Annotated in this window: 101 protein-coding genes and 1 pseudogene (1 of these 102 running past the window's edge); 62 read left to right on the top strand and 40 right to left on the bottom strand. The window is 61.4% G+C overall.

Translation table 11 applies throughout. From position 1 onward, the window contains the following. The first annotated feature begins 122 nt into the window (after positions 1-122). Together ACN6NG_RS05935 and ACN6NG_RS05940 are read left to right on the top strand one after the other, a co-directional pair. Complete coding sequence (locus ACN6NG_RS05935) at positions 123-2,576, top strand: TonB-dependent siderophore receptor (RefSeq protein WP_474313209.1); 2,454 nt, start codon at positions 123-125, stop codon at positions 2,574-2,576. 106 nt (positions 2,577-2,682) lie between these two features. Further along, positions 2,683-3,519 (top strand): CvfB family protein, encoded by an 837-nt coding sequence (locus ACN6NG_RS05940; RefSeq protein WP_016488575.1) that lies wholly within the window; start codon positions 2,683-2,685, stop codon positions 3,517-3,519. A 5-nt stretch (positions 3,520-3,524) separates the two neighbouring features. Here the strand turns inward: ACN6NG_RS05940 and ACN6NG_RS05945 are convergent, their stop codons facing one another. Beyond that, positions 3,525-3,905 (bottom strand): hypothetical protein, encoded by a 381-nt coding sequence (locus ACN6NG_RS05945; protein WP_016498414.1) that lies wholly within the window; start codon positions 3,903-3,905, stop codon positions 3,525-3,527. A gap of 253 nt (positions 3,906-4,158) precedes the next feature. Further along, a complete protein-coding gene (locus ACN6NG_RS05950) occupies positions 4,159-5,631 on the bottom strand; it encodes a right-handed parallel beta-helix repeat-containing protein (RefSeq protein WP_063427327.1) in 1,473 nt (490 codons plus the stop codon). A 243-nt stretch (positions 5,632-5,874) separates the two neighbouring features. Here ACN6NG_RS05950 and ACN6NG_RS05955 point away from each other — a divergent pair, with 243 nt between their 5' ends. The 3 genes from ACN6NG_RS05955 (at position 5,875) to def (ending at position 7,703) form a co-directional block, all read left to right on the top strand. Beyond that, on the top strand, positions 5,875-6,054 hold the full coding sequence (locus tag ACN6NG_RS05955; protein WP_016498416.1) for a CsbD family protein: 180 nt from the start codon (positions 5,875-5,877) through the stop codon (positions 6,052-6,054). 156 nt (positions 6,055-6,210) lie between these two features. After that, positions 6,211-7,170 carry a YihY/virulence factor BrkB family protein gene (locus ACN6NG_RS05960; protein WP_019471038.1) on the top strand — a complete coding sequence of 320 codons (960 nt, stop codon included), beginning with the start codon at positions 6,211-6,213 and terminating at the stop codon, positions 7,168-7,170. Further along, positions 7,167-7,703, top strand: coding sequence for a peptide deformylase (gene def / locus ACN6NG_RS05965; protein WP_063427325.1), 537 nt, complete (start codon positions 7,167-7,169; stop codon positions 7,701-7,703). Before ACN6NG_RS05960 ends, def begins: the two co-directional genes overlap by 4 nt. On the opposite strand, the gene ACN6NG_RS05970 is transcribed toward def, so the two are convergent. Further along, positions 7,658-8,026, bottom strand: coding sequence for a GNAT family N-acetyltransferase (locus ACN6NG_RS05970; protein ID WP_063427323.1), 369 nt, complete (start codon positions 8,024-8,026; stop codon positions 7,658-7,660). The two genes, def and ACN6NG_RS05970, sit on opposite strands and share 46 nt — an antisense overlap. Positions 8,027-8,383: 357 nt before the next feature. Between ACN6NG_RS05970 and ACN6NG_RS05975 the strand changes: the two genes are divergently transcribed. The 7 genes from ACN6NG_RS05975 (at position 8,384) to ACN6NG_RS06005 (ending at position 12,076) form a co-directional block, all read left to right on the top strand. After that, the gene (locus ACN6NG_RS05975) at positions 8,384-8,641 is read left to right on the top strand and encodes a DUF2790 domain-containing protein (protein ID WP_063427321.1); all 258 of its coding nucleotides are present in this window, start codon (positions 8,384-8,386) and stop codon (positions 8,639-8,641) included. Between the two features lie 136 nt (positions 8,642-8,777). Continuing rightward, on the top strand, positions 8,778-9,032 hold the full coding sequence (locus ACN6NG_RS05980; protein WP_081238201.1) for a type II toxin-antitoxin system HicA family toxin: 255 nt from the start codon (positions 8,778-8,780) through the stop codon (positions 9,030-9,032). Continuing rightward, positions 9,029-9,361 (top strand): type II toxin-antitoxin system HicB family antitoxin, encoded by a 333-nt coding sequence (locus ACN6NG_RS05985; RefSeq protein ID WP_016498421.1) that lies wholly within the window; start codon positions 9,029-9,031, stop codon positions 9,359-9,361. The genes ACN6NG_RS05980 and ACN6NG_RS05985 overlap by 4 nt, the downstream gene beginning before the upstream one ends. A 155-nt stretch (positions 9,362-9,516) precedes the next feature. Further along, positions 9,517-9,942, top strand: coding sequence for a YybH family protein (locus tag ACN6NG_RS05990; protein WP_063427319.1), 426 nt, complete (start codon positions 9,517-9,519; stop codon positions 9,940-9,942). Positions 9,943-9,986: 44 nt separating this feature from the next. After that, complete coding sequence (locus ACN6NG_RS05995; RefSeq protein WP_016498423.1) at positions 9,987-10,331, top strand: YciI family protein; 345 nt, start codon at positions 9,987-9,989, stop codon at positions 10,329-10,331. 21 nt (positions 10,332-10,352) lie between these two features. Next, the gene (locus ACN6NG_RS06000) at positions 10,353-10,838 is read left to right on the top strand and encodes an SRPBCC family protein (protein WP_197899236.1); all 486 of its coding nucleotides are present in this window, start codon (positions 10,353-10,355) and stop codon (positions 10,836-10,838) included. Beyond that, on the top strand, positions 10,838-12,076 hold the full coding sequence (locus tag ACN6NG_RS06005) for an RNA polymerase sigma factor (RefSeq protein ID WP_063427316.1): 1,239 nt from the start codon (positions 10,838-10,840) through the stop codon (positions 12,074-12,076). The genes ACN6NG_RS06000 and ACN6NG_RS06005 overlap by 1 nt, the downstream gene beginning before the upstream one ends. A gap of 45 nt (positions 12,077-12,121) precedes the next feature. Here ACN6NG_RS06005 and ACN6NG_RS06010 read toward each other — a convergent pair whose 3' ends face one another. Beyond that, complete coding sequence (locus tag ACN6NG_RS06010) at positions 12,122-12,592, bottom strand: MaoC family dehydratase (RefSeq protein WP_016488563.1); 471 nt, start codon at positions 12,590-12,592, stop codon at positions 12,122-12,124. A gap of 34 nt (positions 12,593-12,626) precedes the next feature. Then, positions 12,627-13,571: an alpha/beta hydrolase gene (locus tag ACN6NG_RS06015; protein WP_063427315.1), complete on the bottom strand. Its 945-nt coding sequence runs from the start codon at positions 13,569-13,571 to the stop codon at positions 12,627-12,629. A gap of 218 nt (positions 13,572-13,789) precedes the next feature. On the opposite strand from ACN6NG_RS06015, the gene fadD2 reads away from it, so the two are divergent. Together fadD2 and fadD1 are read left to right on the top strand one after the other, a co-directional pair. Then, on the top strand, positions 13,790-15,478 hold the full coding sequence (gene fadD2 / locus ACN6NG_RS06020; protein WP_063427313.1) for a long-chain-fatty-acid--CoA ligase FadD2: 1,689 nt from the start codon (positions 13,790-13,792) through the stop codon (positions 15,476-15,478). A 359-nt stretch (positions 15,479-15,837) separates the two neighbouring features. Continuing rightward, positions 15,838-17,535, top strand: coding sequence for a long-chain-fatty-acid--CoA ligase FadD1 (fadD1, locus tag ACN6NG_RS06025; protein ID WP_197899239.1), 1,698 nt, complete (start codon positions 15,838-15,840; stop codon positions 17,533-17,535). Between the two features lie 80 nt (positions 17,536-17,615). Here the strand turns inward: fadD1 and ACN6NG_RS06030 are convergent, their stop codons facing one another. Both ACN6NG_RS06030 and ACN6NG_RS06035 read right to left on the bottom strand, forming a co-directional pair. Then, positions 17,616-18,923 (bottom strand): NAD(P)/FAD-dependent oxidoreductase, encoded by a 1,308-nt coding sequence (locus ACN6NG_RS06030; protein WP_049276581.1) that lies wholly within the window; start codon positions 18,921-18,923, stop codon positions 17,616-17,618. A 24-nt stretch (positions 18,924-18,947) separates the two neighbouring features. Further along, the gene (locus ACN6NG_RS06035) at positions 18,948-20,312 is read right to left on the bottom strand and encodes a glutamine synthetase family protein (protein WP_049276585.1); all 1,365 of its coding nucleotides are present in this window, start codon (positions 20,310-20,312) and stop codon (positions 18,948-18,950) included. Between the two features lie 535 nt (positions 20,313-20,847). Between ACN6NG_RS06035 and hrpA the strand changes: the two genes are divergently transcribed. Then, a complete protein-coding gene (gene hrpA / locus ACN6NG_RS06040; protein WP_063427308.1) occupies positions 20,848-24,753 on the top strand; it encodes an ATP-dependent RNA helicase HrpA in 3,906 nt (1,301 codons plus the stop codon). A gap of 175 nt (positions 24,754-24,928) precedes the next feature. Then, positions 24,929-26,050 (top strand): beta-ketoacyl-ACP synthase III, encoded by a 1,122-nt coding sequence (locus ACN6NG_RS06045; RefSeq protein ID WP_063427306.1) that lies wholly within the window; start codon positions 24,929-24,931, stop codon positions 26,048-26,050. A gap of 214 nt (positions 26,051-26,264) precedes the next feature. Here ACN6NG_RS06045 and ACN6NG_RS06050 read toward each other — a convergent pair whose 3' ends face one another. Next, positions 26,265-27,509: a putative porin gene (locus ACN6NG_RS06050; RefSeq protein WP_019473637.1), complete on the bottom strand. Its 1,245-nt coding sequence runs from the start codon at positions 27,507-27,509 to the stop codon at positions 26,265-26,267. 262 nt (positions 27,510-27,771) lie between these two features. Here ACN6NG_RS06050 and ACN6NG_RS06055 point away from each other — a divergent pair, with 262 nt between their 5' ends. After that, on the top strand, positions 27,772-28,899 hold the full coding sequence (locus ACN6NG_RS06055) for a GNAT family N-acetyltransferase (protein WP_063427304.1): 1,128 nt from the start codon (positions 27,772-27,774) through the stop codon (positions 28,897-28,899). 125 nt (positions 28,900-29,024) lie between these two features. Here ACN6NG_RS06055 and ACN6NG_RS06060 read toward each other — a convergent pair whose 3' ends face one another. The 4 genes from ACN6NG_RS06060 to ACN6NG_RS06075 all read right to left on the bottom strand — a co-directional run bounded on the left by ACN6NG_RS06060 (position 29,025) and on the right by ACN6NG_RS06075 (position 33,220). After that, on the bottom strand, positions 29,025-30,857 hold the full coding sequence (locus tag ACN6NG_RS06060; protein ID WP_474313213.1) for an ABC transporter ATP-binding protein: 1,833 nt from the start codon (positions 30,855-30,857) through the stop codon (positions 29,025-29,027). Between the two features lie 63 nt (positions 30,858-30,920). After that, a complete protein-coding gene (locus ACN6NG_RS06065; protein WP_063427301.1) occupies positions 30,921-31,478 on the bottom strand; it encodes a peptidylprolyl isomerase in 558 nt (185 codons plus the stop codon). After that, complete coding sequence (locus tag ACN6NG_RS06070; RefSeq protein ID WP_063427299.1) at positions 31,472-32,284, bottom strand: alpha/beta fold hydrolase; 813 nt, start codon at positions 32,282-32,284, stop codon at positions 31,472-31,474. The genes ACN6NG_RS06065 and ACN6NG_RS06070 overlap by 7 nt, the downstream gene beginning before the upstream one ends. 12 nt (positions 32,285-32,296) lie before the next feature. Then, positions 32,297-33,220, bottom strand: a complete 924-nt coding sequence (locus ACN6NG_RS06075) for a LysR family transcriptional regulator (RefSeq protein WP_016498438.1) — start codon at positions 33,218-33,220, stop codon at positions 32,297-32,299. A gap of 48 nt (positions 33,221-33,268) precedes the next feature. Between ACN6NG_RS06075 and ACN6NG_RS06080 the strand changes: the two genes are divergently transcribed. From ACN6NG_RS06080 to ACN6NG_RS06090, 3 genes are all read left to right on the top strand, one after another. Further along, positions 33,269-33,583, top strand: a complete 315-nt coding sequence (locus ACN6NG_RS06080; RefSeq protein WP_012051530.1) for a hypothetical protein — start codon at positions 33,269-33,271, stop codon at positions 33,581-33,583. 110 nt (positions 33,584-33,693) lie between these two features. Then, on the top strand, positions 33,694-34,293 hold the full coding sequence (locus ACN6NG_RS06085; protein WP_063427297.1) for an FMN-dependent NADH-azoreductase: 600 nt from the start codon (positions 33,694-33,696) through the stop codon (positions 34,291-34,293). Positions 34,294-34,613: 320 nt separating this feature from the next. Further along, positions 34,614-35,489, top strand: coding sequence for a carboxylate/amino acid/amine transporter (locus ACN6NG_RS06090; RefSeq protein ID WP_064614958.1), 876 nt, complete (start codon positions 34,614-34,616; stop codon positions 35,487-35,489). Between the two features lie 42 nt (positions 35,490-35,531). On the opposite strand, the pseudogene ACN6NG_RS06095 reads toward ACN6NG_RS06090, so the two are convergent. Beyond that, a pseudogene (locus ACN6NG_RS06095) lies at positions 35,532-36,140 on the bottom strand (mechanosensitive ion channel family protein); the annotation flags it as partial. A gap of 694 nt (positions 36,141-36,834) precedes the next feature. Between ACN6NG_RS06095 and ACN6NG_RS06100 the strand changes: the two are divergent. Both ACN6NG_RS06100 and ACN6NG_RS06105 read left to right on the top strand, forming a co-directional pair. Beyond that, entirely contained in the window at positions 36,835-38,532 is a 1,698-nt protein-coding gene (locus ACN6NG_RS06100) for a VPA1262 family N-terminal domain-containing protein (RefSeq protein ID WP_474313214.1), read from the top strand. Beyond that, the gene (locus ACN6NG_RS06105) at positions 38,529-39,956 is read left to right on the top strand and encodes a hypothetical protein (RefSeq protein WP_474313216.1); all 1,428 of its coding nucleotides are present in this window, start codon (positions 38,529-38,531) and stop codon (positions 39,954-39,956) included. Before ACN6NG_RS06100 ends, ACN6NG_RS06105 begins: the two co-directional genes overlap by 4 nt. Positions 39,957-40,081: 125 nt before the next feature. Here ACN6NG_RS06105 and ACN6NG_RS06110 read toward each other — a convergent pair whose 3' ends face one another. Beyond that, a complete protein-coding gene (locus ACN6NG_RS06110; RefSeq protein ID WP_474313218.1) occupies positions 40,082-42,667 on the bottom strand; it encodes a DEAD/DEAH box helicase in 2,586 nt (861 codons plus the stop codon). Positions 42,668-42,978: 311 nt separating this feature from the next. Between ACN6NG_RS06110 and ACN6NG_RS06115 the strand changes: the two genes are divergently transcribed. Next, complete coding sequence (locus tag ACN6NG_RS06115) at positions 42,979-43,185, top strand: type II toxin-antitoxin system CcdA family antitoxin (protein ID WP_474313220.1); 207 nt, start codon at positions 42,979-42,981, stop codon at positions 43,183-43,185. 334 nt (positions 43,186-43,519) lie between these two features. Here the strand turns inward: ACN6NG_RS06115 and ACN6NG_RS06120 are convergent, their stop codons facing one another. Further along, positions 43,520-44,689, bottom strand: a complete 1,170-nt coding sequence (locus ACN6NG_RS06120) for a hypothetical protein (RefSeq protein WP_474313223.1) — start codon at positions 44,687-44,689, stop codon at positions 43,520-43,522. Between the two features lie 337 nt (positions 44,690-45,026). Here ACN6NG_RS06120 and ACN6NG_RS06125 point away from each other — a divergent pair, with 337 nt between their 5' ends. The 6 genes from ACN6NG_RS06125 to ACN6NG_RS06150 all read left to right on the top strand — a co-directional run bounded on the left by ACN6NG_RS06125 (position 45,027) and on the right by ACN6NG_RS06150 (position 50,599). Next, on the top strand, positions 45,027-45,482 hold the full coding sequence (locus ACN6NG_RS06125) for a hypothetical protein (RefSeq protein ID WP_474313226.1): 456 nt from the start codon (positions 45,027-45,029) through the stop codon (positions 45,480-45,482). 243 nt (positions 45,483-45,725) lie between these two features. Continuing rightward, positions 45,726-46,946 (top strand): hypothetical protein, encoded by a 1,221-nt coding sequence (locus ACN6NG_RS06130; RefSeq protein WP_246745650.1) that lies wholly within the window; start codon positions 45,726-45,728, stop codon positions 46,944-46,946. After that, on the top strand, positions 46,946-47,407 hold the full coding sequence (locus tag ACN6NG_RS06135) for a three component ABC system middle component (RefSeq protein WP_049587015.1): 462 nt from the start codon (positions 46,946-46,948) through the stop codon (positions 47,405-47,407). Before ACN6NG_RS06130 ends, ACN6NG_RS06135 begins: the two co-directional genes overlap by 1 nt. Next, positions 47,404-49,407 carry a DUF3732 domain-containing protein gene (locus tag ACN6NG_RS06140; protein ID WP_474313230.1) on the top strand — a complete coding sequence of 668 codons (2,004 nt, stop codon included), beginning with the start codon at positions 47,404-47,406 and terminating at the stop codon, positions 49,405-49,407. Before ACN6NG_RS06135 ends, ACN6NG_RS06140 begins: the two co-directional genes overlap by 4 nt. A 585-nt stretch (positions 49,408-49,992) precedes the next feature. After that, positions 49,993-50,235 carry a hypothetical protein gene (locus ACN6NG_RS06145; protein ID WP_010955213.1) on the top strand — a complete coding sequence of 81 codons (243 nt, stop codon included), beginning with the start codon at positions 49,993-49,995 and terminating at the stop codon, positions 50,233-50,235. Between the two features lie 94 nt (positions 50,236-50,329). Next, positions 50,330-50,599, top strand: a complete 270-nt coding sequence (locus tag ACN6NG_RS06150; RefSeq protein ID WP_019471426.1) for a DUF3077 domain-containing protein — start codon at positions 50,330-50,332, stop codon at positions 50,597-50,599. A gap of 72 nt (positions 50,600-50,671) precedes the next feature. Here the strand turns inward: ACN6NG_RS06150 and ACN6NG_RS06155 are convergent, their stop codons facing one another. Beyond that, positions 50,672-51,973, bottom strand: a complete 1,302-nt coding sequence (locus ACN6NG_RS06155; protein ID WP_474313232.1) for a mechanosensitive ion channel family protein — start codon at positions 51,971-51,973, stop codon at positions 50,672-50,674. 103 nt (positions 51,974-52,076) lie between these two features. Here ACN6NG_RS06155 and ACN6NG_RS06160 point away from each other — a divergent pair, with 103 nt between their 5' ends. Continuing rightward, entirely contained in the window at positions 52,077-53,438 is a 1,362-nt protein-coding gene (locus tag ACN6NG_RS06160) for a DEAD/DEAH box helicase (protein ID WP_019473861.1), read from the top strand. A 116-nt stretch (positions 53,439-53,554) separates the two neighbouring features. On the opposite strand, the gene ACN6NG_RS06165 is transcribed toward ACN6NG_RS06160, so the two are convergent. Continuing rightward, positions 53,555-53,827 (bottom strand): hypothetical protein, encoded by a 273-nt coding sequence (locus ACN6NG_RS06165; protein ID WP_019473860.1) that lies wholly within the window; start codon positions 53,825-53,827, stop codon positions 53,555-53,557. A gap of 86 nt (positions 53,828-53,913) precedes the next feature. Continuing rightward, the gene (locus tag ACN6NG_RS06170) at positions 53,914-54,210 is read right to left on the bottom strand and encodes an addiction module antidote protein (protein ID WP_016498445.1); all 297 of its coding nucleotides are present in this window, start codon (positions 54,208-54,210) and stop codon (positions 53,914-53,916) included. A gap of 220 nt (positions 54,211-54,430) precedes the next feature. Here ACN6NG_RS06170 and ACN6NG_RS06175 point away from each other — a divergent pair, with 220 nt between their 5' ends. Further along, entirely contained in the window at positions 54,431-54,826 is a 396-nt protein-coding gene (locus ACN6NG_RS06175) for a hypothetical protein (RefSeq protein ID WP_016498447.1), read from the top strand. A gap of 106 nt (positions 54,827-54,932) precedes the next feature. After that, complete coding sequence (locus tag ACN6NG_RS06180) at positions 54,933-55,859, top strand: DMT family transporter (protein ID WP_174371489.1); 927 nt, start codon at positions 54,933-54,935, stop codon at positions 55,857-55,859. Positions 55,860-55,988: 129 nt separating this feature from the next. On the opposite strand, the gene ACN6NG_RS06185 is transcribed toward ACN6NG_RS06180, so the two are convergent. Further along, positions 55,989-57,158: an MFS transporter gene (locus ACN6NG_RS06185; protein WP_063427285.1), complete on the bottom strand. Its 1,170-nt coding sequence runs from the start codon at positions 57,156-57,158 to the stop codon at positions 55,989-55,991. Positions 57,159-57,264: 106 nt separating this feature from the next. Between ACN6NG_RS06185 and ptrR the strand changes: the two genes are divergently transcribed. Further along, positions 57,265-58,158 carry a putrescine utilization regulator PtrR gene (ptrR, locus tag ACN6NG_RS06190; protein ID WP_474313237.1) on the top strand — a complete coding sequence of 298 codons (894 nt, stop codon included), beginning with the start codon at positions 57,265-57,267 and terminating at the stop codon, positions 58,156-58,158. A 124-nt stretch (positions 58,159-58,282) separates the two neighbouring features. After that, positions 58,283-58,411, top strand: a complete 129-nt coding sequence (locus tag ACN6NG_RS06195) for a PA1414 family protein (protein WP_009683677.1) — start codon at positions 58,283-58,285, stop codon at positions 58,409-58,411. A 185-nt stretch (positions 58,412-58,596) separates the two neighbouring features. Here the strand turns inward: ACN6NG_RS06195 and ACN6NG_RS06200 are convergent, their stop codons facing one another. Further along, complete coding sequence (locus ACN6NG_RS06200) at positions 58,597-59,976, bottom strand: sodium:solute symporter family protein (protein WP_016498451.1); 1,380 nt, start codon at positions 59,974-59,976, stop codon at positions 58,597-58,599. A 132-nt stretch (positions 59,977-60,108) separates the two neighbouring features. Then, the gene (gene speB, locus ACN6NG_RS06205) at positions 60,109-61,059 is read right to left on the bottom strand and encodes an agmatinase (protein ID WP_016498452.1); all 951 of its coding nucleotides are present in this window, start codon (positions 61,057-61,059) and stop codon (positions 60,109-60,111) included. A gap of 225 nt (positions 61,060-61,284) precedes the next feature. Here speB and ACN6NG_RS06210 point away from each other — a divergent pair, with 225 nt between their 5' ends. From ACN6NG_RS06210 to ACN6NG_RS06220, 3 genes are all read left to right on the top strand, one after another. Beyond that, positions 61,285-62,178 (top strand): LysR family transcriptional regulator, encoded by an 894-nt coding sequence (locus ACN6NG_RS06210; protein WP_016488535.1) that lies wholly within the window; start codon positions 61,285-61,287, stop codon positions 62,176-62,178. A 136-nt stretch (positions 62,179-62,314) separates the two neighbouring features. After that, positions 62,315-63,880 (top strand): methyl-accepting chemotaxis protein, encoded by a 1,566-nt coding sequence (locus ACN6NG_RS06215; protein ID WP_474313241.1) that lies wholly within the window; start codon positions 62,315-62,317, stop codon positions 63,878-63,880. 150 nt (positions 63,881-64,030) lie between these two features. Continuing rightward, complete coding sequence (locus ACN6NG_RS06220) at positions 64,031-64,630, top strand: tRNA-uridine aminocarboxypropyltransferase (RefSeq protein ID WP_353455828.1); 600 nt, start codon at positions 64,031-64,033, stop codon at positions 64,628-64,630. 170 nt (positions 64,631-64,800) lie between these two features. Here the strand turns inward: ACN6NG_RS06220 and ACN6NG_RS06225 are convergent, their stop codons facing one another. From ACN6NG_RS06225 to ACN6NG_RS06235, 3 genes are all read right to left on the bottom strand, one after another. Next, a complete protein-coding gene (locus ACN6NG_RS06225; RefSeq protein WP_016498456.1) occupies positions 64,801-66,159 on the bottom strand; it encodes a TolC family outer membrane protein in 1,359 nt (452 codons plus the stop codon). Between the two features lie 311 nt (positions 66,160-66,470). Further along, entirely contained in the window at positions 66,471-66,836 is a 366-nt protein-coding gene (locus ACN6NG_RS06230) for a YbaN family protein (RefSeq protein ID WP_016498457.1), read from the bottom strand. A 7-nt stretch (positions 66,837-66,843) separates the two neighbouring features. Then, positions 66,844-67,431 (bottom strand): YecA/YgfB family protein, encoded by a 588-nt coding sequence (locus ACN6NG_RS06235; RefSeq protein WP_063427276.1) that lies wholly within the window; start codon positions 67,429-67,431, stop codon positions 66,844-66,846. 245 nt (positions 67,432-67,676) lie between these two features. On the opposite strand from ACN6NG_RS06235, the gene recQ reads away from it, so the two are divergent. Then, on the top strand, positions 67,677-69,824 hold the full coding sequence (recQ, locus tag ACN6NG_RS06240) for a DNA helicase RecQ (protein ID WP_016498458.1): 2,148 nt from the start codon (positions 67,677-67,679) through the stop codon (positions 69,822-69,824). A 150-nt stretch (positions 69,825-69,974) separates the two neighbouring features. Further along, complete coding sequence (locus ACN6NG_RS06245) at positions 69,975-70,412, top strand: MarR family transcriptional regulator (protein ID WP_016498459.1); 438 nt, start codon at positions 69,975-69,977, stop codon at positions 70,410-70,412. Positions 70,413-70,445: 33 nt separating this feature from the next. Here the strand turns inward: ACN6NG_RS06245 and ACN6NG_RS06250 are convergent, their stop codons facing one another. Next, positions 70,446-72,632 carry a patatin-like phospholipase family protein gene (locus tag ACN6NG_RS06250; protein ID WP_474313247.1) on the bottom strand — a complete coding sequence of 729 codons (2,187 nt, stop codon included), beginning with the start codon at positions 72,630-72,632 and terminating at the stop codon, positions 70,446-70,448. 67 nt (positions 72,633-72,699) lie between these two features. Here ACN6NG_RS06250 and ACN6NG_RS06255 point away from each other — a divergent pair, with 67 nt between their 5' ends. Then, on the top strand, positions 72,700-72,981 hold the full coding sequence (locus ACN6NG_RS06255; RefSeq protein ID WP_016498461.1) for an Rdx family protein: 282 nt from the start codon (positions 72,700-72,702) through the stop codon (positions 72,979-72,981). Here ACN6NG_RS06255 and ACN6NG_RS06260 read toward each other — a convergent pair whose 3' ends face one another. From ACN6NG_RS06260 to ACN6NG_RS06270, 3 genes are all read right to left on the bottom strand, one after another. After that, positions 72,982-73,872, bottom strand: a complete 891-nt coding sequence (locus ACN6NG_RS06260) for a DMT family transporter (protein ID WP_474313250.1) — start codon at positions 73,870-73,872, stop codon at positions 72,982-72,984. Between the two features lie 317 nt (positions 73,873-74,189). Beyond that, positions 74,190-75,248 carry an IS110 family RNA-guided transposase gene (locus ACN6NG_RS06265; RefSeq protein ID WP_474313327.1) on the bottom strand — a complete coding sequence of 353 codons (1,059 nt, stop codon included), beginning with the start codon at positions 75,246-75,248 and terminating at the stop codon, positions 74,190-74,192. 229 nt (positions 75,249-75,477) lie between these two features. Further along, positions 75,478-76,245: a helix-turn-helix transcriptional regulator gene (locus ACN6NG_RS06270; protein WP_474313253.1), complete on the bottom strand. Its 768-nt coding sequence runs from the start codon at positions 76,243-76,245 to the stop codon at positions 75,478-75,480. A gap of 127 nt (positions 76,246-76,372) precedes the next feature. On the opposite strand from ACN6NG_RS06270, the gene ACN6NG_RS06275 reads away from it, so the two are divergent. Beyond that, on the top strand, positions 76,373-77,185 hold the full coding sequence (locus ACN6NG_RS06275) for a UDP-2,3-diacylglucosamine diphosphatase (protein WP_059394747.1): 813 nt from the start codon (positions 76,373-76,375) through the stop codon (positions 77,183-77,185). A 27-nt stretch (positions 77,186-77,212) separates the two neighbouring features. Here the strand turns inward: ACN6NG_RS06275 and ACN6NG_RS06280 are convergent, their stop codons facing one another. After that, positions 77,213-77,524, bottom strand: a complete 312-nt coding sequence (locus ACN6NG_RS06280) for an Mpo1-like protein (protein WP_016498465.1) — start codon at positions 77,522-77,524, stop codon at positions 77,213-77,215. A 154-nt stretch (positions 77,525-77,678) separates the two neighbouring features. Between ACN6NG_RS06280 and ACN6NG_RS06285 the strand changes: the two genes are divergently transcribed. After that, positions 77,679-78,740 carry an AraC family transcriptional regulator gene (locus ACN6NG_RS06285; RefSeq protein WP_049275127.1) on the top strand — a complete coding sequence of 354 codons (1,062 nt, stop codon included), beginning with the start codon at positions 77,679-77,681 and terminating at the stop codon, positions 78,738-78,740. Here the strand turns inward: ACN6NG_RS06285 and ACN6NG_RS06290 are convergent. Further along, entirely contained in the window at positions 78,697-80,151 is a 1,455-nt protein-coding gene (locus ACN6NG_RS06290) for a TrkH family potassium uptake protein (protein WP_059394748.1), read from the bottom strand. The genes ACN6NG_RS06285 and ACN6NG_RS06290 overlap by 44 nt on opposite strands. Before the next feature lie 102 nt (positions 80,152-80,253). Here ACN6NG_RS06290 and ACN6NG_RS06295 point away from each other — a divergent pair, with 102 nt between their 5' ends. Beyond that, the gene (locus ACN6NG_RS06295) at positions 80,254-80,811 is read left to right on the top strand and encodes an NAD(P)H nitroreductase (protein ID WP_019472980.1); all 558 of its coding nucleotides are present in this window, start codon (positions 80,254-80,256) and stop codon (positions 80,809-80,811) included. A gap of 83 nt (positions 80,812-80,894) precedes the next feature. Here the strand turns inward: ACN6NG_RS06295 and ACN6NG_RS06300 are convergent, their stop codons facing one another. The 5 genes from ACN6NG_RS06300 to ACN6NG_RS06320 form a co-directional block, all read right to left on the bottom strand. Beyond that, the gene (locus tag ACN6NG_RS06300; RefSeq protein ID WP_474313257.1) at positions 80,895-82,235 is read right to left on the bottom strand and encodes a sensor histidine kinase; all 1,341 of its coding nucleotides are present in this window, start codon (positions 82,233-82,235) and stop codon (positions 80,895-80,897) included. A 60-nt stretch (positions 82,236-82,295) separates the two neighbouring features. Next, positions 82,296-82,712: a Spy/CpxP family protein refolding chaperone gene (locus tag ACN6NG_RS06305; protein ID WP_016498470.1), complete on the bottom strand. Its 417-nt coding sequence runs from the start codon at positions 82,710-82,712 to the stop codon at positions 82,296-82,298. Between the two features lie 101 nt (positions 82,713-82,813). Continuing rightward, positions 82,814-83,491: a response regulator transcription factor gene (locus ACN6NG_RS06310; RefSeq protein ID WP_236198047.1), complete on the bottom strand. Its 678-nt coding sequence runs from the start codon at positions 83,489-83,491 to the stop codon at positions 82,814-82,816. Positions 83,492-83,634: 143 nt separating this feature from the next. Beyond that, the gene (locus ACN6NG_RS06315; protein WP_012273585.1) at positions 83,635-83,934 is read right to left on the bottom strand and encodes a YciI family protein; all 300 of its coding nucleotides are present in this window, start codon (positions 83,932-83,934) and stop codon (positions 83,635-83,637) included. Position 83,935: 1 nt separating this feature from the next. Then, on the bottom strand, positions 83,936-84,529 hold the full coding sequence (locus ACN6NG_RS06320) for a septation protein A (RefSeq protein ID WP_041167641.1): 594 nt from the start codon (positions 84,527-84,529) through the stop codon (positions 83,936-83,938). A 67-nt stretch (positions 84,530-84,596) separates the two neighbouring features. On the opposite strand from ACN6NG_RS06320, the gene ACN6NG_RS06325 reads away from it, so the two are divergent. From ACN6NG_RS06325 to ACN6NG_RS06350, 6 genes are all read left to right on the top strand, one after another. Continuing rightward, positions 84,597-85,457 (top strand): PHP domain-containing protein, encoded by an 861-nt coding sequence (locus ACN6NG_RS06325; RefSeq protein WP_474313261.1) that lies wholly within the window; start codon positions 84,597-84,599, stop codon positions 85,455-85,457. 13 nt (positions 85,458-85,470) lie between these two features. After that, the gene (locus ACN6NG_RS06330) at positions 85,471-86,100 is read left to right on the top strand and encodes an L-threonylcarbamoyladenylate synthase (RefSeq protein ID WP_041167971.1); all 630 of its coding nucleotides are present in this window, start codon (positions 85,471-85,473) and stop codon (positions 86,098-86,100) included. 125 nt (positions 86,101-86,225) lie between these two features. Further along, entirely contained in the window at positions 86,226-86,951 is a 726-nt protein-coding gene (locus ACN6NG_RS06335) for a segregation and condensation protein A (RefSeq protein ID WP_162801848.1), read from the top strand. Then, positions 86,938-87,705, top strand: a complete 768-nt coding sequence (gene scpB, locus ACN6NG_RS06340) for an SMC-Scp complex subunit ScpB (RefSeq protein WP_063423038.1) — start codon at positions 86,938-86,940, stop codon at positions 87,703-87,705. The genes ACN6NG_RS06335 and scpB overlap by 14 nt, the downstream gene beginning before the upstream one ends. Positions 87,706-87,979: 274 nt before the next feature. Beyond that, on the top strand, positions 87,980-89,047 hold the full coding sequence (rluB, locus tag ACN6NG_RS06345) for a 23S rRNA pseudouridine(2605) synthase RluB (RefSeq protein ID WP_016498477.1): 1,068 nt from the start codon (positions 87,980-87,982) through the stop codon (positions 89,045-89,047). A 723-nt stretch (positions 89,048-89,770) separates the two neighbouring features. After that, entirely contained in the window at positions 89,771-91,189 is a 1,419-nt protein-coding gene (locus ACN6NG_RS06350; RefSeq protein ID WP_236198052.1) for an amino acid permease, read from the top strand. A 166-nt stretch (positions 91,190-91,355) separates the two neighbouring features. On the opposite strand, the gene ACN6NG_RS06355 is transcribed toward ACN6NG_RS06350, so the two are convergent. After that, on the bottom strand, positions 91,356-92,240 hold the full coding sequence (locus tag ACN6NG_RS06355) for a LysR substrate-binding domain-containing protein (RefSeq protein WP_063423039.1): 885 nt from the start codon (positions 92,238-92,240) through the stop codon (positions 91,356-91,358). Between the two features lie 152 nt (positions 92,241-92,392). On the opposite strand from ACN6NG_RS06355, the gene ydiJ reads away from it, so the two are divergent. After that, positions 92,393-95,413 (top strand): D-2-hydroxyglutarate dehydrogenase YdiJ, encoded by a 3,021-nt coding sequence (gene ydiJ, locus ACN6NG_RS06360; RefSeq protein WP_474313266.1) that lies wholly within the window; start codon positions 92,393-92,395, stop codon positions 95,411-95,413. Positions 95,414-95,550: 137 nt separating this feature from the next. Here the strand turns inward: ydiJ and ACN6NG_RS06365 are convergent, their stop codons facing one another. The 3 genes from ACN6NG_RS06365 to phhA all read right to left on the bottom strand — a co-directional run bounded on the left by ACN6NG_RS06365 (position 95,551) and on the right by phhA (position 98,345). Continuing rightward, positions 95,551-96,750 (bottom strand): MFS transporter, encoded by a 1,200-nt coding sequence (locus tag ACN6NG_RS06365; RefSeq protein ID WP_474313269.1) that lies wholly within the window; start codon positions 96,748-96,750, stop codon positions 95,551-95,553. A gap of 409 nt (positions 96,751-97,159) precedes the next feature. Further along, positions 97,160-97,516, bottom strand: a complete 357-nt coding sequence (locus tag ACN6NG_RS06370) for a 4a-hydroxytetrahydrobiopterin dehydratase (protein ID WP_019472967.1) — start codon at positions 97,514-97,516, stop codon at positions 97,160-97,162. A 40-nt stretch (positions 97,517-97,556) separates the two neighbouring features. Further along, complete coding sequence (phhA, locus tag ACN6NG_RS06375) at positions 97,557-98,345, bottom strand: phenylalanine 4-monooxygenase (protein ID WP_063423042.1); 789 nt, start codon at positions 98,343-98,345, stop codon at positions 97,557-97,559. Between the two features lie 256 nt (positions 98,346-98,601). Between phhA and ACN6NG_RS06380 the strand changes: the two genes are divergently transcribed. After that, complete coding sequence (locus ACN6NG_RS06380; RefSeq protein ID WP_474313274.1) at positions 98,602-100,161, top strand: sigma-54-dependent transcriptional regulator; 1,560 nt, start codon at positions 98,602-98,604, stop codon at positions 100,159-100,161. Between the two features lie 151 nt (positions 100,162-100,312). On the opposite strand, the gene ACN6NG_RS06385 is transcribed toward ACN6NG_RS06380, so the two are convergent. Then, positions 100,313-100,567 carry a DUF2790 domain-containing protein gene (locus ACN6NG_RS06385; RefSeq protein ID WP_003254526.1) on the bottom strand — a complete coding sequence of 85 codons (255 nt, stop codon included), beginning with the start codon at positions 100,565-100,567 and terminating at the stop codon, positions 100,313-100,315. 397 nt (positions 100,568-100,964) lie between these two features. Between ACN6NG_RS06385 and acs the strand changes: the two genes are divergently transcribed. The 11 genes from acs to astB all read left to right on the top strand — a co-directional run. Continuing rightward, a complete protein-coding gene (gene acs, locus ACN6NG_RS06390; protein ID WP_016498485.1) occupies positions 100,965-102,926 on the top strand; it encodes an acetate--CoA ligase in 1,962 nt (653 codons plus the stop codon). A 563-nt stretch (positions 102,927-103,489) separates the two neighbouring features. Continuing rightward, complete coding sequence (locus ACN6NG_RS06395; protein WP_049274969.1) at positions 103,490-104,275, top strand: ABC transporter substrate-binding protein; 786 nt, start codon at positions 103,490-103,492, stop codon at positions 104,273-104,275. Between the two features lie 88 nt (positions 104,276-104,363). Further along, positions 104,364-105,053 carry an ABC transporter permease gene (locus tag ACN6NG_RS06400; protein ID WP_016498487.1) on the top strand — a complete coding sequence of 230 codons (690 nt, stop codon included), beginning with the start codon at positions 104,364-104,366 and terminating at the stop codon, positions 105,051-105,053. Beyond that, positions 105,050-105,748: an ABC transporter permease gene (locus ACN6NG_RS06405; protein WP_016498488.1), complete on the top strand. Its 699-nt coding sequence runs from the start codon at positions 105,050-105,052 to the stop codon at positions 105,746-105,748. Before ACN6NG_RS06400 ends, ACN6NG_RS06405 begins: the two co-directional genes overlap by 4 nt. A gap of 22 nt (positions 105,749-105,770) precedes the next feature. Continuing rightward, on the top strand, positions 105,771-106,535 hold the full coding sequence (locus ACN6NG_RS06410) for an ABC transporter ATP-binding protein (RefSeq protein WP_043197038.1): 765 nt from the start codon (positions 105,771-105,773) through the stop codon (positions 106,533-106,535). A gap of 98 nt (positions 106,536-106,633) precedes the next feature. Then, entirely contained in the window at positions 106,634-107,614 is a 981-nt protein-coding gene (gene argR / locus ACN6NG_RS06415) for a transcriptional regulator ArgR (protein WP_016498490.1), read from the top strand. Between the two features lie 343 nt (positions 107,615-107,957). Beyond that, complete coding sequence (locus ACN6NG_RS06420; protein ID WP_063423044.1) at positions 107,958-109,178, top strand: aspartate aminotransferase family protein; 1,221 nt, start codon at positions 107,958-107,960, stop codon at positions 109,176-109,178. Positions 109,179-109,313: 135 nt separating this feature from the next. Continuing rightward, complete coding sequence (gene aruF / locus ACN6NG_RS06425) at positions 109,314-110,333, top strand: arginine/ornithine succinyltransferase subunit alpha (RefSeq protein ID WP_016488492.1); 1,020 nt, start codon at positions 109,314-109,316, stop codon at positions 110,331-110,333. Positions 110,334-110,411: 78 nt separating this feature from the next. Continuing rightward, positions 110,412-111,440, top strand: a complete 1,029-nt coding sequence (astA, locus tag ACN6NG_RS06430; protein ID WP_016498492.1) for an arginine N-succinyltransferase — start codon at positions 110,412-110,414, stop codon at positions 111,438-111,440. Continuing rightward, on the top strand, positions 111,441-112,904 hold the full coding sequence (gene astD / locus ACN6NG_RS06435; protein ID WP_474313279.1) for a succinylglutamate-semialdehyde dehydrogenase: 1,464 nt from the start codon (positions 111,441-111,443) through the stop codon (positions 112,902-112,904). Between the two features lie 23 nt (positions 112,905-112,927). Then, on the top strand, positions 112,928-113,003 hold the start of the coding sequence (gene astB, locus ACN6NG_RS06440) for an N-succinylarginine dihydrolase (protein WP_063423046.1). 1,274 nt of this gene lie beyond the right edge of the window; 76 of the gene's 1,350 nt are visible here — the first part of the coding sequence; its start codon is at positions 112,928-112,930; the stop codon falls past the right edge of the window.

Below are 113,003 nucleotides of genomic sequence, written 5' to 3' on the forward strand. Positions count from 1 at the left end.
CTACAAGGGGACAGCGCTCGATCGAGGGTTTTTTAAAAGATTTCTCGTTTGCATTGTCGGTTTTCCGGTTTCACACGACCCCTCCTGCAAACCGCCACCACAGGCATTTGAAGGAGCCCCCCATGCACCCCCGTGTTACTCGCCACAGCTACCCCAGAAAACCCCTCGTCGTTGCCATGGTCAGCGCCGCCTTGCTGCTGCAGGGTGGGGTAGTTCATCCACTGACCAGCGCCGGGCAGGCCAGTGCCGCCGAAGCCGCTCGCAGCTATGCCATCGCCGCAGGGCCACTGGGGGCGGTGCTCAGCCGCTTTGCCAGCGATGCCGGGGTGGTGTTGTCGTTTGAAGCCGAACTGACTCTAGGCAAGCAGAGCCCGGGGTTGCAGGGGACGTACAGCGTCGAGCAAGGTTTTGCCCGGTTGCTGGCGGGCACTGACCTGCAGGTGATGGCCGCGAGCAATGGCAACTACGTGCTGCTGCCTCGCTCGACGGATGGGGCGCTCGAACTCGGTGCGACCAGCATCAATGCCATGGGGCTGGGGGCTATCACTGAGGGGACCGGGTCTTACACGACCGGATCGACCAGTACGGCTACCAAGATGAACCTGTCCATCCGCGAAACGCCGCAGACGATCACCGTCATCACCCGCCAGCGCATGGATGACCAGCACTTGGCGAGCATGACCGATGTGCTCAACCAGACGCCGGGCATCACCATGTCCCAGGACGGCGGAGAGCGCTTCAACATCTACTCCCGTGGCAGTGCGATCAACACCTATCAGATTGATGGCGTAACCACCACGCAGGAGAACCAGACACGCAACATGCCCAGCACCTTGTTGGACATGGCCCTTTATGATCGGGTCGAAATCATTCGCGGCGCCACAGGCCTGATGACAGGCGCGGGTGATCCGAGTGGGGTTGTCAACCTGATCCGCAAGCGCCCGACCCGTGAGTTCAAGTCTCACATTCAGGCAGATGTTGGCTCTTGGGATTACTACCGTGCCGAGGCGGATGTTTCAGGGCCGCTGACAGATAGCGGTAATGTGCGTGGCCGATTCGTTGCGGTGAAACAGGACAACGACACGTTCATGGACTGGTACAGTCAGAAGCGTGATCTGGTCTATGGCGTGGTTGAGGCAGACCTGAGCGACACTACCGTTGGCCGCTTCAGCATTGATCGCCAGAAGTATCGGGCCGATGGGGGACCGGGCGTTCCCATGCTGTTCAGTAACGGACAGCCTACTGATTTTTCTCGCTCAAAAAGCTCTGGCGCACGCTGGATGTACGACGAAATAGAGACCACCAATTACACGTTCGGTCTTGAGCAAGAACTGGCCAATGACTGGCAGTTCAAGATCGCTGCCAACTACATGGATGTGGACCGCGATACCGATTCCGCCTATTTGCGTACGACAACAAACGTTGCCTATATCAACCAGGCAACCGGTGCTGTACCGATCATCCCGGCCAGGGCCAAGGCCACTCAGACCCAGAAAGGTGTCGACGTGACCCTTCAAGGGCCATTTGAGCTGCTGGGGCAGCGCCATGAATTGATCATGGGTTACAACTTCCAGGATTACGAAAACCAGCACGACGAAGCCGATGCGCCTTCTACAACAATTGACTATTACAACTGGAATAACCAGATGTCGAGGCCTGCTGACAACAGCTACGTGCCTTTTCTGGATTACAACGTCGCTAGCCGGCAGAGCGGGTACTACCTCGCAGGCAGATTCAACGTTACTGAAGACTTGCACTTCATTCTCGGAGCTCGTGTTTCCAAGTACAACTACGATTATTCGCTCAACGTGCTGACAAGTACCATCCGGACGCCACCAACCAAGATAAGCGAAAATGGCGTTGTCACCCCTTATGCTGGCATCGTCTACGACCTCACGGATGAGCAGTCTGTCTATGCCAGTTACACCGACATCTTCAAGCCGCAGTCTTCGGAAGATGTTTCCGGGCAGACCCTCGAACCTGTAGTTGGCAAAAACTACGAGCTGGGCTGGAAAGGTGAGTTTTATGGCGGGCGCTTGAATGCCAATGCGGCGGTGTACTTCATTCAGCGCGATAATTTCGCAGTCGTAGATGGCACCAACGAGACACCTAATCATACCCAAGCCTATCGGGCCATTGATGGTGCGGAAACCAAGGGCATTGACCTTGAATTGGCTGGTGAAGTACTACCGGGTTGGAACATCCAGACAGGCTACAGCCATTCACGCACAGAAGATTCCGATGGCAATCGTCAGAATACTCAGCTCCCCATGGACACCTTCCGTTTGTGGACAACTTACCGCCTGCAGGGTGACTGGAACAAACTGACCATTGGCGGTGGCGCAAGCTGGAATTCGAGTTCGTCGCTGTCGTATGTGCGCTTGAACACGCGGGTGACGCAAGATGACTACACGGTTGCCAGCCTGATGGCCCGCTATCAGATCAATGACAACTTGTCGGCCACGCTCAACGTGAACAACCTGTTCGATGAGAAGTACTACGCAGGCATGGCCGGTAGCTACGCCCACTACGGTGCCCCGCGTAACACCATGCTGAACCTGCGCTACGATTTCTGATCCATCGCCCCGAAAGCTCAAGCACAAAGGGGCAACCGTCCGGAAGCTTTGACACCACCCCATGTCTGTCTGGAAAATAGCCCCCTTGTCTTGAGGATCATCAGAAATGGCTCTGCTTGGGCGTTACAACAGTTTGCAAATCGTGAAGCACGTGGACTTCGGCCTGTACCTGGACGGCGGCGCCGATGGCGAAATCCTGCTGCCGGGGCGCTACATCCCGAAAAACGCCGAAACCGAGGTGGATGACTGGCTGAACGTGTTCATCTACCTGGACAGCGAAGACCAGCTGATCGCCACCACCGAAAAGCCCAAGGTGCAGGTGGGTGAGTTCGCCAGCCTCAAGGTCAAGGACATCAACGGTGCCGGTATCTTCCTGGACTGGGGCCTGCCCAAGGACCTGCTGATGCCGTACTCGGAAGAGGCGCGGCAGCTGAAGATCGGCGATTACTGCGTGGTGCACGTCTACCTCGACAAGCGCACCCGCCGCATCACCGCCACATCCCGCCTGGACCGTTACCTCGACGTCACCCCGGCCGACTACAAAGTCGGGCAACCGGTGGAGTTGCTGGTGGCCGGCGAAACGCCGATGGGCTTCAAGGCCATCATCAACAACCGTCACTGGGGCCTGATCCACAAGAACGAGGTGTTCAAGTTCCTGCGTTCGGGCATGCACGAGAAAGGCTTCATCAAGGAAGTGCGCCACGACGGCAAGATTGCCCTGAGCCTGCAACCGGTAGGTGCGGCCCTGGCCGACAGCCTGCAAGAGCAGATCATGGCGCGCCTGGAGGCTGAAGGCGGGGTGTTGGGCGTGTGCGACAAGAGCGACCCGGCCCTGATCAGCAAGCTGTTCAACGTCAGCAAGGGCAACTTCAAGAAGGCCATCGGCGCGTTGTTCAAGCAGGGCCTGATCGTCATCCATGACGATCGTATCGAAAAGGTCTGACGGCCTTACGGCTGTACGAAGTTGCGGAAGTCCAGCTGCTCGCCACCCGGACGGGTGTCGCGCAGCAGCGAGTCGCGGTCGGCGCTGAGGGCCAGGCTGATGGTGGAGCGGCGCTTGCCGGGCTTGCGCACTTCCATCTGCTCCAGGTGAGCCTTGAGGAAGTTGGTGGGCACCTTCAGGTGCTGCAGCTCATCGCTTTCTGGCGTGTGCAGCAGCAGGTTGACCCAGTCGGCCTGGCCCTTGCCCAGCAGCTTCACGGGCACTTCGAACCACCACAGGTTGCGTTTGTTGTCCAGGATGGCGAACAGGGTATTGCTGCTGTTCAGCACCGGCTTGGCCAATGCTTCGTTGCGCCGGGCGATGGCGGCGGGTTTGTCGAGTTTCATGCAGGTTCCTGCGGGTTGACGCTATGAAGGCCTGCATTGTGAGGGGTGGCACGGGGCGGGGCAAGGTTTGATGAAGACCTTTGCGTTGGGGCTGACGCGGTCAGTGTAGGAGCGGCCTTGTGCCGCGAAAGGGCCGCGGAGCGGCCCCGGCAATATCGGCTTTGTTGCTAGAACCTTGGGGCTGCTTTGCAGCCCCTTCGCGGCACAAGGCCGCTCCTACAACGGCCGTATTAACCGGTGAGGGTCGGTGTTGTTAGCGCCGAACGGGTTGGCTCAACTCGGAGGTTGCCCCATCGGCAGTGGTCACGGTCGCGGTAAAGCTGCGCAGCCCGTCGATGTTCTCCAGCACCTGCGCGAACCGCGCCTGCCCCTGCTTGTCGCTGTTCACCAGCACTTCTCCAAGATACTGCTGCGCCTCGGTGCCATCGGCCTCGGCATTGCCGAAGAACTCCACCCGCAGCAGGCTCGACACCGGCCCCTGCACTTCACCGCGCAACACATTGCCTTCCAGCGCAATCAGCCGTGGCGCCGGCTGGTTATGGTTGGGCAGCGGCTGGCAAGGCTTGGGCTCGCCGTTGGCATCGCAGATGATCGCCTGGTCTTTCTTCGGCAAGTCGGCGCCCACCCCGCGCGAACCCACATACAGCGCATGCGCCTGCGCCGGCACACCAAACACGATGGCGCCGGTGCGCTGGCCCGGCACGCACGAACCGCCAGCCTCACAGCGGCGGATATCCTGGCTGTTACCCCAGATGCGGTTGCCGCTCAGGCGCGTGGCGGTAGCATCCGGTTCCGGGCGCAGGGCAACGCCGATGCGGTTGCCGTGGATCAGGTTGCCGTCGAGGATGTTGCCCTCGCCGGTGACGCTGACGCCGATCGAGTTGCCGCTGAACGTGTTGGCCGCCAGGTAGTTGCGCTTGCCCCAGTTGATCTGCAAACCGTCGGAGTAGTTTTCGAAGCGGTTGCGCACCACGCTGTTGTCGTTGCCCAGCAGAATCTCGATACCCTGGGAGGGTTCGGGGTTGGCCGCAGTAGAGCGGAACAGGTTGTCGGCCACCAGGTTGAATGCCGCCCCGCGGGTCAGCTCCAGGCCGTCGCCATTGTCGATCAGCTGGTTGCGCAGCACCTTGTTGTTGTTCGTGGTGGTAGCGGTGGGGTTACCCGCCCCGTCGTCACCGGTCAGCATGATGCCTGCGCCGCCTTTGTTGGCGACGATGCGGTTGTCTTCGATCACGTTGCTACTGGCGCGGTTGACCAGGATGCCGATGCAGAAGTTGCGCACTTCCAGGCCGCTCAGGTGCACGCCCTGGGTGTCGCGCAGCACCAGCCCGGGGTTGGTGGTGGTGCGCACGTTGGTGCCGAACTGGCCGGGCAGGGCGCCGGGGCAGGTGCGTACGCCCTGGTCCTTGATGTAGGCCGAACCGTCGATGGCGATGTATTGTCCATCGCGTGCCCAAGGCAGGCCGGTGATGCGCACCGGGCCCTTGATTTCCGGCAGCGCACGGCTGGGGCGTATCACGTAGGGCGGCTGGCCGACGGCGGCAATGTCGATGCTGTAGTGGCCGGGGTTCTGGTTACTGGTTTCGATGGCCCAGCGCAGCGAGCCGGGCTGGTCGTCGTCAGCGTAGCGCTCGACACGCAGGGTTTCGGGGTTGGCCGGTGCGGCGGCCAGGGCGGGCAGGGGGAGCAGTGGCAGCAAGGCCACCAGCGCAGGCATCAGACGCATGGGTGCGGGTATCCGGAAAACATTGTTTTTATCGAGTGTCAGCCTGCTCTGGGCGGACGTTTGCGGGGATTCTAGGGCAGCTTCGCCAGCTGCCTAGGTGCGCCGGGGTGATTTGGTGCGGTATTCGCCCGCAGTTTTACCGCTCGGCTTGTGGCGGGAAAATCCGTTGAAACTCCCGGCGAGGGTGGTGGGTCCACTTTCTGTCGACACGGTTCACGTGTCTCCATTTGCAGGAGTTTTGCCATGAGCGGTACTAAAGACAAAGCGAAAGGTCTGGCCAACGAAGCAATCGGCAACGTGAAACAGGGTGTTGGCAAGGTGACCGACAACGACAAGCTGCGCGCAGAAGGCAAGGCGCAGGAGCTGAAAGGCGAGGCGCAGCAGGTCAAGGGCGATGTAAAGGATGCAGTGAAGAAGCCTTGATTTGAGGCAACCTGAACCGGCCTCTTCGCGGGCACGCTCGCGAAGAGGCTGATACAGGCATACACATTTTTTGATGCATTGGCCGGGAGCAGCACAGCAGCGGTATGGTCTATTAGACTTGTCTGTTGAATCGATCGAGCGGCGAAAGGAGACGCTATGATTTTTTCCGCCCTGCAGGGCCTGCCCTTGCACCGCGTGCTGGTTCGTACCATCAAGGAATTTCTTGATGACGAGATGTCCACCTACGCCTCCGCGCTGGCTTACCAGGCGCTGTTCTCGCTATTCCCTTTTCTGCTGTTCCTGATTGCCCTGATTGGTTTCCTGCATTTGCCGGACTTCTTTTCGTGGCTGCGCCTGCAATCGGAACTGGTGCTGCCACCTCAGGCGCTGGAGCAGGTCAACCCGGTGATTGACCAATTGCAACAGTCCAAGGGCGGGCTGTTGTCGGTGGGTATCGTGATCGCCTTGTGGACCGCGTCGGCCGGCGTGCGCCTGATGATGAGCGCGATGAACGCCGCTTACGATGTGCCTGAGGGCCGCCCGGTATGGAAGCGTATCCCGCTTTCCATTTTCTATACCATCGGCCTGGCCGGCATGCTGTTGGCGGCTGCAGCACTGATGGTGCTGGGCCCGCAGGTGATGGAATGGATCGCCGCCCAGATCGGTATGCAGGAGTTCATCGTCACGCTTTGGACCATCCTGCGCTGGCCGGTGATCATCATATTGCTGATGGTGGCGGTGGCCCTGATCTACTACGTAATGCCTGACGTGAAACAGAAGTTTCGCTTCATCACGCCCGGCTCGGTACTGGCAGTGGTGGTGTGGATCGTGGCGTCACTGGGCTTTGCCTACTACGTGAAAACCTTTGCCGACTACAACGCCATGTACGGCAGTATTGGTGCAATCATCGTGCTGTTGCTGTATTTCTACATTTCCGCTGCCGTGTTGCTGCTGGGCGCGGAGATGAATGCGGTGATCGAGCACATGTCGAGCGAGGGCAAGAACCCTGGCGAGAAGGATTTCGAAGGGCACAAGGCCCCGGAAACCATCACCGTGCTGGGCCATGAACACCCGCAACCGAGCCAGCACCAACCTTCCGAGCCGAACCCCAGATGATCCGTGACATTCTCAAGATGGGCGACGAACGCCTGCTGCGCATCGCCCCGCCAGTGCCCGAGCACATGCTCGGCACTGCCGGACTGCAGCAACTGATCGACGACATGTTCGAAACCATGCGCCATGTGGGCGGAGTGGGCCTGGCCGCGCCGCAGATTGGTATCGACCTGCAGTTGGTTATTTTCGGTTTCGAGCGCAGCGAGCGCTACCCGGATGCCGAAGCGGTGCCGCAGACCATTTTGATCAACCCGGTCATCACGCCGACGTCCACTGAAGTGGAGGACGGCTGGGAGGGTTGCCTGTCGGTGCCCGGCCTGCGGGGTGTGGTGCCACGCTTCAAGCATATCTGCTACGAAGGGGTCGACCCCCAGGGTAACCCGATCAACCGCTTTGCCGACGGCTTCCATGCGCGGGTGGTGCAGCACGAGTGCGACCACCTGATCGGCCGGCTGTACCCGTCGCGTATCCAGGACTTTGCCAAGTTCGGCTACACCGAGGTGCTGTTCCCCGGGCTTGAGGTCAGCGACGACTGACCCCGCTGCAGGGCCACCAGGCGTTTGCTGCGCTGGTAGCGCTGCAGGCGGCTGGCCAGGGGTTCTGGCAGTTGCCCGGCCATGTGGAAACCCAGGCGCTCATAGAACGGCACCAGGTCCGGGTGGCAGAACAGCCAGGTCGGCCCCCTTGCCTGTTTCAGCGCCGCCTCGATCAATTGCCCGGCCACCCCTTGGCCGCGCTGTTGCGGGTCGACAAACAGCCCCGTCAGCCATAAGCCTTCGCCCACCGCGCTCAGGCTCAAGCCCGCAACGATGCCTGGGGCGCGCGCCACCCACAGGTTAGCGTCGCTTGCAGCACGCATACGCGAGCCGTGGTGGCGGTAAAAGTGGTCCAGCAGCCGGCGTTCTGTGGCCGAGAGTATCGAGCAGTGAATATTTTTTAATGAGATGGCGGGTCCTGCCCTGAAAGCTGGCCAAAGGCTCTGGCATGAGATTTTGCGGCCAATTTGACGCAGATTGTTGCAAATACGGCAAGGGTGAATATCCGACTTCAGGGTTCAACTATTGCCAACCGGGAGTAGAATTTTACGCATCCCCCCTGGCAGTACGAAGCGGGATCGGTACTTCGTGCCATCTTCACCGTAGATGGCAACTTCTCCGCGCCATTGACGGCATTAGAAGTCAATCGATCAGCTTGAATGCTCAAAAGGCAAACCCACATGAAACCATTACTGATTCTTGCATTGGTCGGTATGTCCTCGTTCGCCCTTGCCGACGAGGCCCAACCTGTCTCCAGCCAGCCTGTGGCCCAGCAGTACGACTACACCATGAACCTGGACATCAAACGGGTGATCAACCTCTCGACCATCCCCAATGTCTGCGAAGTGGTGCCTGCGACCATGACCTACGAAGACCACCAGGGCCAGGTGCACACCATCCAGTACCGGGCCATGGGTGAAGGTTGTCAGCAGGGTTGATCAGGCCTTATCAGAGCTTGATGGCTCTCTTGCTAACTTAGGCTCGAGAGCCATCAGCGGTCTTGCAGCTCAGCAATGTAAAATCCTGAATGAATATCGAGGAAAAAGTGCTATCTTAATTTGATAGCATTTTTCGATGAACACTCGATATCGCAAAATTTTCGAAGCAATTTTCCGAACGCCGATCACGGCGTCGTTGGCTTTTTCCGAGATTGAGGCATTGATACTTCATCTCGGTGGCCAGGTGCAGGAACGGCAGGGGTCAAGGGTCAAGCTGCTGCTTGGTGAGCACTGTTGGAGGTGTCACCGGCCTCATCCAGGCAAAGAAGCCAAGCGGTATCAGATTGAAGAAGCTCGCGAATTTCTATCGCGGGCAGGAGTCAGGACATGAGTTGCATGCGCTACAAAGGCTACGCCGCTCGTATCGAGTACGACGAGCGTGATGACATCTTCGTTGGCCGTGTGCTCGGTATGCGAGACATCATCAGTTTTCACGCAAGGTCGGTGCCCGAATTGCATGAAGCGTTCCGCGATGCACTGGAGGATTACCTGGCCGATTGTGCAGAGCAGGGCATTACTCCGGAGAAGCCTGCTTCGGGTAAGGTCATGCTGAGAATTCGGCCTGAGGTTCATGCTGCGGCGAGTGTCGCTGCCCGTGCTGCCGGAAAAAGCCTGAATCAGTGGGCTGATGAGGTATTTGAACAAGCCGCGATGGCTTGAGCCACGCTGCTCTAACCCAGCGCATAGGTAATATCCTGCCGTCACTGAACGGAATAGTTTCCAGGGCCTGTCGATTCCTCCGTTCTCCGTTCGACCATAGGTGAAGGCACGCCGCACTGCGTGTCAAAACCTAACTACTGTCGGAGAAAACCTCGATGAGCACCGCAGCCGAAACCGAGATCCGCCAACTGATCGAGCGCTGGATGCAGGCCGTGCGCGATCGTGACATCCCCAACATCACCGCCCCCTATGCCGATGACATCGTCGCTTTTGATGCCATCCAGGCCCTGCAATTCAAAGGCAAGGCCGCCTACACGGCGCACTGGGAAATGTGCATGAACATGTGCACCGGTCCCATGGTCTTCGAACTTGCACAACTTACTGTCCACGCCGATGGCGACCTTGCCCTGGCCCACTGGCTGAACCGCTGCGGCCCGGGCGACGACGAAAGCCAGTGCGGCTTCATGCGCGCCACCGTGGGCTATCGTCGGAAAGGTGACCAGTGGCAGGTGATCCACGAACACTGGTCGGCGCCTTTCGACATGGAAACGCAAAAAGCCCTGTTCGATCTCAAGCCCTGAGCCGTTATCGCCAAACGCACTTTGCCGCTGCCCTGGAGGCGACCATGAAATACCTGTGCCTGGTCTATTGTGACGAGGGGCTGCTGCATAGCCTGCCCGACAGCCCGGAAGACGCCGAATGCATGGCCTACGCCGAAGCCGTGCATGGCTCTGGGCGAATGCTGGCGGCCGAGGCGCTCAAGCCTGTGCAAACCGCCACCACTGTGCGGGTGCGTAACGGGCACATGAGCCTGACCGACGGCCCGTTTGCCGAAACCAAGGAGCAACTCGCCGGCTTCTATCTGGTGGAAGCCCGCGACCTGAACGAAGCGCTGAACATCGCCAAGGGCATCCCGGCGGCACGGGTCGGCAGTGTCGAGGTGCGACCGGTGCGCGAACTGCAACCCTGACAGCTACGGAGAACCATCAGCATGAGCCTTGCACACCCCGCGCAAGCACAACACGAGTTGTCCATCAGCCGCCTGATCGACGCACCGCCGGCCAAGGTGTTTCGCGCCTGGGCCGAACCCCAGTGGCTGATGCAGTGGTGGGGGCCGCACGGCATGACCACCCCGGAGTGCGAGATGCAGTTGTGGGTTGGGGGGGTATTCCGCACCCTGATGCGGGCGCCGGATGGTAGTGAATACCCAACCCAGGGCGTTTTTCTGGAAATTGCCGCGCCGCGCCGGCTGGTGTTCACCGATGCCTTTGGCCCCGGTTGGGTGCCGTCGGACAAGGCCTTCATGACCGCCGTCATCAGCTTTGACGAGGAGCAAGGCAAAACTCGCTACACCGCCCGCGCCTGGCACTGGAATGCTGCCGACTGCCGGGCCCATGAAGAAATGGGCTTCTACCAGGGCTGGGGAGAAAGCCTGGACCGCCTGGTGGAGGTGGTGACCCAACGGATGCCCGACTGATGACAGCACTGGCGCAGGTGCGCGCCGAAGTCGAGGCCATGTACCGGCGGGATTCGCGACGCATCCTGGCGACGTTGATCCGCCTGCTGGGTGATTTCGACCTGGCAGAGGAGGCCATGCATGATGCCTTCTTCATCGCCGTCGAGCGCTGGCAGCGCGATGGTATCCCCGATAGCCCACGGGCCTGGCTGGTTTCCACCGGGCGTTTCAAGGCCATCGATGCGCTGCGCCGACGGGCCCGTTTCGACCGCTCTCAGGCAGACCTGAGCATGCTGCTCGACGGCCAGGCACACGACCCCAGTGAAGAAGAGTTGTTGGCGGATGACCGATTGCGGCTGATCTTCACCTGCTGCCACCCGGCGCTGTCAGCCGATGCCCAGGTGCCGCTGACCCTGCGCGAAGTCTGCGACCTGACCACCGAGCAGATTGCCCGCGCCTTCCTGCAAAGCCCGGCCACCATCGCCCAGCGCATTGTCCGCGCCAAAGCCAAGATCCGCGACGCCGGCATCCCGTATCAGGTGCCGGAACTGAACGAGCTGCCCGAGCGCCTGGAGAGCGTGTTGCGGGTGATCTATCTGGTATTCAACGAAGGCTATTCGGCGTCCTCGGGCGAGTCACTGCTGCAGCAGGAACTGAGCGATGAAGCCATTCGCCTGGCGCGGCTGCTGGTGCAATTGTTGCCTGATGCGGAGGCGATCGGCCTGCTGGCCTTGATGCTGCTGCAGGCGTCCCGGCAGCAGGCGCGAACCGATGCCCACGGCAACCTGGTGGTGCTGGAACAGCAGGACCGCAGCCTGTGGGACCGGCAACGCATTGACGAGGGCTGCGAACTGGTGCGCCAGGCCCTGCAAAGCCGGGCATTCGGGGCCTATACGGTGCAGGCGGCGATTGCCGCGGTACACGCTGAAGCGGCAACGGCAGAAGAGACGGACTGGGTGGAAATCGTCGGGCTGTATGACGTGTTGCAGCGGCACTGGCCGTCAGCGGTGGTGGAGCTGAACCGGGCGGTGGCGCTGGCGAAGCGGGACGGGCCGGAAGTTGGCCTGCGGGAGGTCGAAGGGATTCTGGCGCGGGGTGAACTGCTGGACTATCACCTGGCGCATGCGGCGCGGGCCGAGCTGCATTATCAGCTGGGGCAGGTGGAGGAGGCGCGTGCGGCGTGGCGGCAGGCGCTGGCGCTGACCCGGCAGGCGCCGGAGCGGCGGCATATCGAACAGCGGTTACAAGCGCTTGAATGAGGGTGGCGGTACCGGCCCTATCGCCGGAACTGGCTAATTCGGTTTTCAGCTAGCCACGAAATTCGGCGGCGACACCAGCTCGACTGTCTGCTGCTTGCGCGGCGCAAGGATCTCGGCCTCACCCTGCACCACCAGCTCATCGTTCTGGTTGTACACATTGGTGGCGATGCGCACCTTGAACTTGGGCAGCTTCTCGAGAATCTCCAGGCGCACGGTCAGGGTGTCGCCAATTTTTACCGGCTTCTGGAAGCTCATCTGCTGGCCCAGGTAGATGGTGCCAGGGCCTGGCAAGGTGCAGGCCACTGCAGCACTGATCAGCGCGCCGCTGAACATGCCATGGGCAATACGCTCGCGGAACATGCTCTTGGCGGCAAACTCGGCATCCAGGTGAACCGGGTTGTGGTCACCGGACATCGCAGCAAACAGCTGGATGTCGCGTTCTTCAACGGACTTCTTGTACTCGGCCGTCTGGCCAACTTCGAGGGCTTCGTAAGGCGTGTTGGTGACCTGGGACATCGGTGCTTCCTTAAGCGTTGGGCGAGGGCGGCTATCATTCACTGCGCACAGGGCGGCCAAGGGCCAGCGCCTGTTCAAGCCAGCCGAGAATATCGGCGGTGACCTCGTCACGGTTGGTTTCGTTGAGTACTTCGTGCCGCGCCTCAGGATAGACGCGCAGCTGTACATGTCGATTGCCGGTCGCGCGCAGAGCGTCGGCCAGATGGGTGAGACGCTTGCCGGCACTGACCGGATCACATTCACCACCGATTACCAGCAAGGGCAGGTTCGGATCGATCTGCGCGAGGTTACTCGGCTGGCTGATTTGCGCCAAGCCTTGCAGCAGGTCGAGCCACAGCTGGTTGCTGCAGCGAAAGCCGCACAACGGGTCGCTGACGTACAGGTCGACCTCGGCTGGGTCGCGGCTAAGCCAGTCGAACGCCGTGCGGTTGGGCTTGAACGCTTTGTTGAACGAACCGAACGACAACCATTCGATCAGCGCACTCTTGCCCTGCGGCCCCTGGCGCCAGGCCTCCAGCCTGGCAATCAGCCGCGCCACGCGATACAGCGCCGCCGGCTGGTAGTTGGAGCCACTGAGAATCGCCCCGTGAAGGCTGGCGCTGTGGTGCAGCAGGTAAGCCTGGGCGATGTAGCTGCCCATGCTGTGGCCGAACAGAAACAACGGTGTGCCCGGGTACTGCTGGCCGATGTGCTGGGCCAGCAGTCCAAGGTCGTTGACTACGGCATTCCAGCCATGATGGCGGGCGAACAGGCCGAGGCTGCCCAGCTCGGCGGTGCGCCCGTGGCCGCGCTGGTCGGCAGCGATCAGGGCAAAGCCGGCCTCGCTCAGGGCATGCCCCAGGCGCTGGTAGCGCCCGGCATGCTCGGCCATGCCATGGGCCAGCAGCACCACGGCCTTTACCGGTGTGGCCGGCAGCCATTGGTGCACGTGCAGGCTGCAGTGCTCGCTGGCGGGTAGCCAGAAGGCGTCGTGGGGCATGGCGGGTCCTTGTGCGCGCGGGTACCCGAACAGTGTATGCACAACCGGCCGGATTGCAGGAAGGGCACAAATAAGATTCACAATGTTAATGGCGGCACTTGGCGTATATGCCGCCTTGGGCTTACCTGCTAACGTCGGATCAACGCCTTTTCGCCAGCAGGCCATCAGGTAAAGGACTAAAGGACGCAGTGCAGGTCCAGGCAGAGGAACAATAATAAATGCAAGCCGACTTCTGGAATGACAAGCGCCCGGCGGGCGTGCCTTCCACCATCGACATCAATGCCTACACCTCGGTCGTCGAGGTGTTCGAGCGCTCCTGCAAGCGCTTTGCCGACCGCCCGGCGTTCAGCAACCTGGGCGTGACCCTGACCTACGCGGAGCTGGAGCGCCATTCGGCAGCCTTTGCTGCCTGGTTGCAGCAGCACACCGACCTCAAGCCGGGCGACCGCATCGCGGTGCAGATGCCCAACGTGCTGCAATACCCGATCGCCGTCTTCGGTGCCATGCGTGCCGGCCTGATCGTGGTCAACACCAACCCGCTGTACACCGAGCGCGAAATGCGCCACCAGTTCAAGGACAGTGGCGCACGTGCGCTGGTGTACCTGAACATGTTCGGCAAGCGCGTGCAGGAGGTGCTGCCCGATACCGGCATCGAGTACCTGATCGAGGCGAAGATGGGCGACCTGTTGCCCGCCGCCAAGGGCTGGCTGATCAACACGGTGGTCGACAAGCTGAAGAAGATGGTACCGGCCTACCAGCTGCCCCAGGCGATAGCGTTCAAGCAGGTGCTGCGCCAGGGCCGCGAGCAGTCGCCCAAACCGGTACCGTTGAGCCTGGACGACATTGCCGTGCTGCAGTACACCGGCGGCACCACTGGCCTGGCCAAGGGCGCCATGCTCACCCATGGCAACCTGGTGGCCAACATGTTGCAGGTGCTCGCCTGCTTCTCGCAGCACGGCCCCGACGGGCAGAAGCTGCTCAAGGACGGCCAGGAGGTGATGATCGCGCCGCTGCCGCTGTACCACATCTATGCCTTCACCGCGAACTGCATGTGCATGATGGTCACCGGCAACCACAACGTCCTGATCACCAACCCACGTGACATCACCGGCTTCATCAAGGAGCTGGGCAAGTGGCGTTTCTCGGCGCTGTTGGGGCTGAACACCCTGTTTGTCGCGCTGATGGACCACCCCGGTTTCCGCCAGCTGGATTTCTCGGCGCTGAAGGTCACCAACTCCGGCGGCACGGCGCTGGTCAAGGCCACTGCCGAACGCTGGGAGGCCCTTACCGGGTGTCGCATTGTCGAAGGCTACGGCCTGACAGAAACCTCGCCGGTGGCCAGCACCAACCCCTATGGCCAGCTGGCGCGCCTGGGCACCGTGGGCATCCCGGTGGCGGGTACCGCGTTCAAGGTTATCGACGATGACGGCAACGAATTGCCGCTGGGCGAGCGGGGCGAGTTGTGCATCAAGGGCCCGCAGGTGATGAAGGGTTACTGGCAGCAGCCTGAGGCCACTGCTCAAGCGCTGGATGCGGACGGCTGGTTCAAGACCGGGGATATCGCGGTGATCGACCCGGACGGTTTCACCCGCATCGTCGACCGCAAGAAGGACATGATTATCGTCTCGGGCTTCAACGTGTACCCCAACGAGATCGAGGACGTGGTGATGGGCCACCCCAAGGTTGCCAACTGTGCAGCCATCGGCGTGCCGGACGAGCGCTCAGGCGAGGCGGTGAAGCTGTTTGTGGTGCCGCGCGAGGGCGGGGTGAGCGTGGATGAGCTCAAGGCCTACTGCAAAGCCAACTTCACCGGCTACAAGGTACCCAAGCACATCGTGTTGCGTGATTCGTTGCCGATGACGCCGGTTGGAAAGATCCTGCGGCGGGAGTTGCGGGACATAGCTTGAGTCTATGTTGGCTGTTTCGCGGGTGAACCCGCTCCCACAGGTACTGCACAGCCTCCAAGCTTTGTGCGGTCCCCTGTGGGAGCGGGTTCACCCGCGAATGCCTTGAAGGTGCTCTAACAGGCCTGTTTCAGCCCGATCTGCGACATTTTGGTTAAAAACTCTAAAAATGACCTGTATTGTTCATTGAGTCATTTTTGTGACTGCAAGGCCTGTTTTGGCCTCTAGGCGACCCCAGGCAAAGCTGTTACTCTCGGCCCGCTTTCAGACGATCCGGTTTGCAACGAACCGCCGTCTCATATCAATAATAAGCGCATCGACGCGCCAATCGAACTTCGCTGTTGCTGAAGGAGTGGGCTTCCATGATCGAAAATTTTTGGAAGGATAAGTACCCAGCCGGGATTACGGCGGAAATCAATCCTGACGAATTCCCCAATATCCAGGCAGTACTCAAGCAATCCTGCCAACGCTTTGCCGACAAACCGGCCTTTAGCAACCTGGGCAAGACTATCACTTATGGCGAGCTGTATGCGCTGTCGGGGGCGTTTGCCGCCTGGCTGCAGCAGCATACCGACCTCAAGCCGGGTGACCGCATTGCCGTGCAACTGCCCAACGTCCTGCAATACCCGGTCGCGGTCTTCGGTGCCATGCGTGCCGGGTTGATCGTGGTCAACACCAACCCGCTGTATACCGCGCGGGAGATGGAACACCAGTTCAACGACTCCGGCGCCAAGGCCCTGGTGTGCTTGGCCAACATGGCCCACCTGGCCGAAAAGGTGGTACCCAAGACCCAGGTCAAACATGTCATCGTCACCGAAGTGGCCGACCTGCTGCCGCCGCTCAAGCGCCTGCTGATCAATAGCGTGATCAAGTACGTGAAAAAGATGGTGCCGGCCTACAGCCTGCCGCAGGCCGTGCGCTTCAACGACGCCCTGGCCCTGGGCAAGGGCCAGCCGGTGACCGAGGCCAACCCGCAGGCCAACGACGTGGCTGTGTTGCAGTACACCGGCGGCACCACCGGCGTGGCCAAGGGCGCCATGCTGACCCACCGCAACCTGGTGGCCAACATGCTGCAGTGCCGGGCGCTAATGGGCGCTAACCTGCACGAAGGCTGCGAAATTCTCATCACCCCGCTGCCGCTGTACCATATCTACGCCTTTACCTTCCATTGCATGGCGATGATGCTGATCGGTAACCACAACGTGCTGATCAGCAACCCGCGTGACCTGCCGGCCATGGTCAAGGAACTGGGCAAGTGGAAGTTCAGCGGCTTTGTCGGCCTCAACACCCTGTTCGTTGCCCTGTGCAACAACGAGGCGTTCCGTGCGCTGGACTTCTCGTCGTTGAAAATCACCCTGTCGGGCGGCATGGCCCTGCAATTGAGCGTGGCCGAGCGCTGGAAGGCCGTTACCGGCTGCGCCATATGCGAAGGGTACGGTATGACCGAAACCAGCCCGGTGGCAGCGGTGAACCCGGCAGAAGCGAACCAGGTGGGTACCATTGGCATTCCGGTGCCATCGACCTTGTGCAAGATCATCGACGACGCCGGCAACGAGCTACCGCTGGGCGAGGTGGGCGAGTTGTGCGTCAAGGGCCCGCAGGTGATGAAGGGCTACTGGCAGCGCGAAGACGCCACCGCCGAGATCCTCGACAGCGAAGGCTGGTTGAAGACCGGCGATATCGCCCTGATCCAGGCCGACGGTTACATGCGCATCGTAGACCGCAAGAAGGACATGATCCTGGTCTCGGGCTTCAACGTGTACCCCAACGAGCTGGAAGACGTGTTGGCGGCCTTGCCAGGTGTGTTGCAGTGCGCAGCCATTGGTGTGCCGGACGAGAAGTCGGGTGAAGTGATCAAGGTGTTCATCGTGGTCAAACCGGGCATGACCGTGACCAAGGAGCAGGTGATGGAGCACATGCGTGCCAACGTTACCGGCTACAAGGTGCCGCGCCTGATCGAGTTCCGCGATTCGTTGCCGACCACCAACGTGGGCAAGATCCTGCGCCGCGAGCTGCGCGATGAAGAGCTCAAGAAACAGGGCTTGAAGAAGATCGCCTGACGCCCCGCCAGCGCGGTCCCTGTAGGAGCAGCCTTGTGCTGCGAAAGGCCGCTCCTACAGAGGTTGCACCGCTTTCAGGCTCAGCGCAGTTTTTCCAGCATCTGGTAGTACCACATCCCCGCCGCCAGCAGCGGGTTGCCCAGCAAATCCCCCATCGGCACCCGCACATGCTTGCACTGGGCAAAAGTGTCAAACTTCTCCAGTGTCCCGGTCAACGCTTCGGCCATGATCTCGCCCATGATGTGGCTGGTGGCAATGCCGTGCCCCGAATAACCCTGGCAGTACCACACGTTGTCCGACAGCTTGCCCAGCTGCGGGATCCGGTTGACCACGATCCCCATCGCGCAGCTCCATTGGAACTCGATGGGCACGCCTTTGAGGGCCGGGAAGGTGCGTTCGATACACGGGCGCAGTTCGCCTTCGATGTCGCGTGAATCCTTCCCCGAGTAGTTGGCGCCGCCCCCGAACAGCAGGCGCTTGTCGGCGGTCAGGCGGTAATAGTCGAGCACGAAGCGGCAGTCGTACACCGCCAGGTCCTTCGGGTTGATCTGCTCGGCCAGCTCACCCAGCGGCGCGGTGGTGACGATGCCGCCCATGGCCGGGAATATCTTGCCCTTGAGCTGGCGCTTTTCCAGTTTGTGGTACACATCGCCGGCCAGCATCACCTGGCGTGCCTCGACCCGGCCATGGGCGGTAACCACCGCCGGGCGCGGGCCGTGGACGATGTCCAGCACCTCGGAGTTCTCGAAGATAAGCGCACCCAGGCTGTGGGCAGCGCGGGCCTCACCCAGGCACAGGTTAAGCGGGTGCAGGTGCAGGTTGCGCAGGTTCTTCAACGCGCCCAGGTACAGCGGGCTCTGCAGGTGCTCGGCCACTGCCGCGCGGTCGAGCAATTGCACCTGCTCGCCCATGCCGCGGCGGCGGGCCTCGGCCTCGAAGGCACGCAGCTCGTCCATGTGCGAGGGCTTCATCGCCGCATGCAGGTGGCCGTGCTTGAGGTCGCAGTCGATGCCATAGCGCGCCACGCGCTGTTCGATCACCTGGTGCCCGCGCCAGCGCAGGTGCCAGATGAAATCGTCGACGTCGGCGCCCAGGTGGCTACGCATCTGCGTGCGCATGGCCTCGTCGCCCGACAGGCTGCCGGTGACCTGGCCGCCATTGCGCCCGCTGGCGCCCCAGCCGATGCGGTTGGTTTCGACGATAGCCACCTTCAGGCCTCGCTCGGCCAGCTCCACCGCCGTGGCGACGCCGGTGAAGCCGCCACCGATGATGGCCACGTCCACCTGCACCGTGCCCTTGAGTTGCGGGTACTCGGTGTGGTCGTTGAGGGTGGCGCTGTAGTAGGACGGCGCACGTTGCGCCGGGCCTTTGTTGAATGCTGCGTTCATGGGTGTTCCTTGTTATGTAGGGGCTCAGGCCTGGTGCAGGTACCAGCGCCAGTCCTGCTCGCTGACTTCGGCCATGAACTGGCGGTACTCGGCGCGTTTGACCTTCAGGTACACGCCAAGGAAGTCTTCGCCCAATGCTTCGCGGGCCCAATGGGAATGTTGCAGGGCATCGAGGGCAGTCAGCCAGTCGGTGGGCAGGTGTTCGGTGGCCTGGGCATAGCCGTTGCCTTCCACCGGTGCGCCCGGGTCCAGCTGTTCGCGGATGCCCCGGTGGCTGGCGGCGAGAATGGCCGCTGCGGCCAGGTAGGGGTTGGCATCGGCGCCGCAAATGCGGTGTTCCACATGCCGGCTGTTGGCCGGGCCGCCTGGCACACGCAGGCTCACGGTGCGGTTGTCCACGCCCCAGGTCGGCGCCAGCGGCGCATAGCTGTTGGCCTGGAAGCGGCGGAACGAGTTGGCGTTGGGGCAGAACAGCAGTAGCGAGTCGCGCAGGTGGCGCAGCATGCCGGCCACAGCCTGGCGCAGCAGCGGGGTGCCGGCTTTGTCTTCACTGGCGAACAGGTTGTTGCCCGCACTGTCGGCCAGGCTCAGATGCATGTGCATGCCGGTACCGGCCAGGTTGGCAAACGGCTTGGCCATGAAGCAGGCCTGCATGCCGTGGGCATGGGCCACGCCTTTCACCAGGCGCTTGTAGCGCACGGCCTGGTCCATCGCCTGCAGCGCATCGCCGTGCTCCAGGGTGATTTCCACCTGGCCTGGGGCGTATTCCGAAATGGCGGTACGCGCCGGAATGCCTTGGGCCTTGCAGGCGGCGTACAGGTCGGCAAGAAACGGTTCGATCTGCTCCAGTTCACGCAGGCCATAGACCTGAGTGGCGCGCGGGCGGCCACCGTCGTTGTCCAGCGCCGGTTGCGGGCGGCCTTGGGCATCGCGTTGCTGGTCGAGCAGGAAGAATTCCAGCTCGCAGGCCATTACCGGGTGGTAGCCGTCGGCTTTCAGCGCTTCGATGGTGCGCAGCAGCACATGACGCGGGTCGGCGATGCTGGCCGGCAGGCCTTCGCTCGGGTGCATGCTGACCTGCACGGCAGCGGTTGGCACCCGGCGCCAGGGCAAGCGCACCAGGCTGCCTTCAAGCGGGTAGGCGCGGCAGTCGATGTCGCCCACGTCCCACACCAGGCCCGAGTTTTCTACGTCGTCACCGTTCAGGGTCAGGCCGAGGATGGTGCTGGGCAGCGGCCGGCCGGTCTGGTAAACGGCCAGCAGTTCCTCGCGGTGCAACAGCTTGCCGCGCGGTACGCCGTTGGCGTCGAGGATAAATAGCTCGAACAGCTCGATATCGGGGTTTTCGGCCAGAAAACGGGAAGCCTGCTCTACGGGTGCAAAGTGCATGATTGATTCGCTCACGGGCGCACAGGGCCACCGCACAAGCAGGCGGCCCAGTTGAGTCAAACGGCCAGAAGGAGGCCGGGTTTGGTCACAATGGCGTGAGCGAGGTGTCCGGTGGGCGCGCGTGGCGGCAGTGCCACAAAGCCCAGAAGGCGAGGATGATGTGAACCAGCGGATTTTCCCCGGCACGGCTCCGGGCCTTCGGGAGCGAAGGGCGGGAGGACGGTGGCGCGATGGGCTGGACGGGAGTCATGCCTTTGATACTCACATGCGGCGTAAGGTTGATTAAAGCAGTGAATGGCAACCTTTACATCGCACTTGGCTAAACATTCAGGCCGCCTGGACCGGCCCTATCGCCGGCAAGCCAGCTCCCACAGGGATCACCACAGGCCTGAGGGTTGTGCAGTACTTGTGGGAGCTGGCTTGCCGGCGATAGGGCCGGCACAGGCAGCAGAAAGCCGGCAAATCTGCGACAATCGCGCATCCTTCGAATGCCGATCATGAAAAAGCAGGCTCACCTGCATCACTAAAAAGCCCCATGACTGACCACGCCATCGACAAACTGCTGCAAAACCTCGACCACGCCATGATTGCCGACCGCCATCGCCTGCGCCGGCAGCTGCACGAACTGCGCAAGCGCCCCGACGAGGCGAAGCTCGCGCAGTGGGTGGAAAAGGTCCAGGCCTCCTGTGCCCAGGTCACCGCGCGCCAGCAGAGTGTGCCGACCGTGCGCTACGACGACAACCTGCCGATCGCCGCCAAGCGTGATGAGATCAAGAAGGCCCTGGCCGAAAACCAGGTGCTGGTGATCGCCGGCGAAACCGGTTCGGGCAAGACCACCCAGCTGCCGAAAATCTGCCTGGAGCTGGGCCGTGGCAGCCATGGCCTGATCGCCCACACCCAGCCGCGCCGGATCGCCGCGCGCAGCGTGGCGGCACGGGTTGCCGAGGAGCTGGGCACGCCGCTGGGCGGGCTGGTCGGTTACCAGGTGCGGTTCGAAGACCAGAGCGACTCCAATACCCTGGTCAAGCTGATGACCGACGGCATCCTGCTGGCCGAAACCCAGCACGACCGCCTGCTGGAGCGCTACGACACCATCATTGTCGACGAAGCCCACGAGCGCAGCCTGAACATCGACTTCCTGCTCGGCTACCTGAAGACCCTGCTGCATCGCCGGCCAGACCTGAAGCTGATCATCACCTCGGCGACCATCGACCTGGAGCGTTTCTCCAAGCACTTCGATAACGCGCCAATCATCGAGGTGTCCGGGCGCACCTTCCCGGTGGAAACCTGGTACCGCCCGCTGACCAGCGAGCAGGACGAGGAAGGCAACCAGATCGAGGACGACCTCACCGTCGACCAGGCCATCCTCGCTACCCTGGATGAGCTGGCGCACCATGAGCGCAGTGAGGGCAAGGGCCCGGGCGATGTGCTGATCTTTTTGCCGGGCGAGCGGGAAATCCGCGATGCCGCCGAGATCCTGCGCAAGGCGCAGCTGCGCCACACCGAGATTTTGCCGTTGTACGCGCGCCTGTCGCCGGCCGAGCAGCAGCGCATCTTCCAACCGCACACCGGGCGCCGCGTGGTGCTGGCCACCAACGTTGCCGAAACCTCGCTGACCGTGCCTGGCATCCGCTACGTGATCGACACCGGTACCGCGCGCATCAGCCGCTACAGCTACCGCGCCAAGGTACAGCGCCTGCCCATCGAGGCGGTGTCCCAAGCCAGTGCCAACCAGCGCAAAGGCCGCTGCGGCCGGGTCGAGCCCGGCATCTGCGTACGCCTGTACAGCGAAGAAGATTTCAACAGCCGGCCCGCGTTCACCGACCCTGAGATCCTGCGCACCAACCTGGCGGCGGTGATCCTGCAGATGCTGCACCTGCGCCTGGGCGCGATCGATGCCTTCCCGTTCATCGAGCCGCCGGATGGCAAGGCCATCAGCGATGGCTTCAACCTGTTGCAAGAGCTGTCGGCGGTCAACCGCGAGAACCAGCTGACCCCGATCGGCCGCCAGCTGGCGCGCCTGCCGGTCGACCCACGGCTGGGCCGCATGCTGCTTGAAGGCGCACGCCTGGGCAGCTTGCAGGAAGTGCTGATCGTCACCAGTGCGCTGTCGGTCCAGGACCCGCGCGAACGCCCGCCGGAGCGCCAGCAGGCCGCCGACCAGGCCCACGCACAGTGGAAGGACGTGGACTCCGACTTCGCCGCGCTGGTCAACCTGTGGCGTGGTTTCGAAGAGCAGCGCCAGGCGCTGACGGCCAACCCGCTGCGCAACTGGTGCCGCAAGAACTTTCTGAATTACCTGCGCCTGCGTGAATGGCGCGATGCCCACCGCCAGCTGGCACTGATCTGCCGTGAGCTGCAGTTGACGGTGAACAAGGAACCGTCCGACTACCTGAAGATGCACAAGGCCATCCTCAGTGGCCTGCTCAGCCAGATCGGCCAGAAGACCGAAGAGGGCGACTACCAGGGTGCCCGCCAACGGCGCTTCTGGGTACACCCGTCGTCGGGCCTGGGGCGCAAGCGCCCGCAGTGGGTAATGGCCGCCGAACTGGTCGAGACCACCAAGCTGTATGCGCGCATGGTGGCCAAGATCGAGCCGGACTGGATCGAGCCGCTGGCTGGCCACCTGGTCAAGAAGAACCACTTTGAACCGCACTGGGAGAAGAAGCGCGGGCAGGTGGTGGCCTATGAGCAGATCACCTTGTACGGCCTGATTCTGGTTGGCCGCCGCCCGGTGCACTACGGCCCGATCGACCCGGTTACCTCGCGCGAGCTGTTTATCCGCGAAGGCCTGGTGGGGGGCGAAATCCAGTCGCGAGCCAAGTGCCTGACTGCCAACAAACGCCTGCTTGAGGAGCTTGACGAGCTGGAGGCAAAGGCCCGCCGGCGCGACATCCTGGCCGACGAAGAAACGCTGTACGCCTTCTACGAAGCGCGCCTGCCGGCGGAAATCCACCAGACCGCGACCTTCGACAGCTGGTACCGCATGGGCAGCCAGAAGGACGCCAACCTGCTGATCATGCGCGAGGAAGACGTGCTGGCCCGCGAGGCCAGCGAAGTGACCGCAGCGCAGTACCCCGACAGCATGCAGGTGGGCGAGCTGCGCCTGCCGCTGAGCTACCATTTCGAGCCCGGCCACCCGCGTGACGGCGTGACTGTGCGGGTGCCGGCACCGCTGTTGCCAAGCCTGCCCGGTGAACGCCTGGAATGGCTGGTGCCGGGCCTGCTGGAAGCCAAGTGCGTGGCGCTGGTGCGCAACCTGCCAAAGGCCCTGCGCAAGAACTTCGTGCCGGTGCCGGACTTCGTCAAGGCCTCGCTGGCGCGCATGACGTTCGGCCAAGGGGCGCTGCCGCAGGCCCTGGGCCAGGAGCTGTTACGCATGACCGGTGCGCGGGTGTCCGATGAGGCCTGGGACGAATCGGTCAAGCTGGTCGAAGGCCACCTGCGGATGAACATCGAAGTGGTCGATGGCCAAGGCAAGTTCCTTGGCGAAGGCCGCGACCTGGCCGAGCTCACCGCACGCTTTGCCGCTGCCAGCCAGGCAGCGCTGGCTGTGCCGCGTGATGCCAAAAGCGAACAGCCGGTACAGGCCAAAGCCTTCAGCGAAGTGAAACAGACCGCCCAGCAGAAGATTGCCGGCCTGTCGATGACCGTGTACCCGGCGCTGGTCGAAGACAACGGCACCGTGCGCGAAGGGCGCTTCTCGACCCAGGCCGAAGCCGAGTTCCAGCACCGCCGCGCGTTGCAACGGCTGTTGCTGCAGCAACTGGCCGAGCCGGCCAAGTTCCTGCGCGGCAAGCTGCCGGGGCTGACCGAACTGGGCCTGCTGTACCGTGACATGGGCCGGGTCGAGGCGCTGGTCGAAGACATTCTGCTGGCCAGCCTGGACAGCTGCATTCTCGAGGGCGAACAACCACTGCCTCGTGATGGCGCGGCGCTGGCCGGGCTGGCTGAGCGCAAGCGCGGCAGCTGGGCCGAGCATGCCGAGCGCCTGGCGCGCCTGACGTTGGAGGTACTGAAACTCTGGCATGGCCTGCAGAAGCGCTTCAAGGGCAAGATCGACCTGAGCCAGGCGGTGGCGCTGAACGACATCAAGCAGCAGCTAAGCAACCTGGTGTACCCGGGCTTTGTGCGCGAAACGCCCGCGGCGTGGTTCAAGGAGCTGCCACGCTACCTCAAGGCGGTGGAACTGCGCCTGGAGAAGCTGGGTTCGCAAGTGCAGAAGGACCGGGTCTGGTCCGGCGAACTGGCCAACCTGTGGGCGCAGTACAAGGCCCGTGCCGACAAGCATGCCCAGGAGGGCAAGCGTGATGAGCAACTGGCTTTGTACCGGTGGTGGCTGGAGGAATATCGGGTGTCGTTGTTTGCCCAGCAGTTGGGGACCAAGGTGCCGATTTCCGACAAGCGACTGAGCAAACAGTGGAGTCAGGTGGAAGGCTAAACTTCTACAGTTGTGGCAATATTGGTGCAATTTGGGGCCGCTTTGCGGCCCTTCGCGGGCACGCCCGCTCCCACAGGGATAAGCCTACGCCCCTAAATTGGCACTAAAGTGCCATTAACCTGCCATATTTCCAGCCAGCGCCCCGTGGCGATGGCCTTTGACCAGAGGAACGACCGTGCATAACGTCGTGATCAGCGGCACCGGCCTGTATACCCCGGCCCAGAGCATTTCCAACGAAGAACTGGTGGCCTCTTTCAACGCCTGGGCGCAACAGTTCAACCAGGACAACGCCGCCGCCATCGAGCGCGGTGAAATCGAAGCGGCGCCGTTGTCCGACGCGGCGTTCATCGAAAAGGCCTCGGGCATCAAGAGCCGCTTCGTCATGGACAAGGCCGGCATCCTCGACCCCCAGCGCATGAAACCACGCCTGCCAGAGCGTTCCAACGACGAACCGTCGGTGCTCTGCGAAATGGCCGTGGCCGCCGCTCGCCAGGCCCTGGAGCGCGCCGGCCGCACGGCTGCCGATGTCGACGGGGTGATCGTCGCCTGCTCCAACTTGCAGCGCCCATACCCGGCCATTGCTATCGAAGTACAACAGGCGCTGGGCATCCAGGGCTTTGCCTTCGACATGAACGTGGCCTGCTCGTCGGCCACCTTCGGCATCCAGACCGCCGCCAACAGCGTGGCCCTGGGCCAGGCGCGCGCGGTACTGATGGTCAACCCGGAGGTGTGCACTGGCCACCTGAACTTCCGTGACCGTGACAGCCACTTCATTTTCGGTGATGCCGCCACGGCGGTGCTGATCGAGCGTGCCGACCAGGCCACCTCGGCGCATCAGTTCGACATCGTCAGCAGCAAGTTGTGGACCGAGTTTTCCAACAACATCCGCAACAACTTCGGCTTCCTCAACCGTGCGGCGGAAGAGGGTGAGGGTGCGGCAGACAAACTGTTCATCCAGGAAGGCCGCAAGGTGTTCCGCGAGGTGTGCCCGAAAGTGGCCGAGCTGATCGGTGAGCACCTGCAGGAAAACGGCCTGCAACCGAGCGATGTGAAGCGCTTCTGGCTGCACCAGGCGAACCTCAGCATGAACCACCTGATCGTCAAGAAGCTGCTGGGGCGTGAAGTGGCCGAGGAAGATGCACCGGTGATTCTCGACCGTTATGCCAACACCAGTTCGGCGGGGTCGGTGATTGCCTTCCACCTTTATCAGGATGACCTGGCCAAGGGCTCGCTGGGCGTGTTGAGTTCGTTTGGTGCGGGGTATTCGATTGGTAGCGTGATTCTGCGCAAGCGCTGATTGCTTGATCTGATCCGAGATAGCCGGGGCCGCTTTGCGGCCCATTCGCAGCACAAGGCTGCTCCTACAAGGGATCGCGTCCCCCTGTAGGAGCAGCCTTGTGCTGCGAATGGGCTGCAAAGCAGCCCCTTACAATTTCACAGGCAAAAAAAAGCGGGAAACGCCGGATGGGGTCGGCGTTTCCCGCTTCAGCGTGAAGCAGAGAGGTTGCCGCTTAGAACTTGGCTTCCAGGTCCACCTGCAGGGTGTCTACGTCAGCATTGCTGTTCGGCAGCTGCGACAGATCTGTCTTGGCCATCAGGTAGGCAGCACCCAGGGAGAAGTTCTTGTCGATCTCGTAACCGACCTTGAACTTGTGACCACGCGAACCGGTGAAGCCGTTGCCAAAGTCCGAATCGGTGAACAGGCTGACCACCGCGTTACGCTGCACATCGCGGTAGTTGTAGTCCAGGCTCCAGGCTCCCACCTTGGTTTTCAAACCAGCCAGCCAGGCTTGATCTTCGCCATCGGTGCTCTCGGTATTCTTCACATACTGACCATAGGCCGACAATGGAATGGCCAAGCCGGTGAAATCGATCTGGCCAAAGCCTTCCACCAGATTGAACTCGTTGGTGGTGTTGCCGAACGACTGCAGGATGGCTGCTTCCTTGTCGTTGTCGTAACCATAGATGCTGGCACCCACGGTGAGCTTGAGCACGTCAGCAGGGGCGAACTTGGCGCCCAACTGGCCGTGGTAAACCTGCGCATCGTGCTTGTACTGGACACCATCACCATCGACGTTGTCTTTCAGGGTGTACTGACCCGCGCTGGCAAAGACTTCGGCTCCGCCCAGGTCAGCCTTGTAAGTGGCAGCCACACCTTCCGGGTTGATGTCGCTATCCCAGATGATGTCGCCCATGCTTACCCAAGGCTGTGGCATCTTGCCGCCAATGAGGTGCAGGTTAGGGACTGCAGTAGGGTGCCAGTCGAGGTAGGCGAGGTCGACCCACAGCGACTTCTTGTCAAAGTAGTTGTCGAGGCTCTGGTTGGTCGAGCGCCGGTCGGCGCTGCTGCCGGTGGCTATACGAACGCCGGCGTCGACCTGCGGGTTGATCTCGCTGTAGAAGCCGACACGGGCACGCACTCGCTGGCGGTCCTGGTTGCCGCTGCTGCTGTTCGGGTCATCGACGTTGACGTCTTCGTAACGCAGGCGCACGTCACCCTTGATCTGGGTCTTGGCGGCCCATGCCACTTTTTGTTCAAACGAGCTCATGCGTTCGGACTGAGCTTTCTGGTCGGCCTTTTCCTTGGTTTCTTTTGCCAGGTCGCCCTGCAGTTCGTTGTACTGCGCCTGGTTGATCGAGCCGTTGGCGCGGAGCATTTCGAGCAGCTTGGCGTCGACAGCAGCACTGGCCGGGGCGCTCAGAGCCAGCATCATGCCGGTGAGGCTCACTCCGGTAAGTGTAGAAACAAGACGCATAAGGTTCTCCCTACTGAAAAAAATGGGGGAGGCTCAAGCGCCTGCCCCTGCGTTGGCATGTCTTCGGAAAGGGCCTGAATAGACAGGTTCTGGGGTTCCGGAAAACAGGCGCAAGTATTGCGGGGGCCAATGACAGATTAATGTCTAATTAGTGGCACTGCTGTTAAGTAATTGAGAATAAAAGGATCAGCCCGGCGTTCGTCATTTGAGTGCCGGGCCATCCTTGGGGATACTGAGGGCCTTCAGACAGCGAGCCGAAACCGTGACCAGCCTGTATAGCCTTGCCCATTTGCGTGATCTTCCGGCGGCCACCTGGGATGCCCTGGTGCCGGCCGGCCAACCGTTCCTGCGCCATGCCTTCCTCAGCGCGATGGAAGACAGCGGTAGCGTGCAGCGAAACACCGGCTGGGCCGCCGAGCACCTGGTGCTGGAGCGTGACGGGCAGGTGCGGGCACTGTTGCCGGCGTACCGCAAGTGGCATTCGTTTGGCGAGTATGTGTTCGATCATGGCTGGGCCGATGCCTGTGAGCGGGCCGGCATTGCCTACTACCCCAAGCTGCTCGGCGCTGTGCCGTTCAGCCCGGTCAGCGGCCCACGCCTGCTGACGGCCGACCCGGCTGACGGTTTGCTGATGCTGCAGGCCCTGCCGGAGTATCTGGGCAAGGGTGGGCTTTCCGGTGCGCACATCAACTTCACCGACCCGGCGCTGGACACGCAGTTGTCGGGCCTGCCAGGGTGGTTGGAGCGCCTGGGCTGTCAGTTCCACTGGCAAAACCGGGGCTACCGCGACTTTCAGGATTTTCTCGACAGCCTGAGCTCGCGCAAGCGCAAGCAGATGCGCAAGGAGCGTGAGCAGGTGGCGGGGCAGGGCATCGAATTCCGTTGGTACCGCGGTGATGAACTGGACGAGGCACAGTGGGATTTCGTCTTTCAGTGTTATGCCAACACCTATGCGGTGCGCCGACGCGCGCCTTACCTGACCCGCGAGTTTTTCAGCCTGCTGGCCGAACGCATGCCCGAGGCGTTGCGTGTGGTGATGGCCCGTCAGGGTGGGCGCGATGTAGCGATGGCCTTGAGCCTGGTGGGGGGTGACAGCCTGTTTGGCCGTTACTGGGGGTGCCTGGATGAGTTCGACCGGCTGCATTTCGAAACGTGTTTCTACCAGGGCATGGATTTTGCCATTGCCGAGGGTTACCAGCGTTTCGATGCCGGGGCGCAGGGCGAGCACAAGCTGATACGCGGGTTTGAGCCTGTGTTGACGCGGTCCTGGCATTACCTGCTGCACCCGGGGTTGCGGCGGGCGGTGGAGGATTTTCTGCTGCAGGAGCGGGAAGGGGTGAAGGGGTATGCCGAGGAGGCGAGGGGGATGTTGCCCTACCGCCGGGACTGAGGGTTTTGTATTGCTTGTAATGGCCCTATCACCGGCAAGCCAGCTCCCACAGGATTACCACAGGCCTTGAGATCTGTGGAGTAATTGTGGGAGCTGGCTTGCCGGCGATAGGGCCGGTGCAGTACTCAATCGACCCCGACAAAGCCCCCGGTCTGGTGGTGCCACAACCGGGCATACAACCCTTGTTGCTCCAGCAACTCAGCGTGGCTGCCACTTTCGACAATCCGGCCCTTGTCCAGCACCACCAGCCGGTCCATCCGCGCAATGGTCGACAGCCGGTGGGCAATGGCGATCACCGTCTTGCCCTGCATCAGCGTCTCCAGGCTTTCCTGAATGGCGGCCTCCACCTCCGAGTCCAGCGCCGAAGTGGCTTCGTCCATGATCAGGATCGGTGCATTCTTCAACAGCACCCGGGCGATGGCGATGCGCTGGCGCTGGCCGCCCGACAACTTGACCCCACGCTCACCCACATGGGCATCGAAGCCGGTGCGCCCCTGGGCGTCCGACAGTTGCGGGATGAACTCGTCGGCGCGGGCGCGGCGAACCGCCTCGTGCAACTCTGCCTCGCTGGCATCGGGGCGGCCGTACAGCAGGTTGTCGCGGATCGAGCGGTGCAGCAACGAGGTGTCCTGGGTGATCATGCCGATTTGTGCGCGCAGGCTGGCCTGGCTCACTTCGGCAATGTTCTGGCCATCGATGAGGATGCGCCCGCCCTGCACGTCATACAGGCGTAGCAGCAGGTTCACCAAGGTCGACTTGCCTGCCCCGGATGGGCCGATCAGGCCGATTTTTTCGCCCGGGCGAATGTTCAGGTCGAGCCCTTCGATCACATTGGCAGCCTTGCCATAGTGGAAGTCGACATCATCGAAATGCACCGCGCCGCGGCTGACCTTGAGCGCCGGCGCGTTGGGCGGGTCGGTGACGGTAACCGGCTGGGCGATGGTCTGCAGGCCGTCCTGGACCATGCCGATATTCTCGAAAATGCCGTTGACCACCCACATGATCCAGCCCGACATGTTGACGATGCGGATCACCAGGCCGGTGGCCAGGGCGATGGCGCCAACGGTGATCAGCGACTGGCTCCACAGCCATAGCGCCAGGCCCGTGGTGGCGACCACCAGCAGGCCGTTGAGGGTGGTGATGACCACATCCATGCTGGTGATCACCCGCGAGGCCAGCTGGGTTTTCTCGGTTTGCTCGCGGATCGCTTCACGTGCGTACTGCTGCTCGTAGTCGGTGTGGGCGAACAGCTTCAGCGTCGCGATGTTGGTGTAGCCGTCGACGATGCGCCCCATCAGCTTGGAGCGGGCGTCGGAGGAGATCACAGAGCGCTCCTTGACCCGTGGCACGAAGTAGAACAGCGCGGCGATGTAGCCGGCGATCCAGACCAGCAGCGGCAGCATCAGGCGCCAGTCGGCTTCTGCAAACAGCACCAGCGAGGTGATCGCATAGATCAGCACATGCCACAACGCTTCCACCGCCTGCACGGCGGAGTCACGTAGCGAGTTGCCGGTCTGCATGATGCGCTGGGCAATGCGCCCGGCGAAGTCGCTCTGGAAGAAGTTAAGGCTCTGCTTGAGCACATAGGTGTGGTTTTGCCAGCGGATCAGGCTGGTCATGCCGGGGTTGATGGTCTGGTGTACCAGCAGGTCGTGCAGGCCGAAGAACAACGGCCGCAGCAGCAGGATCACCACCAGCATCCAGATCAGTTCACCGCTGTGCTCGCTGAAGAAGCTGGCATTCGGCGTGCCCTGGGCCAGGTCGATGATGCGGCTGAGGTAGCTGAACATTGCCACCTCGATCAGCGAGGCGAACAAGCCGACGACTAACAGGGCGAGGAAGCTGGGCCAGACCTGGCGCAGGTAATACAGGTAGAACGGCCACACGGTGGTGGGGGGCGATTCACTGGGTGCTTCGCGAAAGATATCGATCAGCTGTTCAAAACGACGGTACAGCATGGGTAACGACACTCCTGTTCCATCCGGCCCTCAGGCGGTTGCACGTCCCTGTGCAGCCTGCGGTCAGTCGATGCGTTTGGCCGACTTGATGTAGACCGGGTCGGCCGGTACATCACGCATGCCTTTTTTGATGGTGGTGGGCGAGTTGACGATCTGGTCGACCACTTCCATGCCCTTGGTCACCTTGCCGAACACGGCGTAGCCACGGTCTCGGCCCGGGTTGAGGAAGTCGTTGTCGGCCACGTTGATGAAGAACTGGCTGGTGGCCGAGTTCGGGTCGGAGGTGCGCGCCATCGACAAGGTGCCGCGGGTGTTCAGCAGGCCATTGCTGGCCTCGTTCTTGATCGGGTCGTTGGTGTTCTTCTGTACCATCTGGTCAGTAAAACCGCCGCCCTGGACCATGAAGCCGGGGATCACACGGTGGAAAATGGTGTTGTTGTAGAAGCCGCTGTCGACGTACTCGAGGAAGTTCTTGGTACTGATCGGCGCCTTCTCGGCGTTCAGCTCGATTTCGACCTGGCCGAAACTGGTGTCGAGCATGACGTGCGGGGTCTTGTCGGAGGCCATGACGCTGGTGGCGAAGGCGACCGAGCAGGCGGTGAGCAGGAGTTTTTTCAGCATGGGCTCAAAGATCCTTGAGAGGTGGAAGCGGCTGCAAGGAACTGCAGCAGGGTCTGGTTGAAGACCTCGGGTTGATCGAGTGGCGTAGCGTGCCGGGAATCGTCGACGACGACCAGCCTGGCGTTGGGCATCAGGGCCACGTAACGCTCTTTCAGTTGTATCGGGGTGTAATCGTGGTCGGCGGCGATCACCAGGGTAGGACAGTGGATCTGCCCGATGCGTTCCTGCACGCCCCAGTCGACGATGGCGTCGAAGCTCTTGAGGTAGGCGCGCTTGTCGTTGCGTGCCCAGCGCTGGGCCATCTTCTGCCGCAGGTCTGCTTGATGGGGCTTGGGGAACAGGCGCTCGGCCAGGCCCTTGCCGACGGTTTCGACACTGAGCAGGCGCGCCAGGCCCCAGCGCTTGAGCCACCAGGCCCAGTCACTGCGGGTGCGGCGCTTGACCTCGGGGGCGCTGTTGACGATGCACAGGCTGCGCAGCCACTGCGGGTGGTCGACAGCGAACTGAAAACCCACCATGCCGCCCATGGACAGGCCAACGAAGTGCACCGGGCCTGTGTGCAGGTGTTCGAGCAGGGCCAGCAGGTCGGCACTGAAGGTGGCGATCTGGTAACCGTCGCGCGGCTTGTCGGAGCGGCCGTGGCCGCGGATGTCCATGAGGATCACCCGGTAATGGCGGCTGAGCACCGGCACCTGCAACTCCCAGTCCTGGCAGCTGGACCCCAGGCCGTGCAGCAACACCAAGGGTTCGCCTTGGCCATATTCCTCGTAATGCATTGCGCATCCTTCGTGTTCGAAATAGGCCATGGGCTGGTTCTCTCAAGCTTGCGGGGGGGCTGCGAAAGGCACGTCCAGTGGCGCAGTGTCGAAGTTGCGCAGCAGGTCGATGAGAATCTGCGTGGCCGGGCCCAAGGTCTTCTCTTTGCTCGAATAAAGGTAGAACAGTGGGTGGCGGCTGCCACCCTGATCCAGTTGCAGCGGTTTGAGCACGCCTTCAGTCAGCTCGCGCTCGATCATGTGCCGGGGCAGCCAGGCAAAGCCCAGGCCGCTGCTGACGAAGGTGGCGGCGGTGCCCAGGCTGCCGACCGTCCAGCGCTGCTCGGCACCCAGCCAGCCAACGTCGCGTGGCTGTGCGCGGCCGGAGTCGCGAATCACCACCTGCAACTGGCTTTCCAGGTCCTGGAAGGTAAGTTCCCGGCCCAGGCGGTGCAGGCTGTGTTCAGGATGGGCGACGGCGACGAACTCCACCGCGCTCAGCTCGGCGCCCAGGTAGCCGCCAATGCTGTAGCTGCTGATGGCCAGGTCGGCGATACCTTCGTGCATCACTTCTTCTACGCCAGACAATACTTCTTCACGCAGGCGCACCCGGCAGCCGCGGCTTTGCGGCATGAACGCGGCCAAGGCACGTACTAGCCGCGCACTGGGGTAGGCGGCATCGACCACCAGCCGCACCTCGGCTTCCCAGCCTTGTTCCATGTGGTGGGCAAGGTCTTCGAGCTGGCTGGCCTGCTTGACCAGGTGGCGTGAGCGGCGCAGCAGCACGTTGCCCGCCTCGGTGAGTACCGCCTTGCGGCCGTCGATGCGCAGCAATGGCACGCCCAGTTGTTCCTGCATGCGGGCCACCGTGTAGCTGACCGAGGACTGCGAACGGTGCAGTGCCTCGGCGGCCTGGGCAAACCCACCGTGATCGACCACTGCTTGCAGGGTCCGCCACTGGTCAAGGGTTACGCGCGGCGCTTTCATCTTTCGCTCCTGTTGTCCTAAGCTGCGCTCTTTCAAGGAGAGCGGCCCATGAAGAAATGTTGTGCGGCAATACTGATGTGCCTGCCCCTCGGGGCCATGGCTTATCCCATCGATGTGGAGAAGGAACTGACCGGGGTCAAGCTCGACTACACCGCCTATGACACGGCCTACGACATTGGCGCCATTACCCTGAACAACTATGGGCAAGTACCGGCGGCGTGCAAGGTCACCTTCCGCAACGGCCCAGAAGCACCGCGGGTACGCCGGGTGAACGTTCCGGCCGGCAAAAGCGTCGATGTCACCGCCAAATTCAATCGGCAGATCATCAAACTGCGGATCGCCTTGAACTGCAGCGCGGAATAAAACTGATTAATCGATTGATTGAACCCACTTTTTACGCTTTTTTATCGATAGGTCAAGCCTTAATCTCACCTCCATCGAATCGCACCCTTTTTGCCGATGGAGGCACCCCCATGTCCCGCGTACTGATCATCGAAAGCAGCGCCCGCCAGCAGGATTCCGTTTCCCGTCAGCTGACCCGTGATTTCATTCAGCAATGGCAGGCCGCTCACCCGGCTGATCAGATTACTGTGCGTGACCTGGCCGTAAACCCGGTGCCGCACCTGGACGCCAACCTGCTGGGTGGCTGGATGAAGCCGGAAGAACAGCGCAGCGCCGCCGAACTTGAGGCCCTGGCCCGTTCCAATGAACTGACTGATGAATTGCTGGCAGCCGACGTGTTGGTCATGGCTGCGCCGATGTACAACTTCACCATCCCCAGCACCCTCAAGGCCTGGCTGGACCACGTGTTGCGTGCCGGCATCACCTTCAAGTACACCCCCACTGGCCCGCAGGGCCTGCTGACCGGCAAGCGCGCCGTGGTCCTGACTGCCCGTGGCGGTATCCATACCGGCGCCACCAGCGACCACCAGGAACCGTACCTGCGCCAGGTGATGGCGTTCATCGGCATCCACGATGTCGACTTCATCCATGCCGAAGGCCTGAACATGAGCGGCGAGTTCCACGAGAAAGGCGTCAACCAGGCCAAGGCCAAACTGGCGGCGGTGGCCTGAGGTTCTGAATTCCCAACCCTGACACCTGTTTTTGCTCCTTTGGGTGTACTGCCCGGCCAATGGCCGGGCTTTTTTATTTTTTGTGCATATGCGGTCTGCTTGTGCTCTGTGTAGGAGCGGCCTTGTGTCGCGAAAGGGCTGCAAAGCAGCCCCGGCAATATGTGCTGCTGTGCAGAAATCCTGGGGGCGCTTCGCACCCCTTTCGCGACACAAGGCCGCTCCCACAAAGACCGCGTTCGCCGTCACCCCTACATTCCTCATGGTTGAACTCATTCGCTGCAACCCGCTAAGGTCGCGGCCTTGATTCACGAGAGGCAACCATGGGCTACCTGATAATCGTCGCGCTGATCCAGGCGTTTTCCTTCAGCTTGATCGGCGAGTACCTGGCCGGGCACGTCGACAGCTATTTCGCAGTGCTCGCCAGGGTGCTGCTGGCCGGCCTGGTGTTCCTGCCGCTGACCCGCTGGCGCCAGGTCGAGCCACGCTTCATGCGTTCCATGCTGCTGATTGGCGCGCTGCAGTACGGCATCACCTATGTCTGCCTGTACCTGAGCTTCCGCGTGCTTACCGTACCGGAGGTGCTGCTGTTCACGATCCTCACGCCGCTACACGTGACCTTGATCGAAGATGCCCTGAACCGGCGCTTCAACGCTTGGGCGCTAGTGGCCGCGCTGGTCGCCGTGGCCGGTGCTGCCGTGATCCGCTTCGACAGCATCAGCGGCGAGTTTTTCATCGGCTTCCTGCTGCTGCAACTGGCCAACTTCACCTACGCTGCCGGCCAGGTGCTGTACCGTCACCTGGTCGCTCGCCACCCCAGCGACCTGCCACACTACGCCCGCTTCGGTTACTTCTACCTCGGTGCCTTGCTGGTGGTGCTGCCGGCCTTCCTGCTGTTCGGCAATACCCAGCACTTGCCGAGCACTGACGTGCAATGGCTGGTGCTGTTGTTCCTGGGGCTGTGTCCGACGGCGCTGGGGCTGTACTGGTGGAACAAAGGTGCATGCCTGGTTTCTGGCGGTACGCTGGCGGTGATGAACAACCTGCATGTGCCGGTGGGGCTGCTGCTGAACCTGTTGATCTGGAACCAGCACGAGCCGCTGGGGCGGCTGTTGATCGGCGGGGGGATCATCCTGGCGTCGGTGTGGCTGAGCCGCCTGGGTGGGCGCGCACAGGCGCCGCTGGCCGGCAAGGCCTGACTCGCCCTTGGATCCGGGGGCTGCAGGGCAGCCCCGGCAATCTCAAGCCTCACTCATATCTTCAATGCGACGCGGCATCGGCTCTGCCGCCGTGCGCCCGGCCAACCCCACGCGCATATCATTGCCACTCGGCTGTTGATACAGGCTCAAGCCGAACTCCGGCAACACCGCCAGCAGGTAGTCGAAGATATCCCCCTGGATCCGTTCGTAATCCGCCCATACCGTGGTGGTGGTGAAGCAGTAGATCTCCAGCGGCACGCCTTCGGCGGTGGCCTGCATCTGCCGCACCATGCAGGTCATGTTCGGATGAATATTGGGGTGGTTCTTCAGATAGGCCAGGGCAAACGCGCGGAAGGTGCCGATGTTGGTCAGCTTGCGGCGGTTGGCCGACAGGTCCGCCACCGGCCCCAGCGCCTCGTTCCAGTTTTGCAGTTCCTGGCGCTTGCCCGCCAGGTAGTCACTCAGTAGCTGCACCTGGCTCAAGCGCTGTTCTTCTTCGCGGGTGAGGAAGCGCACGCCGGCGGCGTCGATGAACAGGCTGCGCTTGATGCGCCGGCCACCGGACTGCTGCATGCCGCGGTAATTGCGGAATGACTCGCTCATCAGGCGCCAGGTGGGGATGGAAACGATGGTCTTGTCGAAATTCTGTACGTGTGAGCTCTTATCCGAAATGGACATTGAGAAGTGATGTAGATCAACAGGTTAAGTTTTTTTGTCCATTGTCCATTTTTCCTCAAATCCATGGACACCCTTCCTTCCTGCAATCCATAAAGTCCGCCAAAACATTCCCCTCCACCTCACCACGCGAGCCCCCAGCCCCACCAGGTAGCCGCAGCGGAAAGGCACTTGGTTCCCCAGAGCAGGGCAATGACGATAGTATTGTGCCATTGCGTATGGACACCCGGATGCCCAGTAACCCTCGCCTGAAAGGCGAGGAGGGCCGTAGGAGCATGGCATGGATCAGCTGCGCCACCGAAGACACCGACACTATCCCGAAGCATCAATCCGGGAGGTTTCATCGTGCCTGAGATTTGACGAGTCGCGCTGCCGAACAAATTTCAATAGCTAAGGTACCCATGCATGGGCGAGCAGGAACAGAAGGTGGGACGTAAGCGGGGATACGCTTTTCATCCCGTTGACCTTGAATGTGGTTTCTTTCCAGTAAGAGGCTAATTCGACACTGCCAGGATTTCGGCCACCTATCACATGATACGGTGATCGGATAAATCAGATCTTGAGTGCCGGTCATAACGGCCTGTGTTAGTTCGAGTTACGGTATTTATCTACCAAGTTGAGCTGGGCAGGGGCGGTGGTCGCGAGCAAGGCAAAATACTCCGGGGGGATAATGACTCAGGCTAGACTACAGAATATTAAAGATGCAGTTGGTGCATTAAATGATTTAATTGCTCCGGGTCTGCTGGGCCAGTTTACATGGTTTGAAGCAGTTGAAGTCATTGCTTTTGGTGCCGATTCGGATGGTAATAAAGTTGTACGAAATATCTTCTCTATTTATGTGGCGGAACAGGGTGAAAAGCCAATCTCACCTGAATCGCCTTTTCTAGATGCAAAATCAAAAAAGCTAAAAGGCTTTGATGGGTGGAGTTTTAGAGTTTCAAAGCGTCCCGTGGATATCGGCGAGCTTATGGCAAGTCTCCGCTCTTATGGTCGTAGTGGGACTTGGGCGCCACCAGGGCAGCCTGCTCTTGAGGTTGGAAATTTAGTAGCCGCTTCACCAGTATTTTGCCCTCCGGACTCGCGGATTGAAGTGCCACTTAACGCCGTTTTAAAGAATAACTATTGGTCTGGGTCATACCTTGTTGAGCTCAAGGATGATGGTAAGTCGAGATTGGTGGATTTAGTTCGTAAAGAGGCGCTTTTCGAAGAGCTATCTGAGTGGCTCGTGACTATGGTGCCGCTGAACCTTGCAAGTGTCCCTGATCGCATAGGCGATGTGCTGTTCCAAATTCCCGCCAATGCATTGCTTGCCGAGTTTCGTCGGCGCCCTAACAGGCCGCTTGAGATATGCTTGGCTTGGAGTCCTGTCGTTTCGCCACGAGCTATACTTGCGGAGTATCGTATTGAGCATGACGGTATAATTTCTTGCCTTACTCGCTTTGATTTGAGCGAGGGTGTAACGGTGATAGATATACCGCAAGCGTCCGGGGATTTACAGTTTTCGGTATGGGATGTGGAAAATAACATCCTCCTTGCTGCGTCAACTACGTTTGCACAGGGAGGGAAGTGGCGTGTTTATTCAGAAACTAGTAGTGGAATGGAGGCACCAAGGCGATTCAGAGTAACTGGCCCTAGCGGAGACGTCGAAACACACGAAATCGCGCTGATGGAACCCTCAGGAGGATGGCGAAATCATCGGCAACCACGACACCCTGAGGAAGTTGATTGGAAAGCAATAAGGCAGCTGAAAGCGAAGATGAAGCAGTTGGTGGCATCTCGTAAATTTTTGCAATATGGCCTTGAAGGAAGTAATAGGCAAGATGAGAGGCTTCGAGCGTTGGATGATTTGCGCGTACTGATTCGCTCCGTCAGTCAAGGGGCAGTCTACCTATGGGATCCATACTTGTCGGCAAACGACATTCTCAACACTCTTGCTTTTTGTACTGACGCGGGAACTCAGCTCTGGGGATTAACGTCTGCTAAACCATCAAAGAGGCGTCCGGACTGCTCAGATGATGCGGACGACGAGTTAACTGAGGCCGATCCAGCTGACGCGCCAGATCGCGTGAAATGGATAACTGCTCAGCACGAATTACTGAATCAGGCTTTTACGGGCTCGCCATGTATGAAGCTTGAATTTCGCATGAGCTGGGGTATTCAGAAAAGCTTTCATGATAGGTTTCTAATTTTCCCAGGGTTAGGCCGAGGCCGCACACGAGTATGGTCTCTTGGTGCATCGATAAATCACATTGGTGCGCAGCATTGTATTGTTCAGGAAGTAACCTATCCTGAACCCGTACTACAGGCTTTCCAAAGCTTTTGGAATCAAAGTGCTAAACCTGAACACCTGATATGGAAGTACTCATGAAGCAGCAAGAGGCTTTAGTTGGTGTCGCGGATAGAATTACTGGTGCTGAGCCTCTGCAGCCTGAATCGCTTGGTTTCTCCCTTCTTGAATATGGAGAGGCTGCATTCGAATTGGTGCTTAGTAATCTAGTTGATGAGTTCCCTTTTCTGTGGAATGGCAGAGAGTACTTCGTGGGGTGTGAGCCTGAACAGTTCGATCGTTTATTCTGCTGGCTTGTGCGAAAGATTTTCGATTTTCCCTGTGGTTTGATGAGGCCTGAGGCAGATCTAGCAAAATTACTAGCAGTTGCGGCGGCGCTTGATTGCGATGATCAACTGTGGGATGAGATTCACAGGATAAATCCCATTCTTCCTGAGTGGGTTGTTGCTGCTCTTGCCGGCTTGATAAAGGAAAGTCATGTCGATAGCGAGCAAGTAATTAATAGGCATTATTGTAGTGATAGCTATGCCCGTGAAATTAAGGAGGACATTGCCAATAAGGATTGGAAGTCGGTAGAGTGGATAGTCGACCAGTTTTGGATGGACTATCGTTCACCAATAAAGCTCCAGGCGGCAGCTGCACTGCACCGGTATAATGTACCCCTCCTGCAGAGCCTCATCGAAGGTGAAAAAGATTTTTTTGAAGTGGCGTCCTACACACGTCACGCCCCTATTGAAAAAATCATGCCGTTGGCAGTGGCGAGCCAGAACTGGACATTCAAGTTTTGGGCTTTTCATCGTACTATTACGAGTCCCAATCGGAATTTGAAATCCTACCCTAGCGAATGGGAGTTGTTGTTGCAGGAGGCTTCCAAGAATCCAGCGGAGTGGCCACGTTGGTTGTCGGTTATAAATGAATATCCATCTCGCTACCCTCAAATCCAAGAGGCATTAGGAAGTGCGCTAGCGCAGGCTGAGGGCTGGGCGCTCGATATGTATGTGAGCTCGATTTCACTGATCACGCCAGATATGGCTAGGAAACCGGTAGCATCGGCGTTATCAGTCTTTCGGCAGAGGGCGCCCCTAAAGGAGCGAAAGCGGCTATGGCAGGCATCTTTCGATAGGTGGAAAGATTGGGGTTTCGATGCAAAAGATAAGTCTAAGCATCTGTTTTCGATTTCATCAAGCTCTCTTGATTACGCAGTAATAGGTTACTTTGTAGAATGCCTTGATGCGAAGCAGCGTCACGAACTAATCGAGCAGCTAAGAAATCGAGCTATCTTGCTTGAGCAGTCCTGGCATCCGAGTACTAGCTCCGCGATGACGGAACGATTCAAGTTAGCCTCTACCTATCAGCCCCTCGCACAAGCCGAATTAGCATGTGCTAGTCAAAATGACTGGCACATAGGAGATTCGTTTTCCACTCCACCCTGGGAGGATGGTTCACTCTACCGAAGTCTGCGGTACGACACAGACTTTGATAAGCCTACGTTTCTGACCATTTAATGCACTGTTCATTGGCCTGAATATTTTTGAACCCTCATAGGGTTTTGCTTGAAGCAGGCCAATGGCCTCAAAATCGAAAAGGGGAAGGCTAGCCTTCCCCTGATTACACACGTCCGCAGGTTCGATTAGACCGCCTGCATGCACTCCACAACAGGCTTGGCCAGCAAGCGCTTGCAGATGGAGGCAAAATCCAAGCCTTGTTGTTTCAGATGCTCGGCGGCTTCAGCCTGCCAGACCAGGTCACCCTGTTCGAAGAAGGTTGTTCGCAACTGCCTGATCACCTGCAATGCATGGGCAGCGAAGGCCCTAAAGTCTTCGAGCCCCCAGTAGAGCAGCCCCGCAGCGTGGACTGTAGCGGCGGCGCTGATCTTGGTTGCCGGCGTGACGAGTACCGTTTGGAATTCGCACTCTGCGGACTCGGCCACGTTTGCTCGCATCCAGTCAGGATGTGATGTGGCTTGGCGAGCCTTGGTGACACTCAGCGTACCGTCAACGGTGTTCACGTAGTCCTCGAACACGATGCACCGCCCTCCCGAGATCCACCAAGGATCTGGAGAGCCTTCGCTTTCGACTTTGCCTGCATTGAAGCCCAATAGCGATCCAAGATCCTTCTGAGCACGCTCAAAGGTCTCATGGTGCCGCAGCCCTTGAAGGATAGACTGCTCCAGCTTTGCGAAATCGCGGTCATGGGTGGGGCCCAACCGTGTCAGTTCTGCTCCCACGCGTTCCACCTGCTGTTGCAGCGCTAGGTCATCAGCCTGGGCTGTAACAGCTTCGCCGACCTCTTTGCGCGCAAAGGCTGTGAGCCAAGGAATGTTTGGAGCGCAGCCATGGGCATCTTTGAAGTACTGCCGAGACTTTGCAGCCATGGCGGCATTGCCGCGTTGAGCCGCGAGATGGCATGCGGAACCCGCGAGGTAATTCCAGAGCGCCCGATAGCCCCGCAGATCGGATGCTGTCAGTGTTCCCAGGACACGATCGGCAGCCGCTACAGCGCCGTCATAGTCATGTCGCCACAGCGCCGTTTGGTAGTCAATTTCTGCCCCGACTGCTTGGGACAGTTCGTTGATAGCAGGCAGAAATTTCTGGTGAGCACGATCTCGCTCGTCCAGGATCTGCCGGTTGACGTACTCCCAGTCTCGATCGTTCTCCAAAAAGGTTTCGAAGTTCTCTACCAAGTCGGTCAGCGCGGTATCTTTTGATTGATGGGCACCAAAAGTGATTTCGGCTTGTAGCTCTGGATGGAAGAACGGGCGGCGGCGAAGGTCGGCCAGGTAGTCGGGCAGCTCCTCACCGGACACAACCACCGCTGAATAGTCTTCCAGCGATCGAGTGCATCGGCCAATCGCTTGAACGACCCGAGTCTGGATTCGTTCGTTGTACAGGGCATTAGCTCCCATGCGGGTCATCAGGAAGCGTTCTTGAGCGTTCATGGCCTTGGGCAACCCTTCGATGAATAGCAAGCGGCATTCATCACCCGCAAAATCAATGCCGTCATAACGGTTGGCCACAATGGCTACTGCCTGGTGGAGTGCGACGAAGTCCGCTTTGGATTCTTCGATGTCGCTCGCGCGGAACACGGGGAATTTTAGCTTCTCATCGATCTGTTCGGCGATGGCATCTGCAGTCTTGTCGCTGGGTACAAGTACAACGCTACGACCTGCGCGTTGCATCAGTTGCTTTCTCAACTCGGCGGTTTCATCAGTGGTGAGCGACATCTCGGGGAAGATGAAAAATCGGCGACCGACGCCTTGTGTATCCCAGCCTTCCGGGGCTGGAAGGCGCTGGATGGTTTTTCGTCCGGTCAGACGCTCTAGATCACCACCCGCACCCAATGTCGCCGACATGTAGATGCGCTGCTTGGCGCTTTCGAACGCAGGGTGAGAGAACGTTGGAGGCAACAGCGGGCGGATCAGGATTTCCTGGGATGACAGATAGATATGGCAGGCATCAAGGTGCCCTCGGATCAATGACCAGGGGTAGGTCAGTTCGGTGCCTGGTGTGTGTGCGTCCAGAATCTCAATGATTTGTGGAGTCAGAGCAGTGACCGTGGGCGTCGCGAGTTTGTCGACCCAGGTACGATCCACTACGTCCTCCCAGACGCCGCGCAGCCGGGAGAGATCGGTAGCGGACAGGTGAGGGGTGAAAGCGTTGCACAGAGCTTGGTGAAGGCCTGCATAGCGCTCGTCCAGGCGGCCTATGCGCAATGTCCAATGAGATGCGATGTAGTTTTCACTGGCATGGGCATCGTCGACGAAGATGACATCGGCTTGGTCGAAGAAAGGGTTTGTATTGAACAAGCTGGAGTAGGTTGTAACCGCGATTTTTTCAGCCTGCAGGTAGTCCGTTTTATCCGCCGGGGAGAAATCGCGCTGCTTCCCCACAAAGGTTGCTACAGAGAGGCCGTACTTCTCATTCGCCTGTTCAGCGACCTGGTGAACCAACTGACGCGTAGGGCAAAGGTACACAACCCTTTCGCGGAATTTGCGGCGGCGCCACTCTGCGATTAGCAACCCTACAAGGGTCTTACCACTGCCCGTCGGTAGCTGGAGAGCAACATCTGGCGTTCCGACGGCTTTAGCAGCATAAGCCTGCATCATGCTCGCTTGGTGCGGCAGTACGTCGGGGAATTTGCGGCGGGTCAGTTCTCGAAAAAGCTTGTCAGGTGTTTCTGGCACAGATGAGGCGGTAGGCGGGGTCTTAAAAGCCATTCTTCACTCCTTGAGATCGATCTTCTTAGCACTTTGCTGCCGACGGTCGTGATCATGGTGATGCTGTGACATACAGTCCCAGCGCTTCACCCAACAGGCATCTTAGATCAGGCTTATGTGACGTATAGCTGGCGGCAGCTGAAATCGGAGCAAACCTTTGTTTTAGAAATTTCGCCTTACAAATATGCTGGTAATCTCTAACCTTTTCCCCCAGCTAAGCGCGCCAGGTAGGCTTTCAATTAAGGGACTACCCAAGATTGAGGCTTGGTACAGGCTAGTCAACACCCTTTGCCCAACCGAGGATTTTGGCCATGCCTATCGACTACGAACCGGATGCCCCCAGCCAGACAGTTGAAGTGCTGATCAATGTTGACCTGCTGAGCAAGGCAGAGGCGTTGGAGGTGAACCTGTCCGCTGTCCTGGAAAAAGCCCTGGCTGAAACCGTGGCCCTTGGCCTGGCTCTGGTCGTTTCAATCAGGAGGTGGTCAATGCTCATGCGCGACTGGTACACGTCATAGTTCTGAAATTGATGAGCGCCAATTAGAGCGCAATTTGAGTCCGATGGGATCGAGCTGTAAACCTAGGAAATGACCTGTAAAGCTCAGTGCATTACAGGTAATTTTTTGGTTTACACCCCCACGGTCATGGTCTGCACCTGAAGGTGGTGATTTGCCGTGCCCTGTCGGGGCGGCTGTCGTGAACCAAACCAGGCCATCATGGCCTGGCTTGGCCCTGCGGGCTCCCATCCTGCACGGCTGCACTCCGCTTGCCTGACCCAGCTAATCTAGGTAACTAAGCACTCTAAGTATCGGGCGGATGAGTAGAGAGGTAAGACTTAACTGAAGTCCCACGTCAACTATTTGCCTGCGCTGCGGGCGCTTCACTGCCTTCAGTTGAGGCAGCGGCCTGAGCACTCTCGGTCATACGACGAAAATCCTCTCTGACTTGGGGTTCACACTTGTGGCAGGCAAAGTACTGGATTCTTTCCATGTCGCCGGTGACGAATTCACTGCAGCGCTCGCATGTGACAGCCGCCCAGCCCCTGTCGAAGCACGATACGCAGCTCCACATGCCTTCGATGACAAAAACCGAGGGTCGAGGGCATTCACACTTGTGGCACGAAGCGATGTTTATCTGGTCTTCATCGCACCAGGCATCGCCTTCAGCGAAATGCTCGGTGCAGAGGTCGATCAGGATGTCAGTATCAATTTTGTGGCCGCAGCTTGGGCAGGCGTGCACTTCCCCATGAAAGAACCTGAAAGGAGTATTGCAGCTCGGACAGGGCAGCTCTGCGTTGCACTCAACCGGCGCCGTGTCATCAACCCCGCAGACCATGCAAGCATAGTCAGTTCCCCATGAATGGGTTTCTCCCGCGATTGCGGCAGGCATATGGCAATGGCCGCACTCGGTGATTGTATTGCCTCTCCTCTCCTGGATTTCGATCTGGGATTTCAGGATGTCGAATCGAGCCTTGATGAATTCGCCTTGGCTCATCATTCGCTGGTTGAGTACGTGCAGTTCCGTGGCGTACGGCTTAAAGATCGCTTTCCATGTCTCGGTCAGAAGCGCATGCAGGTAGTGCCAGGATGCCCATGCTTCGACAATTACCCTCGCCTGGGTCTTGCCTGGATTGTCCATGTCTGAGTGTGAGAAGTGGACGATCTGATTGCGGTGTTCACCGAGCGCTCTGAAGTTGTCAGAAGCATTATCACCAATCTTCTCGCCGATGATCGATTTGATGCGCTTGAGCGCTGCGTCCAAGTTGACGGAGAGAAAATCCCCTTCTGCAAGGCGTTGAAGGTCGCCGCTCTCAGGCGATGAAAGCACGAGCGTCCAGTGCTCCTTCATCAGCCGGGCTTTCAGGAAGAGTTCGACCGCCGTGTACAGGTCGACGATCGCGTTCTTGGGTTTGTGTTGTAGGTGGCCAATGGAGGTGCTGACGAATTCTAAGGCGTTGCGCACCAAGGCATCGAAAAGCTCATCATTAGACCGCTTTTCCTGTGTTAACCACTTGCGTGCCATGATCCCTCACCGTGTCCGTTATGGTTGTGTAGCGACATTGTAGGATCGACGCCTCTCGGGCGGTAGCTACATAGTGGCCATGCCGACTTGTTGCGGCACCTGGATGCAAGCGGGCCCTCGGCCACAAACCTGGCCTAGCCGAATCATTGAGCGTGGTGGGTAGCGCCAACGGATGAGTAATGAGCGCGCGGCCTCCAGGGTGAACTGGTCAAATGAAGGACGGGTACTGAATTTCGAGGGGCTGTTTACGTTTGCCTGCCTCGGATGAAGCGAGGATGCTGGTGGTCGGGTTCCGGCGGTCTCTGTCAGAACCGTACTTCAACCATCAGGAGTCACGATGATTCGACTGCAACGCATGTTCACCAAGGGAAGCGCGTTTCCTTCAACCAGTAGCGCCTTGTTCGCCATCATTGCCTGTCCCATCCTTTTCGCCGCCGCTTGCCTCCTGTCACCACCGACTGAGGCTCTGCAAGGGATGGGGCTTGAAGTCAACACTTGGCAGGTTTTCAAAGCCGGGTTCGGTGCTTACTGCTTCCTGCTCTGCCGGCATCGTTTTCTAAACGGTCGGTATGTTCGTCGCCACTTCCCTCAGATCGAGCGTCACCGCAGTCTAACCAAAACACAGCAGGGCATGATCGTGGCGGGGATGACTGAGACACCAGAGTATCGAGCTGTGGTCGAGGAGAGGGATGCTCTTGGTGATCGACTGGGCTGGCTGGTCGATGCCGACAATTTCTATCGCAAGCTGTCGATAGTGACCCGCTGCCTCACTTGGCTGCGCCGGAAGGCTTAGATCTGATCCCCTTGAGGGCGGGACTGATGGCTTTTCGCGACTACGACGTCTAAGTGCTGGTAGCATATACCGGAATATTGATTTTTACTGTATTTATATACAGCAAGAGAATAACGGTATGTGCCCTTCGCCAACGCTGGGTGGTTCCCGGCGTTGATTTGCTGAAATGCCACGAGGCAATGCGTGTGGTTGTTGTGCTGGCGAATCGTTGGTCGTGGAGGCATGCCCACCAATGGAATGTGTATGCAAACGACGCAATCCCCGAATGTGACGCTACCCGGCGCCGCCCCCTTACCGTTTGACGCGACCCTGCTGTTCAAGGCGCTCCAATACCAACTGCTCGTTGCTGTGGAGTACTGCTACGACTTGGCGCCCGACGAATCTCTGTGGCTTGAGGTTATGGGTGATGTCACGGTACCCGGCAAAACGCAGACTGAGGTCAAGCTCTACTCAGACAGCCTGACGGACAGTCATGCGAATTTCTGGAATACCCTGAAAAACTGGCTCCACAAGAATTTCGATCGCACGTCCTTCAAGAGTCTGGTGCTGCTGACGACCCAGGAATTTGGTGCTCAGACTCTGCTCAAGGGGTGGAATACGGCCACGCCGGCAGAACGGCTGTCGGTCATGGAGCGCATCGTTGCAGGCTCCCAGGCCACTGCCGGCACGCAGGCGCCTAGCGACCCGGAGGCCGAGGCAGGGGGTGCCAAGCCCTCGAAATCCCAAAAACTTCAACAATACGTGATGGATCCCGAGCGCCGTGATGCCTTGATGGAGGTGCTTGAGCGGATGCACATCACGACGGGGGCCGACTCACTTGAGCAACGGCTGAAGGGCTATGAGACCCGCCACCTCAAGCCGATCCGACCGTCCAAATACCCGACCTTCATCCACGAGTTGCTGGGATTCATGTGCAGTCCGGATCTGGTGATCGGCGGATGGCAGATCACGTACCAAGCCTTTACTGACAAATTGTCAGAGCTGACCCATAGGTACATGAAACACCCGAAAACCTTCCCCTCGGTGGACATGGCGGCGCTCAAGAAGAGCATAGACATCGAGGAAATTCGGCCTATGCGCTTTGCGCAGAAAATTTTGGAAATCGGCGGCGAGCAGCAACTGAAGCGGGCGGCCCTGCATCGAGTGGTTGCCCAGACAACGATCTCCGATTTGTACACCGACGGTGTGCTTTTCAAGCCTATGGTGGATCTCTACCTCAGCAATCACCTGACCCAGCATCAGTACGGGCGTGAGCTGGCCATGCTGGACTGCACTGGCGTTACCTGTACGACCGAGCTAAACACCAAGTCGATGAAGTTCTTCCTTATGCGCAATGGCTTGCCCGCCGATTCATTTTGCGGCCTTGAACACACGATGCCCGAGTTCCGGAACGGCATTTATCACATGCTCGCAGGAGAGCAACCTGAGGATGAGGATGACGAGTTTCACTGGAGGCTCTGGTGATGACCACACAAGTCTCTGATCATCTATACACCCTTCACAGGACACCCTTTGCGCTGGCACCTGTAATCCAGAGTTTTTACCAGCACTGGGAGCCGGTGGAGAAGGACATTTTGCTCAGCTATTTGATCCTCCCCATTGTCACCTACAAGCCGATGCATGCCTTCTTGAACAGGGCTCGGCGTGACAGCTCAATCCGAACCATGGCTTCGGACGCTGAGAGGCTTATCGGCTTGGCGATGCGTGTGGAGGAGTTCAAGCCCATCACCAACGCGGCCATGTTGATTCTGACCGCTGAGAACAGTTTGGAGATCACACCCGAGCTGTCGGTGCGGTCGCTCCAGAAGCCGCAGTCCATCAACTCGGACAAGTCGTTGCTGAAGTACAGCCAGAAGCTGGCCATGGTGCTGTCTGGTGAAAACGTTGTTTCTATCTACAGGATGTTGGGGCTGAAATCGCTATGAAGTGTTACGTAAACTACCTCGGGGTCGTAGACAAGGATAATGGCGTTCACCATGTACCTCTTGCTCCAGGCCTCAACATCATCACTGGCAAGTCCTCGAAGGGTAAGAGCGCCATCCTCGATATCTTCGATTACTGCCTCGGCAGCTCGGAGGACACGATCCCTGAGGGCATCATCACGGATCGCGCCAAGTACTTCTTCACCGTGCTGCGCTTTGCGACCATGGCGGTTGTTGTAGGGCGGGCAGCGGCCAGCAATCGGTGCTTCCTACGTGAGGTTTCCGGGCCTGCGGTGGACAACGTGCTGCCTCTGATTGAGGATGTTGACACCTTTTTTGCCTCGAATTTCTTCCAGCCCAAGGCCGATTTTCTGAAGAGCCTGGGTCGTTACTTTGGTGTCACCCTGGAGAACATCGACACCGATCCTCTGCAGCAGGAGATGACTGGCAAATGGAGTGCAACGCCCTCTGTTCGCAGTTTCCCATCCTTCATGCTGCAGCATCAGAACCTGGTGGCCAACCGGCATGCGGTCTTCTACCGCTTTGAAGAAAAGCGCAAACGCGACCAAGCCATCGATCACTTCAAGATCTTCATGGACATCGTTGGTGAGGACTACTTCGACCTTGCGAAGCTGCGCACTGAGGCCCTGTACGAACTCAAACGTGCCAAGGCGCAGATTCCGAAGCAGGACAAGATCAGGGATGACTACATCACCGAATTCGACACTCTGCTGAAGGAGTATGAAGCTTTAGCCGGTTTGCCGCTGACGGAGCTCACCCCTGCGGAGATCTGGACAAAACCCAAGCCTGCACTGGAGCGTCTCACGGGCATTTCGGTCAGGGTCGATGGTCTGTCCAACGCTTTCGAGACCCGCAGAAACGAGCTACGCGACCGCAAAGCCGAGTTGATGGCCAGCATTCAGAAAGCGCTCAACACCCGTTATCTGCTGAAAGTTTCCACCGAACAGGCGACCGGCTTTGCCAACTCGGTCACCGCGCTGCCCATCCCGAAAGCTGCCAACCTTGAACACGCGGTCTGCCCCGTTTGCGCCTCGCAATCGGATGTGGCTGAGGATGAAGCGAACAAACTGTCGGCAGCAATCCACTGGCTGAACGACGAGCTCAAAGTTTCCACTTACGCGCGTGAAGGCTTTGGCGAGGAGCGCCGGGCGGTGGACGCTGATCTCAAAAAGCTTCGCAAGGAATTGGCACAGGTTGAGCAGGCACTGAAGCCGCTTGATCAGGAAGCAGACCGGCTTGAGAAGTCCAAGTCCGTGGATGGTGCTGCGCAGAAGGCCAAGATCAAGTTGGAGCTTGCCATTGAGAAACGGATCGCGAACCCACCGTCAGAAGCCAAGGGGGTGGTCGACTTCTGGGAAAAGGAGGTTGAAAAGTACGATCTTCAGATGGCCCAGTACGATGTCGAGTCCAAGCTTTGGGCGTTGGGGAACGACATCAACCAGGCAATGAAGGCGTTTGGCAAGCATTTCGACTTCGAAGAGACGTACAAAAATGGCTCTTTGAAATTTGATGTCGATACCTTCGATCTTTGGCATGAGAAGCCCATTGCTGGGGGACATGTGAAAAAGGTGTTTCTGCGCTCGATGGGCAGCGGTGCCAACTGGCTGTACTCCCACCTGACGCTCTTCATGGCACTGCATTACCAGTTCGCCGCACATCCCAAGTGTAAGGTGCCGCCGATCCTTTTCTTGGATCAGCCGACCCAGGTCTACTTCCCTTCTACTGACAACGCTGAAGCCTTCAAAGCCGACGAGCTACGTGGGGATCGGAAGACTACCAAGACGGTCGACGAAGACGTGGACGCGGTTTCGAAGATGTTCACTACCCTGGCCAAGTTTTGCGACACGACGTTCAAGGAAACCGGCGTCAAGCCGCAGATCATTGTCTGCGATCACGCGGATGGCCTGCCGTTGCAGGGCAACTATGTCTTCGAGGACTTCGTCCGCGCTCGGTGGAGAACGCGCGGTCTGATTGCCGAGTAACTGAAGTTCCAACCAGGGGGGGGATAGCCTCCTGGTTGGAACTTGGATGAGGATTGGCTTGGACACTGAAGTTGAAGCCAAGATATGGCGGGCGGCGTGGACACATTATGTATTATGCGTCTGATTGCTCGTGGTCATTCAGAATGCACAGCGACTCAAGACGCGCGCATAGTTACAAGGCGAGTGCCCTTGATTGAGCGTTATGCGCTATGCACCGCCAGGCGTGCCTCCACGCAGAAAAACACTTTACTCACGGTCTGTGCGCGTTACATGCCGTTACGCCTAACGGCTAAAAAAATCAGATTTTGCCCCTTTCTTGTAGGACATTTCCCAAAGATACTGTCGCCCATTGTGCAGTTCCGAGTTGGCCACTAGTCTCGCTTGGTCGTTGCCATTCAACGACCGGCTTTGACAGGCCGACTCAAATTGCAATCCATAGCTGTACCTTCAATGGTGGCTGTGCGTGGGGCGCCTTCGGGTGCGCCGGGTTTCTCAATTTGACCGGTCTGTCAACCCGTGCACAGCTGCCACCCTTTGTTTGACAGCGAATGGCGGTAGTCCCAACCACAAATTGAGGGTTACACCATGCTGAAAATAGTCCCCGATCCACCTTACAATCTTCACTCCCTTGAAGACACACTGCTGATGGCAGCGGACTACGCACTGTGCGCGGAAGCCGTTGCTCAGCAAGCCGTTTTGATGCAACCGAGATCACCCGTCTCGGTGTTGATGATGGCCTCAATGCACGAGCTGGAGACCCTCCGCAAGTTGCTCGAATCGGCGCTGGCTCAAGTCCAAAAGCCAGCGGACTCTCAGCCGTTGCATTAACCGCATCATGACTCGCCTGGGTGGCCCCTGAAGGTGCCCGGCTTGCCGGCGCTAGGGCCAGCCCAGGCAATAAAGATTTCGGGGAGATTGAGCAGTGTCTACAGAAGAAACCAAATTCACCGTCGGCAAAACCACCTTCTATCAAGGTGAAAATCAGACCCATCCACTGTTCCGCATCGAAGCCGGCATCCCTTGCCAGAGCGCCCGCGAACAAGCTTCGGAGTTGATGGGCTACGCACGTGACATGACCCTGGACGGATTGATGGAAGACAAACCTCAGCTAATCTGGGCTTCGCACTACCTCTGTGCCTTGGCCAAGGCGCTGATGGATGATGCTGAACTGGGCATGATGAAAACCCCTTGAACACCATCATCCCGCCGCTCCTTTGCGGAGCGGCCTTGGCTCGTAAAGGGCTGCAAGGCAGCCCCGGCAATCTCAAGCCTCGCTCATTTCTTCCAGGCGACGAGGCAATGGCTCTTGGGCTGAACGCCCCGCCAAACCCACGCGCATATCATTGCCACTCGGCTGCTGATACAGGCTCAAGCCAAACTCCGGCAACACCGCCAGCAAATAGTCGAAGATATCCCCCTGAATCCGCTCATAGTCCGCCCACACCGTGGTAGTGGTGAAGCAGTAGATCTCCAGCGGCACGCCTTCGGCCGTGGTCTGCATCTGCCGCACCATGCAGGTCATGTTCGGGTGCACGTTGGGGTGGTTTTTCAGGTAGGCCAGGGCAAACGCGCGGAAGGTGCCGATGTTGGTCAGCTTGCGGCGGTTGGCCGACAGCTCGGCGACAGGCCCCAGGGCTTCGTTCCAGTTCTGCAGCTCCTGGCGCTTGCCGGCCAGGTAGTCGCCCAGCAGCTGTACCTGGCTCAGGCGCTGCTCCTCTTCGCGGGTCAGAAAGCGCACACCGGCCGCGTCGATGAATAGGCTGCGCTTGATCCGCCGGCCACCGGACTGCTGCATGCCGCGGTAGTTGCGGAACGACTCGCTCATCAGGCGCCAGGTGGGGATGGAGACGATGGTCTTGTCGAAATTCTGCACCTTCACCGTGTGCAGGGTGATGTCCACCACGTCGCCATCGGCACCCACCTGCGGCATTTCGATCCAGTCACCCACGTGCAGCATGTCGTTGCTGGTGAGCTGCACGCTGGCGACGAACGACAGCAAGGTGTCCTTGTACACCAACAGCAGCACCGCCGACATGGCACCCAGACCGGACAGCAGCAACAGCGGCGAGCGGTCGATCAAGGTGGCGACGATGACGATGGACGCGAAGATCCACAGCATCATCTTGGCCAGTTGCACGTAGCCCTTGATGGAGCGGGTGCGGGCATGCTCGGTGCGGGCGTAGATGTCGAGCAGGGCATCCAGCAGGCACGACAGCGCCATGGTCATGAACAGCAGGGTAAAGGCCAGGGCGACATTGCCCAGGAAGTGCTGGGCAGTGTCGGACAGCTCCGGCACCAGCTTCAGGCCAAACTGCAGCACCAGCGAGGGCGTGGTTTGCGCCAGGCGGTGGAACACCTTGTTATGGCGCAGGTCGTCCAGCCACTTCAGGGCAGGCTGGCGGGCCAGCAGACGGGCGCCATGCAGCATCAGGAAGCGCGCCAGGCGGCCGACCACCAGGGAAATCAGCAGCAGCACCGCCAGGCCGATGGCCGCGTGCAGCATGGGATGTTGGTCGAGGGTGCCCCACAGGTCGAGGGAGTCACGCCAGATTCGTTGTATATCCATGGGCTTGGGTACAGTCTTGTTGTGAAACGAGGTGCCATTAGAGCGCGGATGGCGACAAAGTTGCCAAAAGAAATTCGGCTAAGGCGGCAGAAAACGTTACCCTATGCAACTGAATTTCCCGCACTTGCCTGAGGTTACCTCCGTGTTCTCCCAATTCGCCCTGCATGAACGCCTGCTTAAAGCCGTGGCCGAGCTTAAATTTGTCGAGCCGACCCCGGTGCAGGCCGCGGCCATCCCCCTGGCCCTGCAAGGGCGCGACCTGCGCGTGACCGCGCAGACCGGCAGTGGCAAGACGGCGGCCTTCGTGCTGCCGCTGCTCAACCGCCTGGTTGACCTGAAAGGCGGGCGCGTCGAAATCCGTGCGCTGATCCTGCTGCCAACCCGCGAGCTGGCCCAGCAAACCTTGAAGCAGGTGGAGCTGTTCTCGCAGTTCACCTATATCAAGGCTGGCCTGGTGACCGGCGGTGAAGACTTCAAGGAACAGGCCGCCATGCTGCGCAAGGTGCCGGACGTGCTGATCGGCACCCCGGGCCGCCTGCTTGAGCAGCTCAACGCCGGCAACCTCGACCTGTCCCACGTGCAGGTACTTATCCTCGACGAAGCCGACCGCATGCTGGACATGGGCTTTGCCGAAGACATGGAGCGCCTGTGCAAGGAGTGCGAGAACCGCGAGCAGACCCTGCTGTTCTCCGCCACCACCGGTGGCGCTGCCCTGCGCGACATCATCGGCAAGGTGCTGAAAGACCCTGAGCACCTGATGCTCAACAGCGTCTCGCAGCTGGCCGAAGGCACCCGCCAGCAGATCATCACCGCCGACCACGACCAGCACAAAGAGCACATCGCGCAGTGGCTGCTGGCCAACGAAACCTTCGACAAGGCGATCATCTTCACCAACACCCGCGCCATGGCCGACCGCATCTATGGTCACCTGGTGGCCAAGGACGTGAAGGCTTTCGTGTTGCACGGCGAGAAGGACCAGAAAGACCGCAAACTGGCCATCGAGCGCTTCAAGCAGGGCAGCTCCAAGGTGCTGGTGGCTACCGACGTGGCGGCTCGCGGCCTGGATATCGACGGCCTGGACCTGGTGATCAACTTCGACATGCCTCGCAGCGGTGACGAGTACGTACACCGCGTGGGCCGTACCGGCCGTGCCGGTGGCGAAGGCCTGGCGATCTCGCTGATCACCCACAACGACTGGAACCTGATGTCGAGCATCGAACGCTACCTCAAGCAGCAGTTCGAGCGCCGTGTGATCAAGGAAGTGAAAGGCACCTACAGCGGGCCGAAGAAGGTCAAGGCCTCGGGCAAGGCTGTTGGCGCCAAGAAGAAGAAAGTTGACAAGAAAACCGGCGACAAGAAAGCTGCCGCCAAGCGCAAGCCCACCGCCAAACCGCGGGCCAATGCACCGCTGGCCAGCGCTGACGGCCTGGCGCCGCTGAAAAAGCGCAAGCCTGCTGCTGAATAAGTAGCTATCAAGGCCCTATCGCCGGCAAGCCAGCTCCCACTGTAAACCCAGATTCTGATTTCAGCGGGACCTGTGGGAGCTGGCTTGCCGGCGATGGAGCCATCGAAGGCAACCGGTCAATCAGCCTTCTTCTCCGCCGTTTTCAGTTCCTTGATCCGCTGGTCTATCAGCTGACACTTGTCGGGCAAGTCCTTGCTCGCCGTCCCTAGATCCATCCCTTGAAGCTCGTCGTTGATCTCCTTGGCCTTCTGCGGGTTCTGCTCGGTCAACTGGGTAACCAACCCGGCCAGCTCTTCACGTTTCTGCGTGGCTTCTTCCGGTGTGCACGCCCAGGCGGGCAAGGCGCAGGACAGGGCAATGGCGCAGGTAATCGGCAGCAGCGGTTTCATCCTTTTTACCTCTAGCGGTGGCTATGTGCGGTGGAACGTTGCGGCGGCAAGCAAGTTCAGCCTTGGCGACCGATGGCGCAGAAGCGTTATCCCCTAGCGAGGTGAGGCCGCGCCGTCATGTCTATTTCCAACGCCTTCATCACGATCAGAAACGACTTCAGCGTAGGGTTGCCATGCTCGCTGAATGACCTGTAAAGCTGCTCTCGGGACAGCCCAGTCTCTTTCGCCAGTTCGCTCATGCCCTTGGCGCGTGCAACCACGCCGACAGCTTTAGCGACATAGCTGGCATCGCCGGTTTCAAGTGCATCGGTCATGAACTGCGCGATTGCTTCAGGTGTAGTGAGGTACGCGGCAGGATCGAATTCAGAGAAGGTTTCAGTCATTTTGCATCCTCCACGAACGCAGAATCTGGATTCGGGTTTCTTCATCAAGTGAATGTAGTTTTTAAACTACACAAGACGAGACAGCAAATGGTTTCTGTCTATTGCTGCCTACGCGGCTTCAGACCGTGGCATCCCTCCAGCCTTCATCTTTCGGAACACCGCTTGCGCCGGCAGGTCCCAACCTGTGTACCCCTTCCGTCCACAGCAGGAGCCCGTAGCCATGAGCATCGCTTACGATTGGGACCTGATCGAACGTTTGCTGCACGAAGTGCAGAACGGCGCCGGTCACAGCTTTACGCCTCGCCCCTATGCCGAACAGCACGCCGCGGCCCAGGCCGCCAAGGGTGAGCCGGTGGGGGATCTGGACCACCTGAAAACCCATGCCTGCGAGTATGAAAAGCTGCTGTTCGAGCGTGGCTTCATCGAAAGCCGGCCTGAAGAAGAGGGCGGCAATGGTGAAAACTTTGTGCTGACCGAGCGCGGGTTGCGCTTGTTGAGCCTGATCGACAGCAGCATCCCGGGCTTCGAACACCCGCGCCAGGTGCTGGACGAACAGGCGGATGCGCTGGATGAAGCCACCTTCGAGCAGGTGTCTTCGAAGGCGCAGATCGCTTGAGGTCGTTCTGAGGCTGGCAAGAGCGGGTAGGGAAACCCGATAATCGGTAGCTTCTCAATACTGCCGAGCCTATGCCCATGCCTGCGAACACTCTAGAGGCCCGCCTATGAGCGCGGTCCGCAAGAACCCTGACGCCTTTGCCTTTCAGGTAATGCTGGGGCTGTGCCTGATCTGGGGTTGCCAGCAGGTGCTGATCAAGACCGCCGCCGTCGACATCGCGCCGGTGATGCAGGCCGCGCTGCGCAATGGCATCGCAGCTGTGCTGGTGGCGCTGATGCTGTGCTGGCGCGGTGGCTGGGATCAGGTCGGCAGCACATGGCGCGCGGGTTTGCTCGCGGGCGGGCTGTTCGGTGTGGAATTCCTGTTCATCGCCGAAGGCCTGAAGCTGACGTCGGCGGCGCACATGTCGGTGTTCCTCTATACCGCACCGGTGTTCACCGCGTTGGGCCTGCACTTCCGGCTACCCAGCGAGCGGCTGCGGTTTTTGCAGTGGCTGGGGATTTTGTTGGCATTTGGCGGCATAGCCATGGCGTTTGCTGGCGGCATGTCGTTCGAGGAAATGGATGGCCGCATGCTGCTGGGCGATGCCTTTGGCGTGATTGCCGGCCTGGCGTGGGGGGCGACCACCGTAGTGGTGCGCTGCTCGCGGCTGTCGGAAGCACCGGCAACCTTGACCTTGTTCTATCAGCTGGCGGTGGGTTTTGCCGGCCTGCTGCTGATTGCCCTGCTTAGCGGGCAGATCGGCGCCGTGTCGCTGACACCCCTGGCGATGGGCAGTGTACTGTTCCAGGGGGTCGTGGTGTCGTTCATCAGTTACCTGACCTGGTTCTGGTTGCTGCGCAAGTACCTGGCGTCCAACCTGGCGGTTTTTTCGTTCATTACGCCGCTGTTTGGGGTGACCTTTGGGGTGCTGTTGCTGGACGAGCCGCTAAGCGTCAATTTCGTGATCGGCGCGCTGTTGGTGTTGCTGGGCGTGGTTCTGGTGAGTGCCGAGCCTTGGGTGAAGCAACAATTGCGCAAGCTGGTGGGTTGAAGGTTGCCTATGCTGGCCCTATCGCCGGCAAGCCAGCTCCCACAGGAGTACCTCAGGCCTTGAAGTGGTACGGATACCGGTGGGAGCTGGCTTGCCGGCGATAGGGCCGGTACAGGCAAAACCAGTTAATCAGGCTGAGCGGGTTGCTGCCTGGCAACCTTGGATACTCTGCCCGCTGGTGATCACCAGCACGCCCGCCAGCCCCAGGCCCACCGCCGCCAGCATCAACGCCGGCTGCAGGCCGCCGCTGTAATGGCTACTGACCGCAGCCAACAACGGCCCGCTCAACTGCCCCAGGGCAAAGCACGCGGTCAGCAGCCCGGCATTGCGCTGTGTGGCATGCGGTGCCAGCTCCCGCGAGCGTTGCATCACCAGTTGCATGCAGGCCAGGAACGGCCCGCCACACAGCACCACTCCCAGCGCCAACCCGATACCCCCGCCCATCAGGCAGGCCAGCACGCCAAGCCCTTGCAACCACAAGGTGGCGGTGAGCCAGGTCGAGGTGCGGCCACCACGGCGCAGGCTCACCAGCATCACTCCCAGCGCTGCCGACAGGCCAAACGCCGGCCAGAACAGGTCGGCCATCCACTGCCCGCGAAACTGCTGGTTGGCCATCTGTGACAGGAAGGTGGCTGGCAGGATGTAACCCACGCCGTACAGCGCGTATACCAGCCCCAGGCGGCCAATGCCGACGCTGCGGGTCGGGCCGGGGTGCGCTGGCGATGAGGTTGGCGCAGCTTGCAGAGCGCGTGGCAACCAAGGCCGCACGGCCAGCAGCATCACCAGCGCGGCCACGGCATAGATCAGCCACAGTGCTGCCGAGCCCAGCCCAGCCAAGTGCGCCACCAGTGCCAACAGGCCGGTCACGGCGATGCCCAGGCCGGGCCCTGCAAACACCAGGGCACCCAGCCGTTGGTGGTTGTGCGCGTTGGCCACCTGTTGGCTGAGGCTGGTGATCATCACCAGCACCCAGGCACTGGCCACGCCGGTGCCAAAGCGCAGCAGCAGGTGGCTCCAGAACCCGTCGGCGGCCCATGAGGCCAGGGTCAGCAGCACGCACAGCCACAGCCCCCCATGCAGGCGCAGGCGCACCTGGCCGGGTGAGCGGGCGAACATGGCGTCCACCGCGCCAATGAAATAGCCCAGGTAGTTGGCGGCCGCGACCAGCCCGGCGACCGTCAAGTCGAACTGGCCTTCGGCGATCAGTTGCGGCAGTTGCGGGGTGAGGGCAAAACGGCCGATGCCCATGGCCATCATCAGCGCCACGGCGCTGGCCAGCAGTTGAATGAGGGGCGACATGACAGGTCTCCTGCACGGATGTAAGCGATGACTGGCAGGTTAGGGCGGTTTCATTTTCAATAAAATTGAATAATGATGATCAAGTTGTTCTGTTTTGGAGAATGCTGTGGAATTCAGCCAGCTGCGTATCTTCCAGGCCGTGGCCGAGGAAGGCTCGGTCACCCGTGCCGCCGAACGCTTGCACCGTGTGCCATCGAACCTCTCGACGCGTTTGCGCCAGCTTGAGGAGCAACTGGGTGTCGAGTTGTTCCTGCGTGAGCGCCAGCGCTTGCAGCTGTCGCCGGCCGGCAAGGTGCTGCTGGAGTACGCCAACCGCCTGTCGGCCTTGCGCGACGAGGCGCTGGCCGCTGTGCGCGGCGGCCAGCCAGCCGGGGATTTCGTACTGGGGACCATGTACAGCACGGCGGCGACTCACCTGCCGGCGTTGTTGGCGCGTTATCACCAGGTCTACCCCACGGTGAACCTGCAGGTGCGCGCAGCGCCCAGCGGCGAGCTGCTCGAAGGCCTGCTTGGCCACACACTGGACGCTGCCTTGGTAGATGGCCCGCCGAGCCTGGCCGGGCTGGATGGCGTGCCGCTGTGCGAAGAGCAGTTGGTGCTGATCACCAGCCCCGAGCACCCAGCGGTGCACACTGCCAAGGATGTGGCGGGCAAGGCGGTGTTCACCTTCCGCCAGGGCTGTTCGTACCGCATGCGCCTGGAGGCGTGGTATGCCCATGCCCACACGCCCATGGGCCGGGTCATGGAGATCGAGTCGTACCAGAGCATGCTAGCCTGCGTGATCGCCGGCGCCGGGGTGGCGATGATGGCCCAGTCGATGCTCGACAGCCTGCCTGGGCGCAACCAGATAAGGGTGCACCCGCTGCAGGCGCCGTTCGATCAGGCGGTCACCTGGCTGATGTGGCGTCAGGGTATGCGTGGGGCGAATTTGCAGGCGTGGATCGACCTGCAACAAAGCGAAACGATTAACCAGTCGTCGGAATGCGCCGCTACGGCTTGATCCGCGTCAAAATGGCCCTTATCTGTAAGAGCATAGGCATGCGTAATACAGGACATCAGGCTATGATCTGTATGAAACATCCCAGGATTGATTCGCCGTGAGGCTGACCCGTCAAGGGGGCATTATGAATAAACCACTGTCCAACTGGCTCCACGACCTGGCGGTCGCCCTGGGGCTGATTCCACCACCCTTGCAGCCGGTGCCGATCCCGACTGATGAAGAGCAGCGCAAACGCCAACCGCGTCGTCGCTGATAAAAGACAAAGGCCGCAGCACCTGGGTGGGTGTAGCGGCCTTTTTTGTGTATGAGAGTTGATTGTTATCTCTGCTGGCCCTATCGCCGGCAAGCCAGCTCCTACAGATACTGCGCAAGCCTCAGGCCCTGTGCATTCTTTGTGGGAGCTGGCTTGCCGGCGATAGGGTCGCTTCAGGCTAACGGTCAGGCCAGATTCACCGCACCGACTGGTTTGCGGGACATCAGGCTAACCGCCACAAAGCTCACCAAGCCGATCGCCAGGCTGTAGTAGATCGGCGTGTTGGCTTCCAGCCCGTCCTTGAACATGAACAGCAGCGCGGTGGCAAAGCCCAGCGACATGCTGGCAATCGCGCCGGCGGTGGTCGCGCGCTTCCAGAAGATCGCCCCGATCAGCGGGATCAGCATGCCGCCGACCAGCAGGTTGTAAGCCAGGGTCAGTGCGTTGATCACATCGTTCACCATCAGCGCGATACCCAACACCACCAGGCCGGTGAGCAGGGTGAACAGGCGGCTCATGCCCAGGCTCGACTGTTTGCCGCCACGCAGCTTGGGCAGCAGGTCTTCGGTCACGGTGGTCGAGGCAGCCAGCAGGCCGGCACTGGCGGTGGACATCATGGCTGCCAGGGCTGCGGCCATCAGCAGGCCACGGATGCCATCGGGCAGGGTGCTCTTGATCATCTCGGCAAAGGCGTTGTTCGGGTTGGCCAGGTCGGGCATCAGCACATGCGCGGCCATGCCGATGGCGGCGCAGGCCAGGCCGTACACCACACAGTACACACCGGCAACGGTACCGGCACGCTGGCAGACCTTTTCATCACGGGCGGTGAACACCCGCTGCCAGATATCCTGGCCGATGAGGATGCCGAAGAAGTAGATCAGGAAGTAGGTGATGATGGTGTCCCAGCCAATGGTGGTCAGCTGGAAGCTGGCCGCTGGCAGTTTGGCCACCAGGGTGTCCCAGCCACCGGCCTTGTACAGGCACACCGGCAGCAGGATGAACATCAGGCCGACGGTCTTGATCACGAACTGGACGATGTCGGTCAGGGTCAGCGACCACATGCCGCCAATGGTGGAGTACAGCACCACCACACCGCCGCCGAGCAGCAGCGAAGCCCAGAACGGCAGGTCCAGCAGCACCTGCAATACGGTGGCCATGGCCAGTGTCGAGGTGACGCCGATCATCAGCGCGTAAGCCAGCATGATCACGGCGCTGGCCTGTCGTGCGGTGGGGTTGTAGCGTTGCTCAAGCACCTGGGTCACGGTGAAGATGCGCAGGCGCAGCAACGGTTTGGCCAGGAACAGGTTGATGGCGATGATGCCCAGGCCCAGGGCTGCGCACAGCCAGAAGCCGGAGATGCCGTGGACGTAGCCCAGGCGCACGGTGCCGACGGTGGAAGCGCCACCGAGCACGGTGGTGGCCATGGTCCCCATGTACAGCACCGGGCCGAGGTTGCGCCCGGCTACCAGGTAGTCTTCATGGGTTTTTGCGCGCCGCATGCCATACCAGCCAAGCCCGAGCATGCCGGCGGTATAGATCATTACAACAATGATGTCCAAGGCCATTGGGGGTCTCCCGATTATCTTTATTATGGCGAGATCGACCACGCGGGCGGCTTACAGCGCCCGGCGGTCTTGTCGTGTTGTTGGCGGGCCTCTGTGGCCCTCCCTCATGGCTCCTGCCGGGGTACAGCGGTATTAACGACGTACGACGCCCGGTAGCACGCAGAGCATCTCGAACAGCAGGTTGGCGCCGAGCAGCGAGGTGTTGCCGGTGGTGTCGTAAGGCGGGGAGACCTCGACGAGGTCACAGCCGATCAGGTCCAGGCCGTGGCAGCCGCGAATGATCTCCATCGCCTGGATGGTGGTCAAGCCGCCGATTTCCGGAGTGCCGGTACCGGGTGCCCAGGCCGGGTCGATGCCGTCGATGTCAAACGAAAGGTAAACCGGGCCGCCGCCGACCTTTTCCCGGACTTCGGCCATCAGTGGCTCCAGCGATTTGTGCCAGCACTCTTCGGCCTGAACCACGCGAAAGCCCTGGCGGCGGCTCCAGTTGAAGTCATCGGCGGTGTAGCCCTGGGCGCGCAGTCCGATCTGTACCACGCGGTCGCAATCAAGCAGGCCTTCTTCCACGGCGCGACGGAAGGTGGTGCCGTGGGCGATCTTCTCGCCGAACATGTGGTCGTTGACGTCGGCGTGGGCATCGATGTGCACCAGGCCGATCTTGCCGTGCTTCTTGTGCAGCGCACGCAGGATCGGCAGGGTGATGGTGTGGTCGCCGCCCAGGGTCATCGGGATGACGTTGTGCTCGACGATCTCGTCATACGCTTCTTCGATGATGCGCACGGCGTCCAGCAGGTTGAAGGTGTTGATCGCCACGTCACCGATGTCGGCCACCGACAGCGAGTCGAACGGGGCGGCACCGGTGGCCATGTTGTACGGGCGGATCATCACCGATTCAGCGCGGATCTGCCGTGGGCCGAAGCGGGTGCCGGAGCGCAGCGAGGTACCGATGTCCAGGGGCACGCCGATGAAGGCAGCATCCAGGCCTTGGGCACTTTGCAGGTGGGGGAGACGGAGCATGGTGGCGATGCCGCCGAAACGCGGCATTTCGTTGCCGCCCAGTGGTTGGTGGAGAGTCTTGTCCACGGTGGGCCTCATCAGTCGGTCGATTGTTTTGTTTGTTCGAACCTGTGCCGCCGCGCGCCTTTCAAGTGTGGTTTTGCCGGCGGGCAGGGACATTTCGGCCAAGTCTGCTCAAGGTAGTGCCGGGGAAGAATCGCTACCGACAAATACTTAGTTCAGGAATTTCTGAACTAAAGGCGGGCAGAGCGGTTAGACTGCGCGCAAATACACCTGCGGAACCGTTGCACCATGGCCTCGACCTTGCCCGACCTGAAACTGCTGCGCATCTTTGTCAGCGTGGTGCGCCACCAGGGCTTTGCGAACGCGCAGCGCGAGCTGAACCTGTCGACCTCGGCCATCAGTACCTACATGAGCCAGTTGGAGGGCGCGCTGGGCATCGTGCTGTGCCATCGCGGCCGTGGCGGTTTCAGCCTGACCAGCAAGGGCGAGCTGTTCCACCAGGAAACCCTGCGGCTCCTGGCCGAACTGGATGGCTTCGAGCAGTATGCGGCTGCCCTCAAGGGCGAGTTGCGTGGCACCCTCAACCTCGGGGTTATCGACTCCACGGTCGGTGACCGCGCCTTGCCGCTGGCTGAAGCCATCGGCGCCTACAGCCAGGAGCACCCGGCGGTGCACCTGCACCTGTCGGTGTCCAGCCCTTACGAGCTGCAACTGGGCGTGCAGGACAACCGCCTGGACCTGGCCATTGGTGCGTTCTCCTCGCGCATGAGCGGCCTGCTCTACCAGCCGTTGTACCGTGAACAGCACTGGCTGTACTGCAGCAGCCGCCACCCGTTGTATACCGAGCGGCGCATCCCCGAGCCGGTAGTAACCCAGCAACGCATGGTCGGGCGCGGCTACTGGAGCCAGGCCGAGCTGGCCCGGCATGGCTTCAAGCACAGTGCGGCGACGGTGGAGAGCATGGAAGCGCAGTTGATCCTGATCCTCTCCGGCGCCTATATCGGCTACTTGCCCGAGCACTATGCCCAAGCCTGGGTCGACAAGGGCGACTTGCGCGTGCTGTCGCCGTCCACCTTTGGTTACCAGGCACCGTTCTCGCTGATCATTCGCCGTGGGCGTAGCCGTGAACCCTTGATCCAGACCTTCCGCGACCTGCTCAAAAGCCAGCTGAACGTGGGCTGAGACGCGACACATTCATGCATTCCGTCGGGCGGTGTTAAATTCCGGCACAAGCTGACCGCTAACCTGATAGCGCTCTGCTACATATCAACTTGCGCTGATGATTTTTCCCTTATTTCATCCTGCAAGGATCGCCCAGATGCGCATGAATTTGCCCGTCACTGAGCACGAAAGAACCTTCTCCAGCGATCAACGCCTGATTTCCACGACTGACCTCAACAGCCGCATCACTTACTGCAACGAAGCCTTCGTGGCGATCAGCGGGTTTACCTACGACGAGCTGGTCGGCCAGCCCCACAACCTGGTGCGCCACCCGGATATGCCGCCATCGGTGTTCGGGCATATGTGGGAGACGATCAAGCAGGGCAAACCGTGGATGGGGGTGGTCAAGAACCGGGCGAAGAACGGCGACTACTACTGGGTCAGCGCCTATGTCACCCCGATTTACGAGCAGGGCCGCATCAATGGCTATGAGTCGGTGCGCTCGGTGCCTACCCGCGAGCAGATCCGCCGGGCCGAAGCGCTGTATGCGCGCCTGCGTGCCGACCGTGCTGCGGTGCCGTGGGCCGCGCGGCTGGGGCATGGGTTGGGCCATGGCTGGCCGCTGATCGGCGCGGGCCTGCTGTCGGCGGCCGGTTACCTGTGGCTGCCGCCCTATGCAGCGCTTGGGATCCTGATGGCCAGCCTGCTGCTGGCCTGGTACCTGGTCGAGCACCGGCAGAACCAGGCTATCCGCCGCACGTTGGCCGAGCACCCCAAAGCCTTCACCAGCCCGTTGGTGGCGCTGACCTACAGCGACAACCCGGGCCTACTGGGCCAGCTTGACCTGGCCATCATCAGCGAGGAAGCGCGCCTGCAAACGGCCCTGACCCGCCTGGTGGACGCCGGGGTCGGGGTGAAGTCGCGGGCCGCGCAGTCGTCCGATCTGTCCGATGCCCAGGCGCAGATGCTCGACCGCCAGCGCAGCGAGACCGACCAGTCGGCCACGGCCATTGCGCAGATGGCGGCGACCATCCAGCAGGTCACCCACAACGTGCAAAGCACGGCGCATGCAGCCGGCGATGCCGACCAGCTGGCGCAGCAGGGCAGCGAGCTGGCGCTGCAAAGCCTTAAAGCCATGGGCAGCATGAGTGATGCCGTCAACGACATCGGTCAGGCGGTCAATGCGCTGGCCGAGCAGACCCAGTCCATCGGCAGCGTGGTCGATGTGATTACCTCGATTGCCGAGCAGACCAACCTGCTGGCGCTCAACGCTGCCATCGAGGCGGCACGCGCAGGTGAGCAGGGGCGGGGGTTTGCCGTGGTGGCCGATGAAGTGCGTTCGCTGGCCCAGCGTACCCGCGCATCCACCGATGAGATTCACCACATCATTGCCTCATTGCGCGCAGGAGCAGAGCGGGCGGTGAGCACCGCCAACCGGGGTGAACAGATCTCGCGGGACAGCGTGCACAGCGTCGAGGCGGTGCAGGCCGCGTTAAGCGGGATTGCCCAGGCGGTCAGCCGCATCACCGGCATGAGCCAGCAGATGGCGACGGCGTCGGAGCAGCAGAGCCATGTGGCCGAGGACATCAACCAGCAGATCGTGAGGATTGCCCAGCTGTGTGACCAGAGTGCCGGGCAGGCCAGGGAGGGGGCAGAAATCAGCCAGGACCTGGAGCGCATGGCGGAGTACCTGCACAGCCTGGCAGAACGCTTCAACCGCTGAGATCGCTGGGGCCGCTTTGCGGCCCATTCGCAGCACAAGGCTGCTCCTACAAAGGCATCGCGATCTCCTGTAGGAGCAGCCTTGTGCTGCGAATGGCCCGCAAAGCGGGCCCCGGTTCTGTGGCAAACTGTTCCCGCCAAGGAGAACCCCATGCCCAGACCCCGCTGCGAGCGCTGCCAGCGCCCGCTCGACCATTGCCTCTGCCCACTGATCCCCGCGCTCGACAGCCGCACCCGCGTCATCCTGCTGCAGCACCCCAGTGAAACCACCCATGCCCTGAACACTGCGCGCCTTGCTGCCCTTGGCCTGAACAACGCCGAGCTGCGGGTAGGCGAGGTATTCGATGACCTGGCTGAATGGCTGGCAACGCCTGGTTACCGGCCGGCCCTGCTGTTCCCGGGCGATGACGCTCAGGTGCTGAGGGCCTATGGCAAGGTCGATGACACGCCGTTGCTGCTGATCGTGCCTGACGGCACCTGGCGCAAGGCGCGCAAGCTGCTGTACATGAACCCGCTACTGGAGGTCTTGCCGCGAGTGACGCTGGGGGCAGTCGCGCCGTCGCGTTATCGGCTGCGCAAGGCGCCGGAAGCGGGGGCGCTGTCGACTATCGAGGCGGTGGTGGGGGCTTTGAATGCGCTGGAGCAACCTGCCTGCTTCGATGCGCTGCTGGCGCCGTTCGAGGCGTTGATCGAGGGGCAGATCAGGGCCATGGGGGTGGAGACGTTCCAGCGTAACCATGGTGAGGGTTGAGGTGGCCGTGAGGGCCCTATCGCCGGCAAGCCAGCTCCCACAGTTACAGTGTCAAGGCTCATGCTTTTATTCCCACAGGCAATTGCACAAAGTTTGAAGCCTATGCAGTACCTGTGGGAGCTGGCTTGCCGGCGAAAGGGCCGCAAAGCGGCCCCAAAATCTAAAGCCGATCAACGCATCTCAGGCAAACGCGCCTCGGTACGCACCTCGGTGGTAGCCAGCGCCTCTGGCGGCAGCGAAATACGCTGTTTGCTCAGCAGCTCACCCATGGTCGCCAGCACGCGGTAGCGCGAGAACTCCTCGGTGTAGCGTACTTCGGTGTAGCGACGGTCGGCGTTGTACAGCTCGTTCTCACTGTCCAGCACGTCCAGCAGGGTACGTTGGCCCAGACCGAACTGGTCCTGGTAGGCGGCACGCACGCGCTTGGTGGTCTCGGCGTATTCACGCGCGGTCGGCAGCTGCTTGCTGGCGTTGTTCATGGCGTTCCACGCCAGGCTCAGGTTTTCGGTCAGCTCACGCAGGGCGTTGTTGCGGATATCCAGGGCCTGGTTGATCTTGTGCGCGTCAGACTGCAGGCGGGCCTTGTCGCTGCCGCCGCGGAACAGGTTGTAGTTCATCTCTACACCGGCCTGCCAGTCGTTGTTGTTGTGGCCTTTTTCGCCGCCGGTGTTGTTGTTGGCACCGGTTGCCAGAATGGCGTCGAAGCGCGGGTAGAAGGTCGACTTGCCGACTTCGTATTGCTGCTCGGCGGCGTTGACGTCAGCCTGGGCAGATTTGATGTACGGGTTGTTCTGGCGCATGCTGTCGCGCGCGCCGTCGAGGGTCTCAGGCACCTCGCCCTTGATAGTCGCCGGGCTTTCCAGCTCGTCCGGGGCACGGCCGACCACGCTGAAGAAGTTGGCCTCGGCATCGGCCAGGTCGACTTCGGCGGTGTCCAGGTTGTTTTCCGCCAGGGCGCGACGTGCGCGGGACTGGTCAAGGTCGGCGGTGCTGCCGACGCCGCGCTCGTTACGCAGGCCGATCTGGTCGTTGACGCGCAGGTGGGCTTGCAGGTTGTTCTTGGCCAGGGTCACCAGCTCGCGGCGCTTGAGCACTTCCAGGTACACCTCGGTCGCACGCAGGGCAACATCCTGGGCAACGGCCTGGGTGTAGTAGGCGCGGGAGGTGGACACCGCTTCAGTGCGGCCCACTTCGTTCGCGGTGTTGAAACCGTCGAAAATCATCTGCCGCAGGCGCAGCTCGGACTGGGTGTAGTTGAGGGTTTCCTTGTTGTGGTTACCCTCGGCACGGGTGGTAGCGTTGTCCGAACGCTGGCGGCCATAGCCAGCAACCAAATCCACGGAAGGGTAGTAGCCACCACGCGCAAACTTGACGTCTTCATCGGCCGACAGCTTGCTGTTGCGATTGGAGCTGACCTGCGGGTGGTAGTCCACGGCGCTCTGGACGGCCTCGGTGATCGACATCGCCTGTACGTTGGCACTCGCCAGGGCCAACAGTAATGCACTGGTGATGGGGTTCAAAACGCGCATGGGTACATCTCCCTGATCCTGGAATTGATCCTGCTGCTCGCCAAAAAAATGACGAAAAATTATCGCGTATAGTGTTGCAGGTTTTTAACAACACAGCTAAGTACATTCAACGCGATAGATAAGAAGATTTATTCATATCAAATTGCCATATAAGACATATATTGTCTAATAATGACGACAAAAAAAGTCGACAGTACGCGAGCAATAAGCCGGGAAACCCAGTATTTACAAGGCTTTTGTGCGGTTCCAGAATCATTTCGGATAAAGAAAACGTCAGTTAGGCGAAAGTGATATTTGGCGACAAAAAAATGTCACTTTCGCGTGTGCAGGGTTTTCTGTCTGACGATATACAGGCTTACCAGCACGGCGCTGGTCAACATGAAGGCGCGCGCCCAGAACAGGGGCACCAGATAGCACGACAGGCCGATGCTGGCCCACATCAGGCCGATGGCGTAGACCTTGCCCTTGAGGGGGATGCCTTCACCACTAAGGTAGTCGCGGATCCACGGCCCGAGCTTCGGGTGATGGACCAGCCAGTGGTGAAAGCGCGGCGAGCTGCGGGCAAAGCAGGCCGCCGCCAATAGCAGGAACGGGGTGGTGGGCAATACCGGAAGGAAAATCCCCAACACCCCCAGCGCAACGCTGAGCCAGCCGATGGCCAGCAGCAGGTAGCGCACAGGCGACTTAGTGGTGGCGTGGCTTGAGCAGCGCCGGTTTTTCGTCAGGAGCGTGCAGCAGCAGGAACAGTGCGCTCAGCGCCTCGGGGATCTGTACGATCATGTCGTCCTGCAGGTTGGCATCGCTGGCGATGTCAGCGAACTCTGGCTGTTCGTCGAACAGGCCCGAGCCAACCATGATCGGCAGCAGCATCTCGCTGACTTCTTCTTCGGCGTTCTCGAACCAGGCCTCTTCACGCAGGAACACGCCTTCCATGAAGCCGATGCACCAGCCGCGCAGGTCGGAATCGTCCGGCTCGTCGGTCAGGTCCAGGTCGCATGGCAGGTCGAATTCTTCGTCGCTGGCCAGCTGGCGGGCAATGTGCGCTTTCAACGCCACCAGGGTGGCTTCGATTTCGGTGCGCTGGGCCTCGCTGGCGTAGTGCGGCTCTTCGGCGAACAGGGCATCGATCCATTCGCGCTCGGGCACGTCCTCGGCGTTGATAGACAGGGCGGTGAGGTAGCCGTGGGCGGCGACGTAGTCCAGCGCCTCTTCGTGCAGCTCGTCGGCGTCGAGGAAGGCTTGCAGGCGGGTCAGTTGCTCGGCGAAGGACATTACAGGGCTACCTTGGGGAATAAACGATACCGAATTCTAGCACCAAGCAAGGGTAGCGGGGTAAAGGGAACGTCTATCGCCGTGGTGCCCTGTGCGGTGCAGTGCTGCGGTATACTCCGCGATTTTTCATCCAGGGGCAGATTTTATCGGCGCCTGGCAAAAACCGCTTACGCATTTGGCGTGTGCGGAGCGGGTTTTTCGTCCAGCCTGTATCCAGGATGGTACGGCGATTTGTGGAGTTGCACATGCTCGAACAGGCTCAGCGCGTTCTCAAGGATATTTTCGGCTACGACAGTTTCCGTGGGCGCCAGGCAGCAATCATCGAATGCGTGGCCAATGGCGGCGACGCCCTGGTGCTGATGCCCACCGGTGGCGGCAAGTCGCTGTGTTTCCAGGTGCCGGGGCTGCTGCGCCCGGGCCTGACGGTAGTGGTCTCGCCGCTGATTGCGCTGATGGACGACCAGGTCGCCACGCTGGACGAACTGGGTGTATCGGCCGCCGCGCTGAACTCGACCCTGACGGCGGAGCAGCAGCGTGAACTGGCAGGGCGCCTGCGCCGTGGCGAAGTGAAGATGCTGTACCTGGCGCCCGAGCGCCTGGTGCAGCCGCGCATGCTCGACTTCCTGCGCGAGCTGGACATCTCGCTGTTTGCCATCGACGAGGCGCACTGCGTGTCGCAATGGGGCCACGATTTCCGCCCCGAATACCTGCAACTGGGGCAGTTGGCCGAGCTGTTCCCGCATGTGCCGCGCATCGCGCTGACCGCCACCGCCGACATGCGCACCCGCGAAGAGATCGTCCAGCGCCTGCACCTGCAAGGCGCCGAGCGCTTCCTGTCGAGCTTCGACCGGCCGAACATCTTCTACCGCATCGTACCCAAGGAAGCGCCGCGCAAGCAGCTGATGGCCTTCCTCGGCGAGCGCCGCGGCAACGCCGGCATTGTCTACTGCCTGTCGCGCAAGAAGGTCGACGAAACCGCTGCCTTCCTTTGTGAACAGGGCTTCCCGGCATTGCCGTACCACGCTGGCCTGGCCGCCGAGACCCGTTCGGCCAACCAGCACCGCTTCCTCAACGAGGAAGGGCTGATCATGGTCGCCACCATTGCCTTCGGCATGGGCATCGACAAACCCAACGTGCGCTTCGTTGCCCACCTCGACCTGCCCAAGTCGCTTGAGGCCTATTACCAGGAAACCGGCCGTGCCGGCCGTGACGGCCTGCCATCCGATGCCTGGATGGCCTACGGCCTGCAAGACATGGTGATGCTCAAGCAGATGCTGCAGAACTCCGAAGGTGACGAGCGCCACAAGCGCATCGAGCAGCACAAGCTCGACGCCATGCTGGCGCTGTGCGAAGAAACCCGCTGCCGTCGCCAGTCGCTGCTGGCCTATTTCGACGAAACCCTCGAACAGCCGTGCGGGCATTGCGACAATTGTGTCGACAACATCCAGACCTGGGACGCCACCGAGCCGGCCCGTCAGGCACTGTCGGCGGTGTTCCGTACGGGCCAGCGCTATGGCGTGGGACACCTGGTCGATGTGCTGTTGGGCAAGGACAACGAGAAGGTGCGCAATTTCGGCCACGAGAAGCTGTCGGTGTTCGGCGTGGGCAAGGGCCTGGCCGAGGTCGAATGGCGTTCGCTGTTCCGCCAACTGGTGGCGCGGGGCCTGGTCGACATCGACCTGGAAGGCTACGGCGGGCTGCGCCTGTCCGACAGCTGCCGGCCGCTGCTGCGCGGCGAGGTGACCTTGCAACTGCGTCGCGACCTCAAGCCGCAGACCACGGCCAAGTCCTCGTCGTCCGGTGGCGGCAGCCCTGCCAGCCAGTTGGTACGTGCCGAAGAGCGCGAGCTGTGGGAAGCGCTGCGTACCCTGCGGCGCAAGCTGGCGGAGGAGCACAGTGTGCCGCCCTATGTCATCTTCCCCGACTCGACGCTGCTGGAAATGCTGCGCAGCCAGCCGGTCAGCCTCAGCGACATGGCCCAGGTCAGCGGTGTGGGCGCGCGCAAGCTGGAACGCTACGGCCAGGCGTTCCTCGAAGTGCTGAACAGCAGCGGTGGCACCGAAGAGGCGCCGAAAGTGGTGCTCGACCTGCGCCACGAACTGGTCAGCCTGGCCCGGGCCGGCATGACCCCGGCGCAGATCGCCGGGCAGCTCAACTGCAGCGAGAAGAACGTGTATAGCCTGCTGGCCGAGGCGCTGGGCCGCCAGGAGCTGAGCCTCGACCAGGCCCTTGACCTGCCGGAAGACCTGCTGATGGAAGTGCAGGATGCCTTCCTGGATGGCGAGGGCGAGCTGCCGCCGGTGTCGGCCATTGCGCCGCAGTTTGCGGGCCGTGTGCCGGAGGGTGTGCTGTATTGCGTGCGTGCGGCGCTGGCGGCCGAGTTCGAGATGTGACCGGCAGCCGGATCGAGGGCAGAACCGCCATCTGCTGACCTTTGTCATGCTTTTTGACGATTATCGAACAATGAAGGGCGCGCGAGCCTTGCCTCGTGGGGCGGGGCATGGTTAGCTGCCTAATAATTAGATCTGTTCAATGAGTTGCTTATGCCCCTGACCGACAACCAACACCGCTTCGGCATGCAGCTGGCCCAGATGTCCCGGGGCTGGCGTGCCGAGCTGGACCGCCGCCTGGCCGGGCTCAACCTGTCCCAGGCGCGCTGGCTGGTGTTGCTGCACCTGGCGCGGTTCGAAGAAGCCCCCACCCAGCGTGAGCTGGCCCAGAGCGTGGGCGTCGAAGGCCCGACCCTGGCGCGCCTGCTCGACAGCCTGGAAGCGCAAGGGCTGGTGCGCCGGCAGGCCGTGTTAGAAGACCGGCGAGCCAAGAAGATCTTGCTGTGCCCGCCGGCCAAGCCGCTGATCGACCAGATCGAAACCATCGCCAACCAGCTGCGGGTGGAGCTGTTTACCGGGGTGGACGAGGCAGAGTTGCAGGTGTGCATGCGCGTGCATGCCACGATCCTGGCCAACCTCGAAAAATCCTGAGGCCCCTGGGGCTGCAAAGCAGCCCCCGACGATTCAGAAAGTATGCCCAAGGTTCAGGTACACCGCCTGCTCGTGCGCACTGTTGGTGCCATAGCTGAGGTTCAGCGGCCCCAGCGGCGTCTCCAGCCCCAGGAAGATGCTCGCCGCATTGATGTAGCCACTGTCGAACTCGTTGTCGTTGTTCCACGCGCGCCCACGCTCCAGCGACCCGCCAATGTACAGCGGGAAGTCCAGCGGTACGTAGGCCCGCGGCGTTAGCCGGCGGTAGTAGACCATGCGCAGCAGGCTCACGTTCTGCCCCGACACCGAGTCCTGGCGGAAGCCTGACAGCTCCCGCGCCCCGCCCATCACGAAGCTCGATGTCACCACTTCGGTGTCATCCAGCGTGCGCCCGTAGCGCCCGCCCAGCACGAACGTGTTCGGCCCGCTGCTGATGGCCTTGTCCAGGTTGAACAGCCACTGCCGGTAATCCTGGTCAGAGTCCAGCGACTTGTCGTACTTGCGCAAGGTCAGGCTGATGTCCTCACCGCTGTGCGGGAAATACACGTTGTCGAGGGTGTCGAACGAGTATTTCAGCTCATAGAAGCCTTCATTGGAGCTGACCTTGGGCAGGTCCTGGTCGCCGATGCGCACTTCGGCCTCGCCCCAGGCCTTGCCCACGCCCAGGCGTACTTCACCGTTGGTGCCAATCTGCCGCCCGACGTTCAGGCCAAAGCCGTAGCGCTCCAGGCGGTACTCGGCGACGGGGTCGTTGTCCAGGGTGGCTTCGATATTCTGTGAGCTGACGTCCAGGTACGGCGCGATGAAGTAGCGCGAACCCACGTCCAGCGGCTGGTAGAACTCGCTGTACAGTTCTTGCTGGTCGCCGATCTGGCCACGGGTCAGCCATTCGGCACCCAGGCTGTTGATGCCGTTGACCCGGTAGCTGGCGCCCAGGTTGAAGGCACTGTCACCGCGCAGGTCGTCCGACAGGTTCAGGCCCAGGCGCAGGTAGTCGGTGCCGCCGCGTCTACCGCGAGCGTTGATCACCAGGGTGTTGTCGTTGCCCTTGTGCACCACGCGGTACTGCACCCGGTCGAAGTAGTCCAGGCCGTACAGCGTGCCCATGTCGGTCTGCAGCCGGTCCAGCTCCAGCGGCGCGTCGATCGGTTGACGGATGTACGAGCGGATCACGTCGTCGCTGACCTTGGAGTCGTTTTCGATCCGGATCGCGGTGATTACCGGCGTGCGCTGGCGCGGCGAGCGGGCCACGGCCAGGCTGCTGTCGCCCTCGGGGTGGCGCAGGGCGGCAAGACGCGGGTCGAGCAGCCGGGTGGCGCGGTAACCGGCGTCGATCATGTCCCGTGCACGGCCGAAGTCGGTCACGCCGAAGGCAGTCAGCGATGGCTGGATGAGGATGTCGTCACGGTGCAGGCTGGCCAGTTGTTCTTCCGAATTGCGCCGGGTCATCAAAGTGATCGACTGGTTGAGCACGTCGACCACGGTCAGTAACTGCTTGCGATCGCGCAGCGGGGTACCAATGTCGACCACGATGGCCAGGTCCACGCCCATTTCCCGGGCCACGTCCACCGGGATGTTGTCGACCATGCCGCCGTCCACCAGCAGGCGGCCGTCCAGTTCGACCGGGGCGAACACGGCGGGGATTGACATGCTGGCACGGATTACCTGGGGCAGGTGACCGCGGCGGAATACCACTTTTTCGCCGCTGGCGATGTCGGTGGCCACCGCGCGGAAGGGTATGGGCAGCTTGTCGAAGTCGCGGGTGTCGGCGGTGTGCGCCAGTTTGCTTTCCAGCAGCAGTGACAGGTTCTGGCCCTGGATTACCCCCAGCGGCAGGCCCAGGCTGCCGTCGTCACGAAAGCTGAGCTTCTGCTTGACCAGGAAGTCGCGGTCATCCTGCTTGCGCCGGAACGGCACGTCCTTGCGCGGCGGGGCATCGGACAGCGCCTGTTGCCAGTCGAGGGTGGTGGCGAGCTTTTCCAGCTCTTCGACACTGTAGCCAGATGCATACAGCCCGCCGACCACTGCGCCCATGCTGGTGCCGGCGATGGCGTCGATGCGCACGCCCTGTTCTTCCAGGGCCTTGAGCACACCAATGTGGGCCAGGCCACGGGCCGCGCCGCCCGACAACACCAGGCCGACCTTTGGCCTGGCAGTTTCGGCGGCGATGGCCGTAAGCGAGGTGAGAACAAGGATGAAACAGAACAGCAAACGGCGCATCGTGAGTCTCAAACCGTGGGCTAAAGACCGCTAGTATAAGCGGCCCCTCACCTGGAGATGCCTCAGCATGGCCGACAACAAGCCCGAAATCGTCATTACTTATTGCACCCAGTGCCAATGGCTGCTGCGCGCCGCCTGGCTGGCCCAGGAGCTGCTCAGCACCTTCACCGACGACCTTGGCCGGGTGGCGCTGGAGCCGGGTACCGGCGGCATCTTTCGCATCACTTGCAATGGCGTGCAGATCTGGGAGCGCAAGGCCGACGGCGGCTTCCCCGAAGCCAAGGTGCTGAAGCAGCGGGTGCGCGACCAGATCGACCCGCAGCGTGACCTTGGCCACAACGACCGCTGATCAGGCGCCCTCGGCCAGAGGCCGCTGCTTGGGCGGTTGCTCGGTGGCCATGCGGCTGGACAGCACGATGGCGAAGATGATCAGCGCGCCGCCCAGCAGCATGCGCAGGGTCGGGGTTTCGGCGAACACCGCCCAGGCCACGGCAATGCCGTAGACCGGCTCCATGCCGAATACCACGGCGGCGGTGCGCGCCTTGATCACTGCCAGGCTGGCGACGAACAGGCTGTGCGCCACGCCGGTACAGAAGATGCCGAGCAGGGCGATCCACAGCCAGTCCATGGCGGCCACGCCTGCCAGGCCGGGTGCTGCAAACGGCAGCAGGCACAGGCCTACCACCAGGTTCTGCCACAGTGCAGCCTGTACCGCTGGCAAACGCCCGGAGCCGGCGCGGTTGGTGAGGGACAGCAGCGAGAACAGCAACCCCGAAAGCAGTGCCCAGAGCAGGCCGCCAGTGGCCTCGCTGGCCAGGTCGAAGGCCGGCGTGACCAGTATCAGGCCGATGCTGACCAACACTACCAGCACGGCCTCGTTGCGGCGGATGCGCTCGCGGAACAGCACGCCTTCAAGGATGACGGTGAAGGCCGGGAAGCTGGCAAAGCCGAGGGTGGCGATGGCCACGCCGCCGACTTTGACGGCGATGAAGAAACTGACCCAGTGGCCGGCCAGCATCACACCGCCGAGCAGCAGGCGGCGGATGTCCTGGCTGGTCAGGCGTTGCCAGCCCGGGCCGGTCAGGCTGGCGAACAGGGCCAGGGCGAGTACGGCGAAGGCGGCGCGGCCGAACACGATGATCGCCGGGCTGGCGCTGGCGGCCAGTTTGCCGAAGACGCCGGTCAGGCCGAAGAACAGTGCGCCAATGTGCAGGGCGCCCAATGCAGTGCGGTGGTTCATGGTGGTCCTTGCTCAAGATCTTTATCGACTGTGCCGGCCTCTTCGCAGCACAAGGCTGCTCCTATGTATGGACTCGCCCACATTGTCTAGCTGCTTTTGAACATAGGAACCCGGTTGCATCTATGTATCAGGCCTATTCGAGGAAGCTTTTCGCTTCTGGCCAACATCGTGGTGAGCTCGCAGTGTGCCGTTTACATTAAGGCCATTACGTCAGGCCTGTAGGAGCAGAGGCATCTGTCTGCGACGGTCTTACCTAGGGTCAATGTTCACTAGCAGGGGTTGGAGCGCTCAGCGCTCCGGTGGCATTGCTCGGTTAGTCAGAGGCTCATAGCAGCCTCCGGATTGTTGTTCGGTTTGCGTTGGTAGACCTGATTGCTCTGTAACAGAGCCCAGATAATGCGCAGATTTCGATTAGCCAGTCTGATCGCCGCCTCCTTGCGTCCAAGGCGGGATAGCCAGCGCAAGAGGCGGCGATCGTCTGGCTGATCGGAATCAGGTCTTAGCTGACTCAAGACAGCATGCGCGCCCTGGATCATCAGGCTGCGTATGTAGCCGTCACCTCGCTTGCTCATTCGGCCCAACCTGATTTTGTTTCCGCTACTGTGCTGGTCCGGCACGATACCGAAGAAGGCGGAATACATTCGGCCACTCGCGAAGCGGCTGGGTTCGGTCTGTTTTGCCACGATCGCCGTGGCGATGATTGGGCCAACGCCACGAATGGTGATCAGCCGCTGTGCCACCTTATCTTGCTGGGCTGTCACTTCGAGCCGTCCACTCAGCGCCGCAATGCGTTCACCTAAAGACAGCCAGTCAGTCAGCAGCTCATCAAGCAACTCGCGCAATAAGTCGGGCAGAGGCAAGGAGGCATCCTCAAGCGCCCGCGGTACCTGCTGACTGATCGCGGCATCGCCTTGAGGCATGGATACGCCATGCTCAAGCAGCAGACCACGTATCTGATTGCCCAGCGCTGTATGCCGCTTGATGTTGCCGCGCCGGATGCGATGCAGTGCTTGAATAGCCAGCGCAGTGGTGCTCTTGATCGGTACGGAGGCAATGCTGGTATCGCGACCTGCACGCAGAATGGCATGGGCATCGTTACGGTCGTTCTTCGCGCCGCTGCGGTGTTCGGCGACGCGTTGCGCAGGCAGGATGCGAACCGGATTACCTTTGGTCTGCAGCAGCCTGGCCCAGGCTTGTGCGCCTGGACCGCACTCCATCAAGACAGCCACTGTCGTTGGCAGCCTGGTCAAGAAGTCATGGAATGCTTGACGGGATTTGATGCGCTCTTCGTAGATCACCCGACCAGTAGCGTCCTCGCCTGCCAACTGGAAGACCTGTTTGGCCAGGTCTACGCAGATGGTTGTGCAAAGTTCCACATCGGTGGAAGACAGGGAATCGTGCTTCGAACTATGCTTTTTCATGGTCTCGCCCTCGCTGCCGTTGGCTTCTTCGAACGCCACCGTGGCACTGTGATGCCTCGGCGGGGGCGAGTCCATCGATTACAGAATACGTACAGGCCCTGTAGGAGCAGCCTTGTGCTGCGAAGAGGCCGGCACTGGCAAAGTGTAAAACCACAGGCCAACGATTTCTGTCGCAAGACTGCTGTCAGTTGTCGCCAGGCTCTCGCCGCAAAGCCCTTGGCGCACACCCGAACGCCCGCAACATCGCCGCTGAAAACGCACTCTGCGAGCCATACCCCACCTGCGCCGCAATTTCCCCCATCGGCAACAAGGTCTGCACCACCAGCCGCCGCGCCTTCAGTAACCGCCGCTGGCGAATATAGTCCATCGGCGTAATCCCGCATTCCGCGATAAAACGCGCGTGCAGCCGGGCACTGGACAGCCCGGCCAGCCGCGCCAGGTCGGCCACCTGCAGTGGGTAGGCAGCATGTTGCTCGATGTGCGCATCGAACGCGGCATAAGGCAAGCGCTGGCTGGGGCGCACGTTGGCTGCCGCCGTTGGGTTCAGGCTTGCCAACAACAGCGCTGCGCCTTGCCGGGCAATCAGCGGGTCGTCCATGGGGCTGGCCGCCAGCCAGTCGACCAACTGCTGCTGACGGTTGTCCAGGCCCAGCGCGGCGGGGCGGTCGAGCAGGCGGCGGCTGGCATCGGCATGCTCGCCCAACTGCTCGTACAGCCACTGCTCCCCAGGCACATCTAGCACCAGGCAGTGGCTGCCGGCATCGCTGGCGCAGGTGTGATGCGCGCCCGCCGGTACCACCACCAGCCCCTGCCGGTCGATCCCGGCGCCTTGCCCCTGCACCTCGAACTCCAGGCGGCCGCGCAGGCCAAACACCAGTTGCGGGTGTTCGTGGCTGTGGGCGATCAGGCTGTCGCGATAGTGGCGCAGCGAGAGGATCGGGCCGGCGGTCATGGGGGTGTCCTCGCAGGGCAGATGCGCATTGTGCCTCATTCCCTGCAGGCCATCACTCGTAACCGTTTTGCCACGGCGCTGTCATGCGCGCCTGCCAGTCTCCAGCAAACTGCGCCGGAGCCTGTCCATGACCCATGCCGAACTCTCCCGTCCCTCGCGCAAGCAACGCGTGCGTACCTTGTGGATCTCCGATGTGCACCTGGGGACCCGCGACTGCCAGGCCGAACACCTTTCGCAGTTCCTCAAGGGTTACCAGGCCGACCGCGTGTACCTGGTAGGTGACATCATCGATGGCTGGAAACTGCGCGGCGGCATCTACTGGCCGCAAGCCCACACCAACGTGATCCGTCGCCTGCTGACCATGAGCAAGCGCGGTACCGAGGTGATCTACGTCACCGGCAACCATGACGAATTCCTGCGCCGATACTCCAGGCTGATCCTGGGCAACATCCAGCTGGTGGATGAAGCCGAGCACCTGACCGCCGATGGGCGACGCCTGTTGGTGATCCATGGCGACCAGTTCGACGTGATTACCCGTTACCACCGCTGGCTGGCCTTTCTCGGTGACCGTGCCTACGAGTTCACCCTGGTGCTCAACCGCTGGCTCAACCACTGGCGTGCGCGGTATGGCTATGGTTACTGGTCGCTGTCGGCGTACCTGAAGCACAAGGTCAAGGGCGCGGTGAACTTCATCAGCGACTTCGAGGATGCCATTGCCCACGAGTGCACCCGGCGTGGCTTTCATGGGGTGGTGTGCGGGCATATCCACCATGCCGAGATCCGCAAGGTGGGGGAGGTGGAGTACCTCAATTGCGGGGACTGGGTGGAGTCGTGCACGGCGCTGATCGAGCACTGGGATGGCAGCATCGAGCTGTACCGGCTGGCCGACGCCCAGGCGCGGGAAGCGCAGGCGGTGGCGGCGTTGCGCGAGCCGGCGTAGGGCTTGAGGGCCGTGGGGCTGCTGAATCTACAGGCTGATCTTGCCCAACAGGATATCCCTGAACATCACGAAATCCCCGGCCAGGCTGTACAGCGGGTAGGTGAAGGTCGCCGGCCGGTTCTTTTCAAAAAAGAAATGCCCGACCCAGGCAAAGCCGTAGCCAAACAGGGGCACGGCCAGCAGCAGCAACCATTTGCCACTGCCGATGGTGTAGGCCAGCAGGGCAATCACCAGGCTGGTGCCGACAAAGTGCAGCCGGCGGCAGGTGGGATTGCTGTGCTCCCCCAGGTAGTAGGGGTAGAACTCGGCAAAACTGCGATACTGCGCTGTGCGGTTCATGGCAGTGCTCCGGGATTAATACTTCTGGACAAGATGCACGGCGTGGAGCCTGATTTGAGTCTAGAGTGACTGACGGGGCCTATCAGTGACAATAGGCGCCAAATGAGTATCCTTGGGGTTCACCGCAGGAGCGGTCGGTAAAAAGAAGCCTGTCATGAGCGAAAGAACCACGTCAGCCAGTTGGGCATCAGGGATTGTGAAGGCACTCGAACTGGAAGGACTGGACTGCCCGTCCATGTTCAAGCAGCTGGGGCTGGACTTCGCTGCCCTTGACGACCCCGATGCACGTTTCCCCCAGGACTCCATGACCCGGCTCTGGCAGTTGGCGGTGGAGTTGTCGGGCAATGAAGCCATTGGCCTGAACATGGCGCGGGTGGTACGCCCTGCGTCGTTCCATGTGGTGGGCTATGCATTGATGTCCAGCCGCACTTTGGCCGAAGGTTTCCAGCGCCTGGTGCGTTACCAGCGCATCATCGCCGAAAGCTCAGACCTCAGTTTTGTCCTTGGCGCCGAAGGCTACTCGCTGATCCTGACGGTGCATGGTGACCACTTGCCGCCGACCCGGCACAGTGCCGAAGCATCACTGGCCTGTGCGCTGGCGTTGTGCAAATGGCTCAGCGGTCGGCCGGTGCAGCCGCGGCGGGTATTGGTGCAGGGGCCGCAGCCAAAGAATGTCGAGCCGTACAAGGTGGCGTTCCATTCACCCCTGGTGTTCGGTGCGCCGCACGATGCGCTGGTGTTCGAGCGGGCCGACATGGAGGCGCCGCTGCCGACTGCCAACGAGGCCATGGCGGTGTTGCACGACCGTTTTGCCGGGGAGTACCTGGCACGCTTTTCCGAAAGCCGGGTTACCCACCGCGTGCGCCAGGTGTTGTGCCGCATCCTGCCGCAGGGCGAGCCCAAGCGCGAAACCCTGGCTCAGGCCCTGCACCTCTCGCAGCGCACCTTGCAGCGGCGGCTGCAGGAGGAGGGCACCAGTTTCCAGACGTTGCTCGATGACACCCGTCGCGAGCTGGCCGAACAATACCTGGCCCAGCCGGGCATGACCCTGCTGGAAACCGCCTACCTGCTGGGTTTTGCCGACCCCAGCAACTTCTACCGGGCGTTCCGCCGCTGGTTCGATGTTACCCCCAGCGAGTATCGCGCCCGCCTGGGCGCGGATCCCGAAGTGGTCAGTGACGCCAGAACGCCGGCATACACAGCACCAGCACCGTAATGATTTCCAGGCGGCCAAGCAGCATGCCGGCCGCCAGGATCCACTTGGCTGCGTCAGGCAGCGTGGCATAGTTGCCCGACGGGCCGATCACTTCACCCAGGCCCGGGCCCACACCCGACACCGTGCCGGCTGCACCGGTCAATGCGGTCATCCAGTCCACGCCCAGTAACGACAGCAGCAGGGCCATGACGCAGATGGTAATGGCGAAGAAGAACGAGAACGTCAGAATCGAACGCACGATGTCTTCGTCGAGCCGGTGGCCATTGTATTTCTGCTTGATCACCGCGCGTGGGTGGATCAGTTGGTTGAGGCTGGCCTTGAGCAGGATGTAGGCCACCTGGAAGCGGAAAATCTTGATACCGCCTGCCGTCGAGCCGGAGCAGCCGCCGACGAAGCCCAGGTAGAAGAACAGCATCAGCGAGAAGTTGCCCCACAGGCTGTAGTCGCCCAGGGCGAAGCCTGTGGTGGTGACCACCGAGGTCACGTTCAACGCCACGTGGCGCAGGGCGTCGAGCCAGTGCAGGTTGGTGCTGTACCAGTACCAGGTGCCCAGCACCAGCCAGGTAACGATCAGCATGCCCAGCAAACCCTGCACCTGCTGGTCACGGATCAGTGCCTTGCGGTTGCCGCGCAGGGTGGCTACGTAAAGGGTGAACGGCAGGCTGCCCATGATCATGACCACCACCGCGACCCAGTGCACTGCCGGGATATCCCATTTTGCCAGCGACTGGTCGGAGGTGGAGAAGCCACCGGTGGAGATGGCCGACATGGCGTGGTTGATCGCATCGAACGGGCTCATGCCCGCCCACCAGAAGGCCAGCGAGCCGAGGATCGAGAAGCCGACGTACACCCCGACGATCGACTTGGCGACCATGTGCGAGCGCGGCATGACCTTTTCCGAGCGGTCGGACGATTCGGTCTGGAACAGGCGCATGCCACCGATGCGCAGCAATGGCAGGATCGCTACCGCCATGGCGATGAAGCCGATGCCGCCCAGCCAGTGCAGCATCGAGCGCCACATGAGGATACCCGGGGACATGGTATCGAGCCCGCTGAGCACGGTAGCGCCGGTAGCGGTAATGCCCGACATGCTCTCGAAGAAGGCATCGGTGTAGCTGATGTGCTGGGTCAGCAGGAACGGCAAGGCGGCAAACACGCACACCACCAGCCAGCTGCTGACCGTTAGCAGGTACATGTCACGCGGGCGCAGGTGCACATGCTCAGGGCGGCCCGGTACCACCAGGGCCAGGCCGGCGATGAAGGTGATCAGGCTCGACCAGAGGAAGGACGGCATGTCACCGGTGCGCTCGAAGATCACCAGGGTTGCCATGGGCACGGCCATGCCGACGGCGAGGGTAATCAGGAAGATGCCGATGATGAAACCAATGATCCTTAAGGTCGGCAACGCCATGTGATCTGCTCTGACTTGAAACGGAAGGGCGCCATTCTACCTATGGGTCTGGTGATGTAAACGCTAGAATGGCCGCACATTCAACTGCCAGGAGGGTAGCCGATGGAGGCTCTCGACGCATTGCTCAACCGTGTTTCCGTGCCACGCCTGACCGACCCGGCACCCAATGCCGCCCAGCGCGAGGCGCTGTTCCAGGCTGCCTTGCGCGCCCCGGATCATGGCCAGCTGCGGCCATGGCGCTTCCTGACCATCGAGGGCCAGGGCCGTGAAAAGCTGGGCGAGCTGTTTGCTGAAGCGGTGCAGAACAAGGGCGATGCCAGCCAGGCAGCGCTGGACAAGGCCCGCGCCATGCCGCTGCGGGCACCGTTGCTGATCGTGGTAATCGCCAGGCTGCAGGACCACTTCAAGGTACCCAAGTCCGAACAGCGCCTGGCTGCGGGCTGTGCGGCGCACGGCATTCTGATTGCCGCGCATGCGCAAGGCGTCGGGGCGGTGTGGCGCACCGGGGACATGGCTTTTGATGCCCATGTGCACAAGGGCCTGGGTCTGGCCGAGAACGAAGAGTTGATCGGTTACCTGTATGTCGGCACGCCACTGACCGAGCCGCGTACGGCGCCGGTGCTGGAAACTGCCGAGTTCGTCAGCGCCTGGGGCGAATAATCCGTTTCAGGCTGATTGATCCATTGAGGCTTCCGGCCTCTTCGCGGGTGAACCCGCGAAGGGGCCAGTGGCCTTAGATCACATCAACTGCCAGTAGCTTCAGCCAAGGGCAACTCCAGCCTGGCCACAAAGCCCCCCTGTGGATGGTTGTCCAGCACCAGACTCCCGCCATGGCGCTCTGCCGCCTTGCGCGCAATCGCCAGCCCCAGGCCATGCCCCGGCGCGTCCTGCCCCGGTGCGCGGAAGAACGGTTCGCCCAGCTGCGCCAGGTGTTCGGCTGCCGCCCCGGGCCCATGGTCACGCACGCTGATCACGATACGGTCCTGCTCACGCACGGCGCTCACTTCGACCGGCTGACCCGGCGGGTTGAAGCGCAGGGCATTGCGCAGCAGGTTGTCCACGGCGCGTTCGATCAGCGTTGGCCAACCTTGCAGGGTCAACCCCGGCTGCGCCTCCAGGCGCACGTCCTGGTCTGGTGCGCTGAGCAGGGCGTCCTTGCGTACGCTGCCGAGCAGGGCATTGAGGTCGACCGGCTCGGCATGGGCCTGCTCGGCATCGACCCGGGCCAAGGCAAGGATTTCGCTGATCAGGTCTTCCAGCCGGTCGCACTCGCGGGTCAGGCGCGGCCACAAGGTCTCGCGCTGCTCGGGCCCGGCGCGCTCGGCCAAGGCCAGGGCGATGCGCAGCCTGGCCAGCGGCGAGCGCAACTCATGGGAAACATCGCGCAGCAACTGGCGCTGGCTGCCAATGGTGCTTTGCAGGCGCGCGCCCATCTTGTTGAAGTCCTTGGCCAGCACGCCAAACTCGTCACGCCGGGCCGCCAGTTGCGCCAGGCTGTTCTGCTGGTAGGTGGTCTGGCCCAAGTCATGCACCGCGCTGCGCAGGCGGCTTAGCGGGCGGGTGATGGACAGGGTGACCAGCAGGCTGAACAGGGTCAGTACCACCAGCGCAATGCCCAAGGCGCTGAGCGGCCACAGCAGGCTTTCGCGGTGCCAGGCGTCCAGCGCAGGGTGGGGGATGCGGTAGATCAGCAGGTAGGTATCGCCGGTCTCGGGGCTGGTGTATTCCTCGGTCAGCCGGCGCCATGGCAGGCGCCGCTCGTCATTGTGCTGGCGTGCCTCGAAGGCTGCCGCACGGCGTGGGAAGGTGCCGGGCACCACGGCCTCGCCACTGTCGTCGAGCACCTGCACGTCGATCTTGTAGCGATCCTTGCGCCGTTCCAGAAAGTGCTGCGCCGAATCCAGGCCTTCCTGCTCGTAATGCTTGGCCCACTTGCTGGCCAGGGTATTCAGGCCTGGGTGGCGGCTAAGGATCCAGGCGTCCTGGTTGAGCATGTGGCCCAGCAGGATCGACAGGCCTGCGACCAGGGTAATGGCCAGCCAGAAACTGGCCAGAATGCGCCAGAACAGTGAACGCAAGTGCACCTCCTGTAAACGGTAAAAGCCCGGCCCGCGGGGAGACGGGCCGGGCATCGGGCGTACAGCTTACTGAGCCTTGGTGCCTTTTTCAGCTTTCCAGGCCTGGAACTCCTGCCACTCGGCTTTCTTTGCGGCGCGTTCCTTTTGCAGTTCGTCGAACTTCTTCTGCTGCTCAGGTTTGAGCAGATTGCGCACTGCGGTGTCGGTCTTGTCGCGGCTGGCTTGCAGCTCGTCCTTCATGGCTTTCTGGTCGGCGGCTGGCAGCTTGGCCAGGTAGCGCTCGTTGATTTCACGGCGCTGCTGCATCTGCTCGCCCATCAGCTTGCCGATCTGCTGGCGCTGGTCGCGGCTCAGGTCCAGTTGATGGAAAGGCGCATCACCGCGATGATGCGGGCCGTCGTGACGCGGGCCGCCTTCAGGCATGGCCATGGCCACGGTCGGCAGGGCGGCGGCGAACATCAGGGCGATAAGGGTCTTGCGCATGGTGTCTCTCCTTTCATAGGCCGGTGGTTACCGGATGAGCACAGTCTAGGGAGATCACCGTCAAGCGCAGTCAGCGGATGGTAAAGGCTCGGTAAAGATGGTCAGAGGCAGTAGTAATAGCCACGGCTACGCAGCGCCACGATGCGTGGACGGCCATCGGCATGTGGGCCGATCTTCTTGCGCAGGTTGCTGACATGCATGTCCAGGCTGCGGTCGTACAGGGTCAGTTTGCGGCCCAGGCCGATCTGCGCCAGCTCCTGCTTGTCCAGCGGTTCGCCGGGTTGGCGCAGCAGGGCTTCAAGAATGCGGCTTTCCGACAGGGTCAGGGTCATTTCACGGCCGTCGATGCTGGCCACGCCACGTGCCGGGCTGTACACCAGGTCGCCCAGTTCCACCTGGCTGGTGGTGGCGGTGGGGTGGCTGCGGCGCAGTACTGCCCGCAGGCGGGCTGTGAGCTCGCGCGGATCGCAAGGTTTGGCCAGGTAGTCGTCGGCGCCCAGTTCCAGGCCGAGAATGCGGTCCAGCGGCTCGCCCCGTGCAGAGAGCATCAGTACCGGCAGCTCGGCATGCTCGCTGCGCAATTGCTTGAGCAGCTCCAGGCCGCTGCCATCGGGCAGCATCACGTCCAGTACCACGGCCGCCGGCGCGTATTCGGCCAGGGCCTGGCGTGCGCTCTGGCCATCGTGGCAGGCACGCACCGTGAACCCTTCCTGGGTCAGCCAGCTGCCGAGCAGCTCGCACAGCTCCTGGTCATCATCAATCAGTAACAGCTCGCTCATGACTCACTCAATTCAACCATTGACGGCGGCTATTCGGCCCGCCAGTGGCAAAGATACCGCAGACTGATGGCAATCGTATAACTGCGGGTACCGCGTCGCCTTCTTCGCGGGCAAGCCCGCGAAGAAGGCGACTCAGTCTCAGGTCAAGGAAGTACTTGCTTGAACGGCTTGACGACGACTTTGTCGTACACGCCTGCAGCAATGTAAGGGTCGGCATCGGCCCAGGCCTGCGCCGCAGCCAGCGATTCAAATTCGGCAACGATCAGGCTACCGCTGAAACCGGCTTCGCCCGGGTCGTTGCTGTCGATGGCCGGGTGTGGGCCGGCCAGCACCACGCGGCCTTCGGCCTTGAGCTGCTGCAGGCGTTCGATGTGCGCCGGGCGGGCAGCCAGGCGCTTTTCCAGGGAGTTTGCGACGTCGCTGGCGATGATGGCGTAGAGCATGTCAATCCTTGGGTTTGGTAATGGAAGGGTCGTCGTGCAGGTGGCGCGACAGGTACACGCCTTGCGCCACCAGGAAGATCACGGTCATGCCCAGGCTGCCGAACACCTTGAAGTCGACCCAGAAGTCCTGGAAGGTGAAGGCGACGAACAGGTTGGCCGCGCCGCAGAACAGGAAGAAGCCGATCCAGGCAACGTTCAGCCGGGACCAGACGGCATCGGGTAGGGTCAGGGCATGGCCCATGATGCGCTTGATCAGCACCCGGTCACCGATGAAGTGGCTGCCGGCAAAGCCCAGTGCGAACAGCCAGTTCACCACCGGTGCTTTCCACTTGAGGAAGGTTTCGCTGTGGAAGGTGAGGGTCAGGCCACCGAACACCAGGCAGGCCACCAGGGTCAACCACTGGCCCTTTTCCAGCTTGCGCTGGCGCAGGAACAGCGCGCCGTACACCACCAGCGAGCTGATGATCAGCATGGCCGTGGCACTGTAGATGCCGCCGAATTCGAAGCTGTGGCCGGCGACTTCCATGGGGCGCGGGTCGAGCTTGTAGACGATGAAGAACAGCAGCAGCGGGATGAAATCGATGAATTGTTTCACAATGGCAGCCAGAATCGGGATGTGACGGCATAATAACAAACATCGATTCCAGCGAAAGCGCTCCTCCATGAATGTTGATCTGCACTGTCACAGTACGGCCTCCGACGGCGCCCTGTCGCCCTCGGTACTGGTTGCCCGGGCCCATGAGCACGGGGTGCAAACGCTGGCACTGACTGACCATGACACCCTCGAAGGCCTGGCCGAAGCACGCCAGGCCTGCACTGAACGGGGCATGCATTGGGTCAGCGGGGTGGAATTGTCGTGCACCTGGGGTGGCGCGACCATCCATGTGCTGGGTTATGACTTCCCGCTGGACGCGCCGCCCTTGCTGGCAGCGATTGAATCGCTGCACCGGGGGCGTTGGTTGCGCGCCGAAGAAATCGACAAACGGCTGGCGGCCAAAGGCATGCCGGGTACGCTCGAGGGCGCCCGCGCCGTGCAGCACGAGCTGGGCGACAGCGGCAACGCCCCGGCGCGCCCGCATTTTGCCGAGTACCTGGTGCGTGCCGGGCACGTCAAGGACCGTGGCGAGGCGTTTCGCAAGTGGCTGGGTGCCGGCAAGCTGGGTGACGTCAAGCAGCACTGGCCGACCCTCGACGAAACTGTCGCCACCCTGCGCCAGTCCAAAGCATGGGTGAGCCTGGCGCACCCCATGCATTACGACCTGACCCGCAGCAAGCGCAGAAGGCTGATTGCCGACTATATTCAGGCAGGCGGGCAGGCACTTGAGGTGGTCAACGGGATGATGCCGGCCGAGCAGGTGGGCACGATGTCCATCCTTACGCGTGAGTTCGGCCTGCTGGCAAGCGCTGGCAGTGACTTCCACGGCCCCGGCACCTGGGGAGAGATCGGTGCCTACCGGCCTTTGCCCGAGGACCTGCCACCTCTGTGGCGTCGATTCAGCCATGAACAGTCTTTGGCGCTATGAACAGGATGACTACGTGAGCCAATTTTTCCAGATTCATCCGGAGAACCCCCAGGCGCGCCTGATAAAACAGGCCGTCGAGATCATCCGCAAGGGTGGCGTGGTGGTGTACCCGACCGACTCGGCCTACGCGCTGGGCTGCCAGATGGGTGACAAGGCGGCGATTGAGCGGGTGCGTCGCCTGCGCGGGCTGGACAAGACGCACAACTTCACCCTGATGTGCTGTGACATGTCTCAGCTGGGGTTGTACGCCAAGGTCGACACCGGCACCTTCCGTCTGCTCAAGGCGCATGTGCCGGGGCCATATACCTTCATCCTCAACGGCACCCGTGAAGTGCCGCGGCTGCTGTTGCATGACAAGCGTCGCACCATTGGCCTGCGCGTACCGGCCCACGCCATCACGCTGGCCTTGCTGGCCGAGTTGGGCGAGCCGCTGATGAGCGTGAGCCTGATCCTGCCGGGCGACAGCGAGCCGATGACCGACCCTCACGAAATCCGTGAGCGGCTGGAGCATCACGTCGACCTGGTGATCGACGGCGGTTTCGGCGACCTCAAGGCGTCGACCATCATCGACTTGTCCGGCGATGAGCCGGAACTGATCCGCGAGGGCTGCGGCGACCCCACGCCGTTTCTGGTCAGCGCGTGAGCCAGGTGGAAACGCCGGAGGCACCGGCTGAGCAGGCCGAGTCGCCTCGGCAGCTGCAACTGGCCTTGGTCTACGGCGAAGCCCTGACCGAAATGCCGCTGGACCTGTACATCCCGCCGGATGCCCTGGAAGTCATCCTCGAAGCCTTCGAAGGGCCGCTGGACCTGCTGCTGTACCTGATCCGCAAGCAGAACATCGACATCCTCGACATCCCGGTGGCGGAAATCACCCGCCAGTACATGGGCTATGTGGAGCTGATGAAGAGTGTGCGCCTGGAGCTGGCCGCCGAGTACCTGGTGATGGCCGCCATGCTGGCCGAGATCAAGTCGCGCATGCTGCTGCCCCGTTCAGCCGATGTCGAGGAGGAGGAGGGCGACCCGCGCGCCGAGTTGATCCGCCGCCTGCAGGAGTATGAGCGTTTCAAGGCCGCGGCCGAAGGCATCGACGAACTGCCACGGGTGGGCCGCGATGTCGTGGTGCCGCGCCTGGAAGCACCGCAGGCCAAGGTGCGCAAGCTGTTGCCGCAGGTCAGCCTGGAAGAGCTGCTGGTGTCCATGGCCGAGGTAATGCGCCGCAACGACCTGTTCGAAAGCCACCAGATCAGCCGTGAGACCTTGTCTACCCGCGAGCGCATGAGCCAGGTGCTGGAGCGCCTCAAGGGCGGTGCTTTCGTGCCGTTCGGCGCGCTGTTTGCCGCTGAGGAGGGCAAGCTGGGTGTGGTGGTGACCTTCATGGCGGTGCTCGAACTGGTGAAGGAATCGCTGATCGAACTGGTGCAGAATGAACCCTTCGCCGCCATTCACGTGCGGCTTCGCCCAGCGCTTGTTGAAGAACCTGATGAACCTGAATGACCCCCGCGACCTGGCGTCACTGATCGAAGCTTTTTTGCTGGCTTCGGGCAAGCCGCAATCCCTGGAGCGCCTGTACGAGCTGCTCGAAGAGGGCGAGCGCCCCGAGCCCCACGTGTTCAAGCAGGCCCTTGAGGTGCTTGGCAAGTCGTGCAGCGGCCGTGCCTTCGAACTCAAGGAAGTGGCCAGCGGCTACCGCCTGCAAATCCGCGAAGACTTTGCGCCCTGGGTTGGGCGCCTGTGGGAAGAGCGCCCGCAGCGTTATTCGCGCGCGCTGCTCGAAACCCTGGCCCTGATCGCCTACCGCCAGCCCATCACCCGTGGCGAGATTGAAGACGTACGGGGCGTTGCGGTGAACAGCAACATCATCAGGACCCTGGTCGAGCGCGAGTGGATTCGTGTGGTTGGCTACCGCGAAGTGCCCGGGCGGCCAGCGATGTTTGCCACCACCAAAGGGTTTCTCGACCATTTCAACCTCAAGAGCCTGGATGAGCTGCCGGCCCTGGCCGAGTTGCGCGAAATGGAGCCGGAGCCGCTGCTCGACCCGGATGACGCGCCCGTGCCGGCGCACCTGCAGGCGTTGGCGGATGCCAGCCTTGGGGACGAAGAGGTTGAAGAGCCTAAGGACGAAACCAGCTTCCGTAGCTTGCTGGTGGAGCTTGATGCCATGGAGGAGGGGCTGAAGATCGATTTTGATGACTTGCGCGAGGAGGAGCCAGAGGCTTCCGTGGAAGAAGAGGGCAAGTTACAGCCCTGATTCTTCTTTTGGCAGTGCTGGCCCTATCGCCGGCAAGCCAGCTCCCACAGGGGTTTCGCAGGTTTTGAAAGTGGTGTTGCACTTGTGGGAGCTGGCTTGCCGGCGATAGGGCCAGTGAGCTCAACACAAGACCACTAGGCTGAAACCGCTCCCAATACTTGCAAAACCCTCTAACCTCCAGTGCGTTCCATTGCCGAACCGCGTATGATGCGCGGCCTTTTGGCGCGTTCGTCGCCAAGAACCTGTTTTCATTCCTACACCGGGAGGTGCCCAGATGAGTGAGCAAGACCTGCAAGATACCGAAATCACCCCGCCATCCGGCGAAAAGCTGCAGAAAGTGCTGGCGCGCATTGGCGTGGGCTCGCGCCGTGACGTCGAGGCCTGGATCAGCCAGGGCCGGATCAAGGTCAACGGCGTCGCAGCCACCCTTGGCCAGCGCGTCGACCTGCACGACGCCATTGCCGTAGACGGTAAGCTGATCAAGCGCGAAGAGGCCGCCGAGGCCACTCGCCGGGTGATCATGTACAACAAGCCCGATGGCGAAATCTGCACCCGTGACGACCCGGAAGGCCGTCCGACCGTGTTCGATCGCCTGCCACGGCCAAAAGAAGGCCGCTGGATCAACATCGGCCGCCTCGACATCAACACCACCGGCTTGCTGCTGTTCACCACCGACGGTGAGCTGGCCAACCGCCTGATGCACCCGTCCTACGAGATGGACCGTGAGTACGCGGTACGTGTGCGTGGTGAAGTCGACGACGAGATGATCGAGCGCCTGAAAGCCGGCGTAATGCTGGAAGACGGCCCGGCCAAGTTCACCGACATCCAGAAGGCACCAGGAGGCGAAGGCTTCAACCACTGGTACCACTGCGTGGTGATGGAAGGCCGTAACCGTGAAGTACGTCGCCTGTGGGAATCGCAGGGCATGGTGGTCAGCCGCCTGAAGCGCGTGCGTTTCGGCCCGGTGTTCCTCAACTCCGACCTGCCGATGGGCCGCTGGCGTGAAATGACCCAGGGCGAAATCGACATCCTGGCTGCCGAAGTGGGCCTGCAGCCAGTGGCGCTGCCTGCCATGAAGCTCAAGGCCAAGGACAAGATGGAGCGCCTGCAGCGCAAGTCGACCCGCCCGCTGGGCCGTGGCGAGCGCGTGCGCAACCTGCGCCCGGCTCACGAAGGTGCCGCCACTGGCGAGCGCCCGGCGCGTCAGCCGCGTGAAGAGGCTCCGCGTAAACCTAACCGTGGCAGCACGGTGGCCGAGCGCCCAAGCGATATGCGCAAGCGCCCGGGCAAGCCTGAGGGTGACAAGCCGGCAGGCCGTGGTCGCGGCAAGCCGCGTGGCTGATAAGCCAGTGTGGTAATCAAGAAACCAGCCTTCGGGCTGGTTTTTTTATGCCTGTGGGAATTGGCGGCTGCTTTGCAGCCCATACGACCGGTCTATAAGGTCTTGCGCGGCCATTGTAGGAGCGGCCTTGTGCCGCGAAAAGGGCCGCAAAGCGGCCCCAAGATATTGAACAAAAAAGATTTTTCGGACGACTGGCAAGTTCCTGAACCGCCCTGTAAAGAAATTTATACGAATGTAGCCGTTTTCAGTCCGCATTTCAGATCAAGCCCAATCGTGTAAACAAACCTTGCCGACGTCCAGGTGCCAAAGCCGCTGTCCTGGGCCCTCCCACCCTTGCCCAAACCCCCGTCCCCACGGTGTTATAGCCGCCATTGCCGTGTGCAAGAGCCCGTCCACAGAGCCGGGCTGACAAAACAACAAATGGAGGCGCCATGTACGCCGATCACTCCGCCTTTCAAGGCCCACACCACAGGATCGCTGCGTTTTTTCCGGATGGAAGGACGCAACGCGTTGACGCCTGCGCGTTTGCAGGGGTATACAGTGCGCCGCGTTTTACCTGTGACCCTCTTGCGTACCGCGCACTCTTGATCACGCCTGGTTGATCCGCCTCGGCGGCACCTGAGGTCAAGAAACCCAAGGTAACCACCTTGCCCATTCCGCTGCGCCACGAGCGCGGTGGGTCCGATTCCGTCACAGATAAAAACAATGCAGGTGACTTCGTTCATGAGTGGACAAAACATGCATTCAGGCGAGCTCAAGCGGGGCCTGAAGAACCGCCATATCCAATTGATCGCTCTTGGTGGTGCGATTGGTACCGGCCTGTTCCTCGGCTCGGCAGGCGTGATGAAATCCGCCGGCCCGTCAATGATCCTTGGCTACGCCATTTGCGGCTTCATCGCCTTCATGATCATGCGCCAGCTTGGCGAAATGATTGTCGAAGAGCCGGTGGCCGGCTCGTTCAGCCACTTTGCCCACACTTACTGGGGTGGTTTCGCCGGCTTCCTGTCGGGCTGGAACTGCTGGGTGCTGTACATCCTGGTGGGCATGTCGGAGCTTTCGGCGGTCGGCAAGTATGTTCACTACTGGTGGCCGGAGATCCCTACCTGGGTCACGGCGGCGGCGTTCTTCGTGCTGATCAACGCCATCAACCTGATGAACGTGAAGTTCTTCGGTGAAGCCGAATTCTGGTTTGCCATCATCAAGGTCGTGGCCATCGTCAGCATGATCGGCCTGGGTGCCTACCTGCTCACCAGCGGCAGCGGTGGCCCGGACGCCACCATCGCCAACCTGTGGTCCCATGGCGGCTTCTTCCCGAACGGTGTCAGCGGGCTGGTCATGGCCCTGGCGTTCATCATGTTCTCCTTCGGTGGCCTGGAAATGCTTGGCTTCACCGCTGCCGAGGCCGACAAGCCCAAGACCGTGATCCCGAAGGCGATCAACCAGGTCATCTACCGCATCCTGATCTTCTATGTCGGTGCCTTGGTGGTGCTGCTGTCGCTGACCCCGTGGGACAACCTGGTCGCCAGCATCGATGCCTCGGGTGGCAGCTACGGCAGCAGCCCGTTCGTGCAGGTGTTCTCGCTGCTGGGCAGTGACGTGGCCGCCCACCTGCTGAACTTCGTGGTATTGACCGCCGCGCTGTCGGTGTACAACAGCGGCACCTACTGCAACGCCCGCATGCTGCTGGGCATGGCCGAGCAGGGCGATGCCCCGGCGTCGCTGGCCAAGGTCGACAAGCGTGGCGTGCCAGTACGTGCGATCCTGGTGTCGGCTGCCGTTACCTTTGTCGCCGTGCTGCTCAACTACCTGATGCCGCAGAACGCCCTGGAGCTGCTGATGTCGCTGGTAGTGGCTACCCTGGTGATCAACTGGGCGATGATCAGCTACTCCCACCTGAAGTTCCGTCAGCACTTGGACCGTACCGGCCAGAAGCCGCTGTTCAAGGCGCTGTGGTATCCCTATGGCAACTACGTGGTAATGGCCTTCGTGGTGCTGATTCTGGGCATCATGCTGATGATCCCGGGCATCCAGGTTTCGGTGTATGCGATCCCTGTGTGGCTGTTTGCGATGTTCGTTATCTACATGGTCAAGCCGCGCCGCAGGATGAATGCGGGTGGGGTTGCGGGTACCGCAGCCAAGTAACTCGGCAACGTAGTCAGCAGAAACCCCAAGTCAGGCGACTGACTTGGGGTTTTTTGTTGTCTGTGCCGGCCTCTTCGCAGCACAAGGCTGCTCCTACAGGCGAACGCCGTTCCATGTGTAGGAGCAGCCTTGCGCTGCGAAGAGGCCGGTCCGGGCCACGTATCCTTCAGATCTGCTCCAGCAACCAGCCCCTGAATGCCCGTAACGACGGCAAGGCCTCATTCCGGGGCGGATAGATCAGGTAGTAACTACGCTGGCTGGCAAATGCCACCCCAGGGCTGTACAGCTCTGCCTTGGCCAACTCCTCCTCCACCAGAATGCGCGGCACAAGGCCGATACCAATCCCGGCCCGTACGGCCTGAATCAGGTGCGATGTCAGCTCAAAGCTCGGCCCCAGGCGCATCGACCGGTGCGGCAGGCCATGGTGCGAAAACCACTCGCCCCACGCATGGGGGTTGTTGGCCACATTCAGCAGCACCTCTTCACTGATTCTTGCCGGGCTCCAGCCCTGGCTATGTGCGCCGGCCTCCGGCGGCAGGATCACCACGAGTTCCTCGGCATGCAGGCGATGGCAGATCAGCCCCGGCAGATCATGGCTGGCCACACCGATGGCGGCATCGATTTCGCTGGTGTCGAAGTTGATGGCTTCGATGCGCGAATGAATGTGCACCAGCATGCCCGGGTGGGCGCTGTAGAACGCATGCAGCCTCGGCAGCAGCCATTTCGAGCCGAAGGTGGGCAGGGTGGCCAGGCGCAAGGTGCCCACCCCTGACTGGTAGGCCAGTGCCTGCAGGGTGGCGCTGCGGATGCGCCCCAGTGCCTCGCTGAGCTCGCGCTGGTACAGGCGGCCGACATCGGTCAGCTGCACCTGGCGGCCTTCGCGGCGAAACAGGGTCAGGCCCAGTTGCTGTTCTAGCGCCTGCACCTGGCGGCTGACCGCGCTCTGGGTCAGTGACAGTTCGGCAGCGGCGCGGGTGTAGCTTTCATGCCGGGCGGCGGCCTCGAATGCCAGCAGCAGCGACATGGACGGTGTCAGGTGGCGGTAATTCATTCATAAAAGTCATTGATAGCGGCAGGATTATCCGTTTGCCCCTGAGGCGAAACTACAGGAACATTGGCCTATACGTCACCCCGGCATGGCAACACCTATGCCGGAGCGACAGGAATCCCGTGAATTAGCCAATATCAAGAGGCCATCCTTCGATGATCGCCCAACTGCCGACCGTTGCACCGAGCGCCAACTACCCCGAATTCCTCGAAGCCCTGCGCAGCAGCGGCTTCCGTGGCCAGATCAGTGCCGACTACGGCACACGTACCGTGCTGGCCACCGATAACTCGATCTACCAGCGCTTGCCTCAGGCGGCGGTGTTCCCGCTGGACGCCGACGACGTGGCGCGGGTTGCCACGCTGATGGGTGACCCACGCTTTCAGGACGTCAAGCTGACCCCGCGCGGTGGTGGTACCGGCACCAACGGCCAGTCGTTGACCGACGGCATCGTCGTCGACCTGTCGCGGCACATGAACAAGATCCTCGAAATCAACGCCGAGGAGCGCTGGGTGCGGGTGCAGGCCGGTACGGTCAAGGACCAGCTCAATGCCGCGCTCAAGCCGCACGGCCTGTTCTTCGCCCCCGAACTGTCCACCTCCAACCGCGCCACGGTCGGCGGCATGATCAACACCGACGCCAGCGGCCAAGGCAGCTGCACCTATGGCAAGACCCGCGACCACGTACTGGAGCTGCACAGCGTGCTGCTCGGTGGCGAGCGCCTGCACAGCCTGCCGATCGACGATGCCGCGCTGGAGCAGGCCTGCGCCGCGCCCGGCCGGGTCGGCGAGGTGTACCGCATGGCCCGCGAGATTCAGGAAACTCAGGCTGAACTGATCGAAACCACCTTCCCCAAACTCAACCGTTGCCTGACCGGCTACGACCTGGCGCACCTGCGCGACGAGCAGGGCCGCTTCAACCTCAACAGCGTGCTGTGTGGCGCCGAAGGCTCGCTGGGTTACGTGGTCGAAGCCAAGCTCAACGTGCTGCCGATCCCCAAGTACGCGGTGCTGGTCAACGTGCGCTACACCAGCTTCATGGATGCCCTGCGCGACGCGAACGCGCTGATGGCACACAAGCCACTGTCCATCGAGACCGTCGACTCCAGGGTGTTGATGCTGGCGATGAAAGACATCGTCTGGCACAGCGTTGCCGAATACTTCCCGGCCGACCCCGAGCGCCCCACCCTGGGCATCAACCTGGTGGAGTTCTGTGGCGACGAGCCGGCGGAGGTCAACGCCCGGGTGCAGGCTTTTGTCGAACACTTGCAGGCGGACACCAGCGTCGAGCGCCTGGGGCATACCCTGGCAGAAGGCGCCGAGGCGGTCACTCGCGTCTACGTCATGCGCAAGCGCTCGGTGGGCTTGCTGGGTAACGTCGAGGGCGAGGTGCGCCCGCAGCCTTTTGTCGAAGACACCGCGGTACCGCCGGAGCAGTTGGCCGACTACATCGCCGACTTCCGCGCGCTGCTCGATGGCTACGGCCTGACCTACGGCATGTTTGGCCACGTCGATGCCGGCGTGCTGCACGTACGCCCGGCACTGGACATGAAAGACCCGGCCCAGGCTGCGCTGGTAAAGCCGATTTCCGATGCGGTGGCGGCGCTGACCAAAAGCTACGGCGGTTTGCTGTGGGGCGAGCACGGCAAAGGCCTGCGCTCCGAATACGTGCCGGAGTACTTCGGCAAGCTGTACCCGGCGCTGCAGCGCCTGAAGGGTGCCTTTGACCCGCACAACCAGCTCAACCCGGGCAAGATCTGCACCCCGCCAGGCAGCGCCGAAGGCCTGACCCCGGTCGATGGCGTGACCCTGCGCGGCGACCTCGACCGTACCATCGACGAGCGCGTGTGGCAGGACTTCCCGAGTGCCGTGCACTGTAACGGCAACGGCGCCTGCTACAACTACGACCCCAACGACGCCATGTGCCCGTCGTGGAAGGCCACCCGCGAACGCCAGCATTCGCCCAAGGGCCGTGCTTCGCTGATGCGCGAATGGCTGCGCCTGCAGGGCGAGGCGAATATCGACGTGCTGGCCGCGGCGCGCAACAAGGTGTCGTGGCTCAAGGGCCTGCCAGCGCGCCTGCGCAACAACCGCGCACGCAGCCAGGGGCAGGAAGATTTCTCCCATGAAGTATACGACGCCATGGCCGGATGCCTGGCGTGCAAGTCGTGCGCCGGGCAGTGCCCGATCAAGGTCAACGTGCCGGACTTCCGTTCACGCTTCCTCGAGTTGTACCACGGTCGCTACCAGCGCCCGCTGCGTGACTACCTGATTGGCTCGCTGGAATTCAGCATTCCGTACCTGGCCCACGCGCCAGGGCTTTACAACGCGGTGATGGGCTCGAAGTGGGTGACCTGGCTGCTGGCCGACAAGATCGGCATGGTCGACAGCCCGCTGATCAGCCGTTTCAACTTCCAGGCCACCCTGACCCGCTGCCGCGTTGGCGTGGCCACTGTGCCGGCCCTGCGTGAACTGACCCCGGCCCAGCGCGAACGCAGCATCGTGCTGGTGCAGGACGCCTTTACCCGCTACTTCGAAACGCCGCTGCTGTCAGCCTTTATCGACCTGGCCCACCGGCTGGGTCATCGGGTGTTCCTGGCGCCGTACAGCGCCAACGGCAAACCGCTGCATGTGCAGGGCTTCCTCGGTGCATTCGCCAAGGCGGCGATCCGCAACGCCACCCAGCTCAAGGCCCTGGCCGACTGCGGCGTGCCGCTGGTGGGCCTGGACCCGGCAATGACCCTGGTGTATCGCCAGGAATACCAGAAAGTGCCAGGGCTGGAAGGTTGCCCGAAGGTGCTGTTGCCGCAGGAGTGGCTGATGGATGTGCTGCCCGCACAGGCGCCGACCGCGCCGGGCAACTTCCGCCTGATGGCGCATTGCACCGAGAAGACCAACGTGCCAGCCAGCACCCGGCAGTGGGAGCAGGTGTTTGAGCGTTTGGGCCTGAAGCTGGTGACCGAGGCGACGGGGTGCTGCGGCATGTCCGGTACCTACGGGCACGAGGCACGTAACCAGGAGACATCGCGGACCATCTTCGAGCAGAGCTGGGCGACCAAGCTGGACAAGGAAGGGGAGCCGTTGGCGACAGGCTACTCGTGCCGTAGCCAGGTCAAGCGCATGACCGAGCGCAAGATGCGCCACCCGCTGGAAGTGGTGTTGCAGTACGCCCAGCGTTAATCTTCAGGGCCTCGGGGCTGCTTTGCAGCCCTATCGCCGGCAAGCCAGCTCCCACAGGATCGTCACAATGTTCAGGCCTGTGGTGATCCTGTGGGAGCTGGCTTGCCGGCGATAGGGCCAGTGCAGGCACTGCAAGGTCAGGGTTCTTGCCCCCGATCTCTATGCCGGCGCGCCTGCCGGTACAGATACAGGCTCAACACCAGCCCGCAAGCCGCGGCAGCCGCCGCAAACAGAAACATCGAAGCAAACCCGAACCCCGCCGCCACCGCGCCCACCAGTGGCCCGGTCACCCCCAGCGACAAATCGATGAACAGCGAATACGCCCCCACCGCCGCGCCGCGGTTGGCCGCCGACACCTGGTTCACCGCCTCCACGCCCAATGCCGGGAACACCAGCGAGAAACCAAACCCGCTCAGTGCTGCACCCGCCAATGCCAGTTCGGCACTGGGGGCCAGCCACAGCATCAGCAGCCCGAGTGTTTCCACCGACAGGCAGGCAATCGCTACCCTGAACCCGCCAATCCGGTTGATCAGGTTGCCAAACAGCAGCCGCGCGCTGATGAAGCTGGCGCCGAACAGGCTCAGGGTCAACGCCGCATCAGCCCAGCCACGGCTGGCGTAGTACAGGGTGATGAAGGTGGCGATGGTGCCAAAGCCGATCGAGCCCAGGGCCAGCCCCGAGCCATGCGGGAACACCTTGCCCAGCACCCGCAGGAACGGCAGGCGTACACCGCTGACAATGGGCGCAGCCTGCTTGGGCCAGGCCAGCAGCAAGCCAAGGGTGCACAGCAGGATGATGCTGACGCCCATGCTCCACAGCCCCAGGCTCCTGACCATCAGTACGCCCAACGGAGCGCCCATGGCCAGTGCGCCATAGCTGGCGATGCCATTCCAGGAGATGACCTTGGCGGTGTTATCAGCGCCCACCCTGCCGATGCCCCAGCCAATCGCGCCCGAGCCCACCAGGCTTTCGGCGCTGCCCAGCACCAGGCGGCCAACCAGCAGGCAGGCCAGGCTCAGCCAGGGCAGGTGGGTGAGGAAGGCGCAGGCCAGCATGAACACCCCGCTAAGCCCGCAGCCTACCAAGCCATACATGACGGCTTTCTTGCTGCCATGGTTGTCGATGATGCGGCTGGCGGTGGGGCGGCTGAGCAAGGTGGCCAGGTACTGCACGCTGATCACAAGGCCAGCGACCACGGCGCTGAAACCCAGGTCGTTATGCACATAGCCGGGCAACACGGCCAGTGGAATGCCGATGTTCAGGTAGCCGATGAAGGTGAAGAGGACGATGGAGACGACTTGCAGGGTGACCGCAAGGGGGCGCGGTGAGTCGGGCATGGGGACCTACGTGTGTTCAGGACGGTGTGAAAACGTGATGACGGGGGTGGCCCGCAGGTCAGCCGTTTTCACACAGTCGGGGATGCGCAGTTATTCCTGGTCAGCGCTGGATTGATCGTCACCATCCTGCTCGACGGCAGCTGCCGGTTCGGCGTGAACGGTCACGGATGGCTCTTCTGGGTTCAAGCTTGGGAAGGGAAGATTCGGGATTTCGTGCATCTCGTCGTTCCTCGCAAGTGTGAGTGAAAAGTCTGCGCCAGGCGCGGTTGAAGCTTCGCAAAGCTGGGGCAGGATACACAAGTCTGGATGACAGTTTGGATTTTTTACCGGTCGCTTGTCGGTTTTGCGGGCGAACAGCGCACATTCTTCCCATAAAAAATGGGGCCGCCTGGGCCCCATTTTTCAGTGGTTACTTACGGCCTTCTGCCGTTTCAGCCACCTTGTCAGTGCGCGCGCACATGATGAAGTCGTTGCGGTGCAGGCCTTTGATCGAGTGGCTCCACCAGGTCACGGTGACCTTGCCCCACTCGGTCAGCAGCCCCGGGTGGTGGCCTTCCGCTTCGGCGATTTCGCCCACGGCGTTGGTGAACGCCAGGGCGTGCTTGAAGTTCTTGAACAGGAACACGCGCTCAAGCTCCATGTGGCCGTCACGTACTTCGATGTTCCAGTCCGGGATTTCGCGAATCAGCTCGGCCAGCTCTTCGTCGGAGACTTTCGGTGCGTCGGCGCGGCAGGCTTCGCAATGGGCTTGGTTCAAGGCATTCATGGGGTGTCTTTCCAGTTCGAGTTGTTATCGGCAGGGTCGTTCAGGCGGCGACCTTGGGTGGAAACTTCGGCGCGTGCAGGCCCAGCTGCATGGCTTTATGGACCATGCCCATGATGTCTTCGTGGGCCAGGTCGAACAGGCGCTTCATGTTCGGCAGCACGAAATACAGCGGCTGCAGGATGTCGATGCGGTAAGGCGTGCGCATGGCCTCGATCGGGTCGAAAGCCTGGTGCTCGGGCTCGCCAGACAGACTGTACACGGTCTCCTTGGGCGACGAGAGAATGCCGCCACCATAGATCTTGCGACCCTGCGGGGTTTCCATCAGGCCAAACTCGATGGTCATCCAGTACAGGCGCGCCAGGTACACGCGTTGTTCCTTGGTCGCAGCCAGGCCGAGCTTGCCGTAGGTGTGGGTGAACTCGGCGAACCACGGATTGGTCAGCAGCGGGCAGTGGCCGAAGATCTCGTGGAAGATATCGGGCTCTTGCAGGTAGTCCAGCTCTTCCGGGGTGCGGATGAAGGTGGCGACCGGGAAGCGCTTGCTGGCCAGCAATTCGAAGAAAGTCTGGAAGGGGATCAGCGCCGGTACCCGGGCAACTTGCCAGCCGGTGGTGGTGCCCAGCACCTTGTTGACCTCGCCCAGCTGCGGAATACGGTCATGGGGCAGCTTGAGCTGGTCGATGCCGTCCAGGTATTCCTGGCACGCGCGACCTTCGATCACTTTCAGCTGGCGAGTGATCAGGGTGTTCCATACCGCATGCTCTTGCTGCGGGTAATCGATAAAACCATGCGCATCGGGCTCGCGTGCCACGTATTGCGTCTGTTTCATGAGGCTCTCCTGGTGAGGGCTTTTCTTGTTATGTGCAGGACATGCCTAAGTAATATCCCCACCCGGGTCGGTTTGCACGATGGATGGCAGGGCTTGTAGTTGCTCGTCACCCCTACTTTCGTAACGATAATTTTACAAAATCGAGCAGGTGTCGGAAAATCCGAGGCATCTGGCTGATGGTTGCGCGGTTTTTGTCAGCTTATCTTTACGAATTTTCTGCGCGGTGTTGAAAAACATTGGCGCTTCGAGAGCCCTCATGCGTATCAAAGTGCATTGCCAGAACCGTATTGGCATCCTGCGCGACATCCTCAACCTGCTGGTGGAGTACGGCATCAACGTGCTGCGCGGCGAGGTGGGCGGCGACCACGGCAACGCCATCTACCTGCATTGCCCGAACCTGATCAACCTGCAGTTCCAGGCATTGCGGCCCAAGTTCGAGGCGATTGCCGGGGTATTCGGCGTCAAGCGCGTGGGGCTGATGCCCAGCGAGCGCCGGCACATGGAGCTGAACGCACTGCTGGGCGCGCTGGATTTCCCGGTGCTGTCGATCGACATGGGCGGCAGTATCGTCGCCGCCAACCGTACTGCGGCGCAGCTGCTGGGGGTGCGGGTGGACGAGGTGCCCGGCATGCCGCTGGCGCGCTATGTGGAAGACTTCGACCTGCCGGAGCTGGTGCGGGCCAACAAGTCGCGCATCAACGGCATGCGCATCAAGGTCAAAGGCGATGTGTTCCTGGCCGATATCGCGCCGTTGCAGTCCGAGCACGATGACAGTGAGGCGTTGGCGGGCGCGGTACTTACCCTGCACCGGGCTGACCGCATCGGCGAGCGTATCTACAACGTGCGCAAGCAGGAACTGCGCGGTTTCGACAGCATCTTCCAGAGCTCGCGGGTGATGGCCGCCGTGGTGCGTGAGGCGCGGCGCATGGCACCGCTGGATGCCCCCTTGCTGATTGAAGGCGAGACCGGTACCGGCAAGGAGCTGCTGGCGCGCGCCTGCCACCTGGCCAGCCCGCGCGGCCAGTCGCCCCTGATGGCGCTCAATTGCGCCGGGTTGCCGGAGTCGATGGCTGAGACCGAGCTGTTTGGCTACGGCCCCGGGGCATTCGAAGGGGCGCGGGCGGAGGGCAAGCTGGGGTTGCTGGAGCTGACCGCTGGCGGCACGCTGTTTCTTGACGGGGTAGGGGAGATGAGTCCGCGCCTGCAAGTGAAGCTGCTGCGCTTTCTGCAGGACGGCTGCTTCCGCCGGGTAGGCAGCGATGAAGAGGTCTACCTGGATGTGCGGGTGATTTGCGCGACCCAGGTGGATTTGTCCGAGCTGTGTGCCCGTGGCGAGTTTCGCCAGGACCTGTATCACCGCCTCAACGTATTGTCGCTGCACATTCCGCCTTTGCGTGAGTGCATGGATGGGCTGGAAGGGCTGGTGCAGCACTTTCTCGATCAGGCCAGCCGGCAGATTGGCTGCGCCATGCCCCACCTGGCGCCGGCCGCAATGGACAAACTTGGGCAATACCATTGGCCAGGTAATGTAAGGCAGTTGGAAAACGTATTGTTCCAGGCGGTTTCTTTATGTGAAGGCGGCGTGGTTAAAAGCGAGCATATTCGCTTGCCGGATTATGGCGCGCGGCAACCGTTGGGTGAGTTTTCGCTGGAAGGGGACCTTTCGCAGATTGTCGGGCGCTTTGAAAGGGCGGTACTGGAAAGTTTGATGGGAGAGTTTCCGAGTAGTCGGGCTTTGGGCAAAAGATTGGGTGTTTCGCACACGACAATTGCCAACAAGTTGAGGGATTACTCGCTTAACAAGTCTGCGGATTAGTTGTCAGGCAAAGAACTTGGGACTGCTTCGCAGTCCTTTCGCGGCGCAAGGCCGCTCCTACAGGTACGGCGCGGGTTTGAGGATTGCGCAATACCTGTAGGAGCGGCCTTGTGCCGCGAAGGGGCCCGCAGGGCCCCCGATTCACAAGGTATCAGCCGTTGGAGCAGCCGTTCCCCATCACGCGGTATTCGAGAATGTGCTTCTGGCCCTGGGAGTCCTCGTAGGTCATGCGGGCTGGCACGACTTCGCACACATTGGGCACTTCGCTCATGGAAATGACGCGGGCAATGTCCAGGTGCTGCGAGTAACTGTACTGTTCAACCGGAATCTGCTCGGCATCTTTGGCTTCGCCGGCCATCGCCGCGCCGCAAAGACTGCCAAGTACCAATACCAGTAAAGCTTTCATTTTCTATTTACCTGTCTAAGGTCGTGAGGGGGCACGCGGCGCTTATGGCGCCGCGAGTATTGCTAGTTTTAACTATCGGGATTAGATGGAGATTAACGCTTGCCTTCGTGGGGGCTGTTACCAGTTGTTAATCGCCTTGCCGTTGCTGGCGAGGTGAATTTTATGGCGCTGGACAAGGCCGAAACAGTGGGTCTTTTGATAAAGTGTTTTGACAGAATCTGTAACAATCCCGTGTTAACCCCTTCTTTTTTTGCCCCCATAGGCTGTAATGCCCGAGCTAGAGGGCTTTGCCGGAACGGGCGTACCAAATTACTACCAACGTCGAATGGCTTTTGTCGCTCTGGTACAGTTACAAACGGTTCCATACAAAAACAACTATTACACCGAGGTAACACAGATGAGTGCGGCTCCACTGTATCCCGTTCGTCCCGAGGTTGCGGCCACTACCCTGACCGACGAGGCCACCTACAAGGCCATGTACCAGAAATCGGTGATCAACCCGGACGGCTTCTGGCGCGAGCAGGCCCAGCGTATCGACTGGATCAAACCGTTCACCAAGGTCAAGCAAACCTCCTTTGACGACCACCACGTCGATATCAAATGGTTCGCCGACGGCACTCTGAACGTTTCCTCCAACTGCCTGGACCGCCACCTCGAAGAGCGCGGTGATCAGCTGGCCATCATCTGGGAAGGCGACGACCCTTCCGAACACCGCAACATCACTTACCGTGAACTGCACGAGCAGGTCTGCAAGTTCGCCAACGCCCTGCGTGGCCAGGACGTGCACCGTGGTGACGTGGTCACCATCTACATGCCGATGATCCCCGAGGCCGTGGTGGCCATGCTGGCCTGTGCCCGTATTGGTGCGATCCACTCGGTGGTGTTCGGTGGTTTCTCCCCTGAAGCGCTGGCCGGCCGCATCATCGATTGCGAGTCCAAGGTGGTGATCACCGCCGACGAAGGCGTGCGTGGCGGCCGTCGTACCCCGCTCAAGGCTAACGTCGACCTGGCGCTGACCAACCCTGAAACCAAAAGCGTGCAGAAGATCATCGTGTGCAAGCGCACCGGTGGTGATATTGCCTGGCACCAGCACCGCGACATCTGGTACGAAGACCTGATGAAAGTGGCCTCCAGCCACTGCGCGCCAAAGGAAATGGGTGCTGAAGAAGCGCTGTTCATCCTTTATACCTCTGGCTCCACGGGCAAGCCGAAGGGTGTGCTGCACACCACCGGCGGTTACCTGGTGTATGCCGCGCTGACCCATGAGCGCGTGTTCGACTATCGCCCGGGCGAGGTCTACTGGTGCACCGCCGACGTCGGTTGGGTCACTGGCCACAGCTACATCGTCTACGGCCCGCTGGCCAACGGCGCCACCACCTTGCTGTTCGAAGGCGTGCCGAATTACCCGGACATTACCCGCGTCTCGAAGATCGTCGACAAGCACAAGGTCAACATCCTCTACACCGCGCCAACCGCCATCCGCGCGATGATGGCCGAAGGGCAGGCCGCTGTTGAAGGGGCCGATGGTTCCAGCCTGCGTCTGCTTGGCTCGGTGGGCGAGCCGATCAACCCTGAAGCGTGGAACTGGTACTACAAGACTGTAGGCAAGGAGCGTTGCCCGATCGTCGACACCTGGTGGCAGACCGAAACCGGCGGCATCCTGATCAGCCCGCTGCCGGGCGCTACCGGCCTCAAGCCGGGCTCGGCAACCCGCCCGTTCTTTGGTGTGGTGCCCGCCCTGGTGGACAACCTGGGTAACCTGATCGAGGGTGCGGCCGAAGGCAACCTGGTGATCCTCGACTCCTGGCCAGGCCAGTCGCGTTCGCTGTACGGCGACCACGACCGCTTTGTCGACACCTACTTCAAGACCTTCCGTGGCATGTACTTCACCGGCGACGGTGCGCGCCGCGACGAAGATGGCTACTACTGGATCACAGGTCGTGTGGATGACGTGCTCAACGTCTCCGGTCACCGCATGGGTACTGCCGAAATCGAAAGCGCCATGGTCGCGCATTCGAAAGTTGCCGAGGCTGCAGTGGTTGGTGTGCCGCACGACATCAAGGGCCAGGGCATCTATGTGTATGTCACCCTCAATTCCGGTATCGAGGCCAGTGAGCAGTTGCGCCTGGAACTGAAAAACTGGGTGCGCAAGGAAATCGGCCCGATTGCCTCGCCGGACGTGATCCAGTGGGCGCCTGGCCTGCCGAAGACCCGTTCGGGCAAGATCATGCGCCGCATCCTGCGCAAGATTGCCACCGGTGAGTACGATGCGCTGGGCGATATCTCGACACTGGCTGACCCGGGTGTAGTGCAGCACCTGATCGATACCCACAAGGCCATGAACCTGGCTTCGGCCTGATAGTCTCGTCGCTTGCGCTGTGGGGGGGGGGCGCGCGCCCTGTGTGGGAGCGGGCTTGCCCGCTCCCACAGGGCTGCTTACACACGTCACGACCAGACAAAACCCCGCCCGGGCAACCGGCGGGGTTTTTGCTTTACTGTTACCCGACATTCATCGGTAACTGTTCTGTCACCGGTCCTGCACAAGTTCGGGGCGCGAAGAAACAAATCAGGCCCGTTTAGGTGCGTTCCCGTAGCCATTTTGTGCAACACAGCACGCTACACTTGCCGTACTACAAGGCTTTGCCAATAATAGGCCCAGGAATTGCTAGTTCTATAGGTTCTATTTCTTGCGCTTTTGCATATTTTGCACTGGCTGTCAACATCGCCCGCAGCGGTTTCAAGCGCTTCTGTAAGTAGTTGTCGCTTTGAAGAAATATCGACTACCGGGCTGTCGCTAAAATGCCACTCACTCGCTCGTGGTCTGCGACCTTGGTCGAACCCTGCGCGGCTCGCGTTGTACCCATTCGCATATCGGGCAGTTGTTACCTGCCTTGTATTGCCCCGTACCGATGGAGTTACCTGATGAAGAAGCTCGCACTGCTTGGCGCCCTGGCGCTGTCTGTGTTTTCCCTGGTGTCGCAGGCCGATGAAAAACCCCTGAAAATCGGCATTGAAGCTGCCTACCCACCCTTCGCCTTCAAGCAGCCCGATGGCAGCATCGCCGGTTTCGACTACGACATCGGCAACGCCCTGTGCGAACAGATGAAAGCCAAGTGCACCTGGGTCGAGCAAGAGTTCGACGGCCTGATCCCGGCGCTGAAAGTGCGCAAGATCGACGCCATTCTGTCGTCCATGTCGATCACTGAAGACCGCAAGAAGTCGGTCGACTTCACCAAGCGCTACTACCTGACCCCGGCGCGCCTGGTCATGAAGGACGGCACCGCTGTCAGCGAAAGCCTGGATGAGCTCAAAGGCAAGAAGATCGGTGTGCAGCGCGGCTCGATCCATGACCGCTTCGCCAAGGAAGTGCTGGGCGCCAAAGGTGCCACCGTGGTGCCTTACGGCACCCAGAACGAAATCTACCTGGACGTGGCAGCCGGCCGCCTCGACGGCACCGTGGCTGACGCCACCCTGCTGGAAGACGGCTTCCTCAAGACCGACGCCGGCAAGGGCTTTGCCTTCGTAGGCCCGGCCTTCACCGACGCCAAGTACTTCGGTGACGGTATCGGCATTGCCGTGCGCAAGGGTGACAAGGCGAACGTCGAGCGCATCAACGCGGCCATCGACGCCATCCGTGCAAACGGCAAGTACAAAGAAATCGAGAAGAAGTACTTCAACTTCGACATCTACGGTCCAGACTCGAACTAAGACGTCGGGTTTCACCTGTGCAATGGTGCAAACAGCAGAGGCTCTGAGGTTTGCACCATTTTTCATTCTCTAGGTCGAGGACCTCATCATGTTGAAAGGCTACGGGGCAGTCATCCTCGACGGGGCGTGGCTGACGCTGCAGCTCGCCCTGTCGTCGATGGCCCTGGCCATCGTGCTCGGCCTGATCGGTGTGGCGCTGCGCTTGTCGCCGGTGCGCTGGCTGGCCTGGCTGGGCGATCTGTATTCCACCGTTATCCGTGGTATTCCGGACCTGGTCCTGATCCTGCTGATTTTCTACGGCGGGCAAGACATCATCAACCGGGTGGCACCGCTGCTCGGCTACGAAGACTACATCGACCTGAACCCGCTGGCGGCGGGTATCGGCACGCTGGGCTTCATCTTTGGCGCGTACCTGTCAGAAACCTTCCGCGGTGCCTTCCTCGGTATTCCCAAGGGCCAGGCCGAAGCGGGCGTGGCGTATGGCATGAGCAACCGCCAGGTGTTCTTCCGCATCCAGGTGCCGCAAATGATTCGCCTGGCGATCCCGGGTTTCACCAACAACTGGCTGGTGCTGACCAAGGCCACCGCGCTGATTTCGGTCGTCGGCCTGCAGGACATGATGTTCAAGGCCAAGCAGGCGGCCGACGCCACCCGCGAGCCTTTCACCTTCTTCCTGGCGGTGGCGGCCCTGTACCTGGTGCTGACCAGCGTCTCGCTGCTGGCCCTGAAGTATCTCGAGCGCCGCTACTCGGTGGGCGTCAAGGTGGCTGAACTATGATCTTCGACTACAACGTCGTCTGGGAGGCATTGCCGTTGTACTTCGGCGGCCTGCTGACCACCCTCAAGCTGCTGGCGATTTCGCTGTTCTTCGGCCTGTTGGCGGCCATTCCGCTGGGCCTGATGCGCGTGTCGAAGCAGCCTGTGGTCAATCTCGTGGCGTGGCTCTACACCTACGTGATTCGCGGCACGCCGATGCTGGTGCAGCTGTTCCTGATCTACTACGGCCTGGCGCAGTTCGAGGCGGTACGTGAAAGCTTCGCCTGGCCGCTGCTGTCCAGCGCCACGTTCTGCGCCTGCCTGGCGTTCGGTGTCAACACCAGTGCCTACACCGCAGAAATCATCGCCGGCAGCCTCAAGGCCACCCCCCACGGCGAGATCGAGGCGGCCAAGGCCATGGGCATGTCGCGCATGAAGATGTACCGGCGCATCTTGCTGCCATCGGCCCTGCGCCGGGCGCTGCCGCAGTACAGCAACGAAGTGATCATGATGCTGCAGACCACCAGCCTGGCGTCGATCGTCACCCTGATCGACATCACCGGTGCCGCACGCACGGTCAATGCCCAGTACTACCTGCCTTTCGAGGCCTACATCACGGCGGGCGTGTTCTACCTGTGCCTGACCTTCATCCTGGTGCGCCTGTTCAAGATGGCCGAACGCCGCTGGCTCGGCTACCTGGCGCCGCGCAAGCACTGACCGCTTTGTGAGAATCGACAGCATGTACAAACTCGAAGTCCAAGACCTGCACAAACGCTACGGCAGCCATGAAGTGCTCAAGGGTGTTTCCCTGGCGGCCAAGGCCGGCGACGTCATCAGCATCATCGGCTCCAGTGGTTCGGGCAAGTCGACCTTCCTGCGCTGCATCAACCTGCTGGAGCAGCCGCACGCCGGCAAGATCCTGCTCAACAACGAAGAGCTCAAGCTGGTGGCCGGCAAGGACGGCGCGCTGAAGGCCTCCGACCCGCGCCAGTTGCAGCGCATGCGCTCGCGCCTGTCGATGGTGTTCCAGCACTTCAACCTGTGGTCGCACATGACGGCGCTGGAGAACGTGATCGAGGCGCCGGTACACGTGCTGGGCATGAACAAGAAAGAAGCCCTTGAAAAGGCCGAGCACTACCTGGCCAAGGTGGGTGTCTCCCACCGCAAGGACGCCTTCCCCGGGCACATGTCGGGTGGTGAGCAACAGCGTGTGGCAATTGCCCGGGCCCTGGCCGTGGAGCCAGAGGTTATGCTGTTCGACGAGCCGACTTCGGCGCTAGACCCGGAGCTGGTGGGTGATGTGCTCAAGGTCATGCAGGCGCTGGCTCAGGAAGGCCGGACCATGGTGGTGGTGACCCACGAAATGGGCTTTGCTCGCGAGGTCTCCAATCAGCTGGTGTTCCTGCACAAAGGTCTGGTGGAAGAGGCGGGCTGCCCACGCGAAGTATTGGCCAACCCGCAGTCGGAGCGCCTGAAGCAGTTCCTCTCCGGCAGCCTGAAGTAAAAGCTGCATTTTTGCACCAGAATAGGGCATGCTGCGCTGCGAGCGCAGCCTGACCCGGCGCACAGACTCGAACGACCTCAGGTTTCGGACCGCACCCTATGACCACCCAGCGAATCGGTTTTCTCATCTGGCCCAGCACCAGGCCCTTGACCCTGGCGCTGGCCGAGGAAGTGTTGCAGGTGGCGCAGCGGGTGCATCCGGATGTGGTCTACGAACTGGCCTTCCTGCAGGCAGAGCCCGCGCCAGAGGGGGAGTGGCGCCTGCCGGGCGAGCCGTGGACCGGCCGCCTGGAGGGTTGCCACAAACTGTTCCTGCTCGCTGACGAGCCGCCTGCGGCGGTAGGGGCTGCGTTGTCGACTGCGCTCAAGCAGCTGGCGCGCAGTGGCTGCACGGTCGGTGGCCTGGCTGCCGGGGTGTATCCGCTGGCGATGCTGGGCCTGCTCGACGGTTACCGGGCTGCGGTGCACTGGCGCTGGCAGGACGATTTTGCCGAGCGCTTCCCCAAGGTCATTGCCACCAGTCACTTGTTCGACTGGGATCGTGATCGCATGACTGCCTGTGGCGGCATCGCCGTGGCCGACCTGTTGCTGGCAGTGCTGGCCCGTGATCACGGGGCGGAACTGGCGGGGGCAGTGTCGGAAGAGCTTGTGGTGGAGCGCATCCGCGAGGGTGGCGAGCGTCAGCGCATTCCACTGCAGAACCGCCTGGGTTCTAGCCATCCCAAACTGACCCAGGCGGTGCTGTTGATGGAAGCCAACATCGAGGAGCCGCTGACCACTGACGAGATTGCCCAGCATGTGTGCGTGTCGCGTCGGCAGCTGGAGCGCATCTTCAAGCAGTACCTGAACCGCGTGCCGAGCCAGTACTACCTGGAGCTACGGCTGAACAAGGCGCGGCAGATGCTGATGCAGACCAGCAAGTCGATCATCCAGATCGGCTTGTCCTGTGGCTTCTCCTCGGGGCCGCATTTTTCCAGTGCCTATCGCAACTTCTTTGGCGCCACGCCACGGGAAGACCGCAACCAGCGGCGCAGCAGCAGCCCGTTCGAACTGAGCTCGGCGCCTGCCGAAAAGGGCTGATTCCCCTGTTGCCTGCACTGGCCCTATCGCCGGCAAGCCAGCTCCCACTGGTACCCGGCAAGCCTCAGGGCCTGTGGTGACCCTGTGGGAGCTGGCTTGCCGGCGATAGGGTCGGCGTAGACAGCCACTCTTCTATATGTGAACACCCGTTCACCCAGCATCCTCTCTCCCGTACACTGCGCGATTGCGACAGTGTTTGTCGCATTGCCGAAAGCCTTGTCAAAACTGGGTTTTGCGCTGTAACAAGTTGTCGCTTGGCCGCAAGGACAGGCGCGGATCAGTCCTTACAATCCCCCCATCGCTCGCCCACTTCCAGGCCAGCGTTCCTCTTCAGGAGACTCAGATGTCCGTTGAGCAAGCCCCGGTGCAACGTGCCGATTTCGACCAGGTCATGGTCCCCAACTATTCTCCGGCGGCCTTCATTCCTGTGCGAGGCGAGGGTTCCCGTGTGTGGGACCAGTCGGGTCGCGAGTTGATCGACTTTGCCGGTGGCATCGCGGTAAATGCCCTGGGCCACTGCCATCCGGCGCTGGTCAAGGCCCTGACCGACCAGGCCAACACCCTCTGGCACGTATCCAACGTGTTCACCAACGAGCCGGCCCTGCGCCTGGCCCACAAGCTGGTGGACGCCACCTTTGCCGACCGGGCGTTCTTCTGCAACTCCGGCGCCGAGGCCAACGAGGCCGCGTTCAAGCTGGCCCGTCGCGTCGCCCATGACCGCTTTGGCCCGGAAAAGCACGAAATCATCGCCACCGTGAACAGCTTCCACGGCCGTACCCTGTTCACCGTCAGCGTCGGTGGCCAGCCTAAGTACTCCGACGGTTTTGGCCCGAAGATCACCGGCATCAGCCACGTGCCGTACAACGACCTGGAAGCACTGAAAGCCCAGATTTCCGACAAGACCTGCGCCGTGGTGATTGAACCGATCCAGGGCGAAAGCGGCGTGGTACCGGCCGACCTGGCTTACCTGGAAGGCGCTCGCAAGCTGTGCGACGAGCACAACGCCCTGCTGATCTTCGACGAAGTGCAGACCGGCGTGGGCCGTACCGGTTCGCTGTATGCCTACCAGCACTACGGCGTGACGCCCGACATCCTGACCAGTGCCAAGAGCCTGGGCGGTGGCTTCCCTATCGGCGCCATGCTGACCACCACCGAACTGGCCAAGCACCTGGCCGTCGGCACCCACGGCACCACTTACGGCGGCAACCCGCTGGGCTGTGCCGTCGCCTGCGCGGTGCTGGATGTGGTCAATACCCCTGAAACCCTGGCCGGCATCAAGGCCAAGCACGCACGTTTCAAGACCCGCCTGGAACAGATTGGCCAGAAGTACAGCCTGTTCTCCCAGGTGCGTGGTGTCGGCCTGCTGCTCGGCTGCGTGCTGACCGAGGCCTGGCAAGGCAAGGCCAAGGACGTGCTCAACGCCGCCGAGAAAGAAGGCGTGATGGTGCTGCAGGCCGGCCCGGACGTGGTGCGTTTTGCGCCAAGCCTGGTGGTTGAAGACGCCGACATCGACGAAGGCCTGGACCGCTTCGAGCGCGCCGTGGCCACCCTGACCAAGGGCTGATCCGCCTGCGCCACCTTCGCCGGCAAAGGCCATTCCCGGGCCTGGCCGGCGATACCCGATTCCACTGCAGGTGCCCGTGTACCTGCCGTTTTTCCGTGCCGCCGTGAGCGGCCCGTATTCCAAAGGAGTGACACCATGCTGGTGATGCGCCCCGCGCAAATGGCTGATCTGAACGAAGTGCAGCGCATGGCTGCAGACAGCCCCATTGGTGTCACCTCGCTGCCGGACGACGCTGCTCGCCTGGGCGACAAGATCGCCGCTTCCGAGACTTCCTTCGCCGCCGAGGTCAGCTTCAACGGCGAGGAAAGCTATTTCTTTGTGCTCGAAGACAGCGAGACTGGCAAGCTGGCTGGCTGCTCGGCCATTGTCGCTTCGGCTGGGTATTCCGAGCCTTTCTATAGTTTTCGTAACGAGACCTTCGTGCACGCCTCGCGCGAGCTGAAGATCCACAACAAGATCCACGTGCTGTCGTTGTGTCATGACCTGACCGGCAACAGCCTGCTGACCAGCTTCTATGTATTGCCGGAGCTGGTGAACAGCGGCTGGGCCGAGCTCAATTCGCGCGGTCGCCTGCTGTTCATGGCCGCGCACCCGGAGCGTTTCGCCGACTCGGTAGTGACCGAAATCGTCGGCTACAGCGACGAGAATGGCGAATCGCCGTTCTGGGATGCCATCGGCCGCAATTTCTTCGACCTCAACTACTCCGACGCCGAGCGCCTGTGTGGCCTGAAGAGCCGAACCTTCCTCGCCGAACTGATGCCGCACTACCCGATCTACGTGCCGCTGCTGCCCGATGAGGCGCAGGAAGCCATGGGCCAGGTGCACCCGCGCGCGCAGATCACCTTCGACATCCTCATGCGCGAAGGCTTCGAAACCGAGCACTACATCGACATCTTCGACGGCGGCCCGACCCTGCATGCGCGCACCTCAGGCATTCGCTCGATTGCCCAGAGCCGCTCGGCGCCGGTGAAAATCGAGGACGCCCCAGGCAAGGGCGGGCGCCCGTACCTGGTGTGCAATGGCCAGTTGCAGGACTACCGCGCGGTGCTGCTGGACCTGGATTGGGTGCCCGGCAAACCGGTGTGCCTGAGCCTGGCGGCGGCCGATGCGCTGGGTGTGGGCGAGGGTGGCAGCGTGCGCCTGGTCGCGGTCTGAGGTCTGGTAACAGACGTTTCGGGATTGATGCGTTAGAAGAGTTTTGCGCCGGCCGACGCCGCCGCACAAGGAGATAGCATGATCGTTCGTCCTGTACGCAGCAGCGATTTGCCTGCGTTGATCGAATTGGCACGCAGCACCGGTACCACCGGGCTGACCACGCTGCCGGCCAACGAAGAACGCCTGGGGCATCGCGTTGGCTGGGCGGAAAAGAGCTTCCGTGGCGAAGCCGAGCGTGGCGACACCGATTACCTGTTCGTGCTGGAAAACGACGAAGGCCTGGTGGTCGGCATCAGTGCCATCGCCGGTGCCGTCGGCCTGCGCGAGCCTTGGTACAACTATCGGGTCGGCCTTACCGTCAGCGCTTCGCAGGAGCTTAAGATCTATCGCGAAATCCCCACCCTGTTCCTTGCCAACGACCTGACCGGCAATTCCGAGCTGTGCTCGCTGTTCCTGCGCAGCGATCACCGCTCCGGGCTCAATGGCCGCCTGCTGTCGCGTGCGCGGATGCTGTTCATTGCCGAGTTCCCGGAGCTGTTTGGCAAGAAGATCATTGCCGAAATGCGCGGTATGTCCGACGAGCAGGGGCGTTCGCCTTTCTGGGAAAGCCTTGGCCGGCATTTCTTCAAGATGGAGTTCAGCCAGGCGGACTACCTGACCGGTGTTGGCAACAAGTCGTTCATCGCCGAGCTGATGCCCAAGTTCCCCCTATACACCTGCTTCCTGTCCGAGGCTGCGCGCGACGTGATCGGCCGCGTGCACGTCGACACCGAGCCGGCGCTGGCCATGCTCAAGCAGGAAGGCTTCAACTACCAGGGCTATGTCGACATCTTTGACGCAGGCCCGGCCATCGAGTGTGATACCGCCAAGATCCGTGCTGTGCGCGAGAGCCAGACGCTGGTGCTGGCGGTGGGCACGCCGGGCGACGACGCCACCCCTTACATCATCCACAACCGCAAACGCGACGATTGCCGCATCACTGCCGCGCCTGCGCGGCTGGCCGCCGGTACCTTGGTGGTCGACCCGTTGACCGCCAAGCGTCTGCGCATGGGTGCCGGCGACAACGTGCGTGCCGTGCCGCTATCGGCCAGCCGGGAGGCCCAGTAAATGACCACGCATTACATCGCAGGCAATTGGCTGGCGGGGCGGGGCGAAGCCCTGCAGTCGCTGAACCCGGTGACCCAGGCTGTTATCTGGCAAGGGCAGGGCGCTGACGCCAGCCAGGTGGACGCCGCCGTCCAGGCAGCCCGTCAGACCTTTCCGGCGTGGGCGCAACTGAGCCTGGAAGCGCGTATCGACGTGCTGGAGAAGTTCGCCGAGCAGCTGAAAAAGCATGCCGAAGCCTTGGCCCAGTGCATCGGTGAGGAAACCGGCAAGCCCCTGTGGGAATCGGCGACCGAAGTCACCAGCATGATCAACAAGGTGGCGATCTCGGTACAAAGCTACCGCGAGCGCACCGGGGAAAAGAGCGGCCCGCTGGCCGACGCCACGGCCGTGCTGCGGCACAAGCCCCATGGCGTGGTAGCGGTGTTCGGCCCCTACAACTTCCCCGGTCATCTGCCCAATGGCCATATCGTGCCGGCGCTGTTGGCGGGTAACTGCGTGGTGTTCAAGCCCAGCGAGCTGACGCCCAAGGTTGCCGAGCTGACCGTCAACTGCTGGATCGCCGCCGGCCTGCCGGCGGGCGTGCTGAACCTGGTGCAGGGCGCGCGGGAAACCGGTGTGGCGCTGGCCGCCAACCCGGGGATCGATGGCCTGTTCTTCACCGGTTCCAGCCGCACCGGCAACCTGCTGCACCAGCAGTTCGCCGGTCGCCCGGACAAGATCCTGGCCCTGGAAATGGGTGGCAACAACCCGCTCGTGGTAGACGAGGTGAGGGACCTGGACGCTGCGGTGTACACCATCATCCAGTCGGCGTTCATCTCCGCCGGCCAGCGTTGCACCTGCGCGCGGCGCCTGCTGGTGCCCCAAGGCGCCTGGGGTGATGCGCTGATCGTGCGCCTGGTCGAGGTGTGCAAAACCATCACGGTGGGTGCGTTCGATGAGCAGCCGGCACCGTTCATGGGCTCGGTCATTTCGCTGCAGGCGGCGCGTGCGCTGATTACGGCCCAGGCCGAACTGGCCGCCAAAGGTGGCGTGAAGCTGCTGGAAATGACCCAGCCGCAGGCCGGTGCCGCGTTGCTGACCCCGGGCATTGTCGATGTCACGGCCGTGGCCGAGCGCCCGGACGAAGAGTTCTTTGGCCCGCTGCTGCAGGTGATCCGTTATGCCGATTTCGATGCTGCCATCGATGAAGCCAACAACACCCAGTACGGTCTCGCCGCCGGGTTGCTCTCCGACTCGCGTGCCCGCTACCAGTACTTCTGGCTGCGCAGCCGCGCCGGTATCGTCAACTGGAACAAGCAACTGACCGGCGCCGCCAGCAGTGCGCCGTTCGGTGGCGTGGGTGCCAGTGGCAACCATCGGGCCAGTGCCTATTACGCGGCAGACTACTGCGCTTACCCCGTGGCTTCGCTGGAGACCGCCAGCCTTGCCTTGCCGGCGAGTCTGACGCCGGGCGTCACCCTATAACAACAGGTCACGGAGCCTAGCCGATGAAATCCTATGAAGTGAATTTTGATGGCCTGGTGGGGCCTACCCACAACTATGGCGGCCTGTCTTACGGCAACG

This window comes from Pseudomonas sp. TSO6 (assembly GCF_056098905.1).

What these genes read in the sequence shown, in the direction of transcription:
- recQ (WP_016498458.1), top strand. Translation starts at nt 67,677, where the DNA reads ATGCTCGAACAGGCTCAGCGCGTTCTCAAGGATATTTTCGGCTACGAC.
- ACN6NG_RS05985 (WP_016498421.1), top strand. Translation starts at nt 9,029, where the DNA reads ATGAGTTGCATGCGCTACAAAGGCTACGCCGCTCGTATCGAGTACGAC.
- ACN6NG_RS06075 (WP_016498438.1), bottom strand. Translation starts at nt 33,220, where the DNA reads ATGAAAGCGCCGCGCGTAACCCTTGACCAGTGGCGGACCCTGCAAGCA.
- astA (WP_016498492.1), top strand. Translation starts at nt 110,412, where the DNA reads ATGATCGTTCGTCCTGTACGCAGCAGCGATTTGCCTGCGTTGATCGAA.
- ACN6NG_RS06165 (WP_019473860.1), bottom strand. Translation starts at nt 53,827, where the DNA reads ATGAAACCGCTGCTGCCGATTACCTGCGCCATTGCCCTGTCCTGCGCC.
- ACN6NG_RS06195 (WP_009683677.1), top strand. Translation starts at nt 58,283, where the DNA reads ATGAATAAACCACTGTCCAACTGGCTCCACGACCTGGCGGTCGCCCTG.
- ACN6NG_RS06270 (WP_474313253.1), bottom strand. Translation starts at nt 76,245, where the DNA reads ATGACCGCCGGCCCGATCCTCTCGCTGCGCCACTATCGCGACAGCCTG.
- ACN6NG_RS06350 (WP_236198052.1), top strand. Translation starts at nt 89,771, where the DNA reads ATGAGTGGACAAAACATGCATTCAGGCGAGCTCAAGCGGGGCCTGAAG.
- ACN6NG_RS06400 (WP_016498487.1), top strand. Translation starts at nt 104,364, where the DNA reads ATGTTGAAAGGCTACGGGGCAGTCATCCTCGACGGGGCGTGGCTGACG.
- ACN6NG_RS06125 (WP_474313226.1), top strand. Translation starts at nt 45,027, where the DNA reads ATGATTCGACTGCAACGCATGTTCACCAAGGGAAGCGCGTTTCCTTCA.
- ACN6NG_RS05980 (WP_081238201.1), top strand. Translation starts at nt 8,778, where the DNA reads ATGAACACTCGATATCGCAAAATTTTCGAAGCAATTTTCCGAACGCCG.
- ACN6NG_RS06260 (WP_474313250.1), bottom strand. Translation starts at nt 73,872, where the DNA reads ATGAACCACCGCACTGCATTGGGCGCCCTGCACATTGGCGCACTGTTC.
- ACN6NG_RS06060 (WP_474313213.1), bottom strand. Translation starts at nt 30,857, where the DNA reads ATGCTGTACCGTCGTTTTGAACAGCTGATCGATATCTTTCGCGAAGCA.
- ACN6NG_RS06210 (WP_016488535.1), top strand. Translation starts at nt 61,285, where the DNA reads ATGGCCTCGACCTTGCCCGACCTGAAACTGCTGCGCATCTTTGTCAGC.
- ACN6NG_RS06130 (WP_246745650.1), top strand. Translation starts at nt 45,726, where the DNA reads ATGCAAACGACGCAATCCCCGAATGTGACGCTACCCGGCGCCGCCCCC.
- ACN6NG_RS06180 (WP_174371489.1), top strand. Translation starts at nt 54,933, where the DNA reads ATGAGCGCGGTCCGCAAGAACCCTGACGCCTTTGCCTTTCAGGTAATG.
- astD (WP_474313279.1), top strand. Translation starts at nt 111,441, where the DNA reads ATGACCACGCATTACATCGCAGGCAATTGGCTGGCGGGGCGGGGCGAA.
- ACN6NG_RS06100 (WP_474313214.1), top strand. Translation starts at nt 36,835, where the DNA reads ATGACTCAGGCTAGACTACAGAATATTAAAGATGCAGTTGGTGCATTA.
- ACN6NG_RS06255 (WP_016498461.1), top strand. Translation starts at nt 72,700, where the DNA reads ATGGCCGACAACAAGCCCGAAATCGTCATTACTTATTGCACCCAGTGC.
- ACN6NG_RS06365 (WP_474313269.1), bottom strand. Translation starts at nt 96,750, where the DNA reads ATGCCCGACTCACCGCGCCCCCTTGCGGTCACCCTGCAAGTCGTCTCC.
- ACN6NG_RS06380 (WP_474313274.1), top strand. Translation starts at nt 98,602, where the DNA reads ATGCGTATCAAAGTGCATTGCCAGAACCGTATTGGCATCCTGCGCGAC.
- ACN6NG_RS05945 (WP_016498414.1), bottom strand. Translation starts at nt 3,905, where the DNA reads ATGAAACTCGACAAACCCGCCGCCATCGCCCGGCGCAACGAAGCATTG.
- ACN6NG_RS06120 (WP_474313223.1), bottom strand. Translation starts at nt 44,689, where the DNA reads ATGGCACGCAAGTGGTTAACACAGGAAAAGCGGTCTAATGATGAGCTT.
- ACN6NG_RS06145 (WP_010955213.1), top strand. Translation starts at nt 49,993, where the DNA reads ATGCTGAAAATAGTCCCCGATCCACCTTACAATCTTCACTCCCTTGAA.
- ACN6NG_RS06155 (WP_474313232.1), bottom strand. Translation starts at nt 51,973, where the DNA reads ATGGATATACAACGAATCTGGCGTGACTCCCTCGACCTGTGGGGCACC.
- ACN6NG_RS06250 (WP_474313247.1), bottom strand. Translation starts at nt 72,632, where the DNA reads ATGCGCCGTTTGCTGTTCTGTTTCATCCTTGTTCTCACCTCGCTTACG.
- ACN6NG_RS05970 (WP_063427323.1), bottom strand. Translation starts at nt 8,026, where the DNA reads ATGCGTGCTGCAAGCGACGCTAACCTGTGGGTGGCGCGCGCCCCAGGC.
- phhA (WP_063423042.1), bottom strand. Translation starts at nt 98,345, where the DNA reads ATGAAACAGACGCAATACGTGGCACGCGAGCCCGATGCGCATGGTTTT.
- hrpA (WP_063427308.1), top strand. Translation starts at nt 20,848, where the DNA reads ATGACTGACCACGCCATCGACAAACTGCTGCAAAACCTCGACCACGCC.
- acs (WP_016498485.1), top strand. Translation starts at nt 100,965, where the DNA reads ATGAGTGCGGCTCCACTGTATCCCGTTCGTCCCGAGGTTGCGGCCACT.
- aruF (WP_016488492.1), top strand. Translation starts at nt 109,314, where the DNA reads ATGCTGGTGATGCGCCCCGCGCAAATGGCTGATCTGAACGAAGTGCAG.
- ACN6NG_RS05990 (WP_063427319.1), top strand. Translation starts at nt 9,517, where the DNA reads ATGAGCACCGCAGCCGAAACCGAGATCCGCCAACTGATCGAGCGCTGG.
- ACN6NG_RS06275 (WP_059394747.1), top strand. Translation starts at nt 76,373, where the DNA reads ATGACCCATGCCGAACTCTCCCGTCCCTCGCGCAAGCAACGCGTGCGT.
- argR (WP_016498490.1), top strand. Translation starts at nt 106,634, where the DNA reads ATGACCACCCAGCGAATCGGTTTTCTCATCTGGCCCAGCACCAGGCCC.
- ACN6NG_RS06115 (WP_474313220.1), top strand. Translation starts at nt 42,979, where the DNA reads ATGCCTATCGACTACGAACCGGATGCCCCCAGCCAGACAGTTGAAGTG.
- ACN6NG_RS06280 (WP_016498465.1), bottom strand. Translation starts at nt 77,524, where the DNA reads ATGAACCGCACAGCGCAGTATCGCAGTTTTGCCGAGTTCTACCCCTAC.
- ACN6NG_RS06385 (WP_003254526.1), bottom strand. Translation starts at nt 100,567, where the DNA reads ATGAAAGCTTTACTGGTATTGGTACTTGGCAGTCTTTGCGGCGCGGCG.
- rluB (WP_016498477.1), top strand. Translation starts at nt 87,980, where the DNA reads ATGAGTGAGCAAGACCTGCAAGATACCGAAATCACCCCGCCATCCGGC.
- ACN6NG_RS05935 (WP_474313209.1), top strand. Translation starts at nt 123, where the DNA reads ATGCACCCCCGTGTTACTCGCCACAGCTACCCCAGAAAACCCCTCGTC.
- ACN6NG_RS06410 (WP_043197038.1), top strand. Translation starts at nt 105,771, where the DNA reads ATGTACAAACTCGAAGTCCAAGACCTGCACAAACGCTACGGCAGCCAT.
- ACN6NG_RS06080 (WP_012051530.1), top strand. Translation starts at nt 33,269, where the DNA reads ATGAAGAAATGTTGTGCGGCAATACTGATGTGCCTGCCCCTCGGGGCC.
- ACN6NG_RS05950 (WP_063427327.1), bottom strand. Translation starts at nt 5,631, where the DNA reads ATGCGTCTGATGCCTGCGCTGGTGGCCTTGCTGCCACTGCTCCCCCTG.
- ACN6NG_RS06000 (WP_197899236.1), top strand. Translation starts at nt 10,353, where the DNA reads ATGAGCCTTGCACACCCCGCGCAAGCACAACACGAGTTGTCCATCAGC.
- ACN6NG_RS06295 (WP_019472980.1), top strand. Translation starts at nt 80,254, where the DNA reads ATGGAGGCTCTCGACGCATTGCTCAACCGTGTTTCCGTGCCACGCCTG.
- ACN6NG_RS05940 (WP_016488575.1), top strand. Translation starts at nt 2,683, where the DNA reads ATGGCTCTGCTTGGGCGTTACAACAGTTTGCAAATCGTGAAGCACGTG.
- fadD2 (WP_063427313.1), top strand. Translation starts at nt 13,790, where the DNA reads ATGCAAGCCGACTTCTGGAATGACAAGCGCCCGGCGGGCGTGCCTTCC.
- ACN6NG_RS05960 (WP_019471038.1), top strand. Translation starts at nt 6,211, where the DNA reads ATGATTTTTTCCGCCCTGCAGGGCCTGCCCTTGCACCGCGTGCTGGTT.
- ACN6NG_RS06235 (WP_063427276.1), bottom strand. Translation starts at nt 67,431, where the DNA reads ATGTCCTTCGCCGAGCAACTGACCCGCCTGCAAGCCTTCCTCGACGCC.
- ACN6NG_RS06245 (WP_016498459.1), top strand. Translation starts at nt 69,975, where the DNA reads ATGCCCCTGACCGACAACCAACACCGCTTCGGCATGCAGCTGGCCCAG.
- ACN6NG_RS06355 (WP_063423039.1), bottom strand. Translation starts at nt 92,240, where the DNA reads ATGAATTACCGCCACCTGACACCGTCCATGTCGCTGCTGCTGGCATTC.
- ACN6NG_RS06200 (WP_016498451.1), bottom strand. Translation starts at nt 59,976, where the DNA reads ATGGCCTTGGACATCATTGTTGTAATGATCTATACCGCCGGCATGCTC.
- ACN6NG_RS06395 (WP_049274969.1), top strand. Translation starts at nt 103,490, where the DNA reads ATGAAGAAGCTCGCACTGCTTGGCGCCCTGGCGCTGTCTGTGTTTTCC.
- ACN6NG_RS05975 (WP_063427321.1), top strand. Translation starts at nt 8,384, where the DNA reads ATGAAACCATTACTGATTCTTGCATTGGTCGGTATGTCCTCGTTCGCC.
- ACN6NG_RS06290 (WP_059394748.1), bottom strand. Translation starts at nt 80,151, where the DNA reads ATGGCGTTGCCGACCTTAAGGATCATTGGTTTCATCATCGGCATCTTC.
- def (WP_063427325.1), top strand. Translation starts at nt 7,167, where the DNA reads ATGATCCGTGACATTCTCAAGATGGGCGACGAACGCCTGCTGCGCATC.
- ACN6NG_RS06405 (WP_016498488.1), top strand. Translation starts at nt 105,050, where the DNA reads ATGATCTTCGACTACAACGTCGTCTGGGAGGCATTGCCGTTGTACTTC.
- ACN6NG_RS06170 (WP_016498445.1), bottom strand. Translation starts at nt 54,210, where the DNA reads ATGACTGAAACCTTCTCTGAATTCGATCCTGCCGCGTACCTCACTACA.
- fadD1 (WP_197899239.1), top strand. Translation starts at nt 15,838, where the DNA reads ATGATCGAAAATTTTTGGAAGGATAAGTACCCAGCCGGGATTACGGCG.
- ACN6NG_RS06110 (WP_474313218.1), bottom strand. Translation starts at nt 42,667, where the DNA reads ATGGCTTTTAAGACCCCGCCTACCGCCTCATCTGTGCCAGAAACACCT.
- ACN6NG_RS06160 (WP_019473861.1), top strand. Translation starts at nt 52,077, where the DNA reads ATGCAACTGAATTTCCCGCACTTGCCTGAGGTTACCTCCGTGTTCTCC.
- ACN6NG_RS06185 (WP_063427285.1), bottom strand. Translation starts at nt 57,158, where the DNA reads ATGTCGCCCCTCATTCAACTGCTGGCCAGCGCCGTGGCGCTGATGATG.
- ACN6NG_RS06370 (WP_019472967.1), bottom strand. Translation starts at nt 97,516, where the DNA reads ATGAATGCCTTGAACCAAGCCCATTGCGAAGCCTGCCGCGCCGACGCA.
- ACN6NG_RS06325 (WP_474313261.1), top strand. Translation starts at nt 84,597, where the DNA reads ATGAATGTTGATCTGCACTGTCACAGTACGGCCTCCGACGGCGCCCTG.
- ACN6NG_RS06420 (WP_063423044.1), top strand. Translation starts at nt 107,958, where the DNA reads ATGTCCGTTGAGCAAGCCCCGGTGCAACGTGCCGATTTCGACCAGGTC.
- ACN6NG_RS06305 (WP_016498470.1), bottom strand. Translation starts at nt 82,712, where the DNA reads ATGCGCAAGACCCTTATCGCCCTGATGTTCGCCGCCGCCCTGCCGACC.
- ACN6NG_RS06090 (WP_064614958.1), top strand. Translation starts at nt 34,614, where the DNA reads ATGGGCTACCTGATAATCGTCGCGCTGATCCAGGCGTTTTCCTTCAGC.
- ACN6NG_RS06015 (WP_063427315.1), bottom strand. Translation starts at nt 13,571, where the DNA reads ATGCCCCACGACGCCTTCTGGCTACCCGCCAGCGAGCACTGCAGCCTG.
- ydiJ (WP_474313266.1), top strand. Translation starts at nt 92,393, where the DNA reads ATGATCGCCCAACTGCCGACCGTTGCACCGAGCGCCAACTACCCCGAA.
- ACN6NG_RS06140 (WP_474313230.1), top strand. Translation starts at nt 47,404, where the DNA reads ATGAAGTGTTACGTAAACTACCTCGGGGTCGTAGACAAGGATAATGGC.
- ACN6NG_RS06310 (WP_236198047.1), bottom strand. Translation starts at nt 83,491, where the DNA reads ATGAGCGAGCTGTTACTGATTGATGATGACCAGGAGCTGTGCGAGCTG.
- ACN6NG_RS06070 (WP_063427299.1), bottom strand. Translation starts at nt 32,284, where the DNA reads ATGGCCTATTTCGAACACGAAGGATGCGCAATGCATTACGAGGAATAT.
- ACN6NG_RS06285 (WP_049275127.1), top strand. Translation starts at nt 77,679, where the DNA reads ATGAGCGAAAGAACCACGTCAGCCAGTTGGGCATCAGGGATTGTGAAG.
- ACN6NG_RS06030 (WP_049276581.1), bottom strand. Translation starts at nt 18,923, where the DNA reads ATGAACGCAGCATTCAACAAAGGCCCGGCGCAACGTGCGCCGTCCTAC.
- ACN6NG_RS06315 (WP_012273585.1), bottom strand. Translation starts at nt 83,934, where the DNA reads ATGCTCTACGCCATCATCGCCAGCGACGTCGCAAACTCCCTGGAAAAG.
- ACN6NG_RS06005 (WP_063427316.1), top strand. Translation starts at nt 10,838, where the DNA reads ATGACAGCACTGGCGCAGGTGCGCGCCGAAGTCGAGGCCATGTACCGG.
- ACN6NG_RS06215 (WP_474313241.1), top strand. Translation starts at nt 62,315, where the DNA reads ATGCGCATGAATTTGCCCGTCACTGAGCACGAAAGAACCTTCTCCAGC.
- ACN6NG_RS06085 (WP_063427297.1), top strand. Translation starts at nt 33,694, where the DNA reads ATGTCCCGCGTACTGATCATCGAAAGCAGCGCCCGCCAGCAGGATTCC.
- ACN6NG_RS06050 (WP_019473637.1), bottom strand. Translation starts at nt 27,509, where the DNA reads ATGCGTCTTGTTTCTACACTTACCGGAGTGAGCCTCACCGGCATGATG.
- ACN6NG_RS06065 (WP_063427301.1), bottom strand. Translation starts at nt 31,478, where the DNA reads ATGCTGAAAAAACTCCTGCTCACCGCCTGCTCGGTCGCCTTCGCCACC.
- ACN6NG_RS06225 (WP_016498456.1), bottom strand. Translation starts at nt 66,159, where the DNA reads ATGCGCGTTTTGAACCCCATCACCAGTGCATTACTGTTGGCCCTGGCG.
- ACN6NG_RS06035 (WP_049276585.1), bottom strand. Translation starts at nt 20,312, where the DNA reads ATGCACTTTGCACCCGTAGAGCAGGCTTCCCGTTTTCTGGCCGAAAAC.
- scpB (WP_063423038.1), top strand. Translation starts at nt 86,938, where the DNA reads ATGAACCTGAATGACCCCCGCGACCTGGCGTCACTGATCGAAGCTTTT.
- ACN6NG_RS06220 (WP_353455828.1), top strand. Translation starts at nt 64,031, where the DNA reads ATGCCCAGACCCCGCTGCGAGCGCTGCCAGCGCCCGCTCGACCATTGC.
- ACN6NG_RS06010 (WP_016488563.1), bottom strand. Translation starts at nt 12,592, where the DNA reads ATGTCCCAGGTCACCAACACGCCTTACGAAGCCCTCGAAGTTGGCCAG.
- ACN6NG_RS05955 (WP_016498416.1), top strand. Translation starts at nt 5,875, where the DNA reads ATGAGCGGTACTAAAGACAAAGCGAAAGGTCTGGCCAACGAAGCAATC.
- ACN6NG_RS06135 (WP_049587015.1), top strand. Translation starts at nt 46,946, where the DNA reads ATGACCACACAAGTCTCTGATCATCTATACACCCTTCACAGGACACCC.
- ACN6NG_RS06175 (WP_016498447.1), top strand. Translation starts at nt 54,431, where the DNA reads ATGAGCATCGCTTACGATTGGGACCTGATCGAACGTTTGCTGCACGAA.
- ACN6NG_RS06105 (WP_474313216.1), top strand. Translation starts at nt 38,529, where the DNA reads ATGAAGCAGCAAGAGGCTTTAGTTGGTGTCGCGGATAGAATTACTGGT.
- ACN6NG_RS05995 (WP_016498423.1), top strand. Translation starts at nt 9,987, where the DNA reads ATGAAATACCTGTGCCTGGTCTATTGTGACGAGGGGCTGCTGCATAGC.